The sequence below is a fragment of the Priestia sp. JNUCC 25 genome (genome assembly GCF_053667915.1).
In genome coordinates this window covers 4432223-4547565 of the sequence record NZ_CM132211.1, presented here as the reverse complement: position 1 = coordinate 4547565, position 115343 = coordinate 4432223, and the positions used below count along the sequence as shown (strand labels likewise).

General features: G+C 39.2%; 113 protein-coding genes, 1 tRNA gene, 1 riboswitch and 6 other annotated features (2 of these 121 running past the window's edge). Of the genes, 104 read left to right on the top strand and 10 right to left on the bottom strand.

Annotated features, from left to right (window positions below):
- From ytxC to JNUCC25_RS23830, 6 genes are all read left to right on the top strand, one after another.
- A protein-coding gene (ytxC, locus tag JNUCC25_RS23855) for a sporulation protein YtxC (RefSeq protein WP_013059429.1) crosses the window boundary here: on the top strand, positions 1–449 show its 3' portion. It extends 412 nt beyond the left edge of the window; 449 of the gene's 861 nt are visible here — the last part of the coding sequence; its start codon lies beyond the left edge, outside the window; it ends in the stop codon at positions 447–449.
- 60 nt (positions 450–509) lie between these two features.
- Positions 510–758: a binding site (T-box leader), on the top strand.
- Positions 759–802: 44 nt separating this feature from the next.
- The gene (gene thrS / locus JNUCC25_RS23850) at positions 803–2761 is read left to right on the top strand and encodes a threonine--tRNA ligase (protein ID WP_194719240.1); all 1959 of its coding nucleotides are present in this window, start codon (positions 803–805) and stop codon (positions 2759–2761) included.
- Between the two features lie 171 nt (positions 2762–2932).
- Positions 2933–3055, top strand: a sequence feature (ribosomal protein L20 leader region).
- A gap of 69 nt (positions 3056–3124) precedes the next feature.
- Complete coding sequence (gene infC, locus JNUCC25_RS23845) at positions 3125–3628, top strand: translation initiation factor IF-3 (RefSeq protein WP_013059427.1); 504 nt, start codon at positions 3125–3127, stop codon at positions 3626–3628.
- Positions 3629–3649: 21 nt separating this feature from the next.
- Positions 3650–3850, top strand: coding sequence for a 50S ribosomal protein L35 (gene rpmI, locus JNUCC25_RS23840; RefSeq protein WP_013059426.1), 201 nt, complete (start codon positions 3650–3652; stop codon positions 3848–3850).
- A 39-nt stretch (positions 3851–3889) separates the two neighbouring features.
- A complete protein-coding gene (rplT, locus tag JNUCC25_RS23835; RefSeq protein ID WP_013059425.1) occupies positions 3890–4249 on the top strand; it encodes a 50S ribosomal protein L20 in 360 nt (119 codons plus the stop codon).
- Positions 4250–4309: 60 nt separating this feature from the next.
- Positions 4310–4570, top strand: coding sequence for a DUF1294 domain-containing protein (locus JNUCC25_RS23830; RefSeq protein ID WP_029320031.1), 261 nt, complete (start codon positions 4310–4312; stop codon positions 4568–4570).
- A gap of 18 nt (positions 4571–4588) precedes the next feature.
- On the opposite strand, the gene JNUCC25_RS23825 is transcribed toward JNUCC25_RS23830, so the two are convergent.
- Complete coding sequence (locus JNUCC25_RS23825) at positions 4589–4966, bottom strand: hypothetical protein (RefSeq protein WP_013059423.1); 378 nt, start codon at positions 4964–4966, stop codon at positions 4589–4591.
- Positions 4967–5098: 132 nt separating this feature from the next.
- Here JNUCC25_RS23825 and JNUCC25_RS23820 point away from each other — a divergent pair, with 132 nt between their 5' ends.
- Positions 5099–5587: a dUTP diphosphatase gene (locus tag JNUCC25_RS23820; RefSeq protein ID WP_013059422.1), complete on the top strand. Its 489-nt coding sequence runs from the start codon at positions 5099–5101 to the stop codon at positions 5585–5587.
- A 77-nt stretch (positions 5588–5664) separates the two neighbouring features.
- Positions 5665–6750 carry a M42 family metallopeptidase gene (locus tag JNUCC25_RS23815; protein WP_013059421.1) on the top strand — a complete coding sequence of 362 codons (1086 nt, stop codon included), beginning with the start codon at positions 5665–5667 and terminating at the stop codon, positions 6748–6750.
- A gap of 56 nt (positions 6751–6806) precedes the next feature.
- On the opposite strand, the gene sspI is transcribed toward JNUCC25_RS23815, so the two are convergent.
- Positions 6807–7013, bottom strand: a complete 207-nt coding sequence (sspI, locus tag JNUCC25_RS23810) for a small acid-soluble spore protein SspI (protein ID WP_013059420.1) — start codon at positions 7011–7013, stop codon at positions 6807–6809.
- Between the two features lie 140 nt (positions 7014–7153).
- Here sspI and JNUCC25_RS23805 point away from each other — a divergent pair, with 140 nt between their 5' ends.
- The 3 genes from JNUCC25_RS23805 (at position 7154) to pheT (ending at position 11719) form a co-directional block, all read left to right on the top strand.
- Positions 7154–7918: a TrmH family RNA methyltransferase gene (locus JNUCC25_RS23805; protein WP_172802886.1), complete on the top strand. Its 765-nt coding sequence runs from the start codon at positions 7154–7156 to the stop codon at positions 7916–7918.
- 48 nt (positions 7919–7966) lie between these two features.
- Positions 7967–8202 (top strand) — a binding site (T-box leader).
- Between the two features lie 54 nt (positions 8203–8256).
- Complete coding sequence (gene pheS, locus JNUCC25_RS23800) at positions 8257–9291, top strand: phenylalanine--tRNA ligase subunit alpha (RefSeq protein WP_013059418.1); 1035 nt, start codon at positions 8257–8259, stop codon at positions 9289–9291.
- Between the two features lie 13 nt (positions 9292–9304).
- Positions 9305–11719, top strand: a complete 2415-nt coding sequence (gene pheT / locus JNUCC25_RS23795) for a phenylalanine--tRNA ligase subunit beta (RefSeq protein WP_029320035.1) — start codon at positions 9305–9307, stop codon at positions 11717–11719.
- Positions 11720–11752: 33 nt separating this feature from the next.
- On the opposite strand, the gene rnhC is transcribed toward pheT, so the two are convergent.
- A complete protein-coding gene (gene rnhC / locus JNUCC25_RS23790) occupies positions 11753–12667 on the bottom strand; it encodes a ribonuclease HIII (protein WP_029320037.1) in 915 nt (304 codons plus the stop codon).
- A 143-nt stretch (positions 12668–12810) separates the two neighbouring features.
- Between rnhC and zapA the strand changes: the two genes are divergently transcribed.
- The 5 genes from zapA to JNUCC25_RS23765 all read left to right on the top strand — a co-directional run bounded on the left by zapA (position 12811) and on the right by JNUCC25_RS23765 (position 18508).
- Positions 12811–13071 carry a cell division protein ZapA gene (gene zapA, locus JNUCC25_RS23785; RefSeq protein ID WP_013059415.1) on the top strand — a complete coding sequence of 87 codons (261 nt, stop codon included), beginning with the start codon at positions 12811–12813 and terminating at the stop codon, positions 13069–13071.
- Positions 13068–13625, top strand: a complete 558-nt coding sequence (locus JNUCC25_RS23780; protein ID WP_078082191.1) for a CvpA family protein — start codon at positions 13068–13070, stop codon at positions 13623–13625. The genes zapA and JNUCC25_RS23780 overlap by 4 nt, the downstream gene beginning before the upstream one ends.
- 198 nt (positions 13626–13823) lie before the next feature.
- Positions 13824–15536, top strand: coding sequence for a DNA polymerase/3'-5' exonuclease PolX (polX, locus tag JNUCC25_RS23775; protein ID WP_029320042.1), 1713 nt, complete (start codon positions 13824–13826; stop codon positions 15534–15536).
- Positions 15537–15555: 19 nt separating this feature from the next.
- Positions 15556–17919 (top strand): endonuclease MutS2, encoded by a 2364-nt coding sequence (locus JNUCC25_RS23770; RefSeq protein ID WP_029320044.1) that lies wholly within the window; start codon positions 15556–15558, stop codon positions 17917–17919.
- Between the two features lie 181 nt (positions 17920–18100).
- Entirely contained in the window at positions 18101–18508 is a 408-nt protein-coding gene (locus tag JNUCC25_RS23765) for a DUF350 domain-containing protein (RefSeq protein ID WP_013059411.1), read from the top strand.
- A gap of 151 nt (positions 18509–18659) precedes the next feature.
- Here JNUCC25_RS23765 and JNUCC25_RS23760 read toward each other — a convergent pair whose 3' ends face one another.
- Positions 18660–19766: a 5-methyltetrahydropteroyltriglutamate--homocysteine S-methyltransferase gene (locus JNUCC25_RS23760; protein WP_029320047.1), complete on the bottom strand. Its 1107-nt coding sequence runs from the start codon at positions 19764–19766 to the stop codon at positions 18660–18662.
- 212 nt (positions 19767–19978) lie between these two features.
- On the opposite strand from JNUCC25_RS23760, the gene JNUCC25_RS23755 reads away from it, so the two are divergent.
- The 8 genes from JNUCC25_RS23755 to JNUCC25_RS23720 all read left to right on the top strand — a co-directional run bounded on the left by JNUCC25_RS23755 (position 19979) and on the right by JNUCC25_RS23720 (position 29301).
- Positions 19979–21676 (top strand): AMP-binding protein, encoded by a 1698-nt coding sequence (locus JNUCC25_RS23755; RefSeq protein WP_057274071.1) that lies wholly within the window; start codon positions 19979–19981, stop codon positions 21674–21676.
- Positions 21677–21789: 113 nt separating this feature from the next.
- On the top strand, positions 21790–22374 hold the full coding sequence (locus JNUCC25_RS23750) for a TetR/AcrR family transcriptional regulator (protein ID WP_013059408.1): 585 nt from the start codon (positions 21790–21792) through the stop codon (positions 22372–22374).
- A gap of 79 nt (positions 22375–22453) precedes the next feature.
- Entirely contained in the window at positions 22454–23227 is a 774-nt protein-coding gene (locus tag JNUCC25_RS23745; RefSeq protein WP_013059407.1) for an enoyl-CoA hydratase, read from the top strand.
- 18 nt (positions 23228–23245) lie between these two features.
- Positions 23246–24019: an electron transfer flavoprotein subunit beta/FixA family protein gene (locus JNUCC25_RS23740; protein WP_016765685.1), complete on the top strand. Its 774-nt coding sequence runs from the start codon at positions 23246–23248 to the stop codon at positions 24017–24019.
- A 33-nt stretch (positions 24020–24052) separates the two neighbouring features.
- Positions 24053–25033, top strand: coding sequence for an electron transfer flavoprotein subunit alpha/FixB family protein (locus JNUCC25_RS23735; RefSeq protein WP_013085165.1), 981 nt, complete (start codon positions 24053–24055; stop codon positions 25031–25033).
- A gap of 345 nt (positions 25034–25378) precedes the next feature.
- Positions 25379–25693 carry a thioredoxin gene (trxA, locus tag JNUCC25_RS23730; RefSeq protein ID WP_013059404.1) on the top strand — a complete coding sequence of 105 codons (315 nt, stop codon included), beginning with the start codon at positions 25379–25381 and terminating at the stop codon, positions 25691–25693.
- Positions 25694–25917: 224 nt separating this feature from the next.
- Positions 25918–27684: an excinuclease ABC subunit UvrC gene (gene uvrC, locus JNUCC25_RS23725; RefSeq protein ID WP_454222533.1), complete on the top strand. Its 1767-nt coding sequence runs from the start codon at positions 25918–25920 to the stop codon at positions 27682–27684.
- Positions 27685–27749: 65 nt separating this feature from the next.
- Positions 27750–27927: riboswitch (Lysine riboswitch) on the top strand.
- 141 nt (positions 27928–28068) lie between these two features.
- A complete protein-coding gene (locus tag JNUCC25_RS23720) occupies positions 28069–29301 on the top strand; it encodes an aspartate kinase (RefSeq protein WP_013059402.1) in 1233 nt (410 codons plus the stop codon).
- Between the two features lie 51 nt (positions 29302–29352).
- Here JNUCC25_RS23720 and JNUCC25_RS23715 read toward each other — a convergent pair whose 3' ends face one another.
- Complete coding sequence (locus tag JNUCC25_RS23715; protein ID WP_013059401.1) at positions 29353–29880, bottom strand: YslB family protein; 528 nt, start codon at positions 29878–29880, stop codon at positions 29353–29355.
- Between the two features lie 489 nt (positions 29881–30369).
- On the opposite strand from JNUCC25_RS23715, the gene JNUCC25_RS23710 reads away from it, so the two are divergent.
- The 37 genes from JNUCC25_RS23710 to yihA all read left to right on the top strand — a co-directional run bounded on the left by JNUCC25_RS23710 (position 30370) and on the right by yihA (position 69608).
- The gene (locus JNUCC25_RS23710) at positions 30370–30978 is read left to right on the top strand and encodes a succinate dehydrogenase cytochrome b558 subunit (RefSeq protein WP_013059400.1); all 609 of its coding nucleotides are present in this window, start codon (positions 30370–30372) and stop codon (positions 30976–30978) included.
- Positions 30979–31007: 29 nt separating this feature from the next.
- Positions 31008–32795 carry a succinate dehydrogenase flavoprotein subunit gene (gene sdhA / locus JNUCC25_RS23705; protein ID WP_454222531.1) on the top strand — a complete coding sequence of 596 codons (1788 nt, stop codon included), beginning with the start codon at positions 31008–31010 and terminating at the stop codon, positions 32793–32795.
- 3 nt (positions 32796–32798) lie between these two features.
- Entirely contained in the window at positions 32799–33572 is a 774-nt protein-coding gene (gene sdhB, locus JNUCC25_RS23700) for a succinate dehydrogenase iron-sulfur subunit (RefSeq protein WP_013059398.1), read from the top strand.
- A 63-nt stretch (positions 33573–33635) separates the two neighbouring features.
- Entirely contained in the window at positions 33636–34085 is a 450-nt protein-coding gene (locus JNUCC25_RS23695) for an acyl-CoA thioesterase (RefSeq protein WP_029320056.1), read from the top strand.
- Between the two features lie 173 nt (positions 34086–34258).
- Positions 34259–34483, top strand: coding sequence for a spore germination transcription factor GerE (gerE, locus tag JNUCC25_RS23690; protein WP_013059396.1), 225 nt, complete (start codon positions 34259–34261; stop codon positions 34481–34483).
- Positions 34484–34686: 203 nt separating this feature from the next.
- Positions 34687–35013 (top strand): hypothetical protein, encoded by a 327-nt coding sequence (locus JNUCC25_RS23685; protein ID WP_013059395.1) that lies wholly within the window; start codon positions 34687–34689, stop codon positions 35011–35013.
- Between the two features lie 148 nt (positions 35014–35161).
- On the top strand, positions 35162–35662 hold the full coding sequence (locus JNUCC25_RS23680; RefSeq protein ID WP_013085158.1) for a cation:proton antiporter regulatory subunit: 501 nt from the start codon (positions 35162–35164) through the stop codon (positions 35660–35662).
- The gene (locus JNUCC25_RS23675; RefSeq protein WP_025601840.1) at positions 35663–36877 is read left to right on the top strand and encodes a cation:proton antiporter; all 1215 of its coding nucleotides are present in this window, start codon (positions 35663–35665) and stop codon (positions 36875–36877) included.
- A 186-nt stretch (positions 36878–37063) separates the two neighbouring features.
- Positions 37064–37807, top strand: coding sequence for an ABC transporter ATP-binding protein (locus JNUCC25_RS23670; RefSeq protein ID WP_013059392.1), 744 nt, complete (start codon positions 37064–37066; stop codon positions 37805–37807).
- 33 nt (positions 37808–37840) lie between these two features.
- Complete coding sequence (locus tag JNUCC25_RS23665) at positions 37841–38827, top strand: aliphatic sulfonate ABC transporter substrate-binding protein (RefSeq protein ID WP_013059391.1); 987 nt, start codon at positions 37841–37843, stop codon at positions 38825–38827.
- A 130-nt stretch (positions 38828–38957) separates the two neighbouring features.
- Positions 38958–39692 (top strand): ABC transporter permease, encoded by a 735-nt coding sequence (locus JNUCC25_RS23660; RefSeq protein WP_370506076.1) that lies wholly within the window; start codon positions 38958–38960, stop codon positions 39690–39692.
- 69 nt (positions 39693–39761) lie between these two features.
- On the top strand, positions 39762–40316 hold the full coding sequence (gene ssuE, locus JNUCC25_RS23655; RefSeq protein WP_407728230.1) for an NADPH-dependent FMN reductase: 555 nt from the start codon (positions 39762–39764) through the stop codon (positions 40314–40316).
- Complete coding sequence (ssuD, locus tag JNUCC25_RS23650; RefSeq protein WP_016765674.1) at positions 40313–41437, top strand: FMNH2-dependent alkanesulfonate monooxygenase; 1125 nt, start codon at positions 40313–40315, stop codon at positions 41435–41437. The genes ssuE and ssuD overlap by 4 nt, the downstream gene beginning before the upstream one ends.
- A gap of 514 nt (positions 41438–41951) precedes the next feature.
- A complete protein-coding gene (locus JNUCC25_RS23645; protein WP_063672747.1) occupies positions 41952–43970 on the top strand; it encodes a penicillin-binding transpeptidase domain-containing protein in 2019 nt (672 codons plus the stop codon).
- A 442-nt stretch (positions 43971–44412) separates the two neighbouring features.
- On the top strand, positions 44413–45045 hold the full coding sequence (locus JNUCC25_RS23640) for a DUF47 domain-containing protein (protein ID WP_029711160.1): 633 nt from the start codon (positions 44413–44415) through the stop codon (positions 45043–45045).
- Positions 45046–45060: 15 nt separating this feature from the next.
- Positions 45061–46059, top strand: coding sequence for an inorganic phosphate transporter (locus JNUCC25_RS23635; RefSeq protein ID WP_013059384.1), 999 nt, complete (start codon positions 45061–45063; stop codon positions 46057–46059).
- A gap of 113 nt (positions 46060–46172) precedes the next feature.
- A complete protein-coding gene (locus JNUCC25_RS23630) occupies positions 46173–46787 on the top strand; it encodes a PH domain-containing protein (RefSeq protein ID WP_013059383.1) in 615 nt (204 codons plus the stop codon).
- 211 nt (positions 46788–46998) lie between these two features.
- Positions 46999–47442 (top strand): MarR family winged helix-turn-helix transcriptional regulator, encoded by a 444-nt coding sequence (locus JNUCC25_RS23625; protein ID WP_013059382.1) that lies wholly within the window; start codon positions 46999–47001, stop codon positions 47440–47442.
- 10 nt (positions 47443–47452) lie between these two features.
- Positions 47453–48247, top strand: coding sequence for a glutamate racemase (gene racE, locus JNUCC25_RS23620; protein ID WP_025601441.1), 795 nt, complete (start codon positions 47453–47455; stop codon positions 48245–48247).
- Positions 48248–48360: 113 nt separating this feature from the next.
- Positions 48361–49446 (top strand): GerMN domain-containing protein, encoded by a 1086-nt coding sequence (locus tag JNUCC25_RS23615; protein ID WP_025601439.1) that lies wholly within the window; start codon positions 48361–48363, stop codon positions 49444–49446.
- A 134-nt stretch (positions 49447–49580) separates the two neighbouring features.
- The gene (gene rph / locus JNUCC25_RS23610; RefSeq protein WP_013059379.1) at positions 49581–50327 is read left to right on the top strand and encodes a ribonuclease PH; all 747 of its coding nucleotides are present in this window, start codon (positions 49581–49583) and stop codon (positions 50325–50327) included.
- A gap of 9 nt (positions 50328–50336) precedes the next feature.
- Complete coding sequence (locus JNUCC25_RS23605) at positions 50337–50930, top strand: XTP/dITP diphosphatase (RefSeq protein WP_025601437.1); 594 nt, start codon at positions 50337–50339, stop codon at positions 50928–50930.
- A 15-nt stretch (positions 50931–50945) separates the two neighbouring features.
- Positions 50946–51458, top strand: a complete 513-nt coding sequence (locus tag JNUCC25_RS23600) for a metallophosphoesterase (protein ID WP_013059377.1) — start codon at positions 50946–50948, stop codon at positions 51456–51458.
- A gap of 125 nt (positions 51459–51583) precedes the next feature.
- Positions 51584–51657: transfer RNA gene (locus JNUCC25_RS23595), tRNA-Arg, on the top strand.
- Between the two features lie 324 nt (positions 51658–51981).
- Positions 51982–52235: a binding site (T-box leader), on the top strand.
- Between the two features lie 68 nt (positions 52236–52303).
- Positions 52304–54031: an acetolactate synthase large subunit gene (ilvB, locus tag JNUCC25_RS23590; protein ID WP_155660677.1), complete on the top strand. Its 1728-nt coding sequence runs from the start codon at positions 52304–52306 to the stop codon at positions 54029–54031.
- Positions 54028–54540, top strand: coding sequence for an acetolactate synthase small subunit (ilvN, locus tag JNUCC25_RS23585; RefSeq protein WP_013059375.1), 513 nt, complete (start codon positions 54028–54030; stop codon positions 54538–54540). Before ilvB ends, ilvN begins: the two co-directional genes overlap by 4 nt.
- Positions 54541–54603: 63 nt before the next feature.
- Entirely contained in the window at positions 54604–55629 is a 1026-nt protein-coding gene (gene ilvC, locus JNUCC25_RS23580) for a ketol-acid reductoisomerase (protein ID WP_013085141.1), read from the top strand.
- Positions 55616–57151: a 2-isopropylmalate synthase gene (locus tag JNUCC25_RS23575; protein WP_025601811.1), complete on the top strand. Its 1536-nt coding sequence runs from the start codon at positions 55616–55618 to the stop codon at positions 57149–57151. Before ilvC ends, JNUCC25_RS23575 begins: the two co-directional genes overlap by 14 nt.
- A 19-nt stretch (positions 57152–57170) precedes the next feature.
- Complete coding sequence (gene leuB, locus JNUCC25_RS23570) at positions 57171–58280, top strand: 3-isopropylmalate dehydrogenase (RefSeq protein ID WP_013059372.1); 1110 nt, start codon at positions 57171–57173, stop codon at positions 58278–58280.
- Between the two features lie 58 nt (positions 58281–58338).
- Entirely contained in the window at positions 58339–59754 is a 1416-nt protein-coding gene (leuC, locus tag JNUCC25_RS23565; protein ID WP_013059371.1) for a 3-isopropylmalate dehydratase large subunit, read from the top strand.
- Positions 59755–59768: 14 nt separating this feature from the next.
- Entirely contained in the window at positions 59769–60359 is a 591-nt protein-coding gene (gene leuD / locus JNUCC25_RS23560; RefSeq protein WP_013059370.1) for a 3-isopropylmalate dehydratase small subunit, read from the top strand.
- A gap of 101 nt (positions 60360–60460) precedes the next feature.
- Positions 60461–61462, top strand: a complete 1002-nt coding sequence (locus tag JNUCC25_RS23555; protein WP_407728229.1) for a tetratricopeptide repeat protein — start codon at positions 60461–60463, stop codon at positions 61460–61462.
- A gap of 221 nt (positions 61463–61683) precedes the next feature.
- Complete coding sequence (gene tig, locus JNUCC25_RS23550) at positions 61684–62970, top strand: trigger factor (RefSeq protein ID WP_016765666.1); 1287 nt, start codon at positions 61684–61686, stop codon at positions 62968–62970.
- A gap of 384 nt (positions 62971–63354) precedes the next feature.
- Positions 63355–64620, top strand: coding sequence for an ATP-dependent protease ATP-binding subunit ClpX (gene clpX / locus JNUCC25_RS23545; protein WP_013059367.1), 1266 nt, complete (start codon positions 63355–63357; stop codon positions 64618–64620).
- Between the two features lie 152 nt (positions 64621–64772).
- Positions 64773–66440: an ATP-dependent protease LonB gene (lonB, locus tag JNUCC25_RS23540; protein WP_029320070.1), complete on the top strand. Its 1668-nt coding sequence runs from the start codon at positions 64773–64775 to the stop codon at positions 66438–66440.
- A 259-nt stretch (positions 66441–66699) separates the two neighbouring features.
- Positions 66700–69024, top strand: a complete 2325-nt coding sequence (gene lon, locus JNUCC25_RS23535) for an endopeptidase La (RefSeq protein WP_016765665.1) — start codon at positions 66700–66702, stop codon at positions 69022–69024.
- Positions 69021–69608 carry a ribosome biogenesis GTP-binding protein YihA/YsxC gene (yihA, locus tag JNUCC25_RS23530; protein WP_013059364.1) on the top strand — a complete coding sequence of 196 codons (588 nt, stop codon included), beginning with the start codon at positions 69021–69023 and terminating at the stop codon, positions 69606–69608. Before lon ends, yihA begins: the two co-directional genes overlap by 4 nt.
- A gap of 93 nt (positions 69609–69701) precedes the next feature.
- Here yihA and JNUCC25_RS23525 read toward each other — a convergent pair whose 3' ends face one another.
- Positions 69702–70187, bottom strand: a complete 486-nt coding sequence (locus JNUCC25_RS23525) for a LiaF transmembrane domain-containing protein (protein WP_013059363.1) — start codon at positions 70185–70187, stop codon at positions 69702–69704.
- Positions 70188–70516: 329 nt separating this feature from the next.
- Here JNUCC25_RS23525 and hemA point away from each other — a divergent pair, with 329 nt between their 5' ends.
- The 8 genes from hemA (at position 70517) to ysxE (ending at position 79142) form a co-directional block, all read left to right on the top strand.
- Positions 70517–71857: a glutamyl-tRNA reductase gene (gene hemA / locus JNUCC25_RS23520; RefSeq protein ID WP_029320072.1), complete on the top strand. Its 1341-nt coding sequence runs from the start codon at positions 70517–70519 to the stop codon at positions 71855–71857.
- Positions 71858–71871: 14 nt separating this feature from the next.
- The gene (locus JNUCC25_RS23515) at positions 71872–72705 is read left to right on the top strand and encodes a cytochrome C assembly family protein (protein WP_029320074.1); all 834 of its coding nucleotides are present in this window, start codon (positions 71872–71874) and stop codon (positions 72703–72705) included.
- Between the two features lie 13 nt (positions 72706–72718).
- Positions 72719–73651 (top strand): hydroxymethylbilane synthase, encoded by a 933-nt coding sequence (gene hemC / locus JNUCC25_RS23510; protein ID WP_029320076.1) that lies wholly within the window; start codon positions 72719–72721, stop codon positions 73649–73651.
- Complete coding sequence (locus JNUCC25_RS23505; RefSeq protein ID WP_029320078.1) at positions 73651–74424, top strand: uroporphyrinogen-III synthase; 774 nt, start codon at positions 73651–73653, stop codon at positions 74422–74424. Before hemC ends, JNUCC25_RS23505 begins: the two co-directional genes overlap by 1 nt.
- Positions 74425–74441: 17 nt before the next feature.
- Positions 74442–75422: a porphobilinogen synthase gene (gene hemB / locus JNUCC25_RS23500; RefSeq protein WP_013059358.1), complete on the top strand. Its 981-nt coding sequence runs from the start codon at positions 74442–74444 to the stop codon at positions 75420–75422.
- Positions 75423–75438: 16 nt separating this feature from the next.
- A complete protein-coding gene (gene hemL, locus JNUCC25_RS23495; protein ID WP_029320080.1) occupies positions 75439–76728 on the top strand; it encodes a glutamate-1-semialdehyde 2,1-aminomutase in 1290 nt (429 codons plus the stop codon).
- 147 nt (positions 76729–76875) lie between these two features.
- On the top strand, positions 76876–78015 hold the full coding sequence (spoVID, locus tag JNUCC25_RS23490) for a stage VI sporulation protein D (protein WP_029320082.1): 1140 nt from the start codon (positions 76876–76878) through the stop codon (positions 78013–78015).
- A gap of 77 nt (positions 78016–78092) precedes the next feature.
- The gene (gene ysxE / locus JNUCC25_RS23485) at positions 78093–79142 is read left to right on the top strand and encodes a spore coat protein YsxE (protein ID WP_013085128.1); all 1050 of its coding nucleotides are present in this window, start codon (positions 78093–78095) and stop codon (positions 79140–79142) included.
- A gap of 11 nt (positions 79143–79153) precedes the next feature.
- Here the strand turns inward: ysxE and JNUCC25_RS23480 are convergent, their stop codons facing one another.
- On the bottom strand, positions 79154–79351 hold the full coding sequence (locus JNUCC25_RS23480; RefSeq protein ID WP_013059354.1) for a hypothetical protein: 198 nt from the start codon (positions 79349–79351) through the stop codon (positions 79154–79156).
- Positions 79352–79581: 230 nt separating this feature from the next.
- Positions 79582–79826 (top strand) — a binding site (T-box leader).
- An 82-nt stretch (positions 79827–79908) separates the two neighbouring features.
- Between JNUCC25_RS23480 and JNUCC25_RS23475 the strand changes: the two genes are divergently transcribed.
- The 23 genes from JNUCC25_RS23475 to pheA all read left to right on the top strand — a co-directional run bounded on the left by JNUCC25_RS23475 (position 79909) and on the right by pheA (position 100514).
- Positions 79909–82551, top strand: a complete 2643-nt coding sequence (locus tag JNUCC25_RS23475; RefSeq protein ID WP_013059353.1) for a valine--tRNA ligase — start codon at positions 79909–79911, stop codon at positions 82549–82551.
- A gap of 96 nt (positions 82552–82647) precedes the next feature.
- Positions 82648–83946, top strand: a complete 1299-nt coding sequence (locus JNUCC25_RS23470; RefSeq protein WP_029320087.1) for a bifunctional folylpolyglutamate synthase/dihydrofolate synthase — start codon at positions 82648–82650, stop codon at positions 83944–83946.
- Positions 83947–84102: 156 nt separating this feature from the next.
- Positions 84103–84660 (top strand): DUF420 domain-containing protein, encoded by a 558-nt coding sequence (locus tag JNUCC25_RS23465; RefSeq protein ID WP_013059351.1) that lies wholly within the window; start codon positions 84103–84105, stop codon positions 84658–84660.
- A gap of 185 nt (positions 84661–84845) precedes the next feature.
- On the top strand, positions 84846–85040 hold the full coding sequence (locus JNUCC25_RS23460) for a hypothetical protein (protein WP_013059350.1): 195 nt from the start codon (positions 84846–84848) through the stop codon (positions 85038–85040).
- Positions 85037–85828, top strand: a complete 792-nt coding sequence (locus JNUCC25_RS23455) for a prepilin peptidase (RefSeq protein ID WP_029320090.1) — start codon at positions 85037–85039, stop codon at positions 85826–85828. The genes JNUCC25_RS23460 and JNUCC25_RS23455 overlap by 4 nt, the downstream gene beginning before the upstream one ends.
- 83 nt (positions 85829–85911) lie before the next feature.
- Entirely contained in the window at positions 85912–86985 is a 1074-nt protein-coding gene (locus JNUCC25_RS23450) for an SPOR domain-containing protein (protein ID WP_029320092.1), read from the top strand.
- A gap of 110 nt (positions 86986–87095) precedes the next feature.
- The gene (locus JNUCC25_RS23445) at positions 87096–87665 is read left to right on the top strand and encodes a Maf family protein (protein ID WP_013059347.1); all 570 of its coding nucleotides are present in this window, start codon (positions 87096–87098) and stop codon (positions 87663–87665) included.
- Positions 87666–87680: 15 nt separating this feature from the next.
- Entirely contained in the window at positions 87681–88367 is a 687-nt protein-coding gene (gene radC / locus JNUCC25_RS23440; RefSeq protein WP_013059346.1) for a RadC family protein, read from the top strand.
- A 229-nt stretch (positions 88368–88596) separates the two neighbouring features.
- On the top strand, positions 88597–89622 hold the full coding sequence (locus JNUCC25_RS23435; RefSeq protein WP_013059345.1) for a rod shape-determining protein: 1026 nt from the start codon (positions 88597–88599) through the stop codon (positions 89620–89622).
- 19 nt (positions 89623–89641) lie between these two features.
- Positions 89642–90523, top strand: a complete 882-nt coding sequence (gene mreC / locus JNUCC25_RS23430; RefSeq protein WP_013059344.1) for a rod shape-determining protein MreC — start codon at positions 89642–89644, stop codon at positions 90521–90523.
- On the top strand, positions 90523–91041 hold the full coding sequence (mreD, locus tag JNUCC25_RS23425; protein WP_013059343.1) for a rod shape-determining protein MreD: 519 nt from the start codon (positions 90523–90525) through the stop codon (positions 91039–91041). The genes mreC and mreD overlap by 1 nt, the downstream gene beginning before the upstream one ends.
- 116 nt (positions 91042–91157) lie before the next feature.
- A complete protein-coding gene (gene minC / locus JNUCC25_RS23420; protein ID WP_013059342.1) occupies positions 91158–91841 on the top strand; it encodes a septum site-determining protein MinC in 684 nt (227 codons plus the stop codon).
- Between the two features lie 2 nt (positions 91842–91843).
- Positions 91844–92644, top strand: coding sequence for a septum site-determining protein MinD (gene minD / locus JNUCC25_RS23415; RefSeq protein ID WP_013059341.1), 801 nt, complete (start codon positions 91844–91846; stop codon positions 92642–92644).
- A gap of 120 nt (positions 92645–92764) precedes the next feature.
- A complete protein-coding gene (locus JNUCC25_RS23410) occupies positions 92765–93547 on the top strand; it encodes a M23 family metallopeptidase (RefSeq protein WP_029320096.1) in 783 nt (260 codons plus the stop codon).
- Positions 93540–94406 (top strand): M50 family metallopeptidase, encoded by an 867-nt coding sequence (locus tag JNUCC25_RS23405; RefSeq protein WP_053487751.1) that lies wholly within the window; start codon positions 93540–93542, stop codon positions 94404–94406. The genes JNUCC25_RS23410 and JNUCC25_RS23405 overlap by 8 nt, the downstream gene beginning before the upstream one ends.
- 83 nt (positions 94407–94489) lie before the next feature.
- Positions 94490–95959: an Rne/Rng family ribonuclease gene (locus JNUCC25_RS23400; protein WP_029320100.1), complete on the top strand. Its 1470-nt coding sequence runs from the start codon at positions 94490–94492 to the stop codon at positions 95957–95959.
- A gap of 78 nt (positions 95960–96037) precedes the next feature.
- Positions 96038–96109 (top strand) — a sequence feature (ribosomal protein L21 leader region).
- Between the two features lie 14 nt (positions 96110–96123).
- Positions 96124–96432 carry a 50S ribosomal protein L21 gene (gene rplU / locus JNUCC25_RS23395; RefSeq protein WP_013059337.1) on the top strand — a complete coding sequence of 103 codons (309 nt, stop codon included), beginning with the start codon at positions 96124–96126 and terminating at the stop codon, positions 96430–96432.
- Between the two features lie 9 nt (positions 96433–96441).
- Positions 96442–96774, top strand: a complete 333-nt coding sequence (locus tag JNUCC25_RS23390) for a ribosomal-processing cysteine protease Prp (RefSeq protein ID WP_013059336.1) — start codon at positions 96442–96444, stop codon at positions 96772–96774.
- Between the two features lie 16 nt (positions 96775–96790).
- Positions 96791–97084 (top strand): 50S ribosomal protein L27, encoded by a 294-nt coding sequence (rpmA, locus tag JNUCC25_RS23385; RefSeq protein WP_013059335.1) that lies wholly within the window; start codon positions 96791–96793, stop codon positions 97082–97084.
- 171 nt (positions 97085–97255) lie between these two features.
- Positions 97256–97792 carry a Spo0B C-terminal domain-containing protein gene (locus JNUCC25_RS23380; RefSeq protein ID WP_029320103.1) on the top strand — a complete coding sequence of 179 codons (537 nt, stop codon included), beginning with the start codon at positions 97256–97258 and terminating at the stop codon, positions 97790–97792.
- 51 nt (positions 97793–97843) lie between these two features.
- The gene (gene obgE, locus JNUCC25_RS23375; protein WP_013059333.1) at positions 97844–99130 is read left to right on the top strand and encodes a GTPase ObgE; all 1287 of its coding nucleotides are present in this window, start codon (positions 97844–97846) and stop codon (positions 99128–99130) included.
- Between the two features lie 33 nt (positions 99131–99163).
- Complete coding sequence (locus tag JNUCC25_RS23370) at positions 99164–99613, top strand: ACT domain-containing protein (protein ID WP_013059332.1); 450 nt, start codon at positions 99164–99166, stop codon at positions 99611–99613.
- A gap of 28 nt (positions 99614–99641) precedes the next feature.
- Entirely contained in the window at positions 99642–100514 is an 873-nt protein-coding gene (gene pheA, locus JNUCC25_RS23365; RefSeq protein WP_013059331.1) for a prephenate dehydratase, read from the top strand.
- 29 nt (positions 100515–100543) lie between these two features.
- Here the strand turns inward: pheA and JNUCC25_RS23360 are convergent, their stop codons facing one another.
- Both JNUCC25_RS23360 and JNUCC25_RS23355 read right to left on the bottom strand, forming a co-directional pair.
- On the bottom strand, positions 100544–101089 hold the full coding sequence (locus tag JNUCC25_RS23360; protein ID WP_013059330.1) for a transcription repressor NadR: 546 nt from the start codon (positions 101087–101089) through the stop codon (positions 100544–100546).
- 15 nt (positions 101090–101104) lie between these two features.
- Positions 101105–102241, bottom strand: a complete 1137-nt coding sequence (locus JNUCC25_RS23355) for an IscS subfamily cysteine desulfurase (RefSeq protein ID WP_029320107.1) — start codon at positions 102239–102241, stop codon at positions 101105–101107.
- A gap of 89 nt (positions 102242–102330) precedes the next feature.
- On the opposite strand from JNUCC25_RS23355, the gene nadB reads away from it, so the two are divergent.
- The 6 genes from nadB to JNUCC25_RS23325 all read left to right on the top strand — a co-directional run bounded on the left by nadB (position 102331) and on the right by JNUCC25_RS23325 (position 109066).
- Positions 102331–103875 carry an L-aspartate oxidase gene (nadB, locus tag JNUCC25_RS23350; RefSeq protein ID WP_013059329.1) on the top strand — a complete coding sequence of 515 codons (1545 nt, stop codon included), beginning with the start codon at positions 102331–102333 and terminating at the stop codon, positions 103873–103875.
- 36 nt (positions 103876–103911) lie between these two features.
- Entirely contained in the window at positions 103912–104805 is an 894-nt protein-coding gene (gene nadC, locus JNUCC25_RS23345; protein WP_013059328.1) for a carboxylating nicotinate-nucleotide diphosphorylase, read from the top strand.
- Positions 104762–105862, top strand: coding sequence for a quinolinate synthase NadA (gene nadA, locus JNUCC25_RS23340; protein WP_140457057.1), 1101 nt, complete (start codon positions 104762–104764; stop codon positions 105860–105862). The genes nadC and nadA overlap by 44 nt, the downstream gene beginning before the upstream one ends.
- A gap of 214 nt (positions 105863–106076) precedes the next feature.
- The gene (safA, locus tag JNUCC25_RS23335; RefSeq protein ID WP_140457056.1) at positions 106077–107357 is read left to right on the top strand and encodes a SafA/ExsA family spore coat assembly protein; all 1281 of its coding nucleotides are present in this window, start codon (positions 106077–106079) and stop codon (positions 107355–107357) included.
- Entirely contained in the window at positions 107347–108312 is a 966-nt protein-coding gene (locus tag JNUCC25_RS23330; RefSeq protein WP_252284415.1) for an aminoglycoside phosphotransferase, read from the top strand. The genes safA and JNUCC25_RS23330 overlap by 11 nt, the downstream gene beginning before the upstream one ends.
- Positions 108313–108406: 94 nt before the next feature.
- Positions 108407–109066 (top strand): YhcN/YlaJ family sporulation lipoprotein, encoded by a 660-nt coding sequence (locus JNUCC25_RS23325; RefSeq protein WP_013059324.1) that lies wholly within the window; start codon positions 108407–108409, stop codon positions 109064–109066.
- A 103-nt stretch (positions 109067–109169) separates the two neighbouring features.
- Here the strand turns inward: JNUCC25_RS23325 and JNUCC25_RS23320 are convergent, their stop codons facing one another.
- Positions 109170–110249 (bottom strand): YsnF/AvaK domain-containing protein, encoded by a 1080-nt coding sequence (locus tag JNUCC25_RS23320; protein WP_013085108.1) that lies wholly within the window; start codon positions 110247–110249, stop codon positions 109170–109172.
- Between the two features lie 290 nt (positions 110250–110539).
- On the opposite strand from JNUCC25_RS23320, the gene JNUCC25_RS23315 reads away from it, so the two are divergent.
- The 6 genes from JNUCC25_RS23315 to tgt form a co-directional block, all read left to right on the top strand.
- A complete protein-coding gene (locus JNUCC25_RS23315; RefSeq protein WP_377262359.1) occupies positions 110540–111052 on the top strand; it encodes a BofC C-terminal domain-containing protein in 513 nt (170 codons plus the stop codon).
- Between the two features lie 321 nt (positions 111053–111373).
- Entirely contained in the window at positions 111374–111985 is a 612-nt protein-coding gene (ruvA, locus tag JNUCC25_RS23310) for a Holliday junction branch migration protein RuvA (RefSeq protein ID WP_013059321.1), read from the top strand.
- 16 nt (positions 111986–112001) lie between these two features.
- Positions 112002–113003, top strand: coding sequence for a Holliday junction branch migration DNA helicase RuvB (ruvB, locus tag JNUCC25_RS23305; RefSeq protein WP_013059320.1), 1002 nt, complete (start codon positions 112002–112004; stop codon positions 113001–113003).
- Positions 113000–113200 carry a DUF2905 domain-containing protein gene (locus JNUCC25_RS23300; protein WP_029320121.1) on the top strand — a complete coding sequence of 67 codons (201 nt, stop codon included), beginning with the start codon at positions 113000–113002 and terminating at the stop codon, positions 113198–113200. The genes ruvB and JNUCC25_RS23300 overlap by 4 nt, the downstream gene beginning before the upstream one ends.
- A 23-nt stretch (positions 113201–113223) precedes the next feature.
- On the top strand, positions 113224–114252 hold the full coding sequence (gene queA, locus JNUCC25_RS23295; RefSeq protein WP_013059318.1) for a tRNA preQ1(34) S-adenosylmethionine ribosyltransferase-isomerase QueA: 1029 nt from the start codon (positions 113224–113226) through the stop codon (positions 114250–114252).
- Positions 114253–114275: 23 nt separating this feature from the next.
- Positions 114276–115343 carry the 5' portion of a tRNA guanosine(34) transglycosylase Tgt gene (gene tgt / locus JNUCC25_RS23290; RefSeq protein ID WP_013059317.1) on the top strand. It continues 72 nt past the right edge of the window, so the window shows 1068 of its 1140 coding nt (coding positions 1–1068); it begins with the start codon at positions 114276–114278; the stop codon falls past the right edge of the window.

Below are 115343 nucleotides of genomic sequence, written 5' to 3'. Positions count from 1 at the left end.
CTTTTCTCCAATTCCGCTTAAAAGAATATCAAGAGCGGCTGCGCTATTATGCCGAGCTGGCGATTGATGAATATAAGCTTGAACAAGACTATCAAATTCTTATTCATCAGCTGCGTCAAGCAGCTAATGAAAGACAGTTATCTACAGGCGATGTGTATGTAATGCACTTGAATAAAAACAAGTTTGTGTTGTACGACCACAATAGTAGATATGTTCCTGAACGTGAATGTGCAGCTCTAGCAGAGGCCTTTTTATCTGAACAAGAATCATTATACATAGACTCAACTATTATCGCGCCTTTGCTAAGTTTATCTCCAGCTGCTATTCATCTGTATAGCGACCAGCATGATCATGATTTTGTTTATACCATTCAAAATATCTTCCAAGAAAAAGTTATGTTATACGAAAAAAATGAATTTCCGTTTGATCAAAAGCAAAATATAACGTGAAAGGTTGATTTCTATTTTGAAAATGAATATAATAAATGCATATTGAAAAACAGCTATATGTTACAAGTTATGATGAGGACATGAGTGTATATTTACGGTTTGTAGAGAGGGAGATCCAGGCTGAAAATCTCCTAACACGGAATATATTCTTACCACCTCTAAACTTCAGTAGTAAACGAGCAGAGCCTCTAGTAATTACTGACGGAATTTCCGTTATAAAACCTCGAGCCGCTTCGGGTTCTTTGGGTTATCCAAGATACGAAGAGGAAACAAGGGTGGTACCGCGTGTATACACAACTCGTCCCTTTTGATAAGGGACGAGTTTTTTGTTTTTACAAAAAGTTTATTCAGTTATGTTAAAGGAGTGGAAAGTTGTGTCAGAAGTAATCAAAATGACATTTCCTGATGGAGCTGTTAAAGAGTATTCAAAAGGATCATCAACAGAAGATATTGCGGCTTCTATTAGCCCGGGATTAAAGAAGAAAGCATTAGCAGGCAAAGTAAACGGCGAGCTGCTGGATTTACGTACGCCAATTGAACAAGATGGCAGTCTTGAAATCATTACGCAAGATGCTCCTGAAGCGCTTGAAATTATGCGTCACAGTACAGCGCATTTAATGGCTCAAGCAATCAAACGTTTGTACAAAGATACAAAAGTACAGCTAGGTGTAGGGCCGGTTATCGAAAACGGTTTTTACTATGACATCGATATGGAAGAATCAATTACTCCTGAAGATTTAGGTAAAATTGAAAAAGAAATGAAAAAAATCGTTAATTCAAATATTGAAATTGAACGAAAAGAAGTTTCTCGTGAAGAAGCCATTCAACTTTTTAAAGAAGTTGGCGATGAACTAAAGCTTGAATTGATCGATGCGATTCCAGCAGGTGAAAAGGTTACGATTTACCAACAAGGCGAATTCTTTGACCTTTGCCGAGGCGTGCACGTGCCGTCAACAGGCAAAATTAAAGAATTTAAACTATTAAGCGTAGCGGGTGCTTATTGGCGCGGAGACAGCGATAATCAAATGCTGCAGCGTATTTACGGTACAGCATTCTTTACAAAAGCAGATTTAGACGAGCATCTTCGTCTTCTTGAAGAAGCAAAAGAACGTGACCACCGTAAACTTGGTAAAGAGCTAAACTTATTTACAAATTCTCAAAAAGTAGGACAAGGTCTGCCTTTATGGCTTCCAAAAGGTGCGACGATCCGCCGTATTATCGAGCGTTATATCGTAGATAAAGAAGTAAGCCTTGGTTATCAGCACGTTTACACTCCAGTGCTCGGAAGTGTAGAACTTTACAAAACGTCTGGTCACTGGGAGCACTACCAAGATGACATGTTCCCTGCAATGGAAATGGATAACGAAGACCTGGTTCTTCGTCCGATGAACTGTCCTCATCACATGATGGTTTACAAACAAGGTATTCACAGCTATCGTGAGCTTCCAATCCGTATTGCTGAGCTTGGAACGATGCACCGCTACGAAATGTCAGGAGCATTATCAGGACTTCAGCGTGTTCGAGGCATGACACTAAATGATGCGCATATCTTTGTACGTCCCGACCAAATCAAAGAAGAATTTATTCGTGTAGTTCGCTTAGTTGAAGCGGTTTATAAAGATTTTGGATTTGAAAATTATTCATTCCGTCTATCTTACCGTGACCCTGCAGATACAGAAAAATACTTTGATGATGATGCAATGTGGGAAAAAGCACAAAGCATGTTAAAAGACGCGATGGATGAGCTTGACCTTGATTATTATGAAGCTGAAGGAGAAGCGGCATTCTACGGTCCAAAACTAGACGTTCAAGTTAAAACAGCTCTTGGTAAAGAAGAGACGCTATCTACGGTTCAATTGGATTTCTTACTTCCTGAACGATTTGATTTAACGTATGTAGGAGAAGACGGAAAACAACATCGACCGGTTGTTATTCACCGCGGCGTGGTGTCAACAATGGAACGTTTTGTAGCTTTCTTAATCGAAGAATACAAAGGAGCTTTCCCAACGTGGTTAGCACCTGTACAAGTTCAAGTGATTCCGGTATCACCTACCGTTCACCTTGAGTATGCAAAAGAAGTGCAAGAACAGCTTCAGCTGGCGGGTATTCGTGTGGAACTTGATTCTCGCGATGAGAAAATCGGTTATAAAATCCGTGAGGCTCAAATGCAAAAAATTCCTTATATGCTTGTTGTAGGGGATAAAGAAGTAGAGGATAAAGCAGTAAACGTACGTAAATACGGTGAGCAGAATTCAGAAACAGTGGACTTCCAAGCCTTTTTACAAAATGTAAAAGCAGAAGCATCTCGCTAATGAAAAAAGCAGAGAATTGAAATTCTCTGCTTTTTTATGCAACATTTATAAAAAACTGTTGCATAAATGTTTTTCCTTTGATACAATAATTTTTGTTGTGAAAAAAGAACGAAATCATTGACTTTTGTCTTTGTTGATACTATAATAGCTTAAGTAATTGAATACTTGTTTATACAGAAGAAGAAGCACCCGCTTCTCACCTGAGTGACGCATAGAGCAGTTAGCAGGTACATCGTATCTTAATTAAAACGATAGAAGTGTGGGTGCAGTATGTACTCACACTTTTTTGTGTGAGTTAATAATCGGTCTAAGCAAGCGTATTCGCTCATTAAACCTTGGAGGTGGCTACTTATTAGCAAGGACATGATGGTAAACGAGGGCATTCGAGCTCGCGAAGTTCGTCTAATTGATCAAAACGGTGAACAATTAGGAATTAAATCAAAAAATGAAGCATTAGAAATTGCTTCACGAGTAAATCTTGACTTAGTAATGGTTGCTGCAAATGCGAAACCGCCGGTATGTCGTATTATGGACTACGGTAAATTCCGCTATGAGCAACAACGTAAAGAAAGAGAAGCTCGTAAAAACCAAAAAGTTGTAAACTTAAAAGAAGTTCGTTTAAGTCCAACAATTGATGAACATGATTTTAACACTAAACTTCGTAACGCACGCAAGTTCCTTGAAAAAGGTGACAAAGTGAAAGCGTCTATTCGCTTTAAAGGTCGTGCCATTACTCATAAAGGGATTGGCCAAAAAGTACTTGAACGTTTTTCACAAGCTTGCGAAGATGTAAGTTCAGTTGAATCGGCTCCTAAAATGGAAGGCCGCAGCATGTTCTTAGTCTTGGCACCTAAAAACGAAAAGTAATAGAACGAGGAGGAACACCCCATGCCAAAAATGAAAACACATCGTGGCGCTGCAAAGCGTTTCAAAAAGACTGGAAGCGGTAAATTAAAACGTGCTCGTGCTTACACAAGCCATTTATTCGCTAACAAATCTACAAAACAAAAGCGTAAATTACGTAAAGGTTCTTTAGTAAGCAAAGGTGACTTCAAACGTATCCGTCACTTATTAGATAACATTAAGTAATTTGGGTTGAGATAGAAACAATACAGGAGGTAAACAATTATGCCACGCGTAAAAGGCGGTACAGTAACACGCAAACGTCGTAAAAAAGTTTTAAAATTAGCTAAAGGTTTCTTCGGTTCGAAGCATAGATTATATAAAGTTGCTAATCAGCAAGTTATGAAATCTCACATGTATGCTTATCGTGACCGTCGTCAGAAAAAACGTGACTTCCGTAAATTATGGATCACACGTATTAATGCAGCTGCTCGTATGAACGGTCTTTCTTACAGCCGTTTAATGCACGGTTTAAAATTAGCAGGTATTGAAGTTAACCGCAAAATGCTTGCTGACTTAGCTGTAGCTGATGAAAAAGCATTTGCTGAATTAGCAACTGCTGCTAAAAAAGGCTTAGATAAGTAATGAATATAAAGTCTCGTCATCTTTAGATGATGAGGCTTTTTTGCTATCGGAGGACATATCATGAATGAACTGCTGCTTACCTATTTTATTGTTATTAATATAGTAGGGGTAGGAATGATGTATAGAGATAAACAAAAAGCGAAAAGACATGAGTGGAGAATTGCCGAAAGCACACTGTGGACGGTAGCTGCTATCGGAGGAGCTCTTGGAGGACTGATTGGTATGTATTGCTATCATCATAAAACGAAGCACACATCGTTTACAGTAGGTTTTCCTATTCTTGCTGCTCTTGATTTACTTTTCTTTTTTGTTATCAGCTGAGCACAAATGATTTTGTGCTCAGTGTAAAAATTCTCGAACGGGGCTTTTCCAGCGAATAGGAGCATTTGGATACATGTCGTGTACGTGGCTTTCCAGCAGCTTGAAATCTTGTTTTTGCAGTTCATGTAATCGAGCTGGATCTGTTAACACCATTGTAATTGACAAAGATTCTGGTTCATTGGGATTGCTGTATTTTTCTCCTTCAAATAAAATACCTTTATACGTTAGTAGAAAATTTTTGCGGATATTCGTTTTTTCATCAACGACAAAAAATTGCTGATGTTCCTGAGCTGCTACAAGCTTCCGCTTTGGACTGCGAAAATGCTGAACCAGCTTTAATAGTGTGTAAGCAACAAGCGCGAAAATGAACACGCGAACGATAACAATAACAAACATAACGCTCCCTCCTTTACAAGGCACAGTTTTCTTACTTTACGTTCGAGTCTCTAAAAAGTTTCATGATTTTTGATATAATTTCTTTATTGGTTTAAAAAGAAGAAGATATACATAATTACAGGAGTGATTACATTGAATTTACAACAGCTATTTACCATGCAGCGCCAGCTGGATCAGCATATAGAGGATAAGCATGAGCTTCATAAGGAAGATTTGATTCCGAGAAAGCTTTTAGCACTGCTTGTCGAAATGGGAGAACTGGCAAACGAAACGCGCTGCTTCAAATTTTGGAGCGTCAAACCTCCGGCTGAAGACGCTGTTATTTTAGAAGAATTTGTGGACGGCGTACATTTTATCCTTTCTTTAGGGATTGAAAAAGGATACGATGATTTAACTGAGTTACCAAATGCAAAAGCAAGTGATTCAAAAACAGCACAATTTTTACAGGTATTTGCACAAGTTGCTGCTTTCGAGCAGGATCAGTCGAAAGGAAACTATGTGGACATGTTTGTATCTTACATGACGCTTGGCGATATGTTTGGTTTTTCCGCTGAACATATTGAAAAGGCGTACATCTCAAAAAATGAAGTGAATTTTAAACGCCAAGAACAAGGATACTAGAAATAAAGGGATGGGAAATTTTACTTCAACCTCTTTTTAGCTATAATAGAGGTATACATATGAAAGGGGTAATCCATATGACAAAGTTAGATGAAACATTGACGATGCTTAAAGCACTAACAGATGCAAAAGGAATTCCTGGCAATGAGCGTGAACCGCGTGAGGTTATGAAGAAATATATTGCACCTTATGCAGATGAAGTAACGACGGATGGGCTAGGCAGTTTGATTGCAAAAAAAGTGGGCAACGAACAAGGGCCTAAAATTATGGTAGCCGGTCACTTAGATGAAGTAGGCTTTATGGTGACTCAAATTGATGAACGCGGCTTTATTCGTTTTCAAACGGTAGGCGGATGGTGGTCTCAAGTTATGCTTGCTCAACGCGTAACCATCGTTACATCTAAAGGAGAGGTAACGGGGATTATTGGCTCAAAGCCTCCTCATATCCTGCCTCCAGAAGTTCGTAAAAAGCCCGTTGACATTAAAGATATGTTCATCGATATTGGTGCCTCTAGCAGAGAAGAAGTAGCGGAGTGGGGAGTGAAACCTGGTGATCAGGTTGTGCCTTATTTCGAATTTACGGTTATGAACAACGAAAAGATGCTGCTAGCGAAAGCCTGGGATAACCGTATCGGCTGTGCAATCGCTATCGATGTATTAAAAGCTTTAAAAAATGAAACACATGAAAATGTTGTGTATGGTGTAGGAACGGTGCAAGAAGAAGTTGGACTTAGAGGTGCAAAAACATCCGCTAACTTTATTGAACCGGATATTGCATTTGCTGTTGATGTCGGTATCGCTGGAGATACACCTGGTGTTTCTGATAAAGAAGCATCTTCTAAAATGGGAGATGGTCCGCAAATCATTTTATATGATGCTTCCATGGTTTCTCATAAAGGACTTCGAGATACAGTGGTAAATGTGGCAGATGAATTAAATATTCCATATCAATTTGATGCAATCGCTGGAGGCGGTACGGACTCAGGTTCTATCCATATTTCAGCTAACGGGGTGCCAGCACTTTCGATTACGATCGCAACTCGTTATATCCATTCTCATGCAGCGATGCTTCATCGTGATGATTATGAAAATGCAGTTAAATTAATTGCGGAAGTAATTAAACGCTTAGACCGAAATACGGTGAACGCAATTACGTATAATTAAAAAAAGCTCATTCTCCTAGGAGAATGAGCTTTTTGTTGTACATAGGAAAAGGCTATTTATTTTAAACCGTTTTCAAGCGTTGTCAGAATTTCTTCTTTTTCTGATTCTGGAGACTTTTCCCAAAGCACCTCAAATAAAACACCAAGTCCAGGGAGCATTTTTTCTTCACCGCTTTGAATAGCGTCAGAAATTGTAGCTTCAAGCTCTTCTTTTGAGTTTCCTGAAACGTTTGCAATAACAGCATTTCGTAAATTAAGATCCATCATTTTCACCTCAGCTATCGTAAAGTTACCAATAGTTTTTGTTTTCTTTGCGATTTCTATGTACAATAAAGTGAAACTTATCTAATGATTATTGAGCAAAATGTAATCGAACTATTTATTTTTGTATAGATAAAGGAGTTATGTTTGTGAAACAAATTGATTCAGTTAAAAATCCGCAGGTAAAAGCGTGGAAAAAGCTGCATAATAAAAAAGACCGTGATAAGCAGGGCCTTTTTATGGTAGAAGGCTTTCATTTAGTCGAAGAAGCTATCAAAAATAAGGATTGCGTAAAGGAACTAATTATACGCGAATCGATTGAAGTGCCAGCACAGTGGAACATAGATGGTATCGAAATAACCGTTGTAAACGAAGCAATAATTAAATTGTTATCTGACACAGAAACACCTCAAGGAATTATCGCTGTGTGTTTTCAAACGAAGCATGCAGAAATCATTCATACAGCACAGAAAGTATTGCTTTTAGATGCGGTGCAAGATCCAGGTAACCTAGGTACGATTATTCGAACCGCTGATGCTGCCGGAGTGGAGGCTATTATCGTTGGAGAGGGCAGCGTGGATGTGTACAACCCAAAAGTCGTTCGTTCAACGCAAGGAGCTATTTTTCACCTTCCAATTGTAAAAGGTGATTTACTCGAAATGATTTCACTGTTAAAAGAAAGAGAAATAGCAGTTTACGGCACGTCGTTACAAAATGGAAAGGTCTATACATGCGTAAAACCTTCAAACGAATTTGCGCTGGTTGTGGGAAATGAAGGAAACGGCGTAAGCGAGAAAGTGCTGGAACAAGCGGATCAGAATCTGTACATTCCCATCTATGGAAAGAGCGAGTCGCTAAATGTTGCCATCGCTTCTGGAATCTTACTTTATTATTTACGCGGAATGTAGTTGCATCGAGAACGTGTTTTCACTATAATAATACAATAGTTACATATGTAAAAAACGATGAAAGAGAGCAGTAGCTTATGTCCGTTTATGCAGGGAGAAAATGCCGTGACTGAAAGCATTTTTATAAATGTAATAAGTGAATTCACCTCTTGAGTTGACACTTAGACCATCTTACATAGATGTAAAGGTGTTCCGGAGATTCCGTTAACTTGAATGAAGTGAACTGTATACGTCTGTGTATATAGTTAACAAGGGTGGTAACGCGACTAATCCTCGTCCCTTTTTTGGGAGGAGGTTTTTTTATTTGTCATTTTTTACGTTAAAAGGAGGAATAAGTGATGAAAGAACGTTTACAAGAACTTCAACAAGAAGCAATTGCAAAAGTCGAAACAGCAAGTGCTTTAAAAGAATTAAACGACGTACGCGTAGCTTATTTAGGAAAGAAAGGCCCTATCACAGAAGTACTTCGCGGTATGGGAAAACTTTCAGCTGAAGAGCGTCCTGTAATGGGAGCACTTGCAAATGAAGTGCGTGAAGCTATTGCATCTAAAATTGAAGAAAAACAAACGGCGTTAGAAGCAGCCGAGGTAGAGCGTAAACTTGCTTCAGAAACAATCGACGTAACGCTGCCAGGACGCCCAGTTAAAGCAGGTACGCATCACCCGCTAACAAGCGTGGTTGAAGAAGTAGAAGATTTATTCTTAGGAATGGGCTATGAAGTAGCAGAAGGACCGGAAGTAGAGCAGGACTACTATAATTTCGAAGCGCTGAACTTGCCAAAAGGTCACCCAGCACGTGATATGCAAGATACGTTCTATATTACGGAAGAAACGCTTCTTCGTACGCATACATCAACTGTTCAAGCTCGTGTTATGAACAAGAATGAAGGCAAAGGACCTGTTAAAATTATTTGCCCGGGCAAAGTGTACCGCCGCGATGACGATGATGCTACGCATTCTCATCAATTCATGCAAATTGAAGGTCTTGTAGTAGACGAAAACATTCGTATGAGCGATTTAAAAGGCACGCTTGAAGTATTTGTGAAAAAGATGTTCGGTGCAGACCGTGAAATTCGTCTTCGTCCAAGTTTCTTCCCGTTCACTGAGCCGTCTGTAGAAGTAGACGTATCGTGTGCAAAATGTGGAGGTAAAGGCTGTAATGTATGTAAACAAACAGGCTGGATTGAAATTTTAGGAGCAGGCATGGTTCATCCAAATGTCCTTGAAATGGCTGGATACGATTCAACTAAATATCGTGGGTTTGCTTTTGGAATCGGTGTAGAGCGTATTGCTATGTTAAAACACGGCGTGGATGATATTCGTCATTTCTATACAAATGATGTTCGTTTCTTAGATCAATTTAAACAAGTATAAAGGAGGGACTACGATGTTTGTATCTTATCGTTGGTTACAAGAGTATGTTGACTTATCAGGCGTAACGGCAGAAGAGTTAGCAGATAAAATCACAAAAAGTGGAATTGAAGTTGAAGGTGTAGAAAACTTAAATAAAGGCATCAGCGGAGTGGTAATTGGTCACGTTGTAGAACGTGAACAGCATCCAAATGCTGATAAATTAAGCCGCTGTCAAGTAGATCTTGGCAGAGGAGAAATCGTTCAAATCGTGTGCGGGGCACCGAACGTGGCACAAGGTCAAAAAGTAGCGGTTGCAAAAGTGGGAGCTGTACTTCCAGGTAACTTTAAAATCAAGCGTGCTAAGCTTCGCGGTGAAGAATCGAACGGTATGATTTGTTCTCTTCAAGAGCTTGGCATTGAAAGCAAGCTTGTGGCAAAAGATTATCAAGAAGGCATCTTCGTGTTCCCAAGCGATGCTGAAGTAGGAGCGGATGCACTAGATGCATTAAACTTAAACGATGAAGTATTAGAACTAGGGCTAACACCAAACCGTTCAGACTGCTTAAGTATGTTAGGTGTAGCACATGAAGTGGCTGCTATTTTACGTCGTGAAGTGAAGTATCCGTCAGTAAACGTGCAAACGTCTGATGAGCAAGCAGCTGATTATATTTCCGTTAAAGTAGAGGCAAAAGAAGACAATCCGCTTTACGTAGCGCGCGTTGTGAAAAACGTAAAAATTGCTCCGTCACCATTATGGATGCAAACGCGTTTAATGGCAGCTGGTATTCGACCTCATAACAACGTTGTTGATATTACCAACTATATTTTGCTTGAATACGGCCAGCCTCTGCATGCTTTTGACTATGATCGTCTTGGTTCAAAAGAAATTGTTGTACGTCACGCGTCAGAAGGCGAGAAGTTTGTAACACTTGATGACCAAGAGCGCGTATTAAAAGGCAATCAGCTTGTCATTACAAACGGAAGTGAGCCGGTAGCTCTTGCAGGTGTAATGGGCGGAGCGAACTCCGAAGTAAAAGACGATACGGTAAATGTTCTCATTGAATCAGCTTACTTCAAAGGCTTAACGGTTCGCCAAGCTTCAAAGGACCACGGTCTTCGCAGTGAGGCAAGCGCTCGTTTTGAAAAAGGAATTGATCCTAACCGTACGCGTGTAGCTGCTGACCGCGCAGCAGAATTAATGGCTGAATACGCTTCAGGTGAAGTAGTAAGTGATACTGTAGAAGTGGATACACTAACTGTGGAACCTGCTGTTGTAGCTGTGTCACTTGGACGTATTAACGATGTGCTTGGTACAGAGCTATTAATGGAAGAAGTACAAGACATTATGAACCGTCTTCAATTTGAAAACAAAGTGGAAGACGAAACCATTGTTGTAACAGTGCCAACTCGTAGAGGCGATATTACAATTGAAGAAGATATCGTCGAGGAAGTAGCGCGTATGTATGGCTATGACAACCTTCCTACAACGCTTCCTGTAACAGTGGCAACTCCAGGAAAACTAACAGAGTATCAGCTTGGACGCCGTAAAGTTCGCCGTTTCTTAGAAGGTGCGGGACTAGCACAAACAACAACATATTCGTTAACGAGCGCTGGAAAAGCTACTCAGTTTGCACTAAATGCAACAAGTACGATTGGTTTAGCAATGCCGATGAGTGAAGATCGCAGCATCCTTCGTCAAAGCTTAGTGCCTCATTTGCTAGAAGCAGTGAAGCATAATAATGCTCGTCAGTCGGATTCTATTGCGCTATACGAAACAGGCTCAGTGTTCTTATCTAAAGGTGAAGGAGAATTACCGGATGAGCAGGAGCGCGTAGCTGGTGCAATCACGGGTCTGTGGCATGCTCACGGCTGGCAAGGTGAAAAGAAAGTCGTTGATTTCTATGTGATTAAAGGTGTACTAGAAGGGTTATTTGCACAGCTTGGTTTGGAGAAACGAATCTCATATGCTCCCGTTAAAAAAGACGGTATGCACCCTGGACGTACAGCGGCTGTATGGTTAGATGAAAAAGAAATTGGATACGTAGGTCAAGTTCATCCTGTTGCTCAGAAACAATATGGTCTTCGTGAAACATACGTATTTGAATTACACCTTCAAGAGCTATTAGCTGCAGATGTCGAAGAAGTTCGTTATTCAGCTATTCCAAGATTCCCATCTATTACTCGTGATATTGCACTTGTTGTAGATAAAAACGTTCTTGGAGGAGAAGTTCAGCGCGTCATCTATGCGGCGGGCGGAGAACTTTTAAAAGACGTGACGGTATTTGATCTATATGAAGGAGAGCGTATGGAAGAAGGCAAGAAATCTGTAGCTTTCTCTTTACGTTACTTAGATCCTGAACGTACATTAACTGATGAAGAAGTAGCAAAAGCACATGGTGCAGTGTTAGAAGCTGTAGAAAAAGAATTTGGTGCAACGCTTCGTTCATAAGAATAAGAAAAGAGATGTGGATTTCCACATCTCTTATTTTTTAGCTAATTTTAAAGCTTTTTCTGTATTAGCAAAATGAATTTTAGCTAAAGAGTTCAGCGCATTCACGCCATGTTTCTTAATGATTTTAGCAGCGGCGATATCAACTTGTGCGCCAGCTCCGCGAGGAATAACCATCCCGGTCTTTTCGGTCAGCAAATCCATTTGTTTTAAAAATGCGTATCTGGCAATAATGGAAGCAGCAGCTACAGATAAATGAACGCTTTCTCCTTTTGTGCTGAAAAAGACATTTTCTTTGATAATTTCTTTTTCCTTTACCACGTGTTTATAATAGGTGTTTTTTTCGACAAACTGGTCAATTAAAATGGCATCGGGTTTTTCAGGATCCAATTTTTTTAACACGTTGGATAAAGCTTTGTTGTGTAACAGAGCTTTCATTTTACCTTGTGACATGCCTTTTTCTTGAAATGCATTATACTTTTCGTTATGTAAAACAAGCAAACTATAGGGAATAAACGAAACAAGCTGCTTGGCAATTTCAATAATTTTAGCATCCGTTAACTCTTTTGAATCGCGTACTCCTAATTCTTTTAACAAAGGAAGCTGCTCTTTTTGAACATAGGCAGCAACTACGGTCATAGGACCAAAATAATCTCCCGTCCCTACTTCGTCAGAACCGATGACCGATAGTGAGCTGAAGTTTGATGGGAGGTGGGAGACAGGATCCTTTTTCGCAGCATCTAAAGAGCCTCCCCACTTAGCCGCTTCTGTTTCAGCTTCTTTTCCTTGAAAAAGTACTTTTCCAGAGCGGTACGCAGTGATAGAACAGCCGGGAGTTTTAGCCGCAAACATACTTCCCTGCGGCAGTTTGGGCTGCAAATAGGATGTGTAATGAAGCTTCATTTTAGCTATTTGATCAGCTGATACCTTAATAACAGCATGTGACATAATGCTTCACTCCTTTCGGGGTATTTTAGTTTACTTTATAAGCACTATCCCTTATGATAGCTTAAATATAGATATGTTTCCATTGAAGTCTTCTTCGTGGTATGATAGGGATTAGGATTTTTCGTGGAACGGAGGATTTTCTCGTGTCAAGACAAGATAAAACACGTGCGACAGTTGACATCTTTGGTCAGCAGTACAGCATCGTCGGTAGCGAAAGTACAAGCCATATTCGACTTGTCGCCTCTATAGTGGATGAAAAAATGCGTGAAATCAGTACTAAAAACCCTTCTTTAGATATCAATAAATTAGCAGTATTAACAGCTGTGAATGCTGTACACGAATATATAAAACTGAAAGAAGACTATGAGAGACTTGAACAAAAACTTTATGGAAAAGAGGAATGACTGAGTCAATGCTTAATATCATTTTAATTATATTGCTTCTTTTAGGCTTTGTAACAGGTCTTAAAAGAGGATTTATTTTGCAGCTCATTCATATTGTCAGTTTTGCGGTTTCGTTTGTCGTCGCTTATATGTTTAGTGGAGATTTGGCAAGCCGACTTCGCTTGTTGATTCCGTTTCCGGACAATATTCAGCAGCAAAGTGTCGCATCGTTTGTATTTGATTCTGGAACGATAGAAGACGCTTTTTATCGAATGATTGCATTTGCGATTTTATTTTTTGCTACTCACATTGTACTTCGCCTTGCAGGCTCTGTTTTAACGGCTTTAACCGAACTGCCAATTCTGCGCCAGTTAAATAAATGGGGCGGAGGTGCACTTGGATTCGTTGAAGTGTATATCATCGTTTTTATTTTGTTATACATTGGAGCCGTGATTCCTGTAAGTGAAATTCAAACGCCAATTCAACAGTCTTCAATTGCAATCAATATCGTACAAAATACTCCATACTTATCGTCTGCGATTCAAGATTTGTGGACTCAGTATGGTGTAATGTAATGAAATTACAATAGCTTGTTGAGAGGGTGTGTCGAAAGTGTCATAATACTTTTGAGATACCCTCTTTTTTTATCGCAGTCTAATCTGCGGTTTTCACGAGGATAAAAGTATGTCTATATGAAAATTTGAGAGAGTAAATATGTCACTCATCATGTTTTTGAAAGTTTCGTTATTATGATAATAGGCTGGTGAAAAGAGATGAATAAAAAGAATATTATTAAATTGTTAGAAACAATTGCTACATATATGGAATTAAAGGGAGATAACCCTTTTAAAATTTCTGCTTTTCGAAAAGCAGCTGCAGCGCTAGAAACGGACGAAAGAACGCTGACAGAGATTGAGGATTTTACAAAGCTCCAAGGGATTGGAAAAGGAACGGCTGCAGTCATTACAGAGTATATGGAAACAAATGAGTCAAGCGTATTAGAAGAACTAAAGCAAGAAGTTCCTGAAGGACTTATTCCTTTGCTTAAGCTGCCGGGGCTTGGAGGTAAAAAAATCGCTAAATTATATAAAGAGCTAGATATTCGGGATATGGAATCACTGCATCAGGCCTGTATGGAAAATCGAGTGCAGGGACTAAGCGGTTTTGGTAAAAAGACAGAAGAGAAAATTATCGCTGCTATTGAAGAGTTTGGGAAGCGTCCTGATCGTTTGCCTCTTGCTTTTATGCTTCCAATAGCGGAAGACATTTTAGAAGCCCTTAAACATATGCATAGCATTGAGCGTTTTTCTCAAGCAGGGAGCATTCGCCGCATGAGGGAAACCGTAAAAGATCTTGATTTTATTATTTCAACAGCTGAGCCTCATGCTGTCCGTGAACAGCTAGTATCGCTGCCAAATGTGAAGGATATCATTGCAAATGGAGATACAAAAGTATCGGTAACGTTAGCCTATGAGTACGATGTGTCTGTGGATTTTCGTCTTGTAGAAGATAAAGCGTTTGCCACAACGCTGCACCATTTTACAGGATCAAAAGATCATAATGTGCGTATGCGTCAATTAGCAAAAGAACGCGGTGAAAAAATTAGCGAGTATGGCGTTGAAAATGCCGAGACAGGCGAAGTCATGACTTTTGAGTCTGAACAAGCATTCTATGAACATTTTGGGCTCTCTTTTATTCCGCCGGAACTTCGTGAAGATGGAACGGAAGTAGATGCATTTATAAAGCCTCAAAAGCTTGTGACCTACGGTGCCGTAAAAGGTGATTTGCATATGCACTCCACGTGGAGCGACGGGGCGTATTCGATTGAAGAAATGGCGGAAGCATGTCGCGCGCGAGGCTATGAGTACATGGCGATTACAGACCATTCTCAGTATTTAAAAGTAGCTAACGGTCTAACGCCTGAACGCATTCGTAAACAGCGTGAAGAAATTAATCGTTTAAACGCACAGTTCGATGATTTTACAATACTAGCAGGAATTGAAATGGATATTTTGCCTGATGCAACACTTGATTATGATGATGAAATGCTAGCTGAGCTAGATTTTGTTATTGCGTCCATTCACTCTAGTTTTTCGCAATCACGCGAAGAAATTATGAATCGCTTAAAGCAAGCGTTAAACAATGTTCATGTAGATTTAATCGCTCATCCGACGGGTCGTTTGATTGGTCGCCGCAACGGATATGATGTAGATATTGATATGCTAATTGAATTAGCTAAAGAAACAAAAACGGCTCTTGAACTAAACGCGAATCCAAACCGTTTAGATTTAGCGGCTGAGCATATAAAAAAAGCCCAAGAGGCAGGAGTTAAAATTGCTATTAATACAGATGCTCACAATCTAGACATGCTAGAGCATATGGAAATTGGAATATCTACGGGAATTAAAGGCTGGCTTAAACCAGAAACGGTATTAAATACGTATAGTCTCAAAGAATTAACCGCCTTTTTAAATCGACATAAATAAGCAACAGGAGGAATCAGTTTTGCAATCACGTATTTTTCATGTACTAGAGTTTAATAAAGTTAAGGAACAGCTTCAGAAAAAAGTAGCTTCTTCTTTAGGCCGAGAAAAAGTAGCGAATTTGATTCCCTCGACTCAGTATGAAGAAGTAGTCAAATGGCAGGAAGCAACAGATGAAGCTACAACCGTGCTGCGATTGCGTGGCAACGTACCGCTAGGGGGCATTTTTGACGTTCGATCTAGCGTGAAGCGCGCTGAAATTGGGGGAACGCTAAGCTCTAATGAACTTCTTGATGTAGCAAGCACTATTTATGCTGCAAGACAAGTCAAGCAATTTATCGAGCAAGTAGTGGAAGACGAAGATTTACAGCTTCCAATTATAACTGAACATATCGAAAAACTAATGCCTCTTCCTGAGGTAGAACAAACAATTAAAATGAGTATTGATGAGAATGGTACAGTGCTAGACGGTGCAAGCGACCAGCTAAGAGGCATTCGTCAAAAACTTCGCTCAACGGAGTCTCGTATTCGCGAAAAGCTAGAGAGCCTTATTCGCTCCTCGTCCGCTCAAAAAATGTTGTCAGATGCAATTGTTACCATTCGAAACGAACGTTTTGTTATTCCTGTTAAGCAAGAATATCGCAGTGCGTATGGAGGCATTGTGCACGATCAGTCTTCATCTGGAGCAACTTTATTTATTGAGCCTCAGGCGATTGTGACGTTAAACAATGAGCTTCAAGAAGCAAAAGTAAAAGAAAAACAAGAAATTGAGCGTATTCTCATTGCTTTAACCGTTCAGGTAGCGGAAGTGGCAAATGAACTCCGTCAAAACGTGTATCTGTTAGGTGAGCTGGACTTCATGTTTGCTAAAGGGCGCTATAGCCATGAGCTAAAAGCTTCAAAACCTAAAATGAACGACCGAGGCTATATTAAGTTAGTGAAGGCAAAACATCCTCTTATTGCACAGGAAGACGTCGTTGCGAATGATATTGAGCTAGGTGATCAATATACATCTATCGTTATTACAGGGCCAAATACCGGCGGTAAAACCGTAACGTTAAAAACACTTGGATTATTTACGTTAATGGCTCAAGCAGGTTTGCAGATTCCTGCGCTGGATGGATCGGAAATGGCTGTGTTTAAGCACGTATTTGCTGATATTGGAGATGAGCAGTCGATTGAACAAAGTTTGAGTACCTTTTCATCTCATATGGTCAACATTGTAGATATTTTACAAAAAGTAGATCACGAAAGTCTGGTCTTGTTCGATGAATTGGGAGCAGGAACGGATCCTCAAGAAGGTGCAGCGCTTGCGATTTCGATTTTAGATCAAGTATATGAAAGAGGCGCTCGCGTAGTTGCGACTACTCACTATCCTGAATTAAAAGCGTACGGCTATAACCGTGAAGGAGTGGTCAATGCTAGCGTAGAGTTCGATATTGAAACATTGAGCCCTACTTACAAGCTGCTGATTGGTGTACCGGGCCGAAGCAATGCTTTTGAGATTTCAAAACGTTTAGGTTTAAGTGCTGAAGTAATTGAACGTGCCAAAGGCTATATTGGCTCAGAAACAAATAAAGTAGAAAATATGATTGCCTCTCTTGAAGATAGCCGCCGTCAGTCTGAACACGAGCTAGAAGAAGCTGAAGAGCTAAGAAAAGAGGCTCAGAAGCTTCATAAAGAGTTACAGAGTCAGATTATTGAGTTTAATGAAAAACGAGATAAGCTGTACGAAAAAGCTGAAGAAAAAGCTCAAGCCACAGTTAAAGCAGCATCTGAAGAAGCAGAGAAAATCATTAGCGATTTGCGTAAAATGAGTCAAAAAAATCATGCGCTTGTAAAAGAGCATGAATTGATTGAAGCGCGTAAGCGTCTAGAAGATGCAGTTCCAACTCTTGAAAAAAGTAAAAAGAAACCAGCTGCGCCGAAAAAACAAGAGCGCACTCTTCAAGCTGGAGATGAAGTGAAAGTCTTAAGCTGGGGACAAAAAGGAACGCTTGTAGAACGAGTAAGCAATAATGAATGGCAAGTACAAATGGGGATCATGAAAATGAAGGTGAAAGAAAAAGATCTCGAATATATCAGTTCCCCAAAACCTGTAGAAACAAAGCCGCTTGCTACGGTAAAGGGAAAAGATTATCACGTAAATCTAGAACTGGATTTAAGAGGAGAGCGCTATGAAAATGCGCTGATTCGAGTTGAAAAATATATTGATGATGCTTTGTTAGCCAACTATCCGCGCGTTTCGATTATCCACGGTAAAGGAACTGGAGCTCTTCGTAAAGGCGTACAGGAATATTTGAAAAATCATCGTTCTGTTAAAAATATTCGTTTCGGAGAGGCTTCTGAAGGAGGTTCTGGCGTTACGGTTGTGGAATTTAAATAAAAGAACGCTGAAATAAAAGTGTCAGTCGATGCACTGAACAAGCATATATGAAGATAGAAAATCCGACATGGCTCATGGACTATGCTGGGTTTTCTATGTCTTTTAAGAACGATACAAGTAAAGGAAAGAGACCTGTCAGTTCATTACGTCAAGTGTAATATAAATTAGGAGTGATGCAAAAATGAGGGATTTTTGGAAAGACCCGTATATTGAATCTGCCGCTTATTACAGCGTGGTTGTCTTGAGCATTGTCGTCTTTCTTGTTGTGTTTGAGCTCGTTACTAAGTATAAGAATTGGGAAGAGATTCAAAAAGGAAATATGGCTGTTGCGATGGCAACAGGTGGGAAAATATTTGGATTAGCTAATATTTTTCGCTATTCGATTGAGCATAATGACAACTTGTTAAGAATGCTCGGATGGGGAATATATGGGTTCGTTCTTTTACTAGTCAGCTATTTTATTTTCGAATTTTTGACGCCAAAATTTCGAATCGATGATGAAATTGAACAAGATAACAGAGCCGTTGGGTTTATTTCACTTGTTATTTCAATCGGTATGTCCTATGTAATAGGAGCAGGGATAGGATAGGAGAGAGTCATGGAGAAGTTAGCGAAAATTTTACTCGTTTTATGCGGAGTGTTTATGCTTATTGGTCTTATCTATTTATCTATATAGCTTTTCCTAACATTATGATGACAGCAAAAAAGCTGACCTTAAAGCAGGTCAGCTTTTTTAATGATTACTTCCATACGTCTTCAGTAATTGAAATTACGTGCTTTACTTTATCCCACTGCTGTTCTTCAGTTAGTAAATTTCCTTCTTCTGTAGAAGCAAATCCGCACTGGGGACTTAAACAAATTTGATCAAGAGAAACAAATTCTGCCGCTTCAGCAATTCTTTTTTTCACTGCTTCAGGATCTTCTAAATCTCCAAATTTTGAAGTGATAAGACCAAGGACAATCTGAAGATCATCTCGCTTTACATGTCGAAGAGGTTCGAATCCTCCTGAGCGTTCATCATCAAATTCTAAAAATAGTCCATCTACGTTTAACTGACTGAAAATAGCTTTTGACGCATTTTCATAACCGCCGCTTGCTGTATAAGTAGACTGGAAATTCCCTCTGCAAATATGCATTGTAATGACCATATCATCTGGCTTATGCGCAATGGATTCATTGATCGCATCCGTAAAACGTTTCAGTAATTCTTGGGGCGTGAAACCTTTTGAAGCGATTTGTTCTTGTCCTTTTTCTGAGAAAAAGACTGCCCACGCAGTATCATCTAACTGTAAGTAGCGGCATCCGGCATCATAAAATGCTTGAATGGCTTTTTGATACGTTTTAACTAAATCAGCAAAAAATACATCCGTATCCGAGTAAGCAGACTCTTCAATATGACCTCTGAAAAACAGCATATTAGGACTTGGAATGGTGAACTTAGCTACGTGTTTTTTTCCAGCAGCTTGATGAAGAAATTTATAATCTTCAATCATAGGGTGGTGATTAAAATCTAGTTTTCCAGTCACTTTTATACCGTGAGCTTTTGTTTGGACTCCGTGAAACTGAATTCCCGACTCTGCTTCGTAAAGTTCTACGCCAACAAGCTCTGACAGAAAATCAAAGTGCCACCACGCACGGCGAAACTCACCGTCTGTGACGGCTTTTAATCCAATTTGTTTTTGCTTTTCTACGAGCTTACGAATTTCTTCATCTTCAATTGCTCGAAGATGCTTCTTTGTCATTTCCCCGTTTTCCACTTGTAATCGTGCTTGCTTGATACGCTCGGGACGCAAAAAGCTTCCAACGTGATCTGCTTTGAACGGTCCTTTAGTCAATGTTGTTGTCAATTCATACAGCTCCTTAAAAAAAATCTAATTTTTATTATATACAAAAAATTCGGATAATGTACAGAGGTAAATCCAATTTTTATTTATTACGCTGCAGGATGAAAGAGTGATTAGGTAGGAAAGAGAACATTCAATAACGATTGCATCTAAAAAAAGAATGAACTATAATTTTAATTAGAAAATTCTAATTTTTTATTTTTTTGAGGGAGAGGATGCGTGTGGAATCCACCGAAAAGATATGGCTTTCTCAATATCCAGATGAAATACCTGCTAGGCTTCATTATGAACAAAAAAATTTAGCACAGCTTTTTGAAGAAGCAGTTCAAAAGGATCCTAAAAAAAGCGCAATCTATTTTCTAGGGAAAAAAATGACGTTTTCCCAGCTGCATCAAGATTCTCTGAAGCTGTCATCTTACCTTATTAAACTGGGATTAAAAAGAGGGGATAGAGTAGCCATTATGCTTCCAAACTGCCCTCAAGCTGTCATTTCCTTTTATGCTGTTCTTCTTGCCGGAGGAGTAGTCGTTCAAACAAACCCTTTGTATACGGAAAGAGAGTTAGAGTATCAGCTTAATGATTCAGAAGCGACCATGATTATTGCACTCGATTTGCTATATCCGCGTGCAGTAAAAATGAAAGCGTTAACAAAGATAAAGCACGTAGTCATCACCTCTATTCAAGATTATCTCCCATTTCCCAAAAACATAATTTATCCATTTATTCAGCGCAAGCAGCAGAAGATAAGCGTGGATGTGAGTCATACGGAGACTACTCATTTATTTAAACGTATTATAAATGAATCCTCTCCCGCAGTATGTAACGCTGAGGGAATTTCAGACGAAGATATCGCGATTCTACAATACACCGGGGGAACAACAGGTTTTCCAAAAGGAGTCATGCTTACTCATAAAAACTTGGTAGCTAATGCAACGATGTGTTCACATTGGTTATACCGCTGCAGGCACGGAGAAGAAAAAGTGCTTGGAATTATCCCGTTTTTTCATGTGTATGGTTTAACAACGGTTCTTGTTCTATCGGTTTTGCAAAACTATGAGATGGTTCTTCTGCCTAAATTTGATGCAAAAACGACGCTCAAAACCATTCATAAGCAGCAGCCTACTTTATTTCCAGGTGCTCCGACAATTTACATTGCATTATTAAACCATCCTGATTTAGCAAAATACAACCTATCTTCTATTGATTCATGTATGAGCGGTTCGGCTCCACTTCCTGTGGAAGTGCAGGAGCAGTTTGAAAAGCTCACCGGAGGTAAACTAGTGGAAGGATATGGATTAACGGAAAGCTCTCCTGTTACTCATGCTAATTTTCTTTGGAAAGAGAGAATACCAGGAAGCATTGGAGTGCCTTGGCCAGACACAGATGCCAAAATTCTCTCGTTTGAAACAGGTAAAGAAGCTGCTGTAAGCGAAGTAGGAGAAATTGCGGTTAAAGGTCCTCAGGTCATGAAAGGATATTGGAAGCAGCCTGAAGAAACGGAGGCTGTTATGCGAGACGGATGGTTGCTAACAGGTGATGTTGGCTATATGGATGATAAAGGTTATTTTTATGTAGTAGATCGGAAGAAAGATATTATTATTGCCGGGGGATATAATATCTACCCTCGAGAAGTTGAAGAAGTATTATATGAGCATGAAAAAATTCAAGAAGCTGTAGTGGTGGGTGTTCCTGACCCATATAGAGGAGAAACGGTGAAGGCTTACATTGTATTAAAAAATGGTGTAAGATGTACTGAAGAAGAGTTAAATGAGTTTTCTAGAAAGTATTTAGCTGCTTATAAAGTTCCGCGCCTTTATGAATTTCGAAATGAGCTTCCCAAAACAGCGGTCGGTAAGATTCTGCGACGAGCGCTGATTGATGAAGAAAATGAAAAGCATAAAAAGGCGACGTAATCGATCGTCGCCTTTGATTTTTTTTACTGAAACATAATTGACAGATACTTGCGGTTTCTTTATTATAAAGATATGAATGAATAATCATTCATATTTTAAAGGAGCGTATAAGATTGAGAAGAAATAAGCCAAAGTATAAACAGATTATCGATGCAGCTGTAGTAGTAATAGCAGAAAACGGATACCACAATGCTCAGGTTTCTAAAATTGCTAAGCAGGCTGGAGTTGCAGACGGTACGATATATTTATATTTTAAAAACAAAGAAGATGTCTTGATTTCCTTGTTTCAAGAGAAGATGGGACAATTTGTAGAAAAAATTTATGAAGAACTGGCGGGAATTGAAACCGCGGCAGAAAAACTTCATGTGTTAATTGACAAACATTTTTCGTTTCTAGCGGAGGATCATCATTTAGCTACAGTGACACAGCTCGAACTGCGTCAATCGAACAAGGATTTAAGATTGAAAATTAACGATGTATTAAAAGATTATCTGACTCTCATTGATTCTATTTTGCAGACAGGAATCGAAACGGGTGAGTTTTCTGAAAATATAGATATTCGGCTTGCGCGACAGATGATTTTTGGAACGATTGATGAAACTGTCACAACATGGGTAATGAACGATCATCGATATGGTCTAATAGAATCGGTAGATAAAGTCCATTCCCTGCTGTTAAACGGCTGCAGCGGCTCATAATCGTAAGTGAGCCTGCTGCTCCCCTGCGAGGGGAAAAGCGCAAGGTAATGAAAATAGAAAGAAAGGGTGGCGTAAACAAATGGAGATTATCCAGGTTGAAACTGTTGATGCAATAAGCTTCATTACGTTGAATAGACAACCTGCTAACGCTTTGTCTCAAGATTTATTAAAAGATCTTTCAAGTGTTTTAAAACATTTAGAAGATAGTAAAGAGACAAGGGTTATCGTTATTAAAGGTGAAGGGAAATTCTTTTGTGCCGGGGCTGATATAAAAGAATTCACATCACTTCAGCAGGAAAAAGAATACGAGAAGCTTGCTGTTAACGGTCAAGAGCTCTTTGAGTATATTGAAAATTACCCAAAACCAGTGATTGCAGCTATTCATGGAGCTGCTTTAGGCGGAGGATTGGAGCTTGCTATGAGCTGCCATATCCGTTTGGTAACGGAAAATGCTAAGCTGGGCTTGCCTGAGCTTCAGTTAGGAATTATACCAGGATTTGGAGGAACTCAGCGATTGCCTCGTTATGTAGGAGTTCATAAGGCTTGTGAGATGATGCTGACAAGTGATCCAATATCCGGAAGCGAGGCAGTGGAGTTAGGATTGGCAAATGCAGCTTTTGAAGAAAGTCAGCTTATCAATGAAACATTTTTACTTGCTAGAAAAATTGCCAAAAAAAGCCCAATCTCTGTTAAAGCTACCTTGCAGCTGCTTCAGCATGTAAAAACAGATGCTTACTACAGCGGCATTAAAAAAGAAGCGCAGTTTTTTGGAAGCGTATTCAAAAGCCGGGATGCTCAAGAAGGCGTAGCCGCTTTTATTGAAAAGCGCCAGCCTAAATTTTTAGGAAAATAAGCTTAGGAGGGGAATTGAATGAATATTTACGTGTTAGTAAAAAGAACATTCGATACAGAGGAGAAACTTTCATTAAAAAATGGTCAAATTGTTGAAGATGGGGCTGAATTTATTATTAATCCTTACGATGAATATGCAGTTGAAGAAGCTATTCAGCTAAAGGAAAAGCATGGCGGGGAGATTACGGTCGTGAGTGTAGGAGGGGAAGAATCAGAAAAAGAACTCCGAACAGCTTTGGCTATGGGAGCAGATAAAGCGGTTTTAATCAATACGGAAGATGACATAGAAGATGGCGATCAGTACACGACTTCTAGGCTGCTGGCACAGTACTTAAAAGAACAATCTCCTGACTTGATTTTGGCAGGAAACGTAGCGATTGACGGAGGTTCGGGCCAAGTGGGGCCGCGCGTAGCAGAACAGTTAGAAATCCCTTATATTACGACGATTACAAAATTGGATATCGAAGGTGAAAAAGTGACTGTTGTACGCGATGTGGAAGGCGATTCCGAGGTTATCGAAACGTCGCTTCCTCTTCTAGTAACAGCTCAGCAGGGACTTAACGAACCTCGCTATCCATCTCTTCCAGGGATTATGAAAGCGAAGAAGAAACCGTTGGTTGAAGTGGAATTGGATGATTTAGATTTAGATGAAGATGATGTAGAAGCAAAAACAAAGACAATTGAAATTTATTTGCCTCCGAAAAAAGACGCAGGACGCGTATTACAAGGAGATATAAAAGATCAAGTGACAGAACTGGTCAATTTACTGCATAAAGAAGCAAAAGTCATTTAATAAGTCAAAAGTCAAAACAATGGGGGTATTGCAATGGGACGCAAAGTGTTAGTTCTAGGAGAAGCACGTGATGGGGGATTACGAAACGTATCGTTTGAAGCGATTTCCGCAGCGTCTACTGTAGCTGATGGTGGGGAAATTGTTGCAGCGTTAGTAGGAAAGGACGTAAAAGCTTTAAGTGAAGAGCTTATTGCGTACGGAGCGAATAAAGTTGTTGTGACGGAGCATGAAGATTTAGCTGCTTACACATCGGATGGTTATGCTCAGGCGTTATTAGCCATCATTGAAAGTGAACAGCCTGAAGCTATCGTATTTGGCCATACGGCTCTTGGCAAAGACCTAGCGCCAAAACTGGCAGCTCGCTTAGACAAAGGACTTATCTCCGATGTGACGGATGTAGAAGTTGGAGGGGATCAAGTAGTCTTCACCCGCCCAATTTATTCTGGTAAAGCATTTGAAAAGAAAATCATGACCGATGCTTTTACGTTTGTCACGATTCGTCCAAATAATATTTCACCGCTTGCAAAAGACGAGGGACGTACAGGCGATGTAGAGGATTTAAATGTTGAAATCAAAAACCTGCGTACAGTTGTAAAAGAAGTTGTACGGAAAGCAACGCAAGGAGTTGATTTATCCGAAGCAAAAGTCGTGATTGCAGGTGGTCGAGGTGTAAAAAGCACGGAAGGTTTTGGACCTCTCCAAGAGCTAGCGGACGTGTTAAATGGAGCTGTTGGGGCATCTCGCGGAGCGTGCGATGCAGATTACTGCGACTATTCTCTTCAGATCGGTCAGACGGGCAAAGTAGTCACACCAGATTTATACATTGCCTGCGGAATCTCAGGAGCCATTCAGCATTTGGCCGGCATGTCAAATTCAAAAATTATTGTTGCCATTAACAAAGATCCTGAGGCGAATATTTTTAAAGTAGCTGATTACGGAATCGTTGGAGATTTATTTGAAGTGGTGCCTCTGCTAACGGAAGAATTTAAAAAGCTGAAAGTACAGTCTGCGTAAGAGGCTGGGACAAAAGTATTTTAGACGAAGTGAAAAACGAACCATTGATCAAGATGTTTGATTAGTGGTTCGTTTTTTTGTTAGGGTAAGCGTAGCTTTCATGTGTGTGGGTCTTTCTAGCAGTTCAGCTCTTGTATACTATTTGTTCGTCTTTAGATGGGATTCATTTCCTTATGTCTCAACCTCATGGAAAACGAAATTTTCTACGTATGTTTTTATGTGAATTGTACAAACTAGAGCGGAGAATAAACAGTATAAATGTAAGCAAAAAGTTAGCAAACCTTATTTGAAGGTGATATACTGTGAGTAGAATTTGGATATTGCATATATTTAGGAGGAATTAAAATGGCTATTGCACATGCTACAGATAAAAACTTTACAGATGAAATTAAATCAGGCCTAGTGCTTGTTGACTTTTGGGCACCATGGTGTGGCCCTTGTAAAATGATTGCTCCAGTTCTTGAAGAAATCGATGGCGAACTTAACGATAAAGTTAAAATCGTGAAAGTAGACGTTGATGAAAATCAAGAAACGGCTGGAAAATTTGGTGTTATGAGTATCCCAACTTTAGTATTATTTAAAGATGGAGAGAAAGTTGACCAAGTAGTTGGTTTCCAACCAAAAGAAGCATTAACAGAATTAATTAATAAACACGCGTAAGTCAAAACCTAGCTCAGGCTAGGTTTTTTCTTTTTCTCCACTTTTTCTCTTTTGGGAATACTTTTATTTAGCGAATATGCGTTCGTTTGTTTTATACTAGATGTAAGGAACATCGCCATAAATCCGGCTTATGTGCATGTATTGTAAGGCAGGAAAGAATGTAGGTTACGCTTCATAAGCGAATGTATAGATGGACAGAGTAAGAGAAGAGGAAGGAGAAAAATATGAACGATTATTTAAAAGAAAAGCTGGCTATTTTACCGGATCAGCCCGGCTGCTACTTGATGAAAGATAAATATGGAACGGTCATTTACGTAGGAAAAGCAAAAGTATTAAAAAATCGAGTGCGCTCCTACTTTACCGGATCTCATGACGGAAAGACGCTTCGACTTGTAAACGACATTGTCGATTTTGAATATATCGTCACATCTTCTAATTTAGAAGCGCTTATTTTAGAAATGAATTTAATTAAAAAGCATGATCCAAAATACAATATCATGCTTAAAGATGATAAAGGTTATCCCTTTATTAAGATTACAGCTGAAAAACAGCCCCGACTTGTTATTACAAGAAAAATAAAAAAAGATAAAGGGAAATACTTCGGTCCTTATCCTAACGTTCAAGCTGCAAATGAAACAAAGCGGCTTCTTGATCGCATTTATCCATTAAGAAAGTGCTCTACCATGCCAGACAGACCTTGTTTGTATTACCATATCGGGCAATGCCTAGCTCCTTGCGTAAAAGAAGTAAAAGAAGAGCAAAACAAACAAATTATTGAAAATATCACGCGGTTTTTAAATGGTGGATATGAGCATGTCAAAACAGAGTTAACTGAAAAAATGTTAAAAGCTTCAGAAGAACTTGACTTTGAACGGGCTAAAGAATATCGAGATCAAATTGCTCATATCGAAGCGACAATGGAAAAGCAAAAAGTAACGTTTAATGATTTTGTTAATCGAGATGTGTTTGGCTATTCTTATAATAAAGGCTGGATGTGTGTTCAAGTTTTCTTTATTCGCCAAGGGAAATTAATTGAGCGAGAAGTTTCTATGTTTCCTTTTTATAAAGAGCCAGAAGAAGATTTCTTAACTTTTATCGGTCAGTTTTATGCCAAAAATATTAAGCCAAAAGAAGTGATGGTTCCAGCAACGATTGATGCAGAGTTGGCTGAGAAATTAGTAGAAGTAGAGGTTCAGCATCCAAAGCGAGGCAAAAAGAAAGAATTAGTAGAACTTGCGTGTAAAAATGCAAAAATTGCGCTCGGTGAAAAATTCTATTTAATTGAACGAGATGAAGAACGCACGGTTGGCGCAGTTGAACGGTTAGGAGAAGAGCTTGGAATTGCCGCTCCTTATCGGATTGAAGCATTTGATAATTCAAATATTCAAGGAACAGACCCAGTTTCTGCGATGATTGTTTTTGTTGATGGGAAGCCGGAAAAGAAAGAATATCGTAAATATAAAATTAAGACCGTGCAGGGACCAGATGATTACAGTTCCATGAGAGAAGTGGTTCGCAGAAGGTATTCCAGAGCATTAAAAGAAGGTCTTCCGCTTCCAGATTTAATTGTTGTAGATGGAGGTAAAGGGCATTTGGCTGCGGTGCAGGATGTTCTCGAAAATGAATTGGGACTTTTAGTGCCTACAGCAGGTCTTGTCAAAGATGATAAGCACAGAACTTCGAATCTGATGATTGGCGAGCCTCCTCAAATCATACCGCTTGAACGCAATAGTCAAGAATTTTATTTGCTTCAGCGAATTCAAGATGAAGTTCACCGCTTTGCGATTACCTTCCACCGTCAAGTGCGCTCTAAGTCCGCTTTTCAGTCTGTTCTGGACGACATTCCGGGAGTGGGAGAAAAGCGTAAAAAAGCTTTGTTAAAGTATTTTGGTTCGGTGAAAAAATTGAAAGAAGCAACGGTTGAAGATATTCGAAATTCAGGTGTTCCTCAAAACATTGCTGAAAAAATTTATGAAACATTGCAAAAATAGTCTTGAAATAATAGAAAATGTTTGATAAGCTATTAACTAATTTCATACGACACTTCATCAAATGAAGTGAAGATAGAGGTGCAAATTTAATCAGTACGTATCAGGAAGGGTATGAGCCCTTATGAATGATGCGGAAAGGGAAATTTGCCGAAGTGAACATTACCTCATAGTAATGATTGCTGGTTCTGCGTTGAATAAACGTAGGATTGTCAAGATGTAGATTCTTGGAGAGCTATCTCACGGCAGTGGACGGTTATGTTTTATAATTTTCGTTCGTTAAGCAATGAGAGCTCATCTCATTGCTTTTTTTATTGTCTGAGTAAAAAAATTTAGCTTCTCATCATCCTGCATATGCAAATTTATTGAAAAGGAATGAACAAAATTATGGCATTAATCGTTCAAAAATTTGGTGGAACATCTGTTGGTTCTGTTGAACGTATTCAACATGTAGCAAACCGAGTTATCCAAGAAGCAGAGCGCGGTAACCAAGTAGTCGTTGTTGTATCGGCAATGGGCAAAACCACAGATGCACTGGTGAAATTAGCAAGTGATATTACGGACAGTCCAAGCAAACGTGAAATGGATATGCTTCTTACAACTGGAGAACAAGTGACGATTTCCCTGTTAACAATGGCCCTTCAATGCAAAGGGTATGAAGCAACTTCGCTAACAGGTTGGCAAGCTGGCATCCAGACGGAAGCAGTTCATAGCAATGCACGAATCCAGCACATTGATACAACTCGTATTCAACGTCAGTTAGATAGCGGACGAATTGTAGTAGTAGCTGGATTCCAAGGCTGTTCAGAAGATGGAAGCATTACAACATTAGGTCGAGGCGGCTCTGACACGACGGCAGTAGCTCTTGCCGCGGCGCTAAAAGCTGCAAAATGTGATATTTATACAGATGTAACAGGAGTGTTTACGACAGATCCGCGCTATGTAGAAGATGCCCGTAAGCTTCACTCTATTTCATATGACGAAATGTTAGAATTAGCTAATTTGGGAGCAGGGGTGCTGCATCCGCGCGCTGTTGAGTTTGCAAAAAATTATCAGGTACCGCTAGAAGTGCGTTCAAGCTTAGAAAACGAGAATGGAACGATTGTTGAGGAGGAAGTTTCAATGGAACAAAACTTAGTCGTAAGAGGAATTGCGTTTGAAGATAATATTTCACGCGTGACAATTGAAGGGTTAAACAACGAGTTGCAAACTCTTTCTACTATTTTTACAGCATTAGCAAAAGAACAGTTAAATGTGGACATTATTATTCAAAACGTAACGGCTAATAATCGTCTATCCATCTCATTTTCTATTAAAACCGTAGACGTAGAAGCTGCTCTTGCTGTCTTAAAAGAATATAAATCTACTTTAGGATATACGCGTATCGAACATGAAAGCGGTCTGGCTAAAGTGTCGATTGTCGGATCTGGTATGATTTCAAACCCAGGTGTTGCAGCTGAAATGTTTGAAGTGCTGGCAGGAGAGAAAATTGAAGTGAAGATGGTCAGCACGTCTGAAATTAAAGTATCTACAGTTGTACCGCATGCTGATATGGTAAAAGCAGTTGAGACGCTTCACGTAGCATTCGAACTAGAAGAACAGCAGGCAGTGCAAGTATAAAGAAGAGAAAAAAGACGTGGTATCTCCACGTCTTTTATATATACGTATTTTTTACTTTTTATAACGCTCCGCGCGTGTTTCGGTAGGTAAAATATCTTTTCGGTCCCACTGCACGGAAATCAGCACTTTTCCGTTCTTTTCTTTATGTGTTAAGTAGGCTTCTGTTAGGCAGTTGTTTTGCCGCTGAATCTGTTCAGCCACAAATCCTGACTCAAGATGAAACGAACAAGTTTCCTGCTGAAATCTTTTGCTGACCACATCACCTGATAACTCAAGCTCTAGTGAATATTTATCTTTTTTTGCAAGCGTCAGTGTTCCCCAGGAAGCTGCTTTAAAAAAAGCGACGATTTCATCCATTGTATTTAATGGGTATTTCCGCGCAAGGTGTTTTCCTGCCCAGTATGAAATGGTATTCGTTTCGTCTCCAAGAAGCTCTGGAATTAACACGTCACGCAAAAGGCTGTATCCGAAATATGAAACGTGATCAAGAGTTCTCTCTGTTTCAGCTGTGACATTAGGTTCTGATGTTTCCATCGTCTCTTCAAGTTCTTGCTGTGATTCTGTTTGTAAATTGCTCATGCTTTCCCCTCTTTCTTTACTACTATTATATACAAATCTAAAAAACCTCTCACGCATTTTTTTAATAAAATGTAAGAGGATCTTTATTATGGTAAAAAGAGTTAGATGTAAAGATAAAAAATCCATAATATACCTTTTAAAAGGGTACTTTTACCTGTGTAAATGTTTTGTGAACTTGTTTACAATAAAAGTATAAAGTAAACGCTTACTTAGTTGTGGCAAGCAATATTATAATAGAAAGAAAAAATCTGTAACATCAATATAGTAAGCGTTAACAAATATAAAATTTTATAAATTTATATTTTATAGAAGATTTAAATATCTTGCCTTGACGCTCTTAATCGATGGGAGTAAAATTAACCTGTCACATACTTTATTAGGAAATGCAAAGGTTTTCATTTCCTATATTCACGATTAATCTATTTGTCTAGTGGGAGTAAGAAAGTTCTTCACAAACTATGTTCATTTAACTAAGGGGGGTCTACGCAGATGGCGGCAAACAGAGAGTTTCAATATCGGAGAATCCATTCATTACTTGGGGTAATACCAATCGGGATTTTCTTAACACAGCATTTAGTTGTGAATCATTTCGCGACAAAGGGAGAAGAATCATTTAATCAAGCAGCTCACTTCATGGAGAGCTTACCTTTCCGCTATGCTCTAGAAATTTTCATTATTTTCTTACCAATCGTTTTTCACGCAATATACGGTCTTTACATCGCATTCACTGCTAAAACAAACGTTAACAACTATGGGTTTTTCCGTAACTGGATGTTTATCCTTCAGCGTGTTTCAGGTGTAATCACACTTATCTTCATCACATGGCACGTATGGGAAACCAGAATACAAGCTGCGCTTGGAAAAGAAGTAGATTTTCAAATGATGGAACGAATTTTAAGCAACCCGGCAATGCTTGCATTCTACATAGTTGGTGTTGTATCTACGATCTTCCACTTTGCAAACGGTCTATGGTCATTTGGAGTTAGCTGGGGGTTAACTGTAACACCACGTTCTCAAAGAATTTCAACTTATGTGACATTAGCAATCTTCTTAGCACTTACATTTGTAGGTGTTCGTACATTATTCGCATTTGCATAAAATTAAGGTTTTGAAGGAGTGGGGTTCCGATGAGTAACGGAAAAATCATCGTAGTCGGTGGCGGTTTAGCTGGCTTGATGGCAACAATAAAAATTGCTGAGTCTGGCAAGCAAGTAGATTTATTTTCACTAGTTCCGGTAAAAAGATCTCACTCAGTTTGCGCGCAAGGTGGAATCAACGGAGCCGTAAATACGAAAGGTGAAGGGGATTCACCATGGGAACACTTTGATGACACAGTGTACGGCGGAGACTTTTTAGCCAACCAGCCACCTGTAAAAGCAATGTGTGAAGCAGCTCCTGGCATTATTCACTTACTTGACCGCATGGGTGTTATGTTTAACCGTACTCCTGAGGGTTTGTTAGACTTCAGACGATTTGGCGGGACGCAGCATCACCGTACGGCTTTTGCTGGAGCAACAACGGGTCAACAATTATTGTACGCATTAGATGAGCAGGTTCGTCGCTATGAAGTTGCCGGACTTGTGACAAAGTACGAAGGATGGGAATTCTTAGGTGCTGTTCTTGACGATGAGCGCAGCTGTCGCGGAATTTCTGCACAGAATTTAAAATCAATGGAAATTAAAACGTTCCCAGCTGACGCGGTTATTATGGCTACAGGCGGACCTGGAATTGTTTTTGGAAAATCGACGAACTCAGTTATTAATACAGGTTCAGCGGCATCTATTGTGTATCAGCAAGGTGCATACTATTCAAACGGAGAGTTTATTCAAATTCATCCAACTGCTATCCCAGGAGATGATAAGCTTCGTCTTATGAGTGAATCTGCTCGTGGAGAAGGCGGACGCGTTTGGACATATAAAGACGGTAAACCTTGGTATTTCTTAGAGGAAAAATATCCTGCATACGGTAACTTAGTACCTCGTGATATTGCAACTCGTGAAATTTTTGACGTCTGCGTAGCGCAGAAGTTAGGAATTAACGGAGAAAACATGGTTTATCTGGACCTTTCACATAAAGATCCAAAAGAGCTAGACATTAAACTTGGAGGTATCATCGAAATCTATGAAAAATTCATGGGCGATGATCCGCGCAAGGTACCAATGAAAATTTTCCCAGCCGTACACTATTCAATGGGCGGTTTATGGGTAGATTACGATCAAATGACAAATATTCCTGGCTTATTCGCAGCTGGTGAGTGTGATTATTCACAGCACGGAGCGAACCGTTTAGGAGCAAACTCATTATTATCAGCTATTTATGGTGGTATGGTTGCCGGTCCTAAAGCGGTTGAATACATCAATGGTTTAGAAAAGAGCGCAGATGCTATTTCTTCAAGCGTATATGATCGTCATGTGAAAGAAGAAGAAGAGAAATGGAACAATATCATGAATCTTCAAGGTACAGAAAATGCATACGTTCTTCATAAAGAGCTAGGGGAATGGATGACTGACAACGTGACAGTCGTACGATACAATGACAAACTGTTAAAAACAGATGAAAAGATTCAAGAATTAATTGAACGCTATGATCGTATTAACATTAATGATACGGCTAAATGGAGTAATCAAGGGGCAACATTTACTCGTCAGCTGCAAAACATGCTTCAGCTTTCACGTGTTGTAACGCTAGGAGCTTACAACCGTAACGAAAGTCGCGGTGCTCATTATAAGCCAGATTTCCCAGATCGTAACGATGAAGAATTCTTAAAAACAACAATGGCATCTTTTGTGGATAAGAAAACGGCTCCTTCTTTCCATTATGAAGAGGTAGACGTATCGTTAATCAAACCGCGTAAGCGCGACTACACAAAGAAAAAAGATGAAAAACCAAAAAAACAACAAGAGGGGGTTCGTTAATCAATGAGTGAACAACAAACAGTCCAAAAGACAGTGCGCTTCATTATTACACGTCAAGATTCAGCTGAATCTGCTCCTTACAATCAGGAGTTTGAAATTCCGTATCGTCCGAATATGAACGTTATTTCAGCACTGATGGAAATCAGACGTAACCCTGTTGATGCTTCAGGTAAAGAGGTTGCTCCGATAAACTGGGAAATGAACTGTTTAGAGGAAGTATGCGGAGCCTGTTCAATGGTCATCAACGGTAAACCTCGTCAGTCATGTACGGCTCTTGTTGATAAACTAGAACAGCCAATTCGCTTACAGCCAATGAAAACATTTCCTGTGGTTCGTGACTTGCAAGTAGACCGCAGCCGTATGTTTGATTCACTAAAAAAAGTAAAAGCCTGGGTTCCAATCGATGGCACATACGATTTAGGTCCAGGACCGCGTATGCCTGAAAAGAAACGTCAGTGGGCGTATGAGTTATCCAAGTGTATGACATGTGGCGTTTGCTTAGAAGCTTGTCCAAACGTAAACGACAAGTCAAACTTCATCGGTCCAGCACCGCTTTCTCAAGTTCGCTTGTTTAATGCCCATCCAACCGGTGCGTTAAATAAAGGAGAACGTTTAGAGACGATTATGGGTGATGGAGGACTAGCGAACTGCGGGAACTCTCAAAACTGCGTTCAATCATGTCCAAAAGGAATTCCATTGACTACTTCAATCGCAGCTTTGAACCGCGATACAACAATTCAAGCATTCAGAAGTTTCTTTGGTAGCGATCAAGTATAACCACTCAAAACCTCTCCACGCGGAGAGGTTTTATTTTGTCTATGACGAATGGAGGAAATACAGATGAATAATATTTCGTATATTGAAGACATGGATCATTGGAAAGAGTCATTTTCGTTTAAGCAGGAGATCAAGGTAAGATTTTCGGAAACAGATATGTTTGGGCATTTAAATAATACGGTTCCTTTTGTTTATTTTGAACAAATACGTACGGAATTCTTTCACCATATTGGCTTTATGCAAAAGTGGACGAGTGAGCATGAGGGAACGATACCGGTGGTGGCTGATTTGCAGTGCGATTATGTCAAACAAGTGTATTTTGGCAACGTGCTATCTGTTTTTGTAAAAGCTCATAGAATTGGACGTTCGTCGGTTGATTTACACTATATGATTCAAAATGAGCAAAGAGAGGTTGTACTCACCGGGAGAGGAACAATGGTGCAAATTTCTAAAGAAACGGGAAAAAGCGTGCCTTGGAATGAAGAGATGAAAAGGTGTTTATCAAATATATGAAAATGGCTTGAAGGCTCTTTCTTCAGGCTTTTTTCTTTTTTAAAGGTAAAAAAGAGTTTTTTGCATATTTTTTCTAAAACTAGTAACCGCGTAGGCATACCGCACATAAGATATGTTGACTAAATTTACACCCATCCGATAGTTCAACTCAGGATCAGGCAAGGAGGGTTACATTGAAAGAAAAAGAGTTTCAACCTAAACCGCTACTTACAAAGCGTGAACGAGAAGTATTCGAGCTTTTAGTACAGGACAAAACAACAAAAGAAATCGCGAGTGAACTATTCATTAGCGAAAAAACAGTTCGAAATCATATTTCTAATGCGATGCAAAAGCTTGGAGTCAAGGGGCGTTCTCAAGCAGTCGTAGAACTCCTTCGAATGGGAGAACTTGAACTATAACATGAGCTGGCTTTCTTCTTAGAAAGCCAGCTTTTTGTATATTTTTTTAAGTGTCGCATACATATCTAAAAAGAATGACGTTAAGAAAATATTATAAAAAAGGTAAATCTTTATAAAAAAAACTTATTGTTTGAAATTGAATTTCAGAGTACGTATACTTTTAAGTAAGGAGATACTAGTTCAGAAGAAAGAGAGGTGAGATGATGAAAAATGTATGGATGAGCTTATTGTTATGCATGATATTCTGTTTGCCTTTTGCGAGTTTGCCAGATAAATTTATTGATAACGACTTTGAAAAAGTGAAGGTCACAAAAAGTTCGGTTCAGCATTACACGGATATTGTGCACATGTCTCCAGGAGCTAAGCACAGCGTTAAACAAATAGGATCCCTCATACAAAGCGTGATAGTAACTTTTGCTTTAGTATGGACGAGTGCCAAACTCATCATTCCGACGCATCAAATTGCGTATTTTATCCTCAAGAAAACACTTTTTTATCCAAAAATCTTTCAATCAAGTTACCTCAATTAAATAAAAAAGGTTGAAATTTCCACAGCCTTTTCTTCAAACCTAAAATTACCAACTATTCTTAGGCTTATTTGCTATGCGGATTTTCTATGCAAATAACGCGGCAAAATTTTAAAATTCTTTTTAAAAACTTTATAGGAGTGATCATTCAATGATGATTAAAGAAACGGAGTTACCAGGAATCGGCCGTAAATTTGAAATTGAGACAAGCGGAGGAAACCGTGTAGTCGTTATCATTCATGATGATGGACGACGTGAAATCTACCACTTCGATCAAAAAGATTTAGAAGAAAGCATTTTTGACATTACGTTAACAGATACGGAATCAAGACAGCTAGCTGCAATTTTAGGCGGCATGATTTACAAGCCAAAAGCAATGGAAACCATTGAAGTGGCATTCAATGACTTAGTGATTGAATGGTACAAAGTTGAAAAACAAGCGAAAGCTCACAGTAAAACGATTGGTGAAATTGACGTTCGCAGCAACTATGATGTCACTATCATCGCCGTCATTAAAAACACGCAAAAAAAATTATCCACCCCAGGACCAGATACGTTAATTGAAGAAGGAGATACGCTTGTCATCTCTGGTGAAAGAGGAAATTTAAAAACGCTCATTAAAGAATTGCTTTCACAAGGAGGTAGTTCATAATTGGATCATTTAGTATTTGAAGTTGGGACAGCTTTGTTACTAGTGGCTTTAGCGGCTATACTAGCACATAAATTTAAATTTACGATTATTCCATTCCTCATTCTGCTGGGCATGGCGGTCGGTCCCCATGCTCCCGAGTTTGGCTCATTCAGTTTGAAGTTTATTGAAAGCCAAGAGATTATTGAATTCATGGGGAGAATTGGAGTTCTCTTTTTACTCTTTTATTTAGGATTAGAATTTTCAGTTGGAAAGCTAATTAAATCAGGCAGGTCCATCGCGATGGGAGGATCTATTTATATTTTAATTAACTTCACTTTAGGATTATTGTATGGATACCTGACAGGAAATCCTCTTCTTGAAGTGCTGATTATCGCTGGAATTATTACGATTTCGTCCAGCGCAATTGTCGCAAAAGTATTGGTTGATTTAAAACGGACAGCGAATCCAGAAACGGAACTGATATTAGGGATCATCATGTTTGAAGATATTTTCTTAGCCGTTTATCTTTCTGTCGTTTCAGGGTTGGTGCTTGGAGACCACGGATCGCTTGCTGGATCTTTAACATCTATTTTAATTGCGTTTGGCTATATGATGCTGTTCTTTATCATTGCTCGAAAAGCCACGCCGCTACTAAATAAACTTTTAAATATTTCATCAAACGAAATCTTTATAATCGTCGTTTTTGCGGTATTGTTTTTTGTGGCAGGCTTCTCAGAAACAATTCACGTGGCAGAAGCAATTGGTGCGTTATTGCTTGGCCTTGTATTTTCTGAAACGGAACATCGCGATCGTATTGAACATCTTGTCGTACCGTTTCGTGATTTCTTTGGAGCTATCTTTTTCTTCAGCTTCGGGTTAAGTATTGATCCTCTCACGCTGTGGGATGCAGGCTGGCTTGCGCTTGGCGCAGTTGCGCTTACGATTATTGGTAACTTTACAGCCGGTATGATCTCAGGAAGAAAAAGCGGGCTGTCACACAAGGCTTCTACTAACATTGGTTTAACGATTATGTCACGAGGCGAGTTTTCGATCATTATGGCTAACATTGGAATTGAAGGAGGATTATCCGCAATTCTTCAGCCATTCGCCGCGCTTTATGTATTGATTTTAGCTATTATTGGCCCTTTGTTAACGAAGGAGTCTAAGCATATATACGGATTTTTAAACTCGGTATTTAAATGGAAAAAGCCAAATCCTCAAGAATCAAAAGGATAAAATATATAAAACACAGTTGACAAATCGGATTAATATGATAAAATTCAAAATAATCCAATAACAAATCAGTTAAATATAGCAATGGGCTGATCGGTCAACCGAAAGCTCCTACTTTTTCAGGTAGGAGCTTTTGTGTTTTTAGATGAACGAGCTTTTGATTTGAAAATTCAAGGAGGAGGAATTGCTGTGAGTGTCATGATTCAATCGGTTAACCGCTCATTTCAAAAAGGAGAACAAGTAACTCAAGCATTGCGAAATGTAAATCTTACGATTAATAAAGGTGAATTTATTACCGTTATTGGTCCGAGCGGATGCGGAAAAAGTACACTGCTTAAAATGATTGCAGGACTTGATATGGATTATGAAGGGCGTATTGAAATCAACGGGAAGCACATAGCCGGACCTAGCATTAAACAGGGAATGATCTTTCAAGAACACCGCTTGTTCCCATGGCTTAATGTGGAGCAAAATATAGCGGCTGACTTATCGCTGAAAGATTCGAACGTTCGGCACCGCGTAGATGAGTTAATTGATATTGTCAGGCTGAAAGGATTTGAAAAAGCTTATCCTCGAGAACTATCTGGAGGGATGTCTCAACGAGTTGCTATTGCGCGTGCTCTTTTAAGAAATCCAGAGGTTTTATTGTTAGATGAACCGTTCGGTGCATTAGATGCTTTCACTCGCACTCATTTGCAAGATGTGCTGCTAGACATATGGAAAAAAGAAAAAACAACCATGATTTTTGTTACGCATGATTTAGATGAATCCATTTGCTTGGGGACTAAAATTGTGATTATGAGTGCCAGACCAGGAGAAATTAGCCGGGTCGTTCCAGTAGAAATTAGTCATCCGCGAAAAAAGACAGAGTTACCATTTCAGCAGCTAAGGCAGCAAGTACTGAAAGAATTTGAAGAAGCAGGAGAACATTAAAGATTCAATAAGACAGAGAAGGAGACAGAACAGATGAAAAAGCTACTTTTAACTGCAGCTATTGTACTTGTCCTCGCATTGGCTGGGTGCGGGACGAAAGAAAAAGCGAGCGGAGCAGATTCAAAAGACGTTACGATTAATATTGGTATCCAACAAAGCTTAGGCCCTTTAATGCTGGCACAAAACCAAAAATGGTTTGAAAAAGAATTTAAAAAAATAGGTGTAAATGTTAAATGGACAGAGTTTCAAAGCGGACCTCCGCAATTTGAAGGTTTAGCATCTGGACATTTGGATTTCGGCCAAGTTGGAAATTCACCGGTTATTTCTGGTCAAGGCGCAGACATTCCGTTTTTAGAAATTGCTAATTCCAGCGACGGGTTGAAAGGAAATGCCATTTTAGTAGGGAAAAACAGCAAGATTAAAAGCGTAAAAGATTTAAAAGGTAAAAAGATCGCGGTTGCGAAAGGAAGCAGCGGTTTTAATTTATTGTACAGAGCTCTTGACCAAAATGGGTTGAAGCCAAGTGATGTAAAGATTATTCAGCTTCAGCCAGACGAAGCTCAGCCAGCATTTGAAAATGGGTCAGTGGATGCATGGTCAATCTGGGAACCGTTTATCTCACTGCAAAACTTAAAAAATGAAGCTCGTATTTTAGCAGACGGCGATTCATTAAAGGTTGCTTCACCGGGCTTTACTATTGTAAGAGAAGGCTTTGCAAAAGATCATCCAGAGTTAGTCGTTAAGTTTTTACAAGTTTATCAAAAAGCGCTTGAATGGCAAAACGAACATTTTGAAGAATCTGTGGATATTTTAGCAAAGCAAAAAAATCTAGATAAAGACGTAGTAAGACAAGTGTTAAAAAATAATCCTGCCTATAATCGCCCAACCTCTAAAGAAATTATTGCAGAACAACAGCGAACAGCTGATTTTCAACAATCTTTAGGCGTTATTAAAAAGAAAATTGATACTGGAGATGTTGTTGATAATTCATTTATTGAAAAAGCATTAAAAGAAAAATGAGGTGATGAAAATGAGTAAAACATCTGTGGTTTCAGGACATGTCCAGTCTTCAGCAGCTCACTTGCAAAAAGTGAAAAAAAGAAAGGAAGAAGCGAAAAATAAGCAGGGAATTTTCCTTCGTTCTCTTGTCATGCCACTTCTGCTTATCGTGGTGTGGCAAATCATTGGTTCTGCGGGCTATGTATCCAAAACTGTTCTTCCTACACCTGTTGATATTGTACTTTCTTTCAAACAGCTCATCGTATCTGGGGAACTCGGAGCTAATCTTCAAATCAGTATTTTGCGTGCTGCCATAGGTTTTGCCGTGGGAGCTGGACTAGGATTACTATTTGGTGTAATTGTCGGTTTCTCAAAGAAAACGGAGCACTATATGGATCCATCTATTCAAATGCTTAGAACTGTTCCTCACCTTGCATTGGCGCCTTTATTTATCTTATGGTTTGGCTTTGGTGAAATTTCAAAGATATTGCTAATTGCAAACGGTGCATTTTTCCCAATCTATGTTAATACGTATCTAGGTATTCGCGGCGTTGATTCGAAATTATTTGATGTTGCTCGTGTTCTTCAATTTAGTAAATGGAAACAAATCACAAAACTCATTTTACCAGCTGCTCTTCCTAATATTTTACTTGGTGTCCGATTGTCTTTAGGTATTGCATGGCTCGGACTGGTAGTTGCTGAATTAATGGGAGCAAGTGAAGGTGTAGGATACATGATTATGGATGCTAGACAGTTTTCTCAAACGGACGTAGTTTTTGTCGGAATTATCATTTTTGCTGTTGTAGGCAAATTAACCGATTCATTTGTCCGAGTATTAGAAAAGCGTCTTCTTAAATGGAGAGACAGCTACGCAGGTGAAAAATAAAATAAGGATTTATACACGTATTAATCCTTGTAAATCTATCAGTTTTATAAGTGAAAAGGAGAGATGATAATGAGCCAGGTTACAATTATTACAGGAAGCCCTTCAAAGCAATCAAGGTCAGCTGCTTTAAGCGAGTATATTGCATTATATCTACAAGATGAAAAATATGAAGTGAAAACCGTGCATGTCCGTGACTTGCCCGCTGAAGACTTAGTATATGCTAACTTTTCTAGCCCTGCGATTCAAGAAGCTCAAAAGAAAGTCGCAAATGCTGATGCCGTTATTATTGTCAGCCCAATCTATAAAGCTAGCTACACAGGAATTTTAAAAACATTTTTAGATTTAATACCTGAAAAAGGTTTGCACAATAAAACCGTGCTGCCGATAGCTACAGGGGGAACCATTGCTCACCTACTGGCTCTTGATTATGTATTTAAGCCGACTTTATCCGTTTTAGGAGCTACTGCTCTTATTCATGGAGTTTATATTGTTGATTCTGAGGTGGCCTATACGAAAGAAAATGAAATTGAGTTTATTGCGGAAGAAGCAGAAGCGAGAATTAAACGCTCATTAAAAGAGCTGGGATATCATCTAGAACAAACGAAAAGGAGTGTTGAATCATGAAAATGTTATGGTTTATTCCTTCCCATGGAGATGGAAGATATTTAGGGACAAATCGAGGAGGTCGTTCAGCAGACTATTCATATTTTCGGCAAGTTGCTCAAGCAGCTGACCGGTTAGGGTTTGAAGGAGTTTTGATTCCAACGGGGAAATCATGCGAAGACCCGTGGCTATTGGCTGCTTCACTTATACCTGAAACAGAGCGTTTGAAATTTTTAGTAGCTGTACGTCCCGGCATTATGGCGCCTTCCGTGGCAGCGCGCATGACCTCGACTCTTGATCGGATTTCAAACGGTCGTTTACTAGTTAATGTAGTAGCAGGAGGAGATCCGGCAGAATTAGCGGGAGATGGCCTTTTCTTATCACATGATGAACGTTATGAAGCTGCGGATGAATTTTTAGATGTGTGGAAAGGGTTATTGGCTGGAGATACGGTTAATTATGAAGGAAAACATATTCATGTAGAGAACAGTGAGCTGTTGTATCCACCTGTTCAAAAACCTTCTCCACCTATTTATTTTGGCGGATCTTCACCCGCAGGACAAAAAGTTGCAGCAAAACATTCTGACGTGTATTTAACGTGGGGCGAACCTCCTGAACAAGTAAGAGAAAAAATAACGGCTGTGAGAAAGCAAGCAGAAGCAGAAGGCAGAACCGTTAAGTTTGGGATTCGTTTGCATATTATTGTACGGGAAACGGAAGAAGAAGCTTGGCAAGCAGCCGATCGATTAATTCAGCATTTGGACGACGACACGATTCAAGCAGCACAGCGTACTTTTGCTAGGTATGACTCAGTCGGGCAGCAGCGAATGGCGAGCCTTCATAGAGGAACCAGAGAGGAACTTACGATTAGCCCTAACTTATGGGCAGGTGTAGGACTCGTCCGGGGTGGTGCAGGAACTGCACTAGTAGGCAGTGCTGAAAATGTAGCGAAACGAATAAAAGAATATGAAGCCTTAGGAATTGAATCTTTTATTTTATCAGGCTATCCGCATTTAGAAGAAGCTTATCACGTAGGAGAGTTATTGTTCCCGCTTTTAAATATTGATGACGGTGAAGGAAAGAGTGAAAGCATCGGTGAGATTATTGCAAACGATAGGTTTCCAAAAGCTTCAACGTCATAAAAGAAGAACCGGTGAAAAATTCACCGGTTCTTCTTTTACATTCATCTCAGCCGAGAGACGAGTTCGTTAAATTGTTGGTTTAGGTTTTTCAGGTGCAGCTTGTTTATCTTTTCGACTTTCTTGAATATATACTTTAAAGAGAAAAATATTTAAACAGCCCAGTGTGAGGAATAACGGTGCAAAATAATATTCGTGAGACATAAGTAGGACGAAAACGCTTCCAAAACAGAACAGAGAACTAAACATAAAGTAAAACTGTAAGAATCTTCTCATTTTAGTCGCCTCCTATTCTTTTTCTTCTTACAATTATTATATCAAATACTTTCCAAAAAAGACACAAAATATTCACAAAATGTTCAATTTTTTTCTTATTTACCTATTGATTTTTTTTGTAGATATGTAAATTTAGTGGGTTGTAATACCAATTAATTCCTGGTGGTAACTTTCTGATGGAAAGTTTATGTAAAATTTTATATGATAGAGAAATGGTATTGGAAAAAGGGGGAAAATCATCATGAGACGAATTGGGTGGCTATTTTTTACTATGGCAATTCTCTTATTAATAACTGCCGGTTGCTCAAATGATCAACAGAAAGCACAGGATCGATTCGATAAATATGTAGCCATGTGGAATAAAGAAGATTTTAAAGGCATGTATGGATACTTGTCTAAAGATGCTAAAAAGACGATTTCAGAAAAAGACTTTGTAAATCGATATAAAAATATCTATGATGCAATTGAAGCGGACAAGCTTAAAGTGAAGGCAAGTAAAATAGAAGACTTAGAAATAAAAGACCATAAAGCTGTTTTACCTTTTGAAGTAAACATGAACTCTGTAGCCGGTGAAATCTCATTTGAAGAAAATGCTGCTGTGGTTCAAGAAAAACAAGGGGATACAGAGAATTGGTATATTAATTGGAAGCCTAATATGATTTTTAAAGGACTTAAGCAAGGAGAGCAAGTAAGAGTAGCTACTCAGTCAGCTGTGCGTGGAGAAATTATGGATCGTTCAGGGAAATATTTAGCTCAAAACGGAGAAGCGATTCAAGTTGGAGTTGTTCCCCAACAGTTTTCTAAAGGCGGCGAGCAAGCTATACAACAATTAAGCAAGACTCTTGCTCTTTCAGAAAAAAGTATTAATCAAGCACTGAGCGCTTCTTGGGTGAAAGAGAATCAATTTGTTCCTATTAAAACGGTTAGTCAAAAAGACGCCTCTAATTTAGAGAATTCTTTGAAAAAAGTAGAAGGCATTCAACAAAAAAAGGTAAATGCGCGCGTATATCCTTGTGAAGAAGCGTGTGCTCATTTAGTTGGATACGTTGCGCCTGTCACAGCGGAATATTTAAAAGAGCATAAAGATGAAGGCTATAATGCTCAGTCTAAAGCTGGAATGATTGGCTTAGAGTCTTTATATGAAGATAAGCTTCGTGCTCGAGACGGCGTCACGATTTATACTGTAGATAAAGATGGTAATAAAAAGAATGAAATTGCAAAAGTGAATCCAAAAGACGGGGAAAGCATTCAAGTTACGGTAGACACGAATGTTCAAAAATCCCTTTATGAACAGTTAAAAGATGAAAAAGGAGTAGCTACTGCTCTTCAACCTAAAACGGGAGAAATATTAGGTCTTGTAAGCACGCCAGCTTTTGATCCGAATTCTTTTTCTTTTGGAATCGATGCTAATACGTATCAATTCCTTTCAACGAACCCGGATAAGCCGTTAATGAATCGCTTTACCAAAACGTATTCTCCGGGATCTACATTTAAGTTAGTCACTGGAGCTTTAGCGGTTGATGAAGGTGTGGTAAATCCAAACGAAAGTATATCAATCAGCGGGAAGAAATGGCAAAAAGATAAAAGCTGGGGGGATTTTTACGTAACACGAGTGGGAAGCAAGCCGAATGTTAATTTACGTGATGCTTATGTTACATCTGATAATATTTATTTTGCACAGACTGCTTTGAAACTAGGTTTAGACAAATTTAACAGTGGTTTAAAACAGTTTGGGTTCAATCAAAAAATGCCTGTTAATTATCCTTTTGAAACGTCTAAAATTGCAGGTGATCAAGATATTAAAGATGAGGGAGTATTAGCAAACTCTGGCTATGGCCAGGGGAAACTGCAAGTGAATCCTCTCCACTTGGCATTGATGTATACATCGATTGTAAACGATGGAAACATAGTAAAGCCTATTCTTATGAACGGTGATGAGAGTGGAATATGGAAAAAACAAGTAATATCTAAAGGAACGGCGCAATTAATTCAAAAGGATTTAGTTGATGTCATTGAAGATAAGAACGGTACGGGTCATGCTGCAAAGATAGATGGGTTAACCCTGGCTGGAAAAACTGGAACGGCAGAATTAAAGAAAACTCAAGGTGAAAAAGGGCAGGAAAACGGCTGGTTTGTAGCTGTGGATACAAAACAGAAAAACCTACTCGTTTCAATGATGATTGAAGGAGTAGAAGATAAAGGCGGAAGTCATTACGTCGTGCCGAAAGTAAAAAATGTATTTCAGCAATATAATAAGTAAATAATAAAAGCCAGTTCTAAAGGAGCTGGCTTTTATTATTTACACAAGGGGAGTAATGTTAAGTTTTTGTAAATCCCAGTTTTATACAAACTCTGAAAACCCTTATTTTAAAAGGAATGAACGTATTATTGTTAATGTATTGTAAAGAGACCTAAAAAAATGTGTTTGAAAAGTTATTGACAATTAACAATAATAGGAGTAATTTTTGACTTGGCGTAAAAAAATGAATCGCATAACCTATAAGTAAAAGAACCACCTTTTGGGACTTTTGCTCTGGTAAACGTTTGTTTTTTTAGAATTTTTTGATACACAAGAGAGGTGGTTTCTCTCGTTATAGTAATGAACAGCTAAGTTTTATCCATTACTTTAAATGAAAAAAGAAACTAGAACACATATAAAAAGATAGAGAGAAAAAACGAGTGGTAAAGTTTCGATAAATTGGATGGAGGATTGCAACGTGATCAAAAGAAAAAAAGACAAGTTTTCTGAAATGTTAATGGACATTGCCCAAAATATTAAGGACTCAGCAGAGTTTTTAGGCAGCTTTGAACTTCAAAATGTATCTGACCTAAAGGAATTTGCCAACGTTTTAAAAGCGTATGAATCAAAAGGTGATAAATACGTGCATACAGTGATTACTGAGTTGAACAAAGCATTTATTACTCCAATTGAGCGTGAAGATATTTTACAGCTAGCAATGAGCATGGATGATGTACTTGATGGCATCGACAGCTTTGCTGCTTTAATGGAAATTCATTCAATTACGACATTTGATGAATATGTAGCTGAATTTGTTAAAAATATTCAAGGCTGTGCTGAAGAGATTTTAATTACTATTAATTTGTTGTCTGAGAAAAAGCTTCTTCAAATTAGTGAACATGCAATTAAAATTAAAGAGTATGAGTCACATTGTGATACATTATATCGTCGTGCACTAAAACAATTATTTGCAACATGTAAAGATCCAATTAAAGTTATTCAATATAAAGAAATTTATGAAACGCTAGAAGAAATCGCGGATTATTGTCAAACGGTTGCGAACAACTTAGAATCAGTTATTATGAAGAATGCGTAACGGGGCTATAATATAATGGATTCAATGCTAATATTAACCATTCTAATTGTAGTTGGTGCACTTGGTTTTGACTTTATCAACGGGTTTCACGATACAGCTAATGCCATTGCGACTTCTGTTTCAACCAAAGCTTTAAAACCGCGACATGCAATTCTTTTAGCCGCAACCATGAACTTTGTGGGTGCTATGACGTTTACGGGCGTAGCCAAAACGATTACAAAGGATATCGTTGATCCTTATACGCTTCAAAACGGTTCTGTCGTTATTTTAGCAGCACTAATTTCTGCTATCGCGTGGAACCTAATCACATGGTATTTCGGTATCCCGAGTAGTTCTTCTCATGCAATTATTGGATCGATTGCAGGGGCAGCTATTGCAGCTGCTGGATTTGGTGCTTTAAATTACAAAGGTTTCATCAAAATCATTGAAGCCCTTCTAATTTCACCAGTTCTAGCCTTTGTAGTAGGTTATATTGTCTATACGATTATCAAGCTAACGTTTAAAAACCATAACTTGACGAAAACGAATAAGCGTTTTCGACGCGTTCAAATCCTGACTGCAGCCCTACAATCTTACACACACGGTACGAATGATGCGCAAAAAGCAATGGGTATCATTACGCTAGCGCTTATTGCTAACAATATGCAAAGCGGTACTGAGATTCAGTGGTGGGTACAGCTGGCTTGTGCGGTCGCAATGGGGCTTGGAACGTCAATTGGTGGATGGAAAATCATTAAAACCGTCGGCGGTAAAATTATGAAAATTCGTCCTGTTAATGGAGTAGCTGCGGACTTAACGGGTGCTGCCATTATCTTTGGAGCAACGTTTATTCATCTACCTGTCAGTACTACTCATGTTATTTCATCTTCTATCTTAGGTGTAGGTTCTGCTCACCGAGTGAAAGGTGTAAAATGGGGAACTGCACAGCGCATGGTGATTACATGGGTTATCACATTGCCAATTTCAGCTTCATTAGCTGCACTTATCTATATGATTTTAAATTTGCTCTTTTAATAAATGTTGAGCTTCTTTTTAAGAAGCTCCTTTTTTTATTTACATCCCCTTATTTGCACAGTACACTTAAAACATGAAAATAATACAATTGTTTTTAAGAGGGAGATGGGGAAATGTTTGGAAAAGTAGCTGCTGATGTACTGGGGCTAAGTGATATTGGTTCTGTTATTAAGCCAGTTGATTATGACAAGGTAGATGCAGACGATTACGTTATGCATGAAGAACAAGAAAAAATTTATTTTCTAATCAAATCAAAGTCAGATGAATATTGCTTTACCAATAAAGCGCTCATTCATCTTGATGGAACAAGTGCTACAAGCAAAAAGCGAATGCTTCGCCGTTATAACTACAGCACAAATCACATTTCAAACGTGATGCTAGAAACGGCTGGAACTGTCGATTTAGATGTGGAAATTAAATTTAAAATTGGCTCGGAGACTTTTTCTATCGATGTACACAAAAAGCATATAGAAGAGGTAAAAGATTTATATAAAGCGCTGTTTAAAATGTCTGAAATAACGCGTGAAAATGAAATTGCGCTCGATTTTGCTAAACAAAGCATTCAGCTAGCTTCTTCTACGCTAAGCAGTACAAGAAATACAAGTGGAAGTGTTGCTGGTGAATTTAAAGAAATTAACGAAGCTGCGTTTTCTTGGTTATTAGATAAAAAAACAGCCTACACAACAAAAGATTTCAGCTCAGTTTTCGAGCTGTATATCAATAATTAATAGAAACAGCTGCTCCTTTTATGGAGCAGCTGTTTTTTGATGCTGAATGAGAGTATGTAGACTTATGATGAACGTTGTAGAATCCTTATGTTAACCTTGAAAAATTACTGAAAAAAGAGCACAATATAAAATAGAAAAGAGAAACAATAGAGACGGGTTTAACTGAAAGAAATAATAGAAAATAAGACTTATAGGTGGAAAGGATTACGGTATGACAGCAAAAAATAATGAGGATACAGTGGCAGAATTAGAGAAGTCACTTCGACATATTGCAGCGATTGTGAAGCAAAAAGGAAGAGAAATTTTAGAAGACTATACGATTACGCCACCTCAGTTTATTGCTTTGCAGTGGCTGTTTGAACGTGGAGATATGACGATTGGCGATTTATCAAATCGTATTTTTCTCGCTTGTAGTACAACGACAGATTTAGTAGATCGTATGGAAAAAAATAAGTTGGTGGTTCGGGTGAAAGATCCAAAAGACCGCCGCGTAGTGCGTATTCATTTGCTTCCTGAAGGAGCACGTGTTATCGAAGAAGTAATTGAAAAGCGACAAACGTATTTAAATGGCGTACTGGCAAACTTCTCTCCGAGTGAAACGGAAGTTTTACGAGTAACGTTACGAAAATTGCATGATGAAATGAAAGAAAAATGAGGCGATTGTTTTGAGTAGACCAATTGGTGTTATAGATTCAGGTGTGGGCGGATTAACGGTAGCAAAGGAAATTATGAGACAGCTTCCGAAAGAACAAATTATGTATATTGGAGATACAGCCCGCTGCCCATACGGTCCTCGTCCTAGTGAAGAAGTACGAGCTTTCACGTGGGAGATGACTAATTATTTAGTAGATAAAGATATTAAAATGCTTGTTATTGCGTGCAATACGGCTACGGCAGTTGTGCTGGATGAAATTCAAGAACAGCTCGATATTCCGGTTATAGGCGTCATTGAACCAGGATCACGCGCTGCGCTTAAAGTAACTAAAAATCATAAAATAGGCGTAATCGGCACAAACGGAACCGTGAAAAGTCAAGCCTATACACATGCACTCCGAGCTCTTCATACAAGAGTGGAAGTGGAAAATTTAGCATGCCCTTTGTTTGTGCCTCTTGTAGAGAGCGGTAATTATGAAGGACCGGAAGCGCAGCGAATTGTAAAAGAAACATTAAAACCTTTTTATCATACAGATATGGATACCCTTATTTTAGGATGTACGCATTATCCGTTATTAAAGCCAGTTATTCAAGAAGCAATTGGGCCTAGAGTTCAGTTAATCAGTTCTGGCGAAGAAACGGCAATAGAGGTAAGTGCCATTCTTTCTTATAGCAATTTACTAGCTCCTAGAAACATGGAGCCTGAACACTACTTCTTTACAACAGGATCAACAGAACTGTTTCAATCTATTGCATCTAAATGGTTTGAGCACCCTGTATATAATGTTGAACATATCAAGCTTTAAAACCGTGCATATCATGCTCGGTTTTTTTTGTGGACAAAAACTTTTTTGAGCTGGTCTAAAATGCAAAAAAGCTCGTATACATAGTAGTACAAACAGTCTGAGGAGGGAAAGGAATGTCCAAAAAGACCCAACTTGTTCTCATATCCGCCGTGGTGACCACATCTGTATTGTTATCCGGCTGTGGACTTTTCGGAGGGGATAACGCAGCAAAGGAAATTGATCCGCCAAAGGATGTCACCTATGTGAAAGATGAAAAATCATTAGCGACTGAAGCGAAAGTAACGGAAGCTAATAAAAAACAAAGTAAAGCCGCAGAAACATCTGCGCCTACCAAAAGAGAACTCTACTTAATTGATAAAAACGGGTACGTTGTTCCCCAGACGCTTGAAATTCCTAAATCAAAAGGTGTCGCTAAACAGTCTCTTGAATATTTAGTAGAGGGTGGACCAGTCACAAACTTATTGCCAAATAATTTCCGAGCGGTTCTTCCTGCTGATACAAGAGTTTTAGGGACAAAGCTGGAAAGTGACGGCACGATGGTAGCAGATTTTTCACCTGAATTTGCTGAGTATAAAAAAGAAGATGAACTCCGTATTCTGCAGGCCGTCACTTGGACGCTGACGCAGTTTGAAGGCGTAAATAAAGTTAAAATTCGCATTAACGGCTATGATAAAGATGAGATGCCTGTAAATCATACGCCAATCAGTAAAGGGTTGAGCAGAGCAGATGGCATTAACTTTGATAATACTGGAGTAGTTGACGTAACTCAAACGAAGCCAGTTACGATTTATTACTTAGCTCAAGAGGGCAAACAAACTTACTATGTTCCTGTCACAAAACGAATTGCTTCTGATGACAAAGATATGTACACTGCAATTGTGAACGAGCTTGTAGAAGGACCTGCACCTGCATCAGGTTTAGTGACAGATTTTAATCCTGATGCAAAGCTCGTAGCAGCTCCAAAGTATGCGGACGGTGAGTTAACGCTGAACTTTAATAAAAACATCTTTGGGAATTTAAAAGGAACGGAAATTTCTCAGCATGTTCTCGACTCCTTAGTGTTATCGCTGACGGAACAAAAAGCCGTAGACAGCGTTGCCATTAAGGTGAATGGCAAAAAAACGCTAAAAGATGAAAAAGGGAAAAAATTAACGGAACCAGTTTCAAGACCTAAAAATGTGAACACAGGTAGTTTTTAAAAACAAATTTTTGTTATACTAGTAAAGGACTAAGTAGAAAGAGGTCTGCTGAAATAGCGACCTCTTTCCGCTGTTTTATAGTTAAAATGGAAGAGACTATTACATATAAATGAATGAATAGGAGGACATGCTTAATGCGTTTGGACGGTAGGGAATTTAATGAATTGAGACCTGTATCTCTTCATACTTCATACTTAAAGCATCCAGAAGGATCTGTATTAATCTCGGTAGGAGACACAAAGGTTATTTGTACAGCAAGCATAGACGACAGAGTGCCTCCTTTTATGCGTGGACAAGGAAAAGGATGGATTACAGCTGAATATTCTATGCTGCCTCGAGCTACGGCACAAAGAAATATACGTGAATCATCAAAAGGTAAAGTCACAGGACGAACAATGGAAATTCAGCGTCTAATCGGACGAGCTCTTCGTTCTGTAGTCGATCTGGAAAAGGTCGGAGAAAAGACAATTTGGATTGATTGTGATGTTATTCAAGCAGATGGTGGTACAAGAACAGCATCGATTACAGGTGCTTTTGTGGCTATGGTTTTAGCGTTTGGAAAGCTGGTTGAAGAGAACAAGCTAACAGAAATTCCTATTCGTGACTACTTAGCTGCGACTTCAGTAGGTATTCATGGAGAAAATTCAATTTTAGATTTAAATTATGAAGAAGATTCGACAGCGGAAGTTGACATGAATATTGTGATGACAGGAAGCGGACAGTTTGTAGAATTACAGGGAACGGGAGAGGAATCGACGTTTTCGAGAGAACAGTTAAACCATCTTCTAGATTTAGGGGAAAAGGGTGTTTATCAATTGATTGAACAGCAAAAGGAAGTTCTTGATCACCTGGCTGCCTACATTCCGGTTAAAGAAAGGTAAGGGATTAACGTGCGTGAAATCATTATTGCAACTAAAAACGCAGGCAAAGTAAAAGATTTTGAAACACTTTTCTCACCGAAGGGATTTAAAGTAAAATCGCTTCTTGATTTTCCTGAGATTGAAGACGTGGAAGAAACGGGCGTTACATTTGCAGAGAATGCCACGCTAAAAGCAGAGGCCATTTCATCCGCATTAAATAAGCCGGTCATTGCCGATGATTCCGGGCTTGCTATTGATGCCTTAAACGGGGAGCCAGGCGTTTATTCCGCGCGTTATGCTGGTGAAAATAAAGATGATAATGCTAATATAGAGAAGGTACTTCAAAAATTAAATGACGTGCCGTTTGAAAAGCGCACGGCACGCTTTCATTGTGCTCTTGCTATTGCAGTGCCCGGAAAGAGAACCGAAATTGTAGAAGGCACGTGTGAAGGGCACATCTTGGAGGAAAAAAGAGGGGAAAACGGTTTTGGGTACGATCCCATTTTCTTTGTAGAAAAATGGAGATGCTCCATGGCAGAATTGACCAAAGAGCAAAAAAATCAGATTAGTCACCGAGCAAATGCGTTAAAAAAACTAGCACCGCTAATTGATGCGCAATTTTAGAAGGAGTGATGACGTGTGAAACTATTAATTGTAAGCGATAGCCACGGGTTACAAGAAGAGCTGCTCACTATCAGAGAGAGACATGCTGATGTAGATAAGATGATCCATTGTGGGGACTCTGAGTTGCCGCAAGACAGCAAAGAAATGTCTGCGTTTTTAGGCGTTCGAGGAAATTGTGACTACGATGCATCTTACGTTAATGATCGAGTAGAGTCGCTTGGAGAAGCTACGTGTCTGGTTACACACGGTCACTTATATAATGTTAAAATGTCTATGATGAATTTGCATTACAAAGCGAGAGAAGTCGGGGCAAACGTTGTTTGTTTTGGGCATTCTCACATAGCGGGAGCTGAGCTCATGGACGGAGTTTTATTTATTAATCCAGGAAGTATGTTACTTCCTCGTATGAGAAAAGAGCGTACGTATGCTATACTAGTAATGGATGGTACAGAAGCTACCGTGCAGTTTTACGATATAAGCGGTAAACATATTCCTAGCATGCAGTTAACCTGTACACTTTCAGCATAATATAGCCAAATATAGGGAGAAGAGAAGGTTTTTTACCTCTCTTCTCATAAAATTTCAAAAAAACGTTGACTTTTAAATTATATTTGAATATAATAAGTATTGTCTTTGATACACTTTAACATTATGTCCCAGTAGCTCAGCAGGATAGAGCAACGGCCTTCTAAGCCGTCGGTCGGGAGTTCGAATCTCTCCTGGGACGTCCGGAAAAAACCGGCTTTTACTTTTTAGTAAAAGCCGGTTTTTTTATTTATCTTCAAAGTGAATGTTTGTTCATTCAATGTGTACAAATGAACGTTTCAGAAAAACTTTTTGAACTGCTGTAAACCCTTATTACATCAATAATGAAAACGCATTCAAATATTCTGTTTAGTCTAAATTGTCTAAAAAAATCTCGAAAAGTGGTTGACTATGCATAGAAATGGGCGTAAGATAATCCTCAAATATAAGTTTTCTAAAAATTTTAATTAATTGTAATTAATTTAAAATATGATGTGTAAAGCATTGTTCAAAAAGCATATAGCGTTTTAAAACGTTGAAGAGGATAAGTAGTTTTGATGTTTAGGTATCAACAGAGAGTCGGGTTGCTGGAAGCCGACGTTACCAACTCAAAATGAACTCACCTCAGAGTGTCACCCTGAAATTCAGTAAGGGCGACCGAGTGTACTTCCAAAGCACTCGTTATCAAAAAGAATGTACAGTATACATTCATAAGGTAATCATTACGATTACAAACGAGGGTGGTACCGCGTAAAGTACAAAAGACTTTTCGCCCCTTGACCTATATCATTTGATAGGGTCTATTTAGGGGTGAGAAGTCTTTTTTCTTTTATCTAGAAAACGAAAGGATGAGAAAAGTGGGAGCCAATATGCAAACGAAAGAACCTGTAAGCACTGGGGCACAAATGAATGGAGCTGACATGTTGATTGAATCTCTAAGAAGAGAAAATGTTGACGTTATCTTCGGTTACCCAGGGGGAGCCGTTTTACCGATTTACGATAAGCTATATGGTTCAGGAATGTTTCACGTACTTGCTCGTCACGAACAAGGTGGAATTCACGCAGCAGAAGGGTACGCAAGAATTTCAGGCAAACCCGGTGTAGTTATCGCAACAAGTGGTCCTGGCGCAACAAATATCGTAACAGGTTTGGCAGATGCGATGATTGACTCACTTCCTTTAGTTGTTTTTACTGGTCAAGTAGCTTCAAGTGTAATTGGTTCTGACGCGTTCCAAGAAGCAGATGTATTAGGGATCACAATGCCAATTACAAAACATAGCTATCAAGTACGCAATATCAGCGATATGCCGAGAATCATCAAAGAGGCATTTCATATTGCGACAACAGGAAGACCTGGTCCAGTCTTAATCGACATTCCAAAAGATATGGCACAGGGTGATGGAACATTTAACTACGAAGGAGAAATTGATTTACCTGGCTATCAGCCAACTTATTTTCCAAATCAGCTGCAGGTTAAAAAATTAACAGACGCAGTAGCAGCTGCAAAACAACCTGTTATCCTAGCAGGTGCGGGAGTGTTATTGAGTAAAGGTTCAGAAGAATTAAAAAATTATGCCGAGCGTCAAAATATTCCGGTTATTAATACGCTTTTAGGGTTGGGCTGTTTTCCTGCAGATCATCCGCTTCATTTAGGAATGGCTGGCATGCACGGAACGTACACAGCAAACATGGCAATTTATGAGAGTGATCTTCTCATTAGTATCGGTGCACGCTTTGATGACCGAGTAACAGGTAACTTAAAGCATTTTGCACCAAATGCAAAAATTGCTCACATTGACATCGACCCAGCGGAAATTGGAAAGAATGTTCCAACCAAGATTCCAATTGTTGGAGATGCAAAAGAAGTATTGAAGCAATTGCTTCTGCAAGAAGGAGAAGTTGGAGATTATACGAAATGGCATGAGAAATTAGCGGCGTGGAAGCAAGAATATCCATTATGGTATCAGAACTCAGCGGACGTGTTAAAACCACAAAAAGTAGTTGAGTTGCTTCACAAGTATACAAATGGAGATGCCGTTGTTACAACGGACGTTGGGCAACATCAAATGTGGGTAGCTCAATACTACACATTTAATAATCCAGATCGATGGGTAACTTCAGGTGGTCTTGGCACTATGGGCTTTGGATTACCTTCTGCAATCGGCGCTCAGCTGGCAAATAAAGATAAAACAGTTGTAGCAGTCGTTGGTGACGGTGGATTTCAAATGACGCTTCAAGAATTAGGGGTTATTAGAGAATTAAATTTACCTGTAAAAGTGGTTGTACTCAACAATCAGTCGCTTGGTATGGTTCGTCAGTGGCAGGAAATCTTCTATGAAGAACGCTACTCACACTCTTTAATTCCGAATCAGCCTAATTTAATGAAGCTTGCAGAGGCTTATGACATTAAAGGTTTACAAGCTTCTACTGAAGAAGAAGCGCATGCGGCTCTGAAAGAAGCAATGGAAACAGATGGACCTGTTCTACTAAATTTCTTTGTCGCACCTAAAGAAAACGTATATCCAATGGTTGCACCTGGAAAAGGATTACATGAAATGGTAGGGGTGAAACCATGAAGCGAATCATTACAGCAACTGTATTAAACCGTGCGGGCGTTTTAAATCGCGTAACGGGGTTATTTACAAAAAGAAATTTCAATATTGAGAGTATTTCGGTAGGGCACACTGAATCTGAGGATGTATCACGCATGACGTTTGTTGTGAACGTAGAGCATGATAACGCTGCTGAACAAGTGATCAAGCAGTTAAACAAACAGATCGACGTGTTGAAAGTTCAAGATATTACGGATCAAGCTGTGGTGTCAAGAGAGCTTGCTTTAATGAAAGTAGCCTCTACACCAGCGAGCCGTAACGAACTTTATGCAGTAATTGAACCTTTCCGTGCAACCATCATTGATGTAAGTCGCGACAGTCTAATTATTCAAGTAACAGGTGAATCCAGCAAGATTGAAGCGATGATTGATCTACTTCAGCCTTATGGATTAAAAGAAGTAACGCGCACGGGAACAGTAGCTGTTCCGCGCGGTACGCAAAAAGCGGCAGCCAAACTTTCATCAATCATTTAATTCTAGCTAGTTACTAAAAAGTAAACTATATAAAACTATATAAACTAAGAGGAGAGATTTATTATGACAAAGGTATATTATAACGGAGATGCAAAGGATCAATTATTACAAGGTAAAACAGTAGCAATCGTAGGTTATGGTTCACAAGGTCACGCTCACGCACAAAACTTACGCGACAGCGGAGTAAACGTGGTAGTAGGATTACGTAAAGGTAAATCATGGGATCAAGCAGAGCAGGACGGTTTCACTGTATTATCTGTAAAAGATGCAGTTCAACAAGCAGAAGTAGTAATGGTATTACTTCCAGATGAGTATCAGCCAAAAGTTTATAACGAAGAAATTCTTCCAGGACTAAAACCAGGAAAATCTTTAGTATTTGCTCACGGTTTCAACATTCACTTTAACCAAATCGTAGCACCTGAATTCGTTGACGTATTCTTAGTAGCTCCAAAAGGCCCTGGTCACCTTGTAAGAAGAACGTATGAAGAAGGAGCTGGCGTACCGGCGTTATTCGCAGTATTCCAAGATGTAACTGGAGAAGCAAAAGACGTAGCGTTAGCTTATGCTAAAGCAATCGGTTCAGCTCGTGCGGGTGTATTAGAAACAACATTTAAAGAAGAAACAGAAACAGATCTTTTCGGTGAGCAAGCAGTACTTTGCGGTGGGTTAACTTCATTAGTTAAAGCTGGTTTTGAAACGCTTGTAGAAGCTGGCTACCAACCGGAAGTTGCATATTTTGAGTGTTTACACGAATTAAAATTAATTGTTGACCTTATGTATGAAGGCGGAATGGAAGGCATGCGTTATTCAATCTCTGATACAGCTCAATGGGGTGACTTCGTTTCAGGACCACGCGTTGTAGATGAGCGTTCAAAAGAACAAATGAAAAAAGTGCTTGAAGATATCCAAACAGGTAAATTTGCAAAGGGCTGGATCCTAGAAAACCAAGCAAATCGTCCGGAATTTACAGCTATCAATAACCGTGAAAACGAACATTTAATTGAAAAAGTTGGCGCTCAATTACGTGAAATGATGCCATTTGTTAAAAAACAAAAGAAAGAAGCGGTGATCGCTAGTGCAAAAAATTAAACTATTTGACACAACGCTACGCGATGGTGAACAGTCACCTGGAGTCAATTTGAACCTACAAGAAAAGCTTGAAATTGCTAAGCAGTTAGAGCGATTAGGTATCGACATCATTGAAGCCGGATTTCCCGCTTCTTCAAAAGGTGATTTTCAATCCGTAAAAGAAATTGCGTCTATTGTCAAAAATTCTTCTGTAACAGGCCTTGCAAGGTCTGTTACAAAAGATATTGACATTGCATGGGAAGCGTTAAAAGAAAGTGCAGAACCAAGACTGCATGTTTTTATCGCTACTTCCGAAATTCATATGCAGCATAAATTGAAAAAAACACCTGATGAAGTACTTGAAACAGCAGTGGAAATGGTGAAGTACGCAAGTAAAAAATTCCCGGTTGTTCAATGGTCTGCTGAAGATGCATGTCGAACAGATTTACCGTTTTTAGCAAGAATTGTAGAAGCAGTTATTGATGCTGGTGCAAAAGTCGTTAATATTCCAGATACAGTAGGATTTATCACTCCTGGTGACTATCAATCAGTATTTAATTACTTAAAAGAACATGTGTCAAATATTCATAAAGTTGATTTGTCAGCTCACTGTCACGATGACTTAGGGCTAGCTGTGGCCAATTCAATGGCTGCGATTGAAGCAGGAGCTACTCAAATTGAAGGAACGATTAACGGAATCGGAGAACGTGCGGGTAACGCAGCTCTTGAAGAAGTAGCACTTGCGCTTCATGTCCGTCAAGATTTCTATAAAGCGAGCACAGGTCTTATCTTGCCTGAAATTAAGCGTACGAGTGACATTATCAGTAAGCTTACCGGAATGAATATTGCACCAAATAAAGCAATTGTCGGAAAAAATGCTTTTGCTCATGAATCAGGTATTCACCAAGATGGCGTCTTAAAAAATCCGTTAACATATGAGATTATTTCCCCAGAACTTGTGGGTGTTAAACAAAATCCAATTGTGCTTGGTAAACACTCAGGCCGTCATGCGTTCCGTACACGCTTAGTAGAGCTTGGATTCACATTGGAAGATACAGAAGCAAACGTGCTTTTTGAGAAGTTTAAAGACTTAGCAGATAAGAAAAAAGACATTACCGATGATGATTTATTGGCATTAGTCATTCAAAAGCAAGTTAGCAAAGACAGTGAATATAAGCTTGAAAGTCTGCAAGTTCAGTATGGTACGAACAATATTCCAACGGCTACGATTACGCTTCGCAAAGAAAACGGTGAAGAGATTCAAGAAGCAGCTACGGGATCTGGAAGCGTGGAAGCTATCTATAATACCCTACAGCGCTGTGTTGAACAAGATGTAAAACTATTAGACTATCGTATTCAGTCTATTAACGGTGGGCCGGATGCACTGGCTGAAGTATTTGTGAAGGTTGAAAGCGAAGGAACTGAAGCAAGCGGACGCGGAGTAGCATTTGACGTATTAGAATCATCAGCGAAAGCATATCTGAACGCCATTAATCGTTTAATCGCTATTCAGCAGCATCGTACAAAGCAAGAAGTAATGTGAACTGAAGGGAGAGACCACCATGACAAAAAAAGTCGCTGTATTACCGGGTGACGGCGTAGGAACAGAAGTAACCAAAGGCGCTGTTGCCGTTTTAAAAGCAATTGGAGAGCGCTTTGATCATCAATTTGAGTTTACGTATGGACTAATTGGCGGAGCTGCAATTGATGAGGCGGGCACCCCTCTTCCAGAAAGTACAATTGAGACTTGTAAGCAGGCAGATGCTGTATTACTTGGATCGGTTGGAGGGCCAAAATGGGATCGTAACCCTTCACATTTGCGACCGGAAAAAGGTTTGCTAGCTATTCGAAAAGAACTGGATTTATATGCTAATCTTCGTCCGGTGACATTTTATGATAGCTTAGCGGATGCCTCTCCTCTAAAAAAAGAATACATTGAAGGTGTTGACTTCATTATCGTCCGTGAGCTAACAGGAGGCTTATATTTTGGTAAGCCTAGCGAGCGCCGAACAGAAGGGAATGAAGAAACAGTTGTCGACACATTATTTTATAAGCGTACAGAAATAGAAAGAATTATTCGCCAAGCATTTGACACGGCTGTAAATCGACGTAAAAAAGTAACGTCTGTTGATAAAGCGAATGTGCTTGAGTCTAGTAGAGTGTGGCGTGAAGTAGCTGAAGAAGTAGCAAAAGACTACCCGGATGTAGAGCTTGAGCATATGCTTGTAGATTCAGCTGCTATGCAGTTAATTCGTAATCCGAAGTATTTTGATGTAGTGGTAACTGAAAATATGTTTGGTGATATTTTGAGTGATGAGGCTTCTATGCTGACAGGATCGTTAGGAATGTTGCCATCTGCCAGCTTAACGGCTGATGGTCCGTCTCTATACGAACCGGTTCACGGTTCTGCACCAGATATTGCTGGTCAAAACAAAGCTAATCCGATTGCTGCTATTTTATCTGCAGCAATGTTGCTTAGACATTCATTTGGATTAGAAAAAGAAGCAGCAGTGATTGAACAAGCGGTTGAAAGTGTATTACATGCAGGTCATCGAACAGCTGACTTAGCAGACGGTAATCATTATTTAGGTACCGATAAAATGGTGGAGGCGATAACTGCGGTAATTGCCAATGATTCTGCCATTTCAAGCATTATGACAGCTTACAGTTAATCATGCGTTTCTCACGTTTTGTGAGAAACGTTTTTCATAATCAGAAAGGAGGAGCAGTATGAAACCAAAAACAATTATTGATAAGCTTTGGGAACAACATGTTGTACGTCGAGAAGAGGGGAAGCCGGACTTATTATATATCGATCTTCATCTTATTCATGAAGTAACGTCTCCTCAAGCATTTGAAGGTCTTCGCGTGGCAAATCGCCAAGTGAAGCGTCCAGACTTAACGTTTGCTACAATGGATCACAACATTCCAACGGTTGACCGTTTTAATATTAAAGATCCGATTGCAAAGAAACAAGTAGACAAACTATCTGAAAACTGTCATGAGTTTGGTGTGAAGCTTTTAGATTTAACAAGTGAAGAGCAAGGAATTGTGCATATCATTGGACCGGAATTAGGATTAACTCAGCCTGGAAAAACCATTGTGTGCGGAGATAGTCATACATCTACTCACGGTGCATTTGGAGCGCTTGCTTTTGGGATAGGAACTAGTGAGGTAGAGCATGTTTTAGCAACACAAACGCTATGGCAAGCGAAACCAAAAACGCTACAAGTGAAAGTGAATGGAAAAAAGCAGCCTGGCGTTTATGCTAAGGACATTGTGTTAGCAATAATTCAAAAATTCGGCGTGAATTTTGGAACGGGTTCAATCGTGGAATTTACGGGCGAATGTATTCGCGATCTTTCAATGGAAGAGCGCATGACCATTTGTAATATGTCTATTGAAGCCGGTGCAAAAGCTGGTTTAATCAGTCCAGACGATGTCACGTTCTCTTATATTAAAGGACGTCAGTATGCTCCTAAAGGGGAACAGTTTGAAAAAGCAGTGGAAGCTTGGGCAGCTTTAGCAACAGATGAAGGTGCAACGTACGATGAAACGCTGGAAATTGATGCAGATACAATTGAACCTGTTGTAACATGGGGCACAAACCCGGCGATGAGTTCTTATGTTAGCAAGCAAGTTCCTACATTAGAAGAGTGTAAAACAGAAGCTGAGAGAAAGTCTTTGTCACGAGCACTTGAGTATATGGGCTTACAGCCTGGCATGGCAATAGAAGAGATTCCAGTTCAGCATGTATTTATCGGTTCATGTACAAATGCTCGTTTGTCTGATCTTCGTGACGTGGCAGCGTTTATTAAAGGAAAGAAAGTGTCACCAGATGTGCGAGCGATCATTGTACCAGGTTCTCAAAAAGTAAAACGAGTGGCTGAAGAAGAAGGGCTATCTGCTATTTTTATTGAAGCAGGTTTTGATTGGAGAGACTCCGGCTGCAGCATGTGTCTAGGCATGAACTCTGACTTAGTTCCACAAGGCGAACACTGTGCGTCCACTTCTAACCGGAATTTTGAAGGACGTCAAGGAAAAGGCGCCAGAACGCATTTAGTAAGCCCGGTAATGGCAGCAGCGGCAGCGGTATATGGACATTTTGTTGATGTACGCAAACTACAAGAACAAGCGGTGCGATAAGGAGGAGAACACAGATGAATGCTTTTACAATCCATACAGGGAAAGTAGCAGGTCTCGACCGAGCAAACGTAGATACTGATCAAATTATCCCAAAGCAATTTTTGAAAAGAATTGAGCGTACTGGCTTTGGCCAATTTCTATTTTTTGATTGGCGATATAATGAAGATGAGACGTTAAATGAAACGTTTGAATTAAATCAGCCTCAAAATCAAGGAGCAACAATTCTTGTAGCCGACGAGAACTTCGGATGTGGTTCGTCACGTGAACACGCTCCATGGGCGCTTTTAGACTACGGGTTCCGTGCTATTATCGCACCTTCATTTGCGGATATTTTTAAACAAAACTGTCTAAAAAATGGTATTTTACCTATTGTTTTACCAAAAGAAGATGTTTCCTATTTAATGAAAGAGTCTCAAAGTGCTTCTTACGCCTGTACAATCGATCTTCATCAGCAAAAAATTACCGATGAAGCAGGTTTTGAACGTACGTTTGATATCAATGGACATTGGAAATATATGCTTGTTAACGGATATGATGAAATTGGCTATACGCTTTCTTTTGAAGACGACATTTCTGCTTATGAAGCAAAAACGGTAAGATATTAACCAAAAATCGAGCAAAATTATGATTTTGCTCGATTTTTTTGCGTTCCGTTAATCGAATTGCTAAACTGTAAAGCAAATGGACCGCGAAGTGGGGAGAAAACATGTCGAATGAACAACAAAAAAAAATTGTAGCTTTTCCTCTATTAAAAGAACGGTTGGTTGAAAAAGCTACAGATCATATGCAGCACAAGCAATTTCAAGAAGCACTTCCTTTATTTGAGCAGGCCTACGAACTTGATAATAAGCATCATGAAATTTTGCTTGGCCTTGTTATTTGTCACGTGGAGCTCGGTGATGCAGGCATAGCTAAGGAATTATGTGAGCAAATGCTGAAAGAAGATATTGGCGATTATTATCATAATTTGCAAATGTACCTCATGGTGTTAATTCAGCTTGGTCACTATCATGAAGGATATGTCACTCTACAAGCAGTTATTCAAGAACACAAACTCCCTTCTGAACATGCTGAACAGCTTTATCAGCTATTGGAGTTCTGTAAGAATAGAATGAATCAAGAACAAGTCATAGAAGAACAAACAGAAGAAGAACAGCTAGAGCAGTTTAAATCATTCACAGCTCTAGACAATATTCAAGATCAGCTTGAATGGATTCATTCATTAAAAACAAAGAGAATTGAAAAGCAGCGCTTCTTTCTGGAACAGCTATTTTCATCCGAAGCTGTTCACCCTATCGTAAAAACAGTCGCTTTAAAAACAGTCATGGAAGAAGAAGTAGACATTGATTTTATGATTACTAAGTTTGGAGAGACGAAAAAAGTAAATGCGCTTCAGCTTCAACGAACAACACCGTATTTTTTTGCCGAGCAAGTAGAAGCGCAGCTGACGGAAAAGCTGGAACATGAAAATCCTACATTGCTGCAGGTTGCCGTTGAGATATGGCAGCGTCATTTATTTATTACATTTCCGTTTTTACCGGGTGATAATGTAAAACTTTGGACAGAAGCGGTGTATGCTATTAGTCTGTTGATGCAAGGAGAAGAGTCAGATGCAGCTGTAGCAGAGGAAGACGGAAGTTTCTCCGCAGCTGAATTAAGAAAGGCAATTAAAGAGCTAAAAGAAATTGAAGAAATTTCTTTTATATAAAATGTGGTGTTTAGTTGAAACGTCATTGTTGTATGTTATAATATAATGGTTGTAAAATGCACTTAAATACGTATAGTAGAATTTCATCTTTACATTACATTCCTACTTACTTTAAAGTAATAGGGAGTTAAATAGATAATGATTGAGGGTTGAACTGATAGGCTATCTGCATTATCTAATTTAGAAATCACTACTTAAAATGATTTTGGAGGGAAACATTCATGTCTGCAAAATGGGAAAAACAAGAAGGAAATCAAGGCGTTTTAACAGTAGAAGTTGAAGCTGCTGAGTTTGATAAAGCCTTAGATAAAGCATTCACAAAAGTTGTAAAACAAGTAAACGTACCAGGGTTCCGTAAAGGTAAAATGCCTCGTCCACTTTTCGAAAAACGTTTTGGCGTAGAATCTTTATACCAAGATGCACTAGACATCTTATTACCTGAGGCTTACAGCAATGCAATTGTTGAAGCTGGTATCGAGCCGGTTGATCGTCCAGAAATCGATGTTGAAACAATCGAAAAAGGACAACCTCTAGTTTTCACTGCTAAAGTAACTGTTAAGCCTGAAGTTAAATTAGGCGAATACAAAAACTTAGAAGTAGAAAAAGTAGATACAACTGTAACAGACGAAGACGTTGAAGCAGAATTAAAAACACTTCAAGAGCGTCACGCTGAACTAGTTGTTAAAGAAGAAGGAACTGTAGCTGAAGGTGATACAGCTGTAATCGACTTTGAAGGTTTCGTTGATGGCGAAGCATTCGAAGGCGGAAAAGGCGAAAACTATTCTTTAGAAATCGGTTCTAACACATTCATCCCTGGCTTTGAAGAGCAACTAGTTGGTCTTGAAGTAGGCGCTGAAAAAGAAGTGGAAGTAACATTCCCTGAAGAGTATCACGCTGAAGAGCTAGCTGGTAAAGCTGCTAAATTCAAAGTGAAATTACACGAAATCAAATCTAAAGAGCTTCCAGCTTTAGACGATGAGTTTGCAAAAGACGTAGATGAAGAAGTAGAAACTTTAGAAGCGTTAAAAGCAAAAACAAAAGAAAAATTACAAAGTGATAAAGAGAATCAAGCGGAATCAGCTCTTCGCGACACTTTAGTAGAAAAAGCTGCTGAAAACGCTGAAGTAGAAATTCCAGAAGCAATGTTCAATACTGAAATGGATCGTATGATGCAAGAGTTTGAACAACGTTTACAAATGCAAGGTCTTAACCTTGAACTTTACTTCCAATTCTCAGGTCAAGATGAAAAAGCTCTTCGCGACCAAATGCGTCCGGATGCTGAAAAGCGTGTGAAAATCAACTTAACGCTAGAAGCTATTTCAAAAGCTGAAAATCTTGAAGTAAGCGAAGAAGAAGTAGAAAAAGAATTAGAAAACATGGCAGGAATGTACAACATGCCTGTCGAAGAAATTAAGAAAGTGCTTGGCAGTCTTGATAGCATTAAAGAAGACATGAAAGTACGTAAAGCAGTTGAATTTCTTGTAGAAAACAGCAAAGCTGTTGCATAATAGTAAGTAAGAAACAAGGCGCGACTTGATCGTGCCTTGTTTTATAAACTTCAATAGTTTTTTTATATCATAACCAACACCGTAGAAGCAGCTTTAACCCATTGTTTGAAATCCGTGGTTATGAAATAGGCCCAATAAGAGGACACTATATAATAGCAGATCTCCATTCTGTTATGCTCATCAACAACATATACATAAAACGTTTTAGTATCTATTCAAGAAAATGTATGGTAAAATGCAATACAAATCTTTTCATAGCGCTTTTACTATGTGATAAAGAGGGGCATTTACCTACAAATAGATGAGTTGTTCATGTTGTTGGGCTATAGCGCGGATAGAAATCAGCTTCGAGCACTTTAGTAAATACTACAAGGGGTGAAAATTATGTTTAAATTTAACGATGAAAAAGGGCAGTTAAAATGCTCATTTTGTGGTAAAACACAAGAACAAGTACGCAAGTTAGTTGCGGGTCCAGGTGTTTACATATGCGATGAATGTATTGAACTTTGCACGGAAATCGTAGAAGAAGAGTTAGGTACAGAAGAAGAAGTAGAATTTAAAGATGTACCAAAACCAAAAGAAATTCGTGACATTTTAGATGAGTATGTAATTGGTCAAGAGGATGCGAAAAAATCGTTATCCGTTGCGGTATACAACCATTACAAACGAATCAATTCAAACAGTAAAATTGATGACGTTGAGTTATCAAAAAGTAATATTGCATTAATTGGACCTACAGGAAGCGGTAAAACTTTACTAGCTCAAACATTGGCTCGTATTTTAAACGTACCGTTTGCGATTGCAGATGCAACATCTCTAACAGAAGCGGGTTATGTAGGAGAAGATGTTGAAAACATCTTATTAAAATTAATTCAATCAGCTGATTACGATGTGGAGAAAGCTGAAAAAGGTATCATCTACATCGATGAAATTGATAAAGTAGCACGTAAGTCTGAAAACCCATCTATTACACGTGATGTATCAGGTGAAGGTGTGCAGCAGGCTCTTCTTAAAATCTTAGAAGGTACTGTAGCAAGTGTTCCTCCTCAAGGTGGACGTAAACACCCTCATCAAGAATTTATTCAAATTGATACAACAAATATTTTATTTATTTGCGGTGGTGCATTTGACGGAATCGAACCTATTATTAAGCGTCGTCTAGGTAAAAAAGTAATTGGTTTCGGTTCAGAAACAAAACAACAAGACTTTACAGAAAAAGAGTTACTAGCAAAAGTATTACCGGAAGATTTATTAAAATTTGGTTTAATTCCAGAGTTTATTGGTCGTTTACCGGTTACTGCTAGCTTAGTGCCTCTTGATGAAGAAGCGCTAGTTGAGATTTTAACAAAACCGAAAAATGCACTAGTGAAACAATATCAAAAAATGCTTGAACTTGATGACGTTGAACTTGAGTTCGAAGACGAGGCTTTAGTAGAAATTTCTAAAAAAGCAATCGAGCGTAAAACAGGTGCTCGTGGTCTACGTTCAATCATTGAAGGTATTATGTTAGATGTAATGTTTGATCTTCCTTCACGTGATGATATTACAAAATGTATTATCACAGGTGAAACTGTTCGTGATCAAGCGGCTCCTAAGTTCGTATTAGAAGACGGATCTACTATTCAAGAAGGCAGCAAAACATCAGCATAAAAAAAGCCGGGTACTCAAATTGAGTATCCGGCTTTTTTCTGTTGATGAAGCACAACTAAATTTTACTTTTTACTAGAATCTTGTTTATTCCTACTGCTGCAGGGAGATAATAACTGATAATTATCTTACTAAACTGCGCAGGAGGTTTATCTATGAACTGGACGAATATTGCCTTAATGGTCCAACTCTTTTTTGGTATCATCATTGGCTTATATTTTTGGAATTTATTACGCAATCAGCGTACGCAAAAAGTCTCAATTGACCGGGATTCAAAGAAAGAAATGGAGCAATTGCAGAAAATGAGAGCCATCTCTTTAACTGAGCCGCTTGCCGAACGTGTAAGGCCGTCTAGCTTCTCCGATATTGTCGGACAAGAGGATGGAATTCGGTCACTAAAGGCGGCCCTTTGCGGCCCTAATCCACAGCACGTGATTGTATACGGGCCGCCTGGAGTAGGAAAAACCGCAGCAGCACGTTTAGTGTTAGAAGAAGCAAAAAAAAATAAAAAATCACCTTTCAAACAATCGGCTGTATTTGTAGAGTTAGATGCAACTACGGCGCGTTTTGATGAGCGGGGCATTGCTGATCCTTTGATTGGGTCTGTTCATGATCCTATTTACCAAGGAGCAGGTGCCATGGGCCAAGCTGGAATTCCGCAGCCAAAACAAGGAGCGGTTACAGATGCACACGGGGGAATTTTATTTATTGATGAAATTGGAGAGCTCCATCCTATTCAGATGAATAAGCTGTTAAAGGTTCTAGAAGATCGAAAAGTGTTTATGGAAAGCGCCTATTACAGCGAAGAAAACACACAAATCCCGACACATATTCACGATATTTTTCAAAATGGGTTGCCAGCAGACTTTCGCTTGATTGGTGCGACGACTAGAACGCCTAATGAAATTCCGCCTGCCATTCGTTCCAGATGCGTAGAGGTATTTTTCCGTGAGCTTGATCGTGACGAAATTATTACAGTTGCAAAAAAAGCAGCAAATAAAGTAAGAATGGATATATCAGAAGAAGGTTTATCTCTTTTTTCTACATATGCACGCAATGGACGTGAAACGGTTAATATGATGCAAATTGCGGCTGGATTAGCGATATCAGAGGAACGAACGGACATTAAAAATGAAGATATTGAATGGATTGTTCATTCTAGTCAACTATCTCCAAGACACGATCCGAAAATTGCAGATGAGGAAAAAGTGGGACTTATTAATGGATTAGCGGTGTACGGGCCCAACTCTGGAGCACTTTTAGAAATTGAAGTCAAAGCGATTCCTGCAAAAGAGAAAGGGAACATTATTATTACAGGTATCGTTGAAGAGGAAAGTATAGGGACTCAAGGGAAGTCTATCCGCCGTAAAAGTATGGCTAAAAGCTCAATTGAAAATGTCATAACGGTTCTTCGTTCAATGGATGTTCCAGCCGATGAGTATGATATTCATGTAAACTTTCCGGGAGGCGTGCCAATTGATGGACCTTCTGCTGGTATTGCGATGGCAACAGGGATCTACTCAGCGATTTATGAAGTGCCAATTAAACATACGGTAGCAATGACAGGAGAAATTGGTCTGCACGGCAACGTAAAGCCAATTGGCGGTGTGATTCCAAAAATCAAGGCAGCAAAACAAGCGGGCGTTCAGACGGTGATTGTGCCAAAGGAAAATATGAATGCAATGGTAGAAAAGGTAAAAGGTATCGATATTATTCCTGTCCATCATTTAACAGAGGTGTTCGAACAAGCACTATTGTCTGTACATGAGCATGTTGCACATTTGTCGGTAGATCCAGCTATTTCAAATAGAGAATCTAGCTAATTCTATCATGATAATTAAAAATTAATGGTCAGATGAATATTCATCGCCTTTTTCGCGTATAAAACCTTTATACACAGCCAACGAAAAAGGCGTTTTTTTATGAAAAGAGCTTAAAAAGATATATTTTGCCTTTTAATTCTTTCTCATGGTACAATTAGTAATTACTATTGTTAGACATGTGTATACAAATGAGATAAAATTGTTAAAAGAATTCACACTTTACATACTTTAATTGACGAGCATTGGAGGTGTTCATTGCATGGCAGAAAAAGAAAAATTGACAATGCCGCTATTGCCTTTACGAGGTTTGATCGTCTATCCGACAATGGTGCTTCATTTAGATGTTGGGCGAGATAAATCTGTGCAAGCATTAGAAAAAGCAATGATGGATGATCACTTAGTTTGTTTAGTATCACAAAAAGATATGGGTATCGATGAACCAACAAAAGAGGATTTATATAGAACCGGTACGTTAGCAAAAATTAAACAAATGCTAAAGCTGCCGAATGGAACGATGCGCGTCTTAGTAGAAGGACTAAATCGCGTAACCGTTACAGAATTTGAAGACAGCGAAGAATATTTTGTTGTGCACGTGGAAAAGCAAAACGAAGAACATCAGGTTGATGTAGAAGATAAAGCGCTGATGCGCACGCTTTTAGACTATTTCGAACAATACATAAAACTTTCCAAAAAGGTGTCCGTTGAAACTCTTTCAACCGTAAGCGACATTGAAGAACCAGGAAGATTAGCGGATATTGTAGCCTCTCATTTACCAATAAAAATTCAGCTTAAACAAGAAATTTTAGAAATAACTGATGTGAAAGAAAGATTAAATACGATCATTTCTCATATTCAAGACGAGCAAGAAGTTTTGCAGCTGGAGAAAAAAATTGGACAGCGTGTAAAGAAATCAATGGAACGCACTCAGAAAGAATATTATCTTCGTGAGCAAATGAAGGCGATTCAAAAAGAGCTTGGAGACAAAGAAGGAAAGACGGGAGAAGTAGCAACACTTCGCGAAAAAATTGAAGCAAGTGGGATGACGGACCATGTCAAACAAGTGGCGTTTAAAGAATTGGATCGCTATGAAAAAATTCCTGCTACCTCCGCTGAAAGCTCAGTCATTCGAAATTATATCGAGTGGTTGATTGCGCTACCTTGGACAAATGAAACGGAAGATACGCTCAATATTCATAATGCTGAACAAGTGCTGAACGATGAGCACTATGGCCTTGAAAAAGTGAAGGAACGCGTATTAGAATATCTAGCTGTGCAGCAGTTGACAAAATCTCTTAAAGGCCCTATTTTATGTTTAGCAGGACCTCCTGGCGTAGGGAAAACATCCCTAGCCCGTTCAATTGCTACGTCTCTAGATCGTCATTTTGTACGAGTGTCTCTAGGCGGCGTGAGAGATGAGTCAGAAATCCGAGGTCATCGTCGCACGTACGTGGGAGCTATGCCTGGACGCATTATTCAAGGAATGAAAAAAGCAGGAACGATTAATCCGGTATTTCTGCTTGATGAAATCGATAAAATGTCAAATGATTTCCGTGGAGACCCGTCTTCTGCTTTGTTAGAAGTATTGGATCCTGAACAAAACCATAATTTCAGCGATCACTATATAGAAGAAACGTATGATTTATCAAAAGTGATGTTCGTGGCTACAGCTAATAACTTAGCTACGATTCCAGGACCGCTGCGCGATCGAATGGAAATTATTCAAATTGCTGGTTACACGGAGCTGGAAAAGCTTGAAATCGCGAAGCGTCACCTATTGCTGCGCCAGCTAGAAAATCACGGATTGCAAAAGGGCAATTTGCAGATTCGCGATGACGCGTTAACAGCAATCATCCGTTTATATACGAGAGAAGCTGGTGTTCGTAACCTTGAACGCGAAATTGCTTCCATTTGCCGAAAAGCAGCTCGTATCGTAGTCTCTGGCGAGAAAAAGCGCGTGGTGGTGACGGCCAAAACGCTTGAAGAATTCCTTGGTAAGCCTAGGTTCCGTTACGGACAGGCTGAGACGGAAGATCAAGTCGGCGTTGCTACAGGTCTTGCTTACACAACTGTAGGAGGAGACACGCTAGCCATTGAAGTAAGCTTGTCCCCTGGTAAAGGAAGACTAGTGCTAACCGGAAAGCTTGGAGACGTAATGAAAGAATCAGCTCAGGCAGCATTTAGCTACGTGCGTTCAAATGCAGAGAAACTAGGGATTGATGAAAAGTTTTATGAAAAACATGATATTCATATCCATGTTCCAGAAGGAGCTGTACCAAAGGATGGACCTTCTGCAGGAATTACCATTGCCACTGCTCTAGTATCAGCACTAACGGGTAAACCAGTGCGCAGAGAAGTAGGAATGACAGGAGAAATTACACTAAGAGGTCGCGTATTACCAATCGGCGGTTTAAAAGAAAAGTCACTTAGTGCACATCGTGCCGGATTAACTAAAATATTAATCCCTCATGATAATGAACGTGATATTGAAGATATCCCTGACAGTGTACAAGAGGAATTAGACATCGTTCTTGTGTCACATGTGGACCAAGTATTGGAACATGCGCTAGTAGGAGAGGTAAAATGAAAGTAACTCAAGCCGATATTGTCATCAGTGCCGTACGCCCTGAACAATATCCTAAAGAAAACCTGCCAGAGTTTGCGTTAGCAGGCCGTTCAAATGTAGGAAAATCATCTTTTATTAACAAGATGCTCAATCGCAAAAGCTTAGCGCGTACGTCGTCTAAGCCCGGAAAAACTCAAACGCTTAACTTCTTTTTAATTAATGAAATCCTTCACTTTGTAGACGTACCTGGCTACGGATTTGCAAAAGTGTCTAAAAAAGAGCGTGAAGCATGGGGGAAAATGATTGAAACGTATTTAACAAATCGTGAGCAGCTTAAAGCTGTGTTAATGATTGTTGATCTACGCCATGCCCCTTCAAAGGATGACGTTATGATGTATGAGTTTTTGAAGCACCATGACCTTCCCGTTATGGTTATTGCGACGAAAGCTGATAAAATTCCTAAAGGAAAATGGCAAAAGCACTTAAAAGTAGTGAGAGAAACGCTGGACTTAGATCCAAATGATGAATTAATTCATTTCTCATCTGAAACAGGTGAAGGAAAAGATAAAGCGTGGAAATCTTTGCAGTATCGCATGACTCACTAAACAAAGGAATAGAATCTAAAAAAATGGAACGTTTATCATCACTCTAACAGGAAGTGAGTCAAACGTTCCATTTTTTTAACTTGTTTACATAGATTACTTGCGTTTGAAAAATAATAAATATAGCCCAACTAGTAACAATAAAATAGGCCAGAAGGTTGTTAAATAATTTACGCCGTCTTCAACTTTTGGCAAAAATAGTTTAAGACGGTCTGAAAACATCATTAAAATGGCAATAATTAAAAGGGTGCCGCCTTGGAAAAAGCCTGATTTGGCTTTTCTAGCACTGAGTAAAAAGCTAATGGCCACCATAAAAACGACCATGCTAATATTCGTAGGCCAAAAGGGAATTTGTTCACTTACATAGAAATGAATACCTAAAGTGATTAATATGTAGCTTGCAAGCAAGTTTGAATGATCTTGAGATAAAGCAGACTCAGTTAACAGGGCTGCTCCTATTAAAATTAACAGTACAGGCCACGTGTATACCTTTGCTGCAATGCTCATATGTAGTTCATTCAGTAAGAAAAAGATTCCAAATCCAACTAGTAAGACACCAAAAAACATTGATTGCTTTTTCATAGTAACCTCCAGGTGTTTCAAAACAGAAAACGTGATAAAACGCTGCTTTTTTGATACAATTTATTACGGAATAACAGTTAATATCTTAACACATGTTTTCAAAGACTGTTCACATTTTTTTTTCGAATGACTTATAGAACATGTTATAATAGTTAGAGATAAGGCGAAGCTTACACCTGTGTAATGTCCGCCGCTTTTTACGAATAGTAGAATGAAGAACGCCGGATTTTACGGGCAGTTATCTCACTGTAGCTCTTTGGGAATTTAGGGGTTACTGCCCGTCAAATTCGGATAAATAAGCACATTTCAATTATAGGGGGTATGTACAAATGCATATTATAGCAGTCGGCTTAAACTTTCGAACAGCCCCTGTTGAAATAAGAGAAAAGCTTAGTTTTAATGAGCAAGAACTAGCATCTGCCATGAAAACGTTAAGCGGCCAAAAAAGTATTTTGGAAAACATCATTGTTTCAACATGTAATCGTACGGAAATTTATGCTGTTGTTGATCAATTACACACGGGCCGTTATTATGTAAAAGCATTTTTAGCTGAATGGTTCGGAATAGATAAAGAAGAGTTTTCGCCTTATTTAACCATCTATGAAAATGATGGAGCCATCGAACATTTATACCGAGTAGCATGTGGATTAGATTCAATGGTGATTGGTGAAACACAAATTCTTGGACAAGTGCGTTCAAGCTTTTTGCTTGCTCAAGAAGAAGAAACAATTGGAACGGTTTTTAATCAGCTGTTTAAACAAGCTGTGACATTAGCCAAAAAAGCTCATCATGAAACAGAAATTGGTGCGAATGCAGTTTCTGTCAGCTATGCAGCTGTAGAGCTTGCTAAAAAGATTTTTGGAGACTTATCATCCAAACATGTGTTGATTCTTGGTGCGGGAAAAATGGGTCAGCTTGCCGTACAGAATTTATATGGCAGCGGAGCTAAAAAAGTAACGGTAGTGAATCGAACATTTGAAAAGGCACAAGAGCTAGCAAACCGTTTTTCTGGAGAAGCCAAACCGTTTGCTGATCTTCAACATGCTTTAAGCGAAGCAGATATCTTAATTAGTTCAACAGGGGCTAATGACTATGTAGTAACGAAACAAATGATGAGTGAAGCCGAGCGTACGCGTAAAGGTCGTCCATTGTTTATGGTAGACATCGCCGTTCCGCGTGACTTAGATCCAGAACTAGACGAGCTAGAGACGGTCTTTTTATATGATATCGACGATTTAAACGGGATTGTAGAATCCAATTTGCAAGAGCGTCAAAAAGCTGCGGATGAAATTGAAATTATGCTTGAAGCTGAAATTGTTGCTTTCAAGTCTTGGCTTGGTACATTAGGCGTTGTGCCTGTTATTTCTGCACTTCGTCAAAAAGCACTTACCATTCAAGCTGAAACGATGAAAAGCATTGATCGTAAGCTTCCAAATTTATCTGAGCGTGAGCGTAAAGTTTTAAATAAACATACAAAAAGTATAATTAATCAACTTCTTCGCGATCCAATTTTACACGCGAAAGAATTGGCTGGAGAGAAACATGCTGAAGAGTCTTTAGAGCTGTTCATGAAGATTTTTAATATTGAACAGGAAGTTGCTTTACAAAAAGAAAAAGAAGAGCAGCTTCATACATCAATTACGTCTCATTCAGTAGCTTATCAGTCTTAAGTGAGGATTGAATAATGGTTGATATGGAATTAACCAGAATCTATGAATTGATTGTGATTTTATACGCGGTGAGCGTTTTATTATATTTTATTGATTTTGTACAAAATAACCGGAAGGCAAACTCGATAGCCTTCTGGTTACTTTCTATTGTGTGGATTTTGCAAACAGCCTTTTTAATTTTACGAATGTTTGAGACGGGAAGGTTTCCTATTCTTACCGTTTCTGAAGGGCTGTATTTTTACGCGTGGGTCTTAATTACTCTTTCACTTGTGATTAATCGCCTGTTCCGCGTTGATTTTATGGTGTTTTTTACAAATGTGATTGGTTTCTTAATTATGGCTATTCATACGTTTGCTCCACTTGAAACATACACTGCTGTCCAGTCGGAGCGCCTTGTGTCAGAATTATTAATCATTCATATTACTATGGCTATTTTATCTTACGGCGCTTTTTCAGTCTCTTTTGTTTTTTCCGCCCTGTATCTTGTTCAGTATAATTTATTGAAAAAGAAGAAGTGGGGCAAGCGCTTGCTAAGAATTGAAGATTTAACAAAGCTAGATTACATGTCCTATGTATTAATTTTAATTGGTGTACCGCTGTTATTGCTTTCGTTAATCTTAGGAATCATATGGGCTTATATTAAATACGTAGATTTTCATTGGTACGATACAAAAGTGTTAGGTTCATTTTTAATGTTTGTTGCATACAGCGCTTACTTGTATGCTAGACTGCGTAGAGGTATTCAAGGAAAGGCAATCGCAATGTGGAATATTGGATTGTTCTTAGTCTTACTTATTAATTTCTTTTTATTTGGCAGTTTATCGAATTTTCACTTTTGGGGTTCGTAATTAGGAGGACAACATGCGAAAAATTATTGTCGGCTCTCGTCGAAGCAAACTTGCGTTAACACAGACCAAGTGGGTCATTGAACAGTTAAAAAAACAAGGTCTTCCTTTTGAGTTTGAAATTAAAGAAATGGTTACAAAAGGGGACCAAATTTTAAATGTAACGCTGTCCAAAGTAGGCGGTAAAGGTCTTTTCGTAAAAGAAATTGAACAAGCCATGTTAGATAAAGAAATTGATATGGCCGTTCATAGTATGAAAGATATGCCGGCTGTTTTGCCAGAAGGATTAACGATTGGATGTATTCCTTTACGAGAAGATCATCGTGATGCGCTTATTTCAAAAAATGGTGAGCGATTTGAGGAGCTACCAAGCGGTGCCGTGATTGGGACAAGCAGCTTGCGTCGAGGGGCACAGCTTCTATCTATGCGTTCAGATATCGAAATTAAATGGATTCGAGGAAATATCGACACACGCCTAGAGAAATTAAAAAATGAAGATTACGATGCCATTATCTTGGCAGCTGCAGGGTTATCTCGTATGGGCTGGTCGAAAGATACGGTCACTCAGTACCTAGAGCCGGAAATAAGCGTTCCCGCTGTGGGACAAGGAGCTTTAGCTATCGAATGCCGAGAAAATGACCATGAATTATTATCGCTTCTTCAAGCTCTAAATCATGATGAAACCGCTCGTGCTGTTAGAGCTGAACGCGTATTTTTAAAAGAGATGGAAGGCGGATGCCAAGTGCCGATTGCGGGTTATGGGCGTATATTGGACGGCGGAAACATTGAGCTAACGTCGCTAGTTGCGTCTCCTGATGGCAAAACGATTTACAAAGAGCACATTACGGGAAAAGACCCCGTTGCTGTCGGTTCAGAAGCTGCTGAGCGCTTAACATCTCAAGGAGCTAAGCTTTTAATTGACAGTGTAAAAGAGGAGCTGGACAAATAATGAGTCATGAGGCTCCTCTTTTTTTGAAAAAAGTTTTGATTACAAGAGAAGCGAAGCAGGCTCATTCATTTGCAGCGCAGGTTAAAAAGCTTGGAGGCATACCTTTAAGCTTACCAGTCCTCACGTTCGTACGTTCTAACAATGAAAAAGAAGTGGAAGATGTCCTGCTGTCGATTGACTGTTTTGATTGGATTGTTTTTACAAGTCAAAACGGGATTTCTTTTTTCTTTGAATGGCTAAAAGAGTTAAATATCAGTTGGATTGTTTTAAAAAGATTAAAAGTGGCTGCGGTTGGAGAAAAAACCGCAAAATTGCTAGAAAAACACGATGTTAATGTGCAACTTGTTCCAAAAGAATACGTTGCGGAATCACTTCTTGAGTCGTTAAAAGCAAATGTGTCACATCACGAGCGAGTTCTCCTTGTACGAGGACAATTAGCCCGCTCTGTTTTAAAAGATGGGTTAAAAGAGTGTGAGGTAACGGATCTAGTTGTATATCATACCATTCAAAATCAAGACTCTGAACGCTTGGTTAAGCAACATTTAGAAACAGGAATTGATGCCATTACTTTTACAAGTTCTTCTACAGTGAGATTTTTTGTCGAGTCAGTTAAAGATATTCCGAATTGGCTTGAGCTTATAAATAGAACCAAAGTTGTTTGCATCGGTCCTATTACGAGTCAAACAGCGAGCGAGTATGGAATTAAGCATCTTGTTCCTAACACATACACAATAAATGGTATGATAGATATGTTGGTTAGTTGTTTTGAATAATAAAGGAGGATTTTAACATGAAAGACTTACAATTTACACGTCATCGTCGTCTTCGTAATTCTGTAAATATGCGTGCGCTTGTACGCGAAACACATTTACATCCTGAAGACTTTATATATCCTATTTTTATTGTAGAAGGTGAACAAAAAAGAAATGCTGTAAAATCAATGCCAGGTGTGGATCAAATTTCTTTAGACTACTTGAATGATGAAATCCAAGAGTTAGTCGATTTAGGAATCAAGTCAGCTATGGTATTTGGTGTTCCCGCTGAAAAAGATGCGGTGGGCTCACAGGCATACCATGACCACGGAATTGTCCAAAAAGGTATTCGTCAAATTAAAGAAAATTTTCCAGACTTTGTTGTTATCGCAGATACATGCTTATGTCAATACACAGATCATGGCCACTGTGGTGTAATTGAAGACGGAAAAATCTTAAACGATCCTAGCCTTGACTTATTAGCGCGTACAGCGGTTAGTCAAGCTAAAGCAGGAGCGGATATTATTGCGCCTTCAAACATGATGGACGGTTTCGTGGCAGCTATTCGCCACGGTCTAGACGAAGGTGGATTTGAAGATGTGCCCGTGATGTCTTATGCTGTTAAATATGCATCTGCTTTTTACGGACCATTCCGCGATGCAGCGCATTCTTCTCCTCAATTTGGAGACCGTAAAACATATCAAATGGACCCAGCCAATCGCTTAGAAGCACTTCGAGAAGCAGAATCTGATGTCGAAGAAGGAGCAGATTTCTTAATTGTAAAACCAGCTCTATCATATTTAGATATTATGCGCGATGTGAAAAATACGTTTAATTTACCGGTAGTGGCTTATAATGTGAGCGGAGAATATTCAATGATTAAAGCGGCAGCTCAAAACGGCTGGGTAAATGAAAAAGAGATTGTTCTTGAAAAATTAATTAGCATGAAGCGTGCAGGGGCGGATTTAATTGTAACGTATCATGCTAAAGACGCAGCACGCTGGTTATCTGACAAGTAATTAAGGAGGCTTACACATGAGAAGTTATGAAAAGTCAAAAGCAGCTTTTTTAGAAGCGCAGCAATTAATGCCGGGTGGAGTAAACAGTCCTGTTCGTGCATTTAAATCAGTAGATATGGATCCTATTTTTATGGAACGAGGAAAAGGCGCTACGATTTACGATATTGACGGCAACAAATATATTGACTACGTCTTATCATGGGGACCTTTAATTCACGGACATTCCAACGATCAAGTAGTTGAAGCAGTAAAAAAAGTAACGGAATCTGGTACAAGCTTTGGTGCACCAACATTAATTGAAAATGAGCTTGCTAAGGTTGTTATTGAGCGCGTTCCTTCAATCGAAATCGTCCGTATGGTGAGTTCAGGTACGGAAGCAACGATGAGCGCACTGCGTTTAGCACGTGGCTATACGGGCCGCAACAAAATTTTAAAATTTGAAGGCTGTTACCATGGACACGGTGACTCTCTTCTAATTAAAGCTGGCTCAGGCGTTGCAACGTTAGGCCTACCAGATAGCCCGGGAGTGCCTGAAGGAATCGCTAAAAACACGATTACAGTGCCGTACAATGATTTAGAAAGCGTACAATATGCTTTTAAAGAATTCGGAGATGACATTGCCGGAGTAATCGTTGAACCGGTAGCAGGAAATATGGGTGTGGTACCGCCTCAGCCAGGTTTCTTACAAGGGCTTCGTGATATCACATCAGAATATGGCTCACTGCTCATTTTTGATGAAGTAATGACAGGGTTCCGCGTAGCGTACAACTGTGCACAGGGCTACTATAACATTACGCCTGACTTAACTTGCTTAGGAAAAGTAATCGGTGGTGGTTTACCAGTAGGTGCTTACGGTGGTAAAGCTGAAATTATGGAGCGAGTTGCACCAAGCGGCCCGATTTATCAAGCAGGTACATTATCAGGTAATCCGCTTGCGATGACAGCTGGATACGAGACGTTAACGCAGCTAACACCTCAATCCTACGATGAGTTCATTCGTAAAGCAGATCGCTTAGAAGAAGGATTGATGGCAGCAGCTGAAAAATATGATGTGCCGTTGACGGTAAACCGAGCTGGTTCAATGATCGGTTTCTTCTTTACAAACGAACAGGTAATAAATTACGAAACAGCGAAAACATCAAATTTAGATTATTTTGCAGCTTACTATCGTGAAATGGCTAATGAAGGCGTGTTTTTACCTCCTTCTCAATTCGAAGGAATGTTTTTATCAACTTCTCATACAGATGCAGACATTGAACATACAATTGCAGCAGCTGAAAAAGCTTTTTCGAAGTTACGTGGATAAACAGATAAATAAGATTGACTTTTATATCAAAGCTTACGGAGTATTCCGTAAGCTTTTTTAGTTTTAAAGACATATTTTAATTTATTTGTTCATACATCTTTAATGACCGCGCTATTACCTGGCGGGTGTTGGAAGGGGGAGAACAATTTGTCGCAGGATAATTTATCATGTCTGCGTTTTTCCGTAGAAGAATCAGTATGGTTTCAAAAAGGACAGGAAGTCTCACAACTTTTGTCTATCTCCTTAGAGCCTCAAGTATCTATTCAAGAATATGACCAATACGTGTCTATTCGAGGAGCATTACAATTAACAGGTGAATACGAAACGTACGAGGGAGAGCACTCGTTACGCGAATATACAAATGAGAATCAAGTGCAATCTATCTCTGTCCGTGAAGACGGAACGGCTGAATTATCACATCAATTTCCTGTTGATATTACCATTCCTAAAAATCGTATTCAAAGTATTGAAGACGTATATGTATCTATTGATTTATTTGATTATGAATTGCCGGGTACAAATCAGCTGCAGCTAATGGCTGACTTGTCCATCACAGGGTTGTACGGAGAACAGCATGAAGAACGAGAAGAAGAGGAAGAGTTTTCGGAGGAACAGCACATCGTCTCCTATGAAGAAGTGAACGATGCTGAAGAAGTATATACTGAAAACCTTGCTCAAGAAGAAGAGGAACAAGAGTTTGACGTAAGCTATCGTGAAGCTCCCGCACTTTTAGAGGCAGAGGCTATTGAAGAAGATCATTCAGAAGAGCCCCCTAGTTATTTTTCATCTGTATTTAAAAAAGAATCTCGTGCTGAGCCGGTCGTGGAATATGAAGAGGAAGCATATGAACCATTTGAAGTCGAAGTGAAAAAAGAAGCGCAAATCGAGGAAGAAAGAGAAGACAACGTGATTGAGCTCTTTCAGCTTCGTCAAGAGCAAGAAAGCTTCGAAGAATCGCAAGCTAGTGAATTGAATACGTATGCTGACGTTCAACAAGAGACTGAGCAAGAAGAAGCTGAACAAGAAGAGGAAAAGATTATTGTTGAATTTCGGAAAGAAGAAAATGAAAGCGGCCGAAATGAAAACGCCCTTTATTTAACAAAGCTCTTTTCGCGGGAAGAAGAAGCTTTTTCAACGTGGAAGCTTTGTATTGTTCAAGACGGAGATTCGCTTGATACGATAGCAAACCGCTATAATACGAATGTACAAAACATTTTACGAGTAAATAATTTAGAAGATGAATATGAGCTGGAAGAAGGAAGCATCTTAAATATTCCCGTTCGTTAAAGTCGGAAAGAAAACAGTTTTGACGCATATAATGTCTTAACTGTTTTCTTTATTTTTTACGAGGAAGGAGAATATAGATGCAGCGGACAGTAGCAGACTACAAAGTATTGTTAAAAGAATATGACTTAGATGTTGACTTTATCGAAGACTACGGAAAAGTAAAAAAAGTCTATACGAAAACCGGCGTGTTTGCGCTTAAAGAAATGGCGAATCATCAAGAACGAAATCAAAACTTCATTCAAAAGCTGCAGAACGTGTATCAAAAAGGATGGATGGGATTTGTCCCTATTTATCAAACGAAGCGTTCTCAGCCCATTGTTTCAGATGAAAGCGGCTCGTATTACTTAATGCCGTGGCTCCCAAATAATCCGACCGAAGAGCGTGATATTCGATATCATAAATTATTTCAAGAGCTTGCTAAGCTTCACGGCGCTTCGGCGCAGGAAGTAGAAGTGAAAAAAGAAGATATAGAAAATCATTATACATCGATGAAAGAAACGTGGGAAAAACGTCAGGAAGAGCTGAAGCAGTACGTAGTAGAATGCGAGAAGAAAGTTTATATGTCTCCGTTTGAATTGCATTACTGTACATTTTATTATGAAATGACAAGAGCGCTTGAATTTGGTTTTGGAAAGCTCGATCAGTGGAACGATGAAATGGAAGAAAAGGAAAAGATCCGGCTGGTTACTTCTCATGGAAAGCTATCGGCTAAACATTTTATCTATGACGAGCGGGGAAATGGTTTTTTTATTAATTTTGAACATGCAAAAGATGCTTCACCGATTTATGATTTGGTCTCATTTTATTTCCGTACTCTTCGCACATACCCAGTAACTACCTATGACAGCTATGAGTGGTTTAGTACGTATGAAAAACATTTTGCTCTCAGAGAAGAGGAACGGCTGCTTTTACACAGTTATTTGGCGTTTCCAGAACCCTTGTATCAGTGTATCGTTCAATATAGGCAACATAAAGAAAGTAAAACAGAGCTTGAACATATGCAGTCATTTATTCGAGCATACTGGCTGACGAAAAACATTGAACAGCTCAATATTAAAATATTTGAAGTAGATCAGCAAAAAAAAATGGCAGCGGAAGCAGCTGCACAAGCCCAAGCGAACGAATAGAGCTTGGGTTTTTAAATCCAGTCGGAATATAAAGCAACCGCTAGTATGGCAAGCAATGCCAACAACAGTACATCAAAGGTTGTAGGGAAAAATAGTGTACGTATACCTTGAAAAATTGTTAAAGGAACAATAAACTGTCCACAAGCCGCTCCTGCTGTTTTGAGCCACCGCTGCAGCTGATACGAATTTACATTTATTCGTTTCTTCATTTGTACATGCCCCTTTCAATCCACGTGCCCAGGTTAAAGTAAGTATATGAAAAAAGAAAGAAATGGTGACATTTTTTTGAGTGGGCTCTTCATTTTATTTCCAAAATTAGCGAGCGAATGAAAAAATAAAGAGCAGAACAAAAAAATTATGAATATAATCATAAAAAAATGGAGAAGATTATTGACGATTCAACATTTTTTCATATAGTATAATTAAGAGAAATTCATACATAAATACAGTGAATAGGAAGAGTACGGGATGTTCGTCTTTCAGAGAGAGAAATCAGTTGCTGTGAGATTTCTTAAGAATGTGCACTCGGAATGTCGCCTATGAGTAGCTTTTTTGAACAGCTGCATAGCTCAGTAGAAAAAGCCGGTTAATCAACCGTTATGAAATGAAGTGTATAGGCTTATCAAACGGGATACGTCTATAAAAAAAGGTGGTACCGCGAAATCAACTCCTTTCGTCCTTTTATTAGGAAAGGAGTTTTTTTATGTTTATAAAAGCTTTACACAGTTTCTAAAGACTGAAACTTTATATTATGGAGGTATACATTATGTCTGAAAAAGAAGTGACTCTTCCAACGAAGTATGATCCAAAAGCCGTTGAAGAAAATCGTTATCAGTATTGGTTAGACGGGAAGTTTTTTGAAGCAACAAATGACCCTGAAAAAGAGCCATATACAATTGTAATTCCACCCCCAAACGTAACGGGCAAGCTGCATTTAGGCCACGCTTGGGATACAACGTTACAAGACATCTTAACGCGTATGAAGCGCATGCAAGGCTATGACGTTTTATGGCTTCCTGGCATGGACCATGCGGGGATTGCAACGCAGGCAAAAGTAGAAGAAAAGCTTCGCAGCGAAGGGAAAAGCCGCTACGATCTAGGCCGCGAAAATTTTGTAGCCGAAACGTGGAAATGGAAAGAAGAATATGCAAGCTTTATTCGCCAGCAGTGGTCGAAGCTAGGACTTGGCTTAGACTATTCACGCGAGCGCTTCACGCTTGATGAAGGCCTTTCTAAAGCAGTGCGCGAAGTATTCGTAACGCTTTACAAAAAAGGATTAATCTATCGCGGAGAATATATTATTAACTGGGATCCAGCTACAAAAACAGCTCTTTCAGACATCGAGGTTATTTACAAAGATGTACAAGGTGCGTTTTATCATATGCGCTATCCGTTGGCAGATGGTTCTGGACATATTGAAATCGCAACAACTCGTCCTGAAACAATGCTAGGAGATACGGCTGTAGCTGTTCACCCTGAAGATGATCGCTATAAGCACTTAATTGGCAAAAAGGTTGTCCTTCCGATTGTAGGGCGTGAAATTCCAATCGTAGGCGATGATTATGTAGATATGGAATTCGGTTCTGGTGCGGTGAAAATCACGCCTGCTCATGACCCGAACGATTTTGAAATTGGAAACCGTCATAATTTAGAGCGTATTTTAGTGATGAATCAAGACGGTACGATGAACGACAAAGCAGGTAAATATGAAGGAATGGATCGTTTTGCTTGCCGTAAGCAAATTGTTAAAGACCTTCAAGAAGACGGTGTATTGTTCAACATTGAAGACCACATGCATTCAGTAGGTCACAGTGAACGAAGCGGTGCCGTTGTTGAACCTTATTTATCAACTCAGTGGTTTGTAAAAATGCAGCCGTTAGCAGATAAAGCAGTAGATCTTCAAAAACAAGAAGAAAAAGTAAACTTTGTGCCTGATCGTTTTGAAAAGACATACTTACACTGGATGGAAAATATTCGCGACTGGTGTATTTCGCGTCAGCTTTGGTGGGGACATCGCATTCCAGCTTGGTATCATAAAGAAACTGGAGAAGTATACGTAGATCATGAGGCTCCAGCAGATATCGAAAACTGGGAACAAGATTCAGATGTATTAGACACATGGTTCAGTTCAGCGCTATGGCCATTCTCAACAATGGGCTGGCCCGATGTGGATGCAGCTGATTTCAAACGCTACTACCCAACAAATGTGCTTGTAACAGGCTACGATATTATTTTCTTCTGGGTATCTCGTATGATTTTCCAAGGTCTTGAATTTACGGGTAAACGTCCGTTTGACGATGTACTCATTCACGGTCTTGTACGAGATGCTGAAGGTCGTAAAATGAGTAAATCACTTGGTAACGGTGTAGATCCAATGGAAGTAATCGAGAAATACGGTGCAGATTCTCTTCGCTACTTCTTATCTACAGGAAGCTCACCAGGACAAGATTTACGCTTCAGCTTTGAAAAAGTCGAAGCGACATGGAACTTTGCAAATAAAATTTGGAATGCTTCTCGTTTTGCATTAATGAACATGGACGGCATCACATTTGAAGAGCTTGATTTATCAGGCGAAAAGTCTGTTGCTGATAAATGGATTTTAACGCGCTTAAATGAAACGATTGAGCACGTAACAAAATTAGCTGACAAATATGAATTCGGTGAAGTTGGACGTATTCTCTATAACTTTATTTGGGATGATTTCTGCGATTGGTACATTGAAATGGCTAAACTTCCTCTTTACGGAGAAGATGAAGCAGCTAAAAAGACAACTCGCTCAATTTTAGCTTATGTACTTGATAATACAATGCGACTTTTACATCCATTCATGCCGTTTATTACCGAAGAAATTTGGCAAAGCTTGCCGCATGAAGGCGAATCAATTACAGTAGCTAAATGGCCGGAAGTACGCCCTGAGCTTTCTGATAAAGAAGCTGCTAACGATATGCGTTTACTTGTAGATATTATCCGCGCTGTTCGTAACATTCGTGCTGAAGTGAACACGCCGATGAGCAAACAAGTAAAATTATTTATCAAAGCTAAAGATGAAAATATTCAAAGCCAGCTCGAAAAGAACCGTGCGTATGTAGAACGTTTCTGTAATCCAAGTGAGCTTGTGATTTCAACAGATGTTTCATTAGATGAAAAAGCGATGACTGCTGTTGTAACAGGCGCAGAATTAATTTTACCTCTTGAAGGTTTAATTAATATCGAAGAAGAAATCGCGCGTTTAGAAAAAGAATACGACAAGTTAAACAAAGAAGTAGAACGTGTACAAAAGAAATTAAACAACCAAGGCTTTATTGCAAAAGCGCCTGCTAAAGTAGTAGAAGAAGAGCGTGCAAAAGAGCAGGATTATGTTGAAAAACGCGAAGCTGTTCAGTCTCGTATTGCTGAATTACGCGGATAATCAATGGGTTAATGAACCAACAGAAAAAGCGTTGCTTGTATAGCGACGCTTTTTCTTTACATAATAATAGCGATGGAAAAGAAAGGTGAATAAAAGATGATAACGACATATGAAGAAGCGCTTGATTGGATTCATAACAGACTTCGCTTTGGAATCAAGCCGGGGTTAGAACGAATGGAATGGATGCTAGAGCAGCTTGATTTTCCGCAGCAAAATCTAAATGCTATTCATGTTGCTGGTACGAATGGTAAAGGTTCTACCGTTTCTTATTTGCGAAACATGTTAGAAGAAGCAGGGTATAAAGTTGGAACCTTTACTTCTCCTTATATCGAAACATTTAATGAACGGATCAGCGTGAATGGAAAGCCTATTTCAAATGAAGCAATGACCGCTCTTGTTCAGGAAATAAAGCCTGTTGTGGAGCGACTAGAACATACAAATTTAGGATCAGCAACGGAATTTGAAGTGATTACAGTCATGGCTTTTCTTTATTTCGGCTATCATGAGTCAGTTGACTATGCTGTGTTTGAAACAGGCCTTGGAGGACGATATGACTCAACAAACGTTGTGAATCCTATGGTGAGTATTATTACAAACATTGGATTTGATCACATGGCAATACTAGGAGATACGGTAGAAGAAATTGCAGCAGAAAAAGCGGGGATTATTAAAAAAGAAGTCCCTATTATTACCGGTGCAGAGCAAGTAAAGGCGCTTGATGTCATTACTGAAGAAGCAAAGTCAAAGCAGGCTTCGTTATTTGTGTTAGGAAAAGATTTTGACATTAAAAACTATGAGCCCTTAGCAAATGGGGAAGGCTTTGCGTTAAAAACGCCGTATGGCACATTTGAACATTTAGAATTAAATATGCTTGGCTATCATCAAGTAAAAAATGCAGCTTTGGCTGTCATGGCCGTTTGTTATTTAAAAGAAAAGAAAAAGCTTTCTATCTCCAATGAGCAAATGATAAAAGGGATTCAGCATACAAAGTGGAACGGCCGCTTTGAGATAGTAAATGAGCATCCTTTAACGATTATTGATGGGGCTCATAATGCAGAAGGCATTGATAGCTTGTTATCTACTTTACGCCTTCATTATGAAGATCGAAACATTCATTTAGTTTTCAGCTGTTTAAATGATAAAAGTGCTGATCGAATGGTTCAAGAACTTGAAACAATCGCTGCAAGTATTACATTTACGTCGTTTGACTTTCCTCGTGCTCGCGCAGCTCAAGAGCTTTATGAGATGAGTACTCATCATAATAAGCATATGGATGAGGAGTGGAAAAAAGCAATTGCTTACGTAAAGGAAAAGGCGACAGGTGAACAAGACATGGTCGTGATTACAGGGTCTCTGTATTTTATATCAGAAGTGCGGGCTTTTCTTCTAAAATGAGCAAAAGCAGCAAGTGAAATCTTGCTGCTTTTAACATAATGTGAGGAAGGGATACGGATAATAAGGAAGCACTAAGTTCAAAGTATTGTCACTTTCACCCCTTAGGTAAGTGATATATAATAAACATGTACATCACTAAATAAGGAGATTGTTAACATGAGTAAGAATAATGAAAAAATTGTACCGAAAAGCAATAAAAACTTTACCGGTATTATTCTTACCTTTTCAGTGATAGCGAATGTTATTATTTTACTGCTATTCTTTTCGAATATTGGCTATCAAGGAAAAGTAAGTTTTGATTTGACTATCTTTCCACGGTTAAATGCTATTTTGAATAGTTTTACGTTTATTTTTTTAGTTGCAGCGTTGATTTCAATTTTTAGGAAAAATATTAATGCTCATAAAGGTTTTATTTTAGCAGCATTCACTTCCACACTGCTCTTTTTAGTTTCATATTTAACGTTCCATTACATTTCCACAGAAACAGCTACGTTTGGTGGAGAAGGAATCGTTCGTCCCATTTACTTCTTTATTTTGATCACACACAGTTTCCTAGCAGCGATTATTGTTCCGCTGGCACTGTTTGCACTTGTGTGGGGCTGGACAATGCAAGTTGAAAAACACAAAAAAATTGTGCGATGGACAATGCCAATCTGGCTTTATGTAAGTCTTACAGGTGTAATTGTCTACTTATTTATGGCTCCTTACTATTAAAAGACGTCTGCTTTTGCAGACGTTTTTTTATGCTGTTTTTGTTCTTTAGTGGTATAATCCTTATTACCTATAAAAAGTGTGTTTTAAGGAAGGAGGCATACAGAATATGACTTTTATGGGTATTATGATTCAGTTTATTAACGAAGGAGCTGTTTGATACTAATCAATAAAGGAGAGATATTGAAATGGATAAACTGTCAACGAGGAATAAAGGAATTTCTCTAATGAAAGTGATCATACTGGTTATCGTAATAGGTCTTCTAGCAGCTTTTCTCATTCCGTTTATTGGCAGCTATTTAAGGGAACGAGATACATTCCTTCACTCAAAAGAAAACCTACAATTAGTAAGCAGCAGGCCTGAGATGGAAGAAATAGTATGAGTTTAATTTACCTCTATGCATTTGTTTCAGGTATCACGTTAGGTTCATTTTATAACGTAGCAGGACTTAGAATACCTCAGAAAAAATCTATTTTATCTCCAAGATCTCATTGTCCACACTGTTTATACGTTCTTTCTCCACAACAATTAATTCCCATAGTCTCCTACATTAAAAATGCAGGAAAATGTAGTATGTGTCAAAAAAAAATCTCCTTCATCTACCCATTCATAGAATTTTCGACAGGAAGTTTATTTGTATATGCTTTTTTTAGATTGAATATGACGTTAGAACTGATTGTCATATTAACCTTTGTTTCTTTTTTAACAATTATAGTTGTCTCAGACATAGCCTATATGATTGTCCCAAATAAGGTGCTGCTTTTCTTTTTGCCTATCTTTCTACTTGAGCGTCTTTTCATTCCATTAAATTCGTGGAGTGATTCCTTAATGGGAGGAGGAATCGCATTTTTTCTCCTCTTTCTAATCGCATTTCTCAGCAGAGGAGGGCTTGGAGAAGGAGATATTAAATTGTATGCTTTGATTGGTATTGTGCTTGGAGTAAAGCTTGTTTTGCTATCGCTTTTTTTAGCTATATTAATAGGCGGAACCGTTAGTATAGGAGCGTTATTAATGAAAAAGGCAAAGGTAGGTGTACCAATTCCTTTCGTTCCATTTATTTTTATAGGCACAATCGCTGCTTATTTTCATGGAAACGAATTGATAGATTGGTATGTTAGCAACTATTTTTTATTGAGCTTCAAGTCTTCGACAAATTTAAAATTTCTGTAACTAAATAGCGAAAACCTTTTGTAACAAGACGACAAATGTCTTGTTATTTTTTTTTTCTTCTATGATAGCATGGAAAAAAGTGTATGTTTTATGTCGGTTTACCTCAGCTTGCAACCGGTACTAAGACTACGTTAACTAAAGGCGGTGGGGCAGTGGACAAGCAGGAACGAAAAATTTCAATTAAAATCAACGGTCAATCCAAGGAAGAACAAGCGCCAGAAAAAGACGAGTTTACGTGGGTTCTTCCGGAACCGGGATCCACAGATTCTCATGTGGAAGAAAATAAAGTGGTGTTTATTGAAGATGTAAGAAATGAAAAAAAGAAAAAGCCGCGATTACATCCTAAAAATGTTTCGATTAAAACGGTAAACGGCGGTGTGATCAAACGAACAGCTGTGATTGTACTGCTAGCAGTCGGAATAGGCAGCGGCATCGGTATGGTTGGTGTGAAAATGATGACAGGAAGCGAACAGCCTGTAAGCAAAGCACAAACAAGTGAGCAAACGAAAGAAGAAAAAGCTTCTCAAACAGCGTCTACCACTGAAAGTGTTGGTAAAGCTGAAAAGAAAAGCGAACAGAAATCGAAGGGGACATCAGCTGCTGCTTCTACTTTAGAACCTTTTTCCTTTTACATTGTTCAAGCAGGTGCTTTTTCATCAAAAACTGCTGCAAATAAAGCAATGGATAAATGGAAAGAAGAGAACGAAGCAGGCGAGATCTTTTCACCTAAAACCTATTCTCTTGTCGTTGGTGCTGCCACTGGAGAAGAAAAAGCGAACGCACTTAGTAAAACGTATAAACAACAAGGTAAAGATGTATATGTAAAGTCTTATGAAATTAAGCCCACTAGCGAATTAGGGAAAAAAGATCAAACGGTTATAACAACAGCGCAGCCGTTTATGGCTAATCTCTTAGATCAATCTGCTAAAGCGATTGAAGGACAGCGGGTAGCCGATATCAAATCTCTGAAAAAAGAGCTGACAAAAGTTCAGAAAGAAGCGTCAAATGAAGACATTAAAACCATGGTGAGCACCCTTCAAAAAGCTGCTGCTTCTCTTTCTTCATATGAAGACAATAAAAGCAGTAAAGATGCTTGGCTTGCTCAGCGATACGTGTTAAAAGCTCTTCAGCAGTATGAAAGCCTTGTAACGTCTTAACAAGTGAGGTAGTGTAATGCTGCCTCACTTGTTTATTGTCATTTGGAGATGAAATTGCTAAAATAACGGTGTGTCCTTCTTTTTTAAATCAAAATGCAAAGGTGAGATGTATGAAACAAACATTAATTTTAGCCTCAGGCTCTCCTCGTCGAAAAGAATTACTTCAGCAGCTTCACATTCCCTTTACCGTTCACGTTAGTACAATTGAAGAAATCGTCAATCCATCATACACTCCGTCCGAGGTAGTAATGGATTTAGCTAGGCAAAAAGCAGTGGACGTTGCTTCGCATCATAAAGAGGATATTGTCCTAGGTGCCGATACAGTTGTCGTATATGGCAATCGTATTTTAGGAAAGCCAAAAACGAAACAAGAAGCGATTGAAACACTTACGATGCTGTCAGGTCAAAAACATCAGGTATTAACTGGAGTAGCGTTCGTATCAAATGCAAAAGTTCATACGTTTTATGAACAAACAGATGTAGAGTTTTGGCCAATTGAACAAGATGAAATCGTACAGTACGTAGAGTCAGGAGAGCCTATGGATAAGGCTGGTTCTTATGGAATTCAAGGTCTCGGTGCTGCGCTAGTTAAAAAAATTGAAGGAGACTATTTCTCCGTGGTGGGCTTGCCGCTCTCCCGAACAATACGTGAGCTAAAACAATACGGTTTCGTTTACTAAAAAGGAGTGGCGAAATTGGATCAATCATTGTTAATTAAAGATTTCCCTCAAGATGAAAGACCTCGAGAGCGCCTTGTGTCAATGGGTGCTTCTAGTCTTTCTAACCACGAGCTTATTGCTATTTTGCTGCGCACTGGAACTAAAGATGAATCTGTTCTTCAGCTGTCCAATCGCATATTAACGCATTTTGAAGGTCTTCAACTTTTGCAGCATGCATCGCTTGATGAAATGATGAATATTAAAGGTATCGGACCTGCAAAAGCAATTCAAATTATAGCGGCTATTGAAATAGGTAAGAGGATTGTACAGCGGAAATCTAGTCAGCGATATACCATTCATGGCCCTGAAGACGGAGCTAATTATGTGATGGAAGAAATGCGCGTGCTGTCTCAAGAGCATTTCGTCTGTTTATACCTCAACACGAAAAATCAAGTTCTCCACAAGCAAACCATTTTTATCGGAAGCCTCAATTCATCTATTGTCCATCCAAGAGAAGTATTTAAAGAAGCCTTTCGTCGTTCAGCTGCATCCCTTATTTGTATTCATAATCATCCCTCCGGCGACCCTACTCCCAGCAGAGAAGATATAGAGGTAACGAAGCGCTTAAAAGAGTGCGGATTTATCATAGGAATTGAATTGTTAGATCATTTAATTATCGGAGATCGAAAATATATTAGTTTAAAAGAAAAAGGATACATGTAAGGCTATGCTTTTTAAAATCCTTGGGTTATAATAGTAGTCATGATTTTAAATGACAAGTTCTTTACAATCATTCGTTATTAATAGACAAAGTATGACTTTTTATCATACAATATTTGGCGTTGACATCTATGAAAAAAGTATAGAAAATAAAAAATGTTACTTATGAAATGAAGAAATTGAATTATGGAATTTTTACCTTTGCATTTTGGTAAGAGAAAGGAAGAGACACATGTTTGGAATCGGTACTAGAGACCTTGGAATAGATTTGGGTACTGCAAATACGCTCGTTTATGTAAAAGGAAAAGGAATTGTTGTGCGTGAGCCGTCTGTTGTGGCTTTGCAAACTGATACAAAACAAATCGTTGCGGTAGGTAACGATGCAAAAAATATGATTGGTCGTACACCTGGGAACGTAGTAGCCCTTCGTCCAATGAAAGATGGAGTTATTGCAGATTACGAAACAACTGCGACGATGATGAAATATTACATCAATCAAGCTCAAAAAACAAAAAGTTTGTTTGCGGGTAAGCCGTATGTAATGGTTTGTGTACCTTCTGGCATTACAGCTGTTGAGAAACGTGCCGTTATTGATGCGACTCGTCAGGCTGGCGCGCGTGATGCGTATACAATTGAAGAACCGTTTGCTGCAGCAATCGGCGCCAATCTACCGGTTTGGGAGCCAACGGGAAGTATGGTAGTAGATATTGGCGGAGGAACAACAGAAGTTGCGATTATTTCTTTAGGAGGAATCGTAACATGTCAGTCAATCCGTATCGCTGGGGACGAGATGGATGAAGCGATTATTCAATATATTCGCAAGAATTACAATTTAATGATCGGTGAGCGTACGTCAGAAGCATTAAAAGTAGAAGTCGGTTCTGCCGGAATTCCAGAAGGTATTGAAAACATGGAAATTCGCGGACGTGACTTACTAACAGGTCTACCGAAAACAATCGAAATTTCAGCAGAAGAAATTGCAGAAGCGCTAAAAGATACAGTGGCTTCTATTGTAGATTCAGTAAAAAGTACATTAGAAAAAACACCACCTGAACTTGCGGCGGATATTATGGATCGCGGTATTGTATTAACAGGCGGTGGCGCATTGCTACGTAATTTAGATAAAGTTATTAGTGAGGAAACAAATATGCCGGTTGTCATCGCAGAAGATCCGCTTGACTGTGTTGCAATTGGAACTGGTAAAGCGTTAGAACACATTGATTTATTTAAAAATCGTACAAGCGATTCATATCGCTAAATATTAAGAGGTGTAGATCGTGCCACAATTTTTCTTAAATAAACGTTTAGTTATTTTATTAGTCAGTATTATTGTATTAGTGGCATTGATTGGTTTTTCGTTAAATGGTCGTAAAAATGTAACGTGGCCTGAACAGTTTGTCAAAGATACGGTTGGTCTTGTTCAGGCTACCTTTAATGAACCCGCACAATTTGTAGCGGGTTTCTTTCAGAATGTAGGTGACTTAAAGCGTACATACGAAGAAAACGAGGTATTAAAAGCCCGTTTAGACGAACGCATGCAATTAGAAACGAAAGCCAACGCTTTGCAGCAAGAAAATAAAAAATTAAGAGCACAGCTCGACAAAAAAACGGATTTAAGTCAATACAACCCAATCGAAGCAACAGTTATTGCTCGTAATCCAGACCGTTGGCATGAGGTAATTGCCATTGATAAAGGGACGGTTCATAATGTGCAGGAAAATATGGCTGTTATGACTCCTGAAGGGCTGATTGGTAAAGTGAAGCATGCATCTAAGTTCACATCTACTGTGCAGTTAATTAGTTCATCAGATCGTACAAACCGTGTATCTGCTAAAATTCAGGCTAAAAAAGAAGTGTTTGGTTTAATTGAAGGCTATGATGATAAAGAACAGGCGCTTGTTATGCGTCGTATTCCATTTGATGCTGATATTAAAGAAAAGCAAAAAGTAGTAACGTCTGGTCTAGGACAAGAAGACGGTATTTTCCCTAGCAATCTTCCAATTGGCGTTATCACAAAAATTGAGCCTGATGAATATGGATTAACGAAAAAAGCTTATATCAAACCTGCTGCTGACTTGTATGACTTAGATAACGTAGTTGTAGCTAAAAGAAGTGCGCCCGCTGCTGAAGACGATTTAGGGGCGGAGGAGGCTAACTGATGAAGCGGTTTGTCCTTCCTATTCTCGTGCTTGTCGTTTTTATGTTTGAAAGTATCTTTGTTAATTTTGTCGCCATGGCATCACCATGGCGAGACTGGATTCTATCGCCTCATTTTGTTGTAGTGGTACTGGCTTTTATGTCAGTGTATTATCACCCAAAGCAAGCGATGCTATATGGGGTAATCCTTGGATTCATGTACGATATTGCCTTTACGGATGTCTTAGGAGTATACGCGCTTGGATTGCCGGCCGTATGCTATATCGTATCAAAACTAATGAAGATTTTTCAGCAAAATACGCTTATCGTAATCTGCATGTCGCTATTAGCTGTAGCCATTATTGAGTTTTATGTATATGGAATTAATAGCATTATTAATATATCTGATATGACCATTGGTCGCTTCTTGCAAGAGCGATTTTACGCAACCATCATTTTAAATGCCATATTTGCACTCATTTTTGCATTTCCGCTTCAAAGATGTTTTCAATATTTCGCTAAATTTATCGATGAACGCTGATCGGAACATATATTACGCTTCTCGTTCATGATAGGATAAAAATGCTGATTGAAGAAACGAAAAAAAGGAATTGAGTAAGTCTCTGTCGAAATTATATATTCGTTGAGGTGAGCGTCTTGAATAAACAAAAGCAACAAAATGTGACAATTAAAGGAACAAAAGATGGATTAACGTTGCATCTCAATGATACATGTTCATTTGCAGAGCTTTTGACGGAACTTAAGACGAAGCTTTTGACAAATAAGCATGGCGATGCCGATCAGATCGTCACAGTGTATGTCAAAATCGGAAATCGTTATTTAACTACAGAGCAGGAAACCGAATTGAAGGCGCTCATAGAAGAAAATCAGTATTTAGTAGTTAAACAAATTGATAGTAACGTTATTTTAAAGCAAGATGCAGTCCGAGTAAGAGAAGAAAGTGAATTAGTATCTGTTACAAAGGTAGTTCGTTCAGGACAGGTTCTCCATGTAGAAGGCGATTTGCTTCTAGTCGGAGACGTAAATCCCGGAGGAACCGTTGTAGCTGGAGGGAATTTATTTGTATTAGGTGCTTTAAAAGGGATTGCTCATGCAGGATATCGAGGCAATAAAAACGCCGTTATTGCTGCATCGTTAATGAAACCTTCACAGCTGCGCATTGCTGATATCATTACCCGATCAGAAGAAGAGCGCAGTGAGAAGGAAGAGAATATAATGGAATGTGCATACTTAGATGATAATGATCAAATGGTGATAGATCGCGTGCAAACTTTACCGCATCTAAGACCGAATTTGACCAGGGTAGAAAGGAGAATTTGACAGTGGGAGAGGCTATTGTTGTTACGTCTGGTAAAGGTGGAGTTGGAAAAACAACGACATCAGCCAATTTAGGTACTGCTCTAGCATTAGCTGGAAAGCGCGTGTGTCTAGTAGACACTGATATCGGCTTACGCAACTTGGATGTTGTAATGGGGCTTGAAAATCGTATTATTTATGATCTTGTAGACGTGGTAGAAGGTCGATGCCAACCGCAAAAAGCCTTGATTAAGGACAAGCGTTTTGAATGTTTGTACTTACTTCCTGCTGCTCAAACGAGTGACAAAACAGCTGTTCAACCAGAACAAATGAGAGAGTTAGTTCTTCAGTTAAAGCAAGACTATGACTATGTGGTTATTGATTGCCCAGCTGGTATTGAACAAGGCTATAAGAATGCCGTAGCTGGCGCTGATAAGGCACTCGTTGTGACAACACCGGAAGTTTCAGCTGTTCGTGATGCTGACCGTATTATTGGATTATTGGAGCAAGAGGATATCGAGTCTCCAAAACTGGTTATTAACCGAATCCGTAGTCATATGATGAAAAATGGAGACATGCTGGACGTGGAAGAAATTTCTCAGCTTCTGGCTGTTGATTTAATTGGAATCGTTGCTGACGATGAAAATGTTATTCGTGCTTCTAACAACGGTGAACCAATTGTCATGGACCCATCAAGCAAAGCATCAATTGCATATCGTAATATTGCAAGACGTATTCTAGGTGAAACGGTTCCTCTTCAATCGTTAGATGAAGAAGATAAGGGAATGTTTGCACGTATTAAACGATTCTTTGGTGTTCGTTCTTAAAAAGCTTCCGATAGAGGAAGCTTTTTTTATTTGTGTGATTTTGTAGAGTCAAGCTGTCATAAGCTCCACGGACAAGTCATATAGTTGATTATACGATAAGAACAAGGAGAATGATGAATCATGAATCGACGTGCTGATGAAATCCGTAAACGAATTGCTGAGCGTAAGCGAAAACAATTAAATACAACGAAGCGTCTTCCTCAAGAACCTCTTCATACGTCCTTAATGAGCGAAGAAGAAAAATATGGATCGATGGATTATTCTGCGGTTGAATACACACCATCAGCAAAGGAATATCACCCGTTATTTCGAAAAGAACGCTTTTTATTTAAAATCTTAGCTTCAGCCTGCTTAGTGTTAATTGTAGGGATTATGTTCAAGAACGCTTCTCCTACTTTTGAACAGGCCAGAGTGGTGGTTCAACAAACAATGGATAAAGAATTTCAGTTTGCAGCTGTTTCCTCCTGGTACGAAGATAAGTTTGGGAAGCCGTTAACGCTATTGCCGAATAAAGAGTCTAGCAAAACGGAGCAAAGTGTAAGCGGAGAATATGCTACTCCAGCTTCAGGGAAAGTAACGGAAACATTTGCTCAAAGTAAGCAAGGCGTGACGGTTCAAACAGGAGTGGATTCGGTTGTAGAAGCAATGAGTGAAGGTATCGTAAGGTATGTAGGAAAACGTGATGATACTGGGAATACCGTTATTATTCAACATGCCGATGGAACCGAAACTTGGTATGGACAGCTCAAAAAAATCAATGTTAGTATGTATGATTTTGTAAATAAAGGCAAAGAAGTAGGAATTGTGGAAAACAGTAAAAAAGGCGATGCTGGAACATTCTATTTTGCTATTAAAAAAGGCGATAAGTTTGTGGATCCTAGTCAGGTGATTCAATTTGAATAGTGCTTTTTCGTTATTGATGAAAATTCACATTCATCCATTGTTTTGGGGGGTTTTCGTAATTGGTATCTTAACGGCTACGGTAAAGCAGCTTTTTTTGTTATTTATTATTGTAATTATTCATGAACTGGGCCACGCCGTAGCGGCTCAGTGTTTTTCTTGGCGAATTCGCAGAATTATGCTCTTACCTTTTGGGGGAGTAGCAGAAGTAGATGAACATGGGAATCGTCCATTTCGAGAAGAGTTTATTGTGACAATAAGTGGACCTCTTCAGCATCTCTGGATGTTTGGAGCTGCTTTCTTATTAATGAAAATAAATGTGTTGTCTTTGGAAACGTATGAGCAATTTATGTTTCAATGCACCGTGATTTTACTGTTTAATCTTTTGCCCATTTGGCCATTGGACGGAGGGAAGCTGCTTTTTTTAATTTGCAGTCGGTCTTTACCATTTTTAGAAGCGCATAAGCTCGCGCTCCGGTTATCAACGTTTTTTTTAGCTGTCGGTATTATTTACGCCGTCATTATGTATCCTTTTCAGCTGCACTTATGGATTGTTATTTCATTTTTAATTATATCCGGATATTTGGAATGGAAGAGCAGGCAATTTGTCTACATGCGCTTTTTGTTGGAGAGATATCATGGCAAAGAGCATCCAATTGGAGCTTTAAAAACGTTAAGTGTATCAACCAGTGAGACGCTCCATCAAGTTCTGCAAAAATTCCAAAGAGGTTGTAAGCATATGATTATTGCTACATCTCAAACAGGCGAGCATGTACAGATTGATGAAAATGAACTTTTACACGCTTACTTTGTAGAAAAAAGAACAAATAGCCAACTAGACGAACTTGTAACAGTTTACTGATTTCTAGTAACATAGAATAGAATGAAAAAAGTTCGGTTGCACTGACCGAACTTTTTCCTATGAATTTAGATTAAAGTGAGGCAATGTATGTGAAGGCATGTATTATTAACGCGGCTACTTCTTCAAAACGTATAGCCGTGATAAACGATAAAGCACTAGAAAAAATCTATTTAGAAGAACAAAGCGAGAATCAAATTATTGGGGATATATATTGGGGTAAAGTAGTAAAAGTACTGCCGCATATGCAAGCAGCCTTTATCGATATCGGTTTATCAATGAACGGATTTATTCATCGAAATGAACTTGTATCCTATCAGCAGTCAGAGAATCCTCACAAAGATCAGCGGCCGATGTCTGCTTTTATTCGTGAAGGAGAAAAAGTATTGGTTCAAGTTGTAAAAGAAGGCATTGGGACAAAAGGGCCCAAGCTGACGGGCATCATTGAATTTTCTTCTGATGAGCTTGTATATTTACCGCACGGAAACTATGTCGCTGTATCCAAAAAAATAGCTGAGCCAAAACGACAACAGTGGAAACAGCTTGGTGAGCGGTTAAAACAGGGGATGGAAGGCTTTTTATTTCGAACAGCGATTGCAGAAAAATCAGAAGCCGCGGTCCAACATAAAATAAAAGAGCTACAGAAAAAATATGAGCGCCTTGAACGACAGACACAGGGAATGAAAGCTCCTGCCCTAGTCAGCAAAGGACAAGATTTTCTCGAAACAAGAGTGCAAGCTGCACTTCAACAAGGAATTGATGGGATAGTAGTAGATGACTTCGACCTATATCAGCATCTTCAAACTACCTACCCTAACTTGTCAATAGAGTACTATAAAGGAAATGAAAATATTTTCTCTTTTTACGATCTGGAACGGCAAATAGAGAAGCTTTTAAAGCGAATCGTGTGGCTCAAAAGCGGAGGCTATATCGTTATTGACGAAACGGAAGCGATGACGGTCGTGGACGTGAACACGGGGAAGTTTTCAGGAAAAGATAATATTCGAAAGACAATGCTTCAAACAAATATGGAAGCTGCGTATGAACTGTCCAAACAGATGCAATTACGTCACTTAGGCGGCATGATCTTAATTGATTTTATAAATATGCCTCATAAAGAAGATCGGACAGAAGTAGAAAGATACATGAAAAAGCTATGTGAACAAGATGAAGTGCGGACGAATATAGTTGGCTTTACAGAGCTTGGCATATTGCAATTAACGCGGAAGAAAGTGCGCAATAGTATTGGATCAACATTAACTATGCCTTGTGAAGTATGTGAAGGAACCGGTAAAATGATTGATTCCAAAACGGCTGCTTTTCAAATTGAACGTGTAATTTGGGAACATCGCGGCGCGGAAGAAGAGGCTATTTGGATTGAGACGCGAAGTGATGTTATAAATGAAATGAAGGCTCAAGGATTTCTCAACGCTTTAGAGAAAATGGTAAAAAAAACCATATATCTTACACCAAGCGATGATTATACAAACGCATTTGTTTTGCGTCAATTGGGGTCGAATGAGCAGATCCAAAAAAGGGTCTCTGCTTCTATATAAAATTTTAGAAGAAAACATGAATTCCAATTGACACTAACCTTTGATTTGTAGTAAGATTTAATATGTTGGTTTGTAGCACCCGTGCTACAACCGCTCAGAACAGGTTTTAAGTTCACTTGAACACCTGTGATGGCGAGTCTTAGTTTTTAGAGGAGGTGCAGAGAATGTACGCAATTATTGAAACTGGTGGTAAGCAAATTAAAGTAGAGGCTGGTCAAGCAATCTACGTTGAAAAACTTGCTGGTGAACAAGGCGAAACAGTTACTTTTGACAAAGTATTATTTGTAGGTGGCGACAGCGTGAAAGTTGGTGTTCCTTTCGTAGAAGGTGCAACAGTTACGGCTAAAGTTGAAAAACAAGGTCGCGCTAAAAAGATCACTGTATTTAAATACAAAGCAAAGAAAAACTATCGTCGTAAGCAAGGTCACCGTCAACCTTACACAAAAGTTGTAATCGACGCTATCAACGCGTAATTATAACAAATGATTAAGGTGACGATTTCTCGTGATGCAAATAAGAAAGTTGACGGGTTCACGATGAGTGGACATGCTGACTTTTCCGAACACGGAAAAGATCTTGTTTGTGCGGGAGCATCTGCAGTTTCATTTGGGACAATTAATGCTATCTTTTCAATAAGTGGGGTTGAACCGCACTTAGAGCAAGGTGGAGATGGTGGGTATCTCCGTTGTGAGATTCCAAAAGATGTGGATTCGTTCACATTGGAACAGATTCAATTGCTATTAGAAGGTATGGTTGTTTCACTGAAAACGATCGAATTAGATTACAGTAATTATATAAAAATTAACGACAACTAAACAGGAGGTGGATGTCATGTTAGTAAGATTAGACCTTCAATTCTTCGCTTCTAAAAAAGGAGTAGGTAGTACTAAAAACGGTCGTGATTCAATCTCGAAACGTCTTGGTGCTAAACGTGCTGATGGCCAATTCGTATCTGGTGGTTCAATTTTATACCGTCAACGCGGTACTAAAATTTACCCAGGTGCAAACGTAGGTCGTGGTGGAGATGATACTTTATTCGCTCAAATCGACGGTATCGTTAAATTTGAACGTTTCGGTCGTGACCGTAAAAAAGTATCTGTATACCCTGTTGCTCAAGAAGCATAAGATACAAAAAGAAAACTCTAACCCAAGTAGGTTAGAGTTTTCTTTTTGTAGAATATTTCACCTATTACCCATTGGAATTTGTTATAATCGAACATATCTAAGAAGATTGATACGAGATGTTTGTCAGCGTTGTGAAATACTTATGCTCGAGTCAAAGTTAGGAGTGCTAAGATGGAAAAAGAATGGGATGTCGTAGAGGTATTAAGATACGCGCGGCATGATTGGTTAAATAAGCTGCAATTAATCAAAGGCAATCTAGCGTTGAATCGGCTTGATCGAGCGAATGAAATCATTGAAGAAATTGTAAATGAATCCAAACATGAATCCAAGTTAACAAACATCAATATGCGACTGTTTGCGGGCTTTGTTATGACCTATCATTGGAATAACCATGCTGTTCGCTTAGATGTGGAAGTGCTCGGAGAATTGAAGGATTTATCACAATACGATGAGTTCGTATACAACTGGTGTTGCTATTTGACAGAAGCACTCGAAAAATATGTTGATTATCATGCAGAAAACTATTTGAGTATTTCAGTATGCATTGAAGAACGGGGAATTCGTTTCTTTTTTGACTTTAGTGGAATACTAACAGATATACAGAAGCTACAAAACAAGCTACAATGTTATGAGTGCGCTCAAGGAGTTGCATTGGTTGAACAGCATATGTCTGAAGATGAATTTAGCCTTATGCTCACAATAAGTTAACAGCGCTTTTGCTATTGCAGGAGCTAAGATATAGAACGGAGTGAAAAAGAAATGTTTGTAGATCAGGTCAAGGTATATGTAAAAGGTGGCGACGGAGGAAATGGAATGGTTGCCTTTCGTCGCGAAAAGTACGTACCAAAAGGAGGTCCTGCAGGTGGTGACGGTGGTCACGGTGCAGATGTCATCTTTGAAGTAGAAGAAGGATTACGTACGCTGATGGATTTCCGCTATAAGCGTCACTTTAAAGCAAGCCGCGGTGAACATGGAATGTCAAAAGGACAGCACGGACGTAACGCTGAGCCGATGGTTGTAAAAGTTCCACCAGGTACGGTTGTGTTAGATGAAGATACGAACGAAACGATTGCTGATTTAGTTGAGCACGGCCAGCGCGCAGTGATTGCTAAAGGTGGACGCGGAGGGCGTGGGAATACGCGTTTTGCTACACCTGCAAATCCAGCACCGGAGCTTTCAGAAAATGGAGAGCCAGGTAAAGAGAGAAATGTAATTCTTGAATTAAAAGTATTAGCGGATGTAGGATTAGTTGGTTTCCCAAGTGTTGGAAAGTCAACGTTATTATCCGTAACGTCTGCTGCAAAGCCAAAAATTGCTGAATATCATTTTACAACAATTAATCCGAATTTAGGAGTAGTTGAAACAGAAGATAATCGCAGTTTTGTGATGGCGGATTTACCAGGGCTAATCGAAGGTGCACATGAAGGGGTAGGATTAGGTCATCAGTTTTTACGTCACATTGAACGTACCCGCGTTATTGTCCATGTAATCGATATGTCAGGTTTAGAAGGCCGTGATCCATATGAAGATTACTTAACCATTAATGAAGAGCTGCGTCAATATAATATGCGTTTAACAGAACGTCCGCAAGTAGTGGTAGCAAATAAAATGGATATCCCGCAAGCTGAAGAGAATCTAGCTGCATTCAAAGAAAAAGTAGGAGACGAAGTGAAAGTCTTTCCAATTTCTGCAGCAACACGTGATGGAATCCGCGAACTGTTATTTACAGTAGCTGATCTTGTAGAAACTACGCCGGAATTCCCAATGCAAGAAGAGGAAGATCTATCTATGCACCGCGTACTGTACAAGCATGAAAAGAAAGAAGTGGAATTTGTTATTACGCGTGATAGTGATGGCTCATACGTATTAAGCGGTGAAAAAATCGAAAAATTATTCAAGATGACTGACTTCTCACGTGAAGAATCAGTTCGTCGATTTGCGCGTCAGCTTCGAGGCATGGGCGTCGATGAAGCCCTTCGTGAACGAGGAGCAAAAGATGGCGATATTGTAAAGCTGTTTGAATATGAATTTGAATTTATTGACTAATTGTTGTTCATAGGATAAGGGGAGGGGCTTTACTTGCATAAGAGCGATAAGCAGTTTTATTTAGTTCGCGAAGATGTATTACCAGAAGCGATGAAAAAAACATTGGATGCGAAGCTGTTAATTGAACGGGGAAAAGCTGAATCGGTAGCAGATGCCGTACAAGCCGTAGACTTGAGTCGCAGTGCTTTTTATAAGTACCGCGACACGGTCTTTCCGTTTCAGACGGTTGTCAAACAGCGAATTATTTCACTATTTTTTCATATTGAAGATCGATCAGGAACTTTATCACATTTATTGAGCACCGTTGCATCATCGGGATGCAATGTGTTAACGATTCACCAAACTATCCCTTTACAAGGGCGTGCCAACGTAACTCTTTCATTAGATACAGCAAGCATGAATGTTGAATTAAATGAAATGCTGCGAAGACTGAAAAGCTTAGAGTTTGTAGATAAAGTGGACGTGCTTGGTTCAGGGGCATAATGGCAAACAGATATAGATAAGGAGAGACATGATTGTGGGGAAAGTAGGATATTTAGGACCAAAGGCAACATTTACACATGTAGCCGTCCAAGGCGTATTTAAACAGCACGACCATATTCCATACAAAACAATTCCAGCATGCATTGATGCAGTGGATAACGGAGAAATTGAGTATGGAATTGTACCGTTAGAAAATGCACTTGAAGGATCTGTAAATTTAACACTTGATTATCTTATTCATGAACGTCGTCTGCCGATTGTTGGGGAAATTGTGCTTCCAATTCGTCAGCATTTAATGGTTCATCCATCTCGTGCAAAACAGTGGAAAAACATTGAAACGATTTATTCTCATCCTCATGCAATTGCGCAGTGTCATAAATTTTTACACGGAGAATGTACGTCAACTGCAGTAGAAGAGATGACATCAACGGCGTTTGCTGCGAAGTATGTAAGCGAACACCCTGAGCTTAATATTGGAGCTATTGCGAATGGGTTAGCAGCCCATGAATATGGATTACATATTGCCTGCCCGAACATTCATGATTATGATCATAATACAACAAGATTTGTTATTTTGCATAAAGATGGAGGACAAGAGGTGCCATTTTTAGCTGGAAACGGGTGCAAGACAACGTTAATGATTACACTTCCATCTGATCAGGCAGGAGCGCTTCATCAAGTGCTTTCAGCCTTCTCCTGGCGTAAGCTAAATCTGTCTAAAATTGAATCCCGTCCTATGAAAACAGGGCTTGGAAACTATTTCTTTATCGTTGATATTGAACAAAAAATGGATGAAGTATTAATCCCTGGGGCTATGGCTGAACTTGAGGCACTAGGCTGTAGCGTAGAGCTTTTAGGAAGCTATCCCCATACACTACTTGAAACAGAAATCCCGCTTTAAAGCGGGATTTTTTTTGTTATAACACCTTTTTATTCATTCGAAACTAAATAGCCTTCCTCTTCAAGAGCTAAGCAGGCAGCATTCAGTTTTTCAATTGTATCTGCTTCAATCGTATGAAGGTGAATCCCATCTGTTAGCTGAGATAAATAAGTTGCGTTTGTTTCTTGAATTTTTTCTATGAACGTTTCTACTTCTTTTCGGGTTTGAATCATAACAGAAGCCGTTAATTCACCATACACAGGGTGTTCAACGGTTACATCTTTTACGAGAACGCCGTGGTCAACAAGCAGGAGAAGCTCCTTTTCAGCATCTTCTGGCGTATGCTGACAGGCAATAATTCGCTGATGCACGGTAGTTTGAGATGGATTTTGAATATAAATATATCCTTGGCTTGTTGCGATAATGGGCTCATTTTTAGCTTTAAGCAGTGAAATATCTTGTACAATGACTTGGCGGCTAACGTTTGTTCGTTTCGAAAGCTCACTGCCTGTCATTGGTTTATTCTCTGTTTGTAACCATTGTAGAATAAGTTCTCTTCTTTCTTCTCCAAGAATTTTCTTTTGAGTTCCTGGCACCTTTAATCCCTCCTTTTACACTGTCATAAATTCTTGCTGTAATGAATGAAAAACGGATATGAGTCGATCAATATGCTTAAACGTTGAATGTTGACTGAATGAAATACGTACAAAGTTCTTAGCATTCGCAGTCGATTTCCCAATCGCAAGTAGAGAAGCTAATGGTTCCTGCTGATTTACATGACAGGCACTTCCCGTAGATATAGCAATTCCGTGACGATTACATTGTAACATAACATATTGACCCTGTATGTTTGAAAACGTCAGTCCAATAATTCCAGGAAAATGAGAGTTCCCAAGACCTTCTACTTCTATAAAAGGAGCAAGAGGCTCTAGGTTTTCCAGTAAGTACGATTTTAAGCGCTCATAATGGCTTCGGGCGGTCTTCATTTCTGCATATGCGCATTCAGCTGCTGCAGTAAAGGCAGCAATGCCCGCTGTATTTACAGTCCCAGGGCGAAAGCCTTTTTCATGAGTTGCTTTATGGTAAATAGGCTTCCAAGAAGAACTTGAATTCATGTATACCATTCCTACACCTTTTGGTCCGTAAATTTTATGACTAGAGACTGAGATGCTATCAGCTTTCAGCTTTTTAACATCAATAGGAAGCTTACCGAAAGATTGAACACAATCACAGTGAAAGAGAATTTCTTTTTTAGCTAAAAAATGGCCAATATCCTCAACTGGCTGAATTGTACCGAGCTCATGATTGATATGCTGAATGGCTACTAGCACAGTGTCAGGTCGAATAGCCTTCTTTAAGTCGTCTACAGACACAACTCCGTTTTGATCTACAGGTACGTAAGATAGAGAAAATCCTTCTTTTTCAAGCTGCTGCAACGTATGAAGAACCGAAGAATGTTCAAGCTTCGTTGTCACTATATGTTTTCTTTCGTCATTTTTTCCTTTTAAAAGAGAATGAATAGCTAAGTAATTAGCTTCTGTTCCCCCGCTTGTAAAAAAAAGATCATCCTCTCGACAATTTACTAACAGGCTTAATTTTTTTCTGCATAGCGTAAGTAAATTCTCTGCTTGTGTTCCAAGTGTGTGAAGGCTGCTGGAGTTTCCATAATAGCTTGTTGCCGCTTCAGTATATACTTCAATTGCTTCTTGTCTCATTGGCGTTGTTGCTGCATAGTCCAGATAAATCATTTTCTCCCTCCGATAAAAAAACTTCTTGTCTTTCATTTAATAATATGTAAATATAGGTGTCAAGACACATGTAAATAAAGAGGTGTAAAATGTTAGAGACGGATGTTTTAATTATTGGAAGCGGATTAGCAGCGTTTTCTGCAGCTTATGAACTGTGTCGTCATAACAGAGTTGTAATGGTAACGAAAGGGAAAATTGACCGCAATAACTCAGTTCTTGCTCAAGGCGGAGTAGCAGCTGCTATTGGAAGCAGCGATCACTGGAGTGAACATCTCTATGATACGTTGGTTGCGGGCAATAAGCATTGCAATGAACAAGCGGTACGCACTTTAGTGGAAGAAGGTGCGGCTGTAGTAAATGAATTGATTCATAAAGGAATGAAGTTTGATAAAAATCCAGATGGTACGCTGCATTTTGGAAAAGAAGGAGCCCATCGTATGAATCGTATTCTGCATGCAGGTGGCGATGCAACAGGACAAGCGCTGTTCGCTTTTTTGAAAAAAGAAGTACTGCCATATATTACAGTGATTGAAAACGAAATGATTCAGCATTTAGTAACTGTAGATGGAACGTGCAGAGGTGCTATCGGACAAGGTGAAAACAACAAAATTACTATATATCATGCTCGCCAAACGGTTATTGCTACGGGAGGAATCGGCGCTTTGTACAAGCATACATCTAACCAGCCGCTTGCGACAGGAGATGGGCTAGCGCTTGCGTACAGGGCTGGAGCAAAATTAGCGGACTTAGAATTTGTTCAGTTTCATCCGACGCTTTTGTATCAAAAGGAAGCGAAAGGTCTAGTATCCGAAGCGGTTCGAGGGGAAGGTGGCGTGCTGGTAAATGAATGGAATGAACGCATAATGGAAGGCGTTCATCCCTTTAAGGATTTAGCACCGCGAGATGTTGTAGCAAGGACAATTTTTAATGAAATGAAAAAAGGAAGATCCATATTTTTAGACATTGAAAAAGTGGCTCATTTCCAACGAAAATTTCCTACGATTACGGCACTGTGTCGAAAGTATAAAATTCAACTGGACAAAAAACGAATACCTGTTACTCCCGGCGCACATTTTTTAATGGGTGGAATTGAAGTAGATGGTTACGGACAAACAAGTGTTGAAGGATTGTATGCTGTGGGGGAAGTTTCTTCTACAGGCGTTCATGGAGCAAATCGTCTAGCAAGCAATTCATTGTTAGAGTGTCTTGTATTTGGAAAACGGACAGGGCGTCATATTTTACATAAAGCGAGAACGGTATCTCGTTATGTCCCCGTCCATTACGTCTATAAAGGCATGCCTAAAATACTGCCTGCCACAAGACAAATTCAGCATAAAATGATGGATTGTGTAGGAATTATTCGTCATGAAAACGAATTGGCTACTATTGTGCATGAATTCACAAATTATTTGGATGGAATACCTCTTGATCAAGAAGTTATATATTCGAGGGAAGCTGCGACCATCTGCAATATGCTAACTGCAGGTCTGCTTATTGCAGAGTCCTCTCTTGCAAGAAAAGAAAGTAGAGGAGGACATTACCGAAGTGACTTTCCGCATGAAAACCAAGAATGGGAGCATAAGCGAATTATTAAGCAGTCTACTGCTTCAACAAAACAGTCATTGATTTTATAAGCAAGGAAATTTAAAAAGAAAGGTGAAGGTAGCACAATGAACACGTTGAAATTACAAAAACTATTGCAGTCTTTTTTTATAGAAGACATTGGAGATGGAGATATAACTTGTGAAGCTATTTTTTCTCCGTCTGACCAAGGGAAAGCTGTGTTCACGGCAAAGCAATCAGGTATTATCGCAGGAGTGGAATTGATTAAAGAAGGATTTCATTTAATAGACCCTGACGTGAAAGTGAATTTCGAGAAAAAAGATGGAGATGTTCTTAAGCCTGGCGATAAAATAGCTACCGTTTCAGGACCCGTGCGATCTATTTTGACCGGTGAACGGGTAATCTTAAACTTACTTCAAAGAATGAGTGGCATTGCCACGATGACGCACAAAGCCGTAGCGCTGCTTGGCAGCTCACATACGCGCATATGTGACACGCGAAAAACAACGCCTGGTATGCGAATGTTAGAAAAGTATGCTGTTCGTGCTGGAGGAGGTTATAATCATCGTTTTGGATTGTACGATGGCGTCATGTTAAAAGATAACCATATTGCACATGCAGGATCTATTCTAGACGCTGTTGTGAAAGTAAGAGAGCAGGTTGGACATATGGTTAAGGTGGAAGTAGAAATTGAAAACAAAAGTCAATTGCTAGAAGCAATAGAGGCAGGAGCAGATGTCATTATGTTCGATAACTGTTCTCCAGAAGTCATTAAAGATTGGATACCGCTGGTTCCCGCTCATATTGTCACAGAAGCATCCGGTGGAATTACGCTTGGCACGCTCCATTCTTTTAGAGACAGCGGAGTGGACTATATTTCACTTGGAGCTTTAACGCATTCAGCAGGGTCTATCGATATCAGCTTGGACTTATTAACAGAAAGGGGAACAGGAAATCATGAGTTTATTACAAACGCTTCAGCAGCAAACGCTGCCCGCTAAATATACGCAGCTCACAGAAAATGAAATGAAAAGAAGAGTACTAGAAATCAAGAAAAATCTCGGAAGCAAATTGTTTCTGCTCGGCCATCATTATCAAAAAGACGAAGTGTACGAATTTGCAGATGCGGTAGGAGACTCCTTACAGCTGGCTCAAATAGCAGCTGAAAATAGAGAAGCTGAGCATATTGTGTTTTGCGGCGTTCACTTCATGGCAGAAACAGCTGATATTTTAACAGCTGAAAATCAAAAAGTCATTTTACCCGATATGCGCGCTGGCTGTTCAATGGCTGATATGGCTACTATTCAGCAAACAGAAAAGGCATGGCCTGTCTTACAGGATCTTTTCGGAGATACGATTATTCCGCTTACGTATGTGAACTCTACAGCTGCAATTAAATCTTTTGTAGGCGAACATGATGGTGCAACAGTAACATCGTCAAATGCAAAAAATATGGTGGAGTGGGCATTTTCTAAAAAAGAGCGCATTCTCTTTTTGCCAGATCAGCATTTAGGCAGAAACACTGCTTATGATTTAGGTGTTGGACTAGATGAAATGGCCATTTGGAATCCTATTGAAGAAATGCTTGAATATGAAGGGGATATAAACAACATCAAGGTGATTCTGTGGAAAGGTCACTGTTCTGTGCACGAAAATTTCACGGTTAAAAATATTGATTATTTACGCGAGAAGCAGCCTGATATGAATATTATTGTTCATCCGGAGTGTTCTTATGAAGTGGTGCAAAAATCAGATTATGCAGGTTCTACAAAATATATTATTGATACAATTGAAAAAGCTCCTTCAGGCTCTAAATGGGCCATTGGCACGGAAATGAACTTAGTGAAACGGATTATCAACAGTCATCCGGATAAAGAAATTGTTTCGCTTAATCCTTATATGTGTCCTTGTTTGACGATGAACCGAATTGATTTGCCTCACTTGCTGTGGGCTTTAGAAAGCATCGAAGAAGGAACAGAAGTGAATCAAATCAAGGTAGATAAACATACAGCACAAGGGGCGATCAAAGCGCTAACGAATATGTTAGAACGAGCATAAAGATTTTTAAGACAATTAAAAAGAGAAGGTCTAAAAGAAGACTTATTGACATATTGTTTGTGTTGATAAGTCTTTTTTTCTTTATCATAAAAACTTGAACCAAACTGTGGGCGAAATGAATAAAAAAATGGTTCAAGGCATATCTTGTGATGAACAAACAGAACTTACTTTGATTTTGCACATATAGATGGCAGAGACTCTACTCGGGAGGGGAATGACGTTGAAAATCCATATCGTTCAAAAAGGGGATACCCTTTGGAAAATCGCTGAAAAGTATGGGGTTAATTTTGAAGAGTTAAAAAAAGCGAATTCTCAATTAAGCAATCCAGACATGATCATGCCTGGAATGAAAATTAAAGTTCCGACAAGCGGAGTGCCTGTTCAAAAAGAAGGAGCTCCTTCACCTGGTATAAAAGAAATGCCTAAAGTCCAACATCCTTATAGTGACCAATCCACAAAAGCTTATCCAGTAACGGAAATTGATGAAAGTCCAGATGAGAAAAAGTCAGCTAATCAGCCTGCTCAAACACCGTTTATGCAACCGATAAAAGAAGCACCAATTGCGCAGCCAAAGAAAGAAGCACCGATTGCTCAACCGAAAAAGGAAGCACCGATTGCGCAGCCAAAAAAAGAAGCACCGGTCGCACAGCCTAAAAAAGAAGCACCAATTGCGCAGCCTAAAAAAGAAATGCCAGTTGCGCCAAAGCTTCCTAAATTAAAGCCAATTGCACCTGAGATTGATATTAACAATTATTACACCGTTAATATGGCGATGCAGGCTCCAAAAAAAGAAGCACCAAAAGAACTACCCAAGCATGAATCGCTAGAAAGTCCTGAGATGGAGAGTATAGAAATGCCTCCTCAAATGCCATGTTACCCAATCATGCCGATATCGCCTGTGATGCCAGGCTACGGATTTAATTATATGCCGTGTCATCCGCCAATGTATGCACCGCAGCCATATCCAATGCCAATGTATCAACAGGCTCCAATGTATCATCACGGTTATGAAAACGAATCGTTTGAAGAACATGCAATGGGCGCTCACATGGCACCGATGCCAATGTATCCAATGATGCCACACAGCTGCTATGGACCGGTACAATGTTCTCCTTGTCCGCCTCCATGGGGATATCAGCAGCCCGTTTATCCAGCCTATCATCAAGCACCGATGTATCCACAAGTACAAGGAGCTATGACAGGTGGCCATTATGAAAGTTCTTCCGATGGTTTTGGAAACGCACCTTACCATTATGGGCAGCAATATGCGCCACAGCAGCAAGGAGACTGCGGATGCGGTGAACCAAGACCTGACGACTATGCACCACAGCAGCCTTATCCACAGTACCAACAGCAGGTACCTTATGGCTTTCAGGACCCAAGGGCACCCTATCCAGCCCCATATGGCATGATTGGTGTACCTCCGTATCCTGCGTTTGACCCAAATGCATTTAGTATTCCAGAATATGATGAGTACGACGAAGATGAAGATTGATTATTATACACGAGACGATTTTAATTTAAATCGTCTCTTTCTCTATTTGAAAAGAAGAGATATTCACGTTGAGACCTACCGTATGAAAAAGCCTCATGTCATCATAGCGGATACGAATAAAGGAAAAAAAGTAATAAAAGCATACAGAGACAAAGGTAAAATTGAACATGTTTATCATTTTTTATCTCAGATTCAACAAGGGTACGCTGTTAATTTCGAAGCTTACCCAGAAGGTGAACTTTATATAAAGGACCGTCATTTGTATTGGGCGATGATGCCTTTTGTTAAGCAAGTAAAAGAGGTAACGTATGAAAGTTTTCAGGATCGGGAAGAAGTATTACAAACATTGACCCGCTATCATAGAGAGGTTCAGAAAAAGAAAATAGCCGTGTATACAAAGCTTCCTGAATATGATCTTATTTTAAAGTGGAAAAAGCGGCTTTCCTCTTTTCGAGAAGCATCACATATATTTAGGGAATTTAATCAATTTCATGTATATAAAGACATTGTGACTTGGGGAGAAAAAGCTTTAGTCTTAATGGAGCGTTTCAAAGATAGTGGGTTGAACTGTTCCATTATTCATGGTGACGTTGCTTCACATAATTTCTTGAAAACAAACCACTTGGGTATTGTTATGATTGATTTTGACTTATCGGCTAAAGCTCCTGCTCTTTATGACTATGTTCAGCTTGCCCAGCGCTTTTTGCCTTACGTCCAGTGGTCGATGAAAGAACTACTTCAACACTCGAAAATAAAAGAATTAAGCAAGCAGCGTTTTTTTCTTGCTTCTTTACTATTTCCATCGATGCTGATGAGAAACTGGAATATAAATGCCTCTGCTTTATCATGGGCAAACCGCCAAAGGTTAATGCAGCAATCAGTCGAAGAATGGTCACAGCGTACACATTTTTATCGAGTGATTTACCAGCACTTACAAAACCTACATGACATGTAAAGAGTTTATAAACACTTCATCGAATAAGAAACGCCTCGTCTTTTAATCCTAATAGTAAGCTCAGAGTAAATAGAGCTTAAATTAGGGGGCGATTATGTTGAATAGGTATGTAGCAACTTCTTTAGCTTTTGCATGTATGATGGGACTTGGCGCTTGCAATAACAAAGACCAAGGTATGGAACAGCGCTATACAGATACGACACAGCCTGTTGGGTATCATACAAATGAAAAAGCGAATGAACATCGCGTAGATAATCCGAAAGGTCCAATGACTGAAGTTTTAGATGGGAATGGAACACCTAATTATCCGTTAAACGTAAGTGATGGACGTTTTGACAATCCGACAAACCCTTATGGAAACATCAATAATACAAATGATCGTACAAATGGCGTTGCTAATATGTATTATGGTGAAGATTATCCAAGAGACTTTACGGAAAAAGTGGCTGATCGGGCTGCAAGTGTTAAAGGTGTAGAAAATAGTCGCGCCGTTGTCCGTGGAGATCAGCTATTAGTTGCTGTGGATCCGGCCAAAGACATAAATAACGGCCGTTTAAAACAAAACGTGCTCGATAAAGTAAAGCCTATTGCAAAGGACTACAATGTTCAAGTAAAAGTAGATCATGATGTATTTATGAACGCTCGCTCTCTTGATGACGATATTCGAAATGGAAAAGACCGAAATACGATTCAAACTAATTTCAATGGTCTATTTGAATCAGTCGATGAGAATGTCAATCATAAACATCGTTAAATGAAGAAGCAGCTGTCTGTGAAGGACGGCTGTTTTTTTGATGAGAAGACATATAAAAAAGCTGCCATTGAAGCCAGGCAGCTATTCCTCGAACATGTAACTATTAATTTTTCTTGTTAGAAGCAGATTTGTTTGTTGTTTTGGATTCCGCTTCTTCCTTTTGAGCGTTAGTTTCATTTTGTTTGAGGCGACCTTCTCTTTTTTTCGTATCTGCTGGTGCCGTAGCGACACTCTTTGTATTTTTAACATTTTTTGCAGAAGAGCTTGTCTCATTAGCTTGTGTGTTTGGCTTCTCGTTGTTAGTTGTCTGACTATTTTCGTATTCAGCTTCCACGTCGCTTGCTAGAGCTGCAGAAACTTGAGCGTAAGTATGGTCTGTATAGTTCATCATATTTTCGTATACTTCAGGGCTCGCGAGTCCATCAGGTTCTACGCTTGCTTCTTCTTTCTTAATCGTTTCAGTCCATTCTTTTGTTTCTTGAATAAGTTTTTTTCCTATAATTACTTCTTCAACAATAACTGGTCTTTTGGTTATTTCTACTCGTTCTTCCATGATTGGAACACGAATAATTTCATCTTCTGTAAGTGGCCCAGCGTTATAGTCTCCGTCAACTACAGGGCGACGTTCAATATAAAACTCTTCTCTCGTAACAGGAACGTGTACAGTTCTTTCTTCCTCTATTACTTTTTTGTGGAGTTTTACTTCACCGACTTGGACGCGTTCTTTTAAGACATCTAATTTTTCTTCACGTAGTTGGACGGCTCTATGCTCGTTGTGTTCCGTATAGGTTCCGTACGCTGGAGTTTGTTCAGAGCTTACGGCATCTATCAAGATTAGAATTTTACCAGCAGCTACATCTGTCTCGCACTGCACGGCTGAGAAGTCTGGTATGCCCATGCGGATTAATTTTGATTTCAAGCCGTTTCCTTGTTTGAGCCCCATGCCGCCTGTCATCATGGTAAAAAAGTTATCCATCATGACGCCAGCTAATGAACTTACGGCAGGTGAACCAGCTTCAATAATTACATTTGTATCGTGACCTATTTGAAATGTATTGCTTTTACTGTTAGAAATGACCATAATGTCTGTTTCTCGATAACCTTGACGCTTTAAATTATGGATAACATCTAAAGCTTCTTTCTCTGAAAAAAAAGTTCCGACTACACGTTTATTCATTCTCATTACTTCAGCTCCCTTTTTATGAAAATAGATAATAGAAGTCCTTACAATTACTTCCACTATGTACATACCCTTCGAAAATTTAATTAAAACGTTCAAGAGAAAATTTTACAAATAGTGTGCAAATGTAACAAATACTCCATGTTTTCTTAACATAATATCGTAAAAGGGATTTGCTTCATAAAATAAGAGGATAAAAGAAAATAAGTAGGTCAAACTATTAGTGTAGATTTTCACAAAACCTTTTTAGATAATACTAAAAAGAGTATGATTAACGTGTGAGGTGAAGGTGAGTGAAGAAAGTCATTCATCAAGCAGCTTTTTTAATGCTAGTAAGTATTGTGCTTTGTATAATGCCATACCGTGCAGATGCGAATGAAAAGGAGCCGATGACATTATTTCTTGAGCGCGTGTATGTGGATGGAGTCGTAAGTCAAGAGATGATCAAAAGCCCTTCTATGACGAAAAAACAATTAATGAAAAAATATAAAAATTGGCGACTGCTTAAAGAAACGGATCAAGAGCTAGTTTTTAGAACAAGCATAGACGATATTTCACCTATTTTAAAAGAAAACGGTTATGTAGGGCTTTCTGTTAACGGTATTCTCTCAGCATTTGAAGGCAAACCAGCTTCGTCGCAGCACATTATACAGTCGTTTTTTCAAATTGACATCAAAAGGCTTGAGAGTTATCAGCATGAACAATTAAAGAAAGGTATTCGCGTTCAATCAAAAGATGAATATCTTTCTCACATTAATTTCTATAAAATCTATCAGCTCCAGCAGCGGCCGCTTTCAATCAAGTAGCCGTTTTTTAGTATGGTAAAATAATTATTGAATTCAACATTCTAAATTGCTTCTATTTGCTTTTGGCGATATGTTAAAATGGTATTCAGCAGTCTAGTATTGTATATATTTTAAAAGGTCATTCATCAATAGAAGTGGGCGGTTCTATTTTTTACAGCTATTGTAAAAATAGGTTGACAAAGATGAAAAGAGGCAAACGTTCTCTTGAACGTCTTTTTAAAAAGCAGCTTTAAAGGAAAATAGAGAACGATGCGGGCAGGATTCTTCGTAGGCAAAGTTGAAGATCACTGCCCGCGCGTACGTGATTAAGGAGAGAGCTTATTGTTTGATTATATCAAAGGCACCGTTACATATATAAATCCTGAGTATGTAGTAATCGAAAACAACGGGATAGGCTATCAAGTCTTTACGCCGAATCCATATGTATTTTCAATTGATGAACAACCCAAGACGGTTTACACCTATCAATATGTAAGAGAAGACGTAATTGCACTTTACGGGTTTGCTTCCCGAGAACAAAAGGATTTATTTATGAAGTTAATTAGCGTGTCAGGAATCGGCCCAAAAGGCGGTTTAGCTATTTTAGCGTCAGGTAATCCAGCGCAGGTTGTCCAAGCTGTGGAAGAGGAAGACGAGAAGTTTTTAGTTAAGTTTCCAGGAGTAGGTAAAAAAACAGCTCGACAGATGATTCTAGATTTAAAAGGAAAACTGCATGATATTGTACCAGATGCCGTTCCTTCTTTATTTGCAGATTTGGACGCACAAGAAGTCAAATCTCAAAGTTCAGAAGCACTCGATGAAGCGATTGAAGCACTGAAAGTATTAGGTTATGCAGAAAGAGAAATCAAAAAAATTGTTCCGGCTTTAATGAAGGAAACGATGACAACGGATCAGTATATTAAAGAAGCGTTAAAACGATTATTGAAACAATAAGTAAGGGAGGAGTAAAATGGACGATCGTATTGTAACGGGAGATGTTCTTGGTGAAGAAGAAATCATCGAGCAAAGTTTGCGGCCGCAAACCTTACAGCAGTACATTGGTCAGCATAAAGTAAAATCCCATCTTGACATTTTTATTAAAGCTGCCAAAATGCGAAGCGAAACGTTAGATCACGTGCTTTTATATGGTCCTCCAGGATTGGGGAAAACAACTCTTGCTACTATTATCGCTAATGAAATGGGCGTGCAAATCCGAACGACCTCAGGACCGGCTATTGAGCGTCCAGGAGACTTAGCCGCAGTTTTAACTAGCTTAGAGCCTGGAGATGTGCTTTTTATTGATGAAATTCATCGATTAAATCGTTCGGTTGAAGAAGTACTATACCCAGCAATGGAAGATTTCTGTTTAGATATTGTTATTGGAAAAGGACCGAGTGCACGTTCCGTCCGTCTGGATTTGCCTCCGTTTACGCTAGTAGGTGCAACGACAAGAGCAGGGCTTTTATCTTCTCCTTTGCGTGATCGCTTCGGCGTTTTAAGCCGTTTAGAATATTACCAAGAAGAAGATCTTGCTTCGATAGTAGAAAGGACAGCCGCTATTTTAGATGTAGAGATTGATGAGAAAGCTACGTTTGAGATGGCTAGGCGTGCTAGGGGAACCCCGCGTATTGCGAATCGCTTGCTTCGAAGAGTCAGAGATTTTGCTCAGGTCAAAGGAGACGGAGCCATAACCGAAAGGCTTGCCAACGAAGCATTAGAAATGTTGCAGGTGGACCGTTTAGGTCTTGATCATATTGACCATAAATTATTAAGAGGGATTATCGAAAAATTTAGGGGCGGACCTGTAGGGTTAGACACCATATCGGCTACTATTGGTGAAGAGTCTCACACAATTGAAGACGTATACGAGCCGTATCTATTGCAAATCGGCTTTTTGCAGCGAACGCCGCGAGGACGAATTGTGACGCCTTTGGTTTATGATCATTTTCAGCTGGAGGTGCCTGATCAGTGAATGATATGCCTAAGATGCTTATCACATTAGGGGGCATTTTAGTCGTCATTGGGCTATTATGGCAGTATGTTGGCAAGCTTCCTGGCGATATTTTTATCAAAAAAGGAAATACAACCTTTTATTTCCCGATTGTGACATGTATTCTAGTAAGCGTTGTGTTATCACTTATTTTTTATGTAATTGGCAAATTTAAATAATTAAGTAGAAACAGGTGAACATTTTGAAAGTAGATTTATTTGATTTTCATTTACCAGAAGAATTGATTGCCCAAACGCCGCTTGAGCAGCGAGATGCGTCAAGACTCATGGTATTAAACAAGGAAACAGGAAGTGTGAAACATCATATGTTTCATGACCTTCTTGATTATGTGCAAGAAGGAGATTGTTTAGTGTTAAACGACACGCGTGTTCTTCCTGCACGATTATTTGGGACAAAAGAAGATACAGGTGCTAATATTGAAGTATTGCTTTTAAAACAAACACAAGGCGATACGTGGGAGACGCTTGTAAAACCGGCTAAGCGAGTAAAAGAAGGCACGGTTATTTCGTTTGGTGACGGACGTCTGACAGCTGTATGTAAAGAAACGAGCGACCAAGGCGGACGTTTGTTAGAATTTAACTATGAAGGCATCTTTTATGAGGTGTTGGAACAACTGGGAGAAATGCCGCTGCCGCCTTATATTAAAGAACGCTTGGATGATCAAGAGCGCTACCAAACGGTTTTTGCTCGCGAACAAGGTTCTGCAGCAGCGCCAACAGCAGGTCTTCACTTTACAGAAGAGATGCTTGAACAGTTAAAAGAAAAAGGTGTGCATATTGCATTTTTAACGCTTCATGTCGGATTGGGTACATTCCGTCCAGTCAGCGTTGACGACTTAGAAGAGCACGATATGCACTCAGAGTTTTATCAAGTGAGTGAAGGAACCGCTGCTTTACTAAACAGCGTACGCGAAAAAGGCGGTCGCATTATTTCAGTAGGCACAACTTCTACCCGTACCCTTGAAACGATTGCAACTGAGCATAACGGCAAATTTGTTGCTTCTTCAGGCTGGACCAATATTTTTATCTTCCCAGGGTATGAATTTAAAGCAATTGATGGAATGATTACAAATTTCCACCTTCCAAAATCTACGCTCATTATGCTTGTAAGTGCCTTAGCAGGAAGGGAAAACGTCATTTCTGCCTATGAACAAGCTGTAGCAGAGAAGTATCGCTTTTTCAGCTTCGGCGACGCGATGCTAATTTTGTAATTTAACATGAAAGGAATACATCAATGACAGCAATTCGTTACGAACATATAAAAACTTGTAAACAAACAGGAGCGCGTTTAGGGATTGTCCATACGCCTCACGGCTCATTTGAAACGCCTATTTTTATGCCAGTAGGCACATTAGCTACAGTAAAAACAATGTCTCCGGAAGATTTAAAAGCAATGGGAGCAGGCATTATTTTAAGTAATACGTATCATTTATGGCTTCGTCCGGGTCATGAAATTGTTAAAAAAGCGGGAGGCCTTCATAAATTTATGAACTGGGATCGTCCCATCTTAACGGATTCAGGCGGCTTTCAAGTTTTTAGCTTAAGTGATTTGCGCCGTATTGAAGAAGAAGGAGTTCATTTCCGCAACCATTTGAATGGAGACAAGCTTTTCTTATCTCCAGAAAAAGCGATGGACATTCAAAATGCGCTTGGGTCTGATATTATGATGGCATTTGATGAATGTCCACCTTATCCAGCAGAATATGACTACTTAAAACGTTCAGTTGAACGCACAAGCCGCTGGGCAGAGCGATGCCTTGAGGCTCACAGCCGCCCTCAAGACCAAGGTCTTTTTGGGATTGTTCAAGGCGGAGAGTTTGAAGATTTACGTCGTCAAAGTGCAGCTGATTTAGTTTCAATGGACTTCCCAGGTTATGCTGTGGGAGGCCTGTCAGTTGGAGAACCAAAAGATGTAATGAATCGTGTGCTTGAGTTTACGACGCCATACTTACCAACCGACAAACCACGTTATTTAATGGGAGTAGGATCACCTGACTCGTTAATTGATGGAGCGATTCGCGGGATCGATATGTTTGATTGCGTATTACCAACGCGTATTGCACGTAACGGAACGCTTATGACAAGCGAAGGTCGTCTTGTTGTTAAAAATGCAAAATATGCAGAAGACTTCGGTCCGATTGATCCAAACTGTGACTGCTATACATGTCAAAATTATTCAAGAGCGTATATTCGCCACTTAATTCGTTGCAATGAAACGTTTGGAATTCGTTTAACATCTTACCATAACTTATATTTTCTGCTAAACTTAATGGAGCAAGTCCGTGAAGCCATTCGCGAAGAC

What these genes read in the sequence shown, in the direction of transcription:
- thrS (WP_194719240.1), top strand. Translation starts at nt 803, where the DNA reads ATGTTAAAGGAGTGGAAAGTTGTGTCAGAAGTAATCAAAATGACATTT.
- infC (WP_013059427.1), top strand. Translation starts at nt 3,125, where the DNA reads ATGATGGTAAACGAGGGCATTCGAGCTCGCGAAGTTCGTCTAATTGAT.
- rpmI (WP_013059426.1), top strand. Translation starts at nt 3,650, where the DNA reads ATGCCAAAAATGAAAACACATCGTGGCGCTGCAAAGCGTTTCAAAAAG.
- rplT (WP_013059425.1), top strand. Translation starts at nt 3,890, where the DNA reads ATGCCACGCGTAAAAGGCGGTACAGTAACACGCAAACGTCGTAAAAAA.
- JNUCC25_RS23830 (WP_029320031.1), top strand. Translation starts at nt 4,310, where the DNA reads ATGAATGAACTGCTGCTTACCTATTTTATTGTTATTAATATAGTAGGG.
- JNUCC25_RS23825 (WP_013059423.1), bottom strand. Translation starts at nt 4,966, where the DNA reads ATGTTTGTTATTGTTATCGTTCGCGTGTTCATTTTCGCGCTTGTTGCT.
- JNUCC25_RS23815 (WP_013059421.1), top strand. Translation starts at nt 5,665, where the DNA reads ATGACAAAGTTAGATGAAACATTGACGATGCTTAAAGCACTAACAGAT.
- sspI (WP_013059420.1), bottom strand. Translation starts at nt 7,013, where the DNA reads ATGGATCTTAATTTACGAAATGCTGTTATTGCAAACGTTTCAGGAAAC.
- JNUCC25_RS23805 (WP_172802886.1), top strand. Translation starts at nt 7,154, where the DNA reads ATGTTTGTGAAACAAATTGATTCAGTTAAAAATCCGCAGGTAAAAGCG.
- pheS (WP_013059418.1), top strand. Translation starts at nt 8,257, where the DNA reads ATGAAAGAACGTTTACAAGAACTTCAACAAGAAGCAATTGCAAAAGTC.
- pheT (WP_029320035.1), top strand. Translation starts at nt 9,305, where the DNA reads ATGTTTGTATCTTATCGTTGGTTACAAGAGTATGTTGACTTATCAGGC.
- rnhC (WP_029320037.1), bottom strand. Translation starts at nt 12,667, where the DNA reads ATGTCACATGCTGTTATTAAGGTATCAGCTGATCAAATAGCTAAAATG.
- JNUCC25_RS23780 (WP_078082191.1), top strand. Translation starts at nt 13,068, where the DNA reads ATGACTGAGTCAATGCTTAATATCATTTTAATTATATTGCTTCTTTTA.
- polX (WP_029320042.1), top strand. Translation starts at nt 13,824, where the DNA reads ATGAATAAAAAGAATATTATTAAATTGTTAGAAACAATTGCTACATAT.
- JNUCC25_RS23765 (WP_013059411.1), top strand. Translation starts at nt 18,101, where the DNA reads ATGAGGGATTTTTGGAAAGACCCGTATATTGAATCTGCCGCTTATTAC.
- JNUCC25_RS23755 (WP_057274071.1), top strand. Translation starts at nt 19,979, where the DNA reads ATGCGTGTGGAATCCACCGAAAAGATATGGCTTTCTCAATATCCAGAT.
- JNUCC25_RS23745 (WP_013059407.1), top strand. Translation starts at nt 22,454, where the DNA reads ATGGAGATTATCCAGGTTGAAACTGTTGATGCAATAAGCTTCATTACG.
- JNUCC25_RS23740 (WP_016765685.1), top strand. Translation starts at nt 23,246, where the DNA reads ATGAATATTTACGTGTTAGTAAAAAGAACATTCGATACAGAGGAGAAA.
- JNUCC25_RS23735 (WP_013085165.1), top strand. Translation starts at nt 24,053, where the DNA reads ATGGGACGCAAAGTGTTAGTTCTAGGAGAAGCACGTGATGGGGGATTA.
- trxA (WP_013059404.1), top strand. Translation starts at nt 25,379, where the DNA reads ATGGCTATTGCACATGCTACAGATAAAAACTTTACAGATGAAATTAAA.
- uvrC (WP_454222533.1), top strand. Translation starts at nt 25,918, where the DNA reads ATGAACGATTATTTAAAAGAAAAGCTGGCTATTTTACCGGATCAGCCC.
- JNUCC25_RS23720 (WP_013059402.1), top strand. Translation starts at nt 28,069, where the DNA reads ATGGCATTAATCGTTCAAAAATTTGGTGGAACATCTGTTGGTTCTGTT.
- JNUCC25_RS23715 (WP_013059401.1), bottom strand. Translation starts at nt 29,880, where the DNA reads ATGAGCAATTTACAAACAGAATCACAGCAAGAACTTGAAGAGACGATG.
- JNUCC25_RS23710 (WP_013059400.1), top strand. Translation starts at nt 30,370, where the DNA reads ATGGCGGCAAACAGAGAGTTTCAATATCGGAGAATCCATTCATTACTT.
- sdhA (WP_454222531.1), top strand. Translation starts at nt 31,008, where the DNA reads ATGAGTAACGGAAAAATCATCGTAGTCGGTGGCGGTTTAGCTGGCTTG.
- sdhB (WP_013059398.1), top strand. Translation starts at nt 32,799, where the DNA reads ATGAGTGAACAACAAACAGTCCAAAAGACAGTGCGCTTCATTATTACA.
- JNUCC25_RS23695 (WP_029320056.1), top strand. Translation starts at nt 33,636, where the DNA reads ATGAATAATATTTCGTATATTGAAGACATGGATCATTGGAAAGAGTCA.
- JNUCC25_RS23685 (WP_013059395.1), top strand. Translation starts at nt 34,687, where the DNA reads ATGAAAAATGTATGGATGAGCTTATTGTTATGCATGATATTCTGTTTG.
- JNUCC25_RS23680 (WP_013085158.1), top strand. Translation starts at nt 35,162, where the DNA reads ATGATGATTAAAGAAACGGAGTTACCAGGAATCGGCCGTAAATTTGAA.
- JNUCC25_RS23665 (WP_013059391.1), top strand. Translation starts at nt 37,841, where the DNA reads ATGAAAAAGCTACTTTTAACTGCAGCTATTGTACTTGTCCTCGCATTG.
- JNUCC25_RS23660 (WP_370506076.1), top strand. Translation starts at nt 38,958, where the DNA reads ATGCCACTTCTGCTTATCGTGGTGTGGCAAATCATTGGTTCTGCGGGC.
- ssuE (WP_407728230.1), top strand. Translation starts at nt 39,762, where the DNA reads ATGAGCCAGGTTACAATTATTACAGGAAGCCCTTCAAAGCAATCAAGG.
- ssuD (WP_016765674.1), top strand. Translation starts at nt 40,313, where the DNA reads ATGAAAATGTTATGGTTTATTCCTTCCCATGGAGATGGAAGATATTTA.
- JNUCC25_RS23645 (WP_063672747.1), top strand. Translation starts at nt 41,952, where the DNA reads ATGAGACGAATTGGGTGGCTATTTTTTACTATGGCAATTCTCTTATTA.
- JNUCC25_RS23640 (WP_029711160.1), top strand. Translation starts at nt 44,413, where the DNA reads ATGGAGGATTGCAACGTGATCAAAAGAAAAAAAGACAAGTTTTCTGAA.
- JNUCC25_RS23635 (WP_013059384.1), top strand. Translation starts at nt 45,061, where the DNA reads ATGGATTCAATGCTAATATTAACCATTCTAATTGTAGTTGGTGCACTT.
- JNUCC25_RS23630 (WP_013059383.1), top strand. Translation starts at nt 46,173, where the DNA reads ATGTTTGGAAAAGTAGCTGCTGATGTACTGGGGCTAAGTGATATTGGT.
- JNUCC25_RS23625 (WP_013059382.1), top strand. Translation starts at nt 46,999, where the DNA reads ATGACAGCAAAAAATAATGAGGATACAGTGGCAGAATTAGAGAAGTCA.
- JNUCC25_RS23615 (WP_025601439.1), top strand. Translation starts at nt 48,361, where the DNA reads ATGTCCAAAAAGACCCAACTTGTTCTCATATCCGCCGTGGTGACCACA.
- rph (WP_013059379.1), top strand. Translation starts at nt 49,581, where the DNA reads ATGCGTTTGGACGGTAGGGAATTTAATGAATTGAGACCTGTATCTCTT.
- ilvB (WP_155660677.1), top strand. Translation starts at nt 52,304, where the DNA reads ATGAGAAAAGTGGGAGCCAATATGCAAACGAAAGAACCTGTAAGCACT.
- ilvN (WP_013059375.1), top strand. Translation starts at nt 54,028, where the DNA reads ATGAAGCGAATCATTACAGCAACTGTATTAAACCGTGCGGGCGTTTTA.
- ilvC (WP_013085141.1), top strand. Translation starts at nt 54,604, where the DNA reads ATGACAAAGGTATATTATAACGGAGATGCAAAGGATCAATTATTACAA.
- leuB (WP_013059372.1), top strand. Translation starts at nt 57,171, where the DNA reads ATGACAAAAAAAGTCGCTGTATTACCGGGTGACGGCGTAGGAACAGAA.
- leuC (WP_013059371.1), top strand. Translation starts at nt 58,339, where the DNA reads ATGAAACCAAAAACAATTATTGATAAGCTTTGGGAACAACATGTTGTA.
- leuD (WP_013059370.1), top strand. Translation starts at nt 59,769, where the DNA reads ATGAATGCTTTTACAATCCATACAGGGAAAGTAGCAGGTCTCGACCGA.
- JNUCC25_RS23555 (WP_407728229.1), top strand. Translation starts at nt 60,461, where the DNA reads ATGTCGAATGAACAACAAAAAAAAATTGTAGCTTTTCCTCTATTAAAA.
- tig (WP_016765666.1), top strand. Translation starts at nt 61,684, where the DNA reads ATGTCTGCAAAATGGGAAAAACAAGAAGGAAATCAAGGCGTTTTAACA.
- clpX (WP_013059367.1), top strand. Translation starts at nt 63,355, where the DNA reads ATGTTTAAATTTAACGATGAAAAAGGGCAGTTAAAATGCTCATTTTGT.
- lonB (WP_029320070.1), top strand. Translation starts at nt 64,773, where the DNA reads ATGAACTGGACGAATATTGCCTTAATGGTCCAACTCTTTTTTGGTATC.
- lon (WP_016765665.1), top strand. Translation starts at nt 66,700, where the DNA reads ATGGCAGAAAAAGAAAAATTGACAATGCCGCTATTGCCTTTACGAGGT.
- yihA (WP_013059364.1), top strand. Translation starts at nt 69,021, where the DNA reads ATGAAAGTAACTCAAGCCGATATTGTCATCAGTGCCGTACGCCCTGAA.
- JNUCC25_RS23525 (WP_013059363.1), bottom strand. Translation starts at nt 70,187, where the DNA reads ATGAAAAAGCAATCAATGTTTTTTGGTGTCTTACTAGTTGGATTTGGA.
- hemA (WP_029320072.1), top strand. Translation starts at nt 70,517, where the DNA reads ATGCATATTATAGCAGTCGGCTTAAACTTTCGAACAGCCCCTGTTGAA.
- JNUCC25_RS23515 (WP_029320074.1), top strand. Translation starts at nt 71,872, where the DNA reads ATGGTTGATATGGAATTAACCAGAATCTATGAATTGATTGTGATTTTA.
- hemC (WP_029320076.1), top strand. Translation starts at nt 72,719, where the DNA reads ATGCGAAAAATTATTGTCGGCTCTCGTCGAAGCAAACTTGCGTTAACA.
- JNUCC25_RS23505 (WP_029320078.1), top strand. Translation starts at nt 73,651, where the DNA reads ATGAGTCATGAGGCTCCTCTTTTTTTGAAAAAAGTTTTGATTACAAGA.
- hemB (WP_013059358.1), top strand. Translation starts at nt 74,442, where the DNA reads ATGAAAGACTTACAATTTACACGTCATCGTCGTCTTCGTAATTCTGTA.
- hemL (WP_029320080.1), top strand. Translation starts at nt 75,439, where the DNA reads ATGAGAAGTTATGAAAAGTCAAAAGCAGCTTTTTTAGAAGCGCAGCAA.
- ysxE (WP_013085128.1), top strand. Translation starts at nt 78,093, where the DNA reads ATGCAGCGGACAGTAGCAGACTACAAAGTATTGTTAAAAGAATATGAC.
- JNUCC25_RS23480 (WP_013059354.1), bottom strand. Translation starts at nt 79,351, where the DNA reads ATGAAGAAACGAATAAATGTAAATTCGTATCAGCTGCAGCGGTGGCTC.
- JNUCC25_RS23475 (WP_013059353.1), top strand. Translation starts at nt 79,909, where the DNA reads ATGTCTGAAAAAGAAGTGACTCTTCCAACGAAGTATGATCCAAAAGCC.
- JNUCC25_RS23470 (WP_029320087.1), top strand. Translation starts at nt 82,648, where the DNA reads ATGATAACGACATATGAAGAAGCGCTTGATTGGATTCATAACAGACTT.
- JNUCC25_RS23465 (WP_013059351.1), top strand. Translation starts at nt 84,103, where the DNA reads ATGAGTAAGAATAATGAAAAAATTGTACCGAAAAGCAATAAAAACTTT.
- JNUCC25_RS23460 (WP_013059350.1), top strand. Translation starts at nt 84,846, where the DNA reads ATGGATAAACTGTCAACGAGGAATAAAGGAATTTCTCTAATGAAAGTG.
- JNUCC25_RS23455 (WP_029320090.1), top strand. Translation starts at nt 85,037, where the DNA reads ATGAGTTTAATTTACCTCTATGCATTTGTTTCAGGTATCACGTTAGGT.
- JNUCC25_RS23450 (WP_029320092.1), top strand. Translation starts at nt 85,912, where the DNA reads ATGTTTTATGTCGGTTTACCTCAGCTTGCAACCGGTACTAAGACTACG.
- JNUCC25_RS23445 (WP_013059347.1), top strand. Translation starts at nt 87,096, where the DNA reads ATGAAACAAACATTAATTTTAGCCTCAGGCTCTCCTCGTCGAAAAGAA.
- JNUCC25_RS23435 (WP_013059345.1), top strand. Translation starts at nt 88,597, where the DNA reads ATGTTTGGAATCGGTACTAGAGACCTTGGAATAGATTTGGGTACTGCA.
- mreD (WP_013059343.1), top strand. Translation starts at nt 90,523, where the DNA reads ATGAAGCGGTTTGTCCTTCCTATTCTCGTGCTTGTCGTTTTTATGTTT.
- JNUCC25_RS23410 (WP_029320096.1), top strand. Translation starts at nt 92,765, where the DNA reads ATGAATCGACGTGCTGATGAAATCCGTAAACGAATTGCTGAGCGTAAG.
- JNUCC25_RS23400 (WP_029320100.1), top strand. Translation starts at nt 94,490, where the DNA reads ATGTATGTGAAGGCATGTATTATTAACGCGGCTACTTCTTCAAAACGT.
- rplU (WP_013059337.1), top strand. Translation starts at nt 96,124, where the DNA reads ATGTACGCAATTATTGAAACTGGTGGTAAGCAAATTAAAGTAGAGGCT.
- JNUCC25_RS23390 (WP_013059336.1), top strand. Translation starts at nt 96,442, where the DNA reads ATGATTAAGGTGACGATTTCTCGTGATGCAAATAAGAAAGTTGACGGG.
- rpmA (WP_013059335.1), top strand. Translation starts at nt 96,791, where the DNA reads ATGTTAGTAAGATTAGACCTTCAATTCTTCGCTTCTAAAAAAGGAGTA.
- JNUCC25_RS23380 (WP_029320103.1), top strand. Translation starts at nt 97,256, where the DNA reads ATGGAAAAAGAATGGGATGTCGTAGAGGTATTAAGATACGCGCGGCAT.
- obgE (WP_013059333.1), top strand. Translation starts at nt 97,844, where the DNA reads ATGTTTGTAGATCAGGTCAAGGTATATGTAAAAGGTGGCGACGGAGGA.
- pheA (WP_013059331.1), top strand. Translation starts at nt 99,642, where the DNA reads ATGATTGTGGGGAAAGTAGGATATTTAGGACCAAAGGCAACATTTACA.
- JNUCC25_RS23355 (WP_029320107.1), bottom strand. Translation starts at nt 102,241, where the DNA reads ATGATTTATCTGGACTATGCAGCAACAACGCCAATGAGACAAGAAGCA.
- nadB (WP_013059329.1), top strand. Translation starts at nt 102,331, where the DNA reads ATGTTAGAGACGGATGTTTTAATTATTGGAAGCGGATTAGCAGCGTTT.
- nadC (WP_013059328.1), top strand. Translation starts at nt 103,912, where the DNA reads ATGAACACGTTGAAATTACAAAAACTATTGCAGTCTTTTTTTATAGAA.
- nadA (WP_140457057.1), top strand. Translation starts at nt 104,762, where the DNA reads ATGAGTTTATTACAAACGCTTCAGCAGCAAACGCTGCCCGCTAAATAT.
- safA (WP_140457056.1), top strand. Translation starts at nt 106,077, where the DNA reads ATGACGTTGAAAATCCATATCGTTCAAAAAGGGGATACCCTTTGGAAA.
- JNUCC25_RS23330 (WP_252284415.1), top strand. Translation starts at nt 107,347, where the DNA reads ATGAAGATTGATTATTATACACGAGACGATTTTAATTTAAATCGTCTC.
- JNUCC25_RS23325 (WP_013059324.1), top strand. Translation starts at nt 108,407, where the DNA reads ATGTTGAATAGGTATGTAGCAACTTCTTTAGCTTTTGCATGTATGATG.
- JNUCC25_RS23320 (WP_013085108.1), bottom strand. Translation starts at nt 110,249, where the DNA reads ATGAGAATGAATAAACGTGTAGTCGGAACTTTTTTTTCAGAGAAAGAA.
- ruvB (WP_013059320.1), top strand. Translation starts at nt 112,002, where the DNA reads ATGGACGATCGTATTGTAACGGGAGATGTTCTTGGTGAAGAAGAAATC.